The sequence below is a fragment of the Pseudomonas urethralis genome, assembly GCF_021602465.1.
Taxonomy (GTDB): Bacteria; Pseudomonadota; Gammaproteobacteria; order Pseudomonadales; family Pseudomonadaceae; genus Aquipseudomonas; species Aquipseudomonas vlassakiae.
Genome location: NZ_BQIJ01000016.1, coordinates 1 through 112,299, shown reverse-complemented (window position 1 = coordinate 112,299; position 112,299 = coordinate 1). Strand labels below are relative to the sequence as shown.

General features: G+C 62.4%; 112 protein-coding genes (1 of these 112 only partly in view). 59 read left to right on the top strand and 53 right to left on the bottom strand.

Annotation, left to right across the window (positions count from 1 at the left end; genetic code table 11):
- A protein-coding gene (locus tag L6D64_RS22365) for a GFA family protein (protein ID WP_176508380.1) crosses the window boundary here: on the bottom strand, positions 1-383 show its 5' portion. The gene continues 19 nt to the left of window position 1, outside the view; only the first 383 of its 402 coding nucleotides appear in the window; it begins with the start codon at positions 381-383; the stop codon falls past the left edge of the window.
- Between the two features lie 278 nt (positions 384-661).
- Here L6D64_RS22365 and L6D64_RS22360 point away from each other — a divergent pair, with 278 nt between their 5' ends.
- The 9 genes from L6D64_RS22360 (at position 662) to L6D64_RS22320 (ending at position 10,886) form a co-directional block, all read left to right on the top strand.
- Positions 662-1,969 carry a CitMHS family transporter gene (locus L6D64_RS22360; RefSeq protein ID WP_176508381.1) on the top strand — a complete coding sequence of 436 codons (1,308 nt, stop codon included), beginning with the start codon at positions 662-664 and terminating at the stop codon, positions 1,967-1,969.
- 68 nt (positions 1,970-2,037) lie between these two features.
- Positions 2,038-2,808 (top strand): TerC family protein, encoded by a 771-nt coding sequence (locus tag L6D64_RS22355; RefSeq protein WP_099815281.1) that lies wholly within the window; start codon positions 2,038-2,040, stop codon positions 2,806-2,808.
- A 229-nt stretch (positions 2,809-3,037) separates the two neighbouring features.
- A complete protein-coding gene (locus L6D64_RS22350) occupies positions 3,038-4,696 on the top strand; it encodes a Na/Pi cotransporter family protein (RefSeq protein ID WP_176508382.1) in 1,659 nt (552 codons plus the stop codon).
- Positions 4,697-4,726: 30 nt separating this feature from the next.
- Positions 4,727-6,133 carry a M16 family metallopeptidase gene (locus tag L6D64_RS22345; RefSeq protein WP_176508383.1) on the top strand — a complete coding sequence of 469 codons (1,407 nt, stop codon included), beginning with the start codon at positions 4,727-4,729 and terminating at the stop codon, positions 6,131-6,133.
- Between the two features lie 153 nt (positions 6,134-6,286).
- A complete protein-coding gene (locus tag L6D64_RS22340) occupies positions 6,287-7,309 on the top strand; it encodes a DUF5924 family protein (RefSeq protein ID WP_176508384.1) in 1,023 nt (340 codons plus the stop codon).
- Between the two features lie 81 nt (positions 7,310-7,390).
- On the top strand, positions 7,391-8,524 hold the full coding sequence (locus tag L6D64_RS22335) for an ABC transporter permease (RefSeq protein WP_176508385.1): 1,134 nt from the start codon (positions 7,391-7,393) through the stop codon (positions 8,522-8,524).
- Positions 8,521-9,312 carry an ABC transporter ATP-binding protein gene (locus L6D64_RS22330; RefSeq protein WP_176508386.1) on the top strand — a complete coding sequence of 264 codons (792 nt, stop codon included), beginning with the start codon at positions 8,521-8,523 and terminating at the stop codon, positions 9,310-9,312. The genes L6D64_RS22335 and L6D64_RS22330 overlap by 4 nt, the downstream gene beginning before the upstream one ends.
- 3 nt (positions 9,313-9,315) lie before the next feature.
- Entirely contained in the window at positions 9,316-10,254 is a 939-nt protein-coding gene (locus tag L6D64_RS22325) for an MlaD family protein (RefSeq protein ID WP_176508387.1), read from the top strand.
- Complete coding sequence (locus L6D64_RS22320; protein ID WP_176508388.1) at positions 10,251-10,886, top strand: ABC-type transport auxiliary lipoprotein family protein; 636 nt, start codon at positions 10,251-10,253, stop codon at positions 10,884-10,886. The genes L6D64_RS22325 and L6D64_RS22320 overlap by 4 nt, the downstream gene beginning before the upstream one ends.
- On the opposite strand, the gene L6D64_RS22315 is transcribed toward L6D64_RS22320, so the two are convergent.
- From L6D64_RS22315 to L6D64_RS22290, 6 genes are all read right to left on the bottom strand, one after another.
- Positions 10,868-12,097 carry a nucleoside recognition domain-containing protein gene (locus L6D64_RS22315; protein ID WP_176508389.1) on the bottom strand — a complete coding sequence of 410 codons (1,230 nt, stop codon included), beginning with the start codon at positions 12,095-12,097 and terminating at the stop codon, positions 10,868-10,870. The genes L6D64_RS22320 and L6D64_RS22315 overlap by 19 nt on opposite strands.
- A 226-nt stretch (positions 12,098-12,323) precedes the next feature.
- Positions 12,324-13,652: a glutamate/aspartate:proton symporter GltP gene (gene gltP, locus L6D64_RS22310; RefSeq protein ID WP_176508390.1), complete on the bottom strand. Its 1,329-nt coding sequence runs from the start codon at positions 13,650-13,652 to the stop codon at positions 12,324-12,326.
- A 727-nt stretch (positions 13,653-14,379) separates the two neighbouring features.
- Positions 14,380-14,853 (bottom strand): inhibitor of vertebrate lysozyme family protein, encoded by a 474-nt coding sequence (locus L6D64_RS22305; protein ID WP_176508391.1) that lies wholly within the window; start codon positions 14,851-14,853, stop codon positions 14,380-14,382.
- Positions 14,854-14,855: 2 nt separating this feature from the next.
- Positions 14,856-15,017, bottom strand: coding sequence for a DUF1328 domain-containing protein (locus tag L6D64_RS22300; protein ID WP_003252966.1), 162 nt, complete (start codon positions 15,015-15,017; stop codon positions 14,856-14,858).
- A gap of 42 nt (positions 15,018-15,059) precedes the next feature.
- Positions 15,060-15,353: a hypothetical protein gene (locus tag L6D64_RS22295; RefSeq protein ID WP_176508392.1), complete on the bottom strand. Its 294-nt coding sequence runs from the start codon at positions 15,351-15,353 to the stop codon at positions 15,060-15,062.
- Positions 15,354-15,530: 177 nt separating this feature from the next.
- Complete coding sequence (locus L6D64_RS22290; protein ID WP_371870317.1) at positions 15,531-16,334, bottom strand: BON domain-containing protein; 804 nt, start codon at positions 16,332-16,334, stop codon at positions 15,531-15,533.
- Between the two features lie 228 nt (positions 16,335-16,562).
- Between L6D64_RS22290 and algB the strand changes: the two genes are divergently transcribed.
- Together algB and L6D64_RS22280 are read left to right on the top strand one after the other, a co-directional pair.
- The gene (algB, locus tag L6D64_RS22285) at positions 16,563-17,909 is read left to right on the top strand and encodes a sigma-54-dependent response regulator transcription factor AlgB (RefSeq protein WP_176508394.1); all 1,347 of its coding nucleotides are present in this window, start codon (positions 16,563-16,565) and stop codon (positions 17,907-17,909) included.
- Positions 17,910-17,917: 8 nt separating this feature from the next.
- Positions 17,918-19,684, top strand: a complete 1,767-nt coding sequence (locus tag L6D64_RS22280; RefSeq protein ID WP_371870315.1) for a KinB sensor domain-containing domain — start codon at positions 17,918-17,920, stop codon at positions 19,682-19,684.
- Between the two features lie 12 nt (positions 19,685-19,696).
- Here the strand turns inward: L6D64_RS22280 and L6D64_RS22275 are convergent, their stop codons facing one another.
- The 8 genes from L6D64_RS22275 to L6D64_RS22240 all read right to left on the bottom strand — a co-directional run bounded on the left by L6D64_RS22275 (position 19,697) and on the right by L6D64_RS22240 (position 27,370).
- Positions 19,697-21,316: an EAL domain-containing protein gene (locus L6D64_RS22275; RefSeq protein WP_054884358.1), complete on the bottom strand. Its 1,620-nt coding sequence runs from the start codon at positions 21,314-21,316 to the stop codon at positions 19,697-19,699.
- 82 nt (positions 21,317-21,398) lie between these two features.
- Positions 21,399-22,175 (bottom strand): N-acetylmuramoyl-L-alanine amidase, encoded by a 777-nt coding sequence (locus L6D64_RS22270; protein ID WP_176508396.1) that lies wholly within the window; start codon positions 22,173-22,175, stop codon positions 21,399-21,401.
- A gap of 87 nt (positions 22,176-22,262) precedes the next feature.
- Positions 22,263-22,637: a hypothetical protein gene (locus tag L6D64_RS22265; protein WP_236192575.1), complete on the bottom strand. Its 375-nt coding sequence runs from the start codon at positions 22,635-22,637 to the stop codon at positions 22,263-22,265.
- 116 nt (positions 22,638-22,753) lie between these two features.
- Positions 22,754-24,691, bottom strand: coding sequence for a GGDEF domain-containing protein (locus L6D64_RS22260; RefSeq protein ID WP_176508398.1), 1,938 nt, complete (start codon positions 24,689-24,691; stop codon positions 22,754-22,756).
- Between the two features lie 98 nt (positions 24,692-24,789).
- Entirely contained in the window at positions 24,790-25,644 is an 855-nt protein-coding gene (locus L6D64_RS22255) for an endonuclease/exonuclease/phosphatase family protein (RefSeq protein WP_176508399.1), read from the bottom strand.
- Positions 25,645-25,656: 12 nt separating this feature from the next.
- Positions 25,657-26,292 carry a thiol:disulfide interchange protein DsbA gene (dsbA, locus tag L6D64_RS22250; protein WP_176508400.1) on the bottom strand — a complete coding sequence of 212 codons (636 nt, stop codon included), beginning with the start codon at positions 26,290-26,292 and terminating at the stop codon, positions 25,657-25,659.
- A 153-nt stretch (positions 26,293-26,445) separates the two neighbouring features.
- Complete coding sequence (locus L6D64_RS22245) at positions 26,446-27,063, bottom strand: c-type cytochrome (RefSeq protein ID WP_176508401.1); 618 nt, start codon at positions 27,061-27,063, stop codon at positions 26,446-26,448.
- A gap of 31 nt (positions 27,064-27,094) precedes the next feature.
- Positions 27,095-27,370 carry a c-type cytochrome gene (locus L6D64_RS22240; RefSeq protein WP_176508402.1) on the bottom strand — a complete coding sequence of 92 codons (276 nt, stop codon included), beginning with the start codon at positions 27,368-27,370 and terminating at the stop codon, positions 27,095-27,097.
- A gap of 220 nt (positions 27,371-27,590) precedes the next feature.
- On the opposite strand from L6D64_RS22240, the gene yihA reads away from it, so the two are divergent.
- A complete protein-coding gene (gene yihA / locus L6D64_RS22235; protein ID WP_054884364.1) occupies positions 27,591-28,223 on the top strand; it encodes a ribosome biogenesis GTP-binding protein YihA/YsxC in 633 nt (210 codons plus the stop codon).
- Positions 28,224-28,625: 402 nt separating this feature from the next.
- Here the strand turns inward: yihA and polA are convergent, their stop codons facing one another.
- A complete protein-coding gene (gene polA, locus L6D64_RS22230) occupies positions 28,626-31,373 on the bottom strand; it encodes a DNA polymerase I (RefSeq protein ID WP_176508403.1) in 2,748 nt (915 codons plus the stop codon).
- A 74-nt stretch (positions 31,374-31,447) separates the two neighbouring features.
- On the opposite strand from polA, the gene L6D64_RS22225 reads away from it, so the two are divergent.
- The gene (locus tag L6D64_RS22225; RefSeq protein WP_027917186.1) at positions 31,448-31,735 is read left to right on the top strand and encodes a DUF2782 domain-containing protein; all 288 of its coding nucleotides are present in this window, start codon (positions 31,448-31,450) and stop codon (positions 31,733-31,735) included.
- Positions 31,736-31,806: 71 nt separating this feature from the next.
- On the top strand, positions 31,807-32,757 hold the full coding sequence (locus tag L6D64_RS22220) for a homoserine kinase (RefSeq protein WP_176508404.1): 951 nt from the start codon (positions 31,807-31,809) through the stop codon (positions 32,755-32,757).
- Between the two features lie 126 nt (positions 32,758-32,883).
- On the opposite strand, the gene L6D64_RS22215 is transcribed toward L6D64_RS22220, so the two are convergent.
- Positions 32,884-33,840: a zinc ABC transporter substrate-binding protein gene (locus L6D64_RS22215; RefSeq protein ID WP_176508405.1), complete on the bottom strand. Its 957-nt coding sequence runs from the start codon at positions 33,838-33,840 to the stop codon at positions 32,884-32,886.
- An 18-nt stretch (positions 33,841-33,858) separates the two neighbouring features.
- Between L6D64_RS22215 and zur the strand changes: the two genes are divergently transcribed.
- From zur to L6D64_RS22195, 4 genes are all read left to right on the top strand, one after another.
- Positions 33,859-34,344, top strand: a complete 486-nt coding sequence (gene zur / locus L6D64_RS22210) for a zinc uptake transcriptional repressor Zur (protein WP_054884368.1) — start codon at positions 33,859-33,861, stop codon at positions 34,342-34,344.
- Positions 34,341-35,114 carry a zinc ABC transporter ATP-binding protein ZnuC gene (znuC, locus tag L6D64_RS22205; protein ID WP_176508406.1) on the top strand — a complete coding sequence of 258 codons (774 nt, stop codon included), beginning with the start codon at positions 34,341-34,343 and terminating at the stop codon, positions 35,112-35,114. Before zur ends, znuC begins: the two co-directional genes overlap by 4 nt.
- A complete protein-coding gene (gene znuB / locus L6D64_RS22200; RefSeq protein WP_176508407.1) occupies positions 35,107-35,889 on the top strand; it encodes a zinc ABC transporter permease subunit ZnuB in 783 nt (260 codons plus the stop codon). The genes znuC and znuB overlap by 8 nt, the downstream gene beginning before the upstream one ends.
- A gap of 127 nt (positions 35,890-36,016) precedes the next feature.
- Entirely contained in the window at positions 36,017-36,724 is a 708-nt protein-coding gene (locus L6D64_RS22195; RefSeq protein ID WP_176508408.1) for a PA5502 family lipoprotein, read from the top strand.
- 48 nt (positions 36,725-36,772) lie between these two features.
- Here the strand turns inward: L6D64_RS22195 and katE are convergent, their stop codons facing one another.
- Positions 36,773-38,902, bottom strand: a complete 2,130-nt coding sequence (gene katE, locus L6D64_RS22190; protein ID WP_176508409.1) for a catalase HPII — start codon at positions 38,900-38,902, stop codon at positions 36,773-36,775.
- A 224-nt stretch (positions 38,903-39,126) separates the two neighbouring features.
- Between katE and L6D64_RS22185 the strand changes: the two genes are divergently transcribed.
- The 3 genes from L6D64_RS22185 to L6D64_RS22175 all read left to right on the top strand — a co-directional run bounded on the left by L6D64_RS22185 (position 39,127) and on the right by L6D64_RS22175 (position 41,643).
- Positions 39,127-40,134, top strand: coding sequence for a methionine ABC transporter ATP-binding protein (locus L6D64_RS22185; protein ID WP_176508410.1), 1,008 nt, complete (start codon positions 39,127-39,129; stop codon positions 40,132-40,134).
- The gene (locus tag L6D64_RS22180; RefSeq protein ID WP_176508411.1) at positions 40,134-40,805 is read left to right on the top strand and encodes a methionine ABC transporter permease; all 672 of its coding nucleotides are present in this window, start codon (positions 40,134-40,136) and stop codon (positions 40,803-40,805) included. The genes L6D64_RS22185 and L6D64_RS22180 overlap by 1 nt, the downstream gene beginning before the upstream one ends.
- Positions 40,806-40,869: 64 nt before the next feature.
- Complete coding sequence (locus L6D64_RS22175) at positions 40,870-41,643, top strand: MetQ/NlpA family ABC transporter substrate-binding protein (RefSeq protein ID WP_176508412.1); 774 nt, start codon at positions 40,870-40,872, stop codon at positions 41,641-41,643.
- A gap of 150 nt (positions 41,644-41,793) precedes the next feature.
- On the opposite strand, the gene L6D64_RS22170 is transcribed toward L6D64_RS22175, so the two are convergent.
- From L6D64_RS22170 to L6D64_RS22150, 5 genes are read right to left on the bottom strand one after another with little or no spacing between them, the layout of a single operon-like run.
- Positions 41,794-42,426, bottom strand: coding sequence for an SCO family protein (locus L6D64_RS22170; RefSeq protein ID WP_176508413.1), 633 nt, complete (start codon positions 42,424-42,426; stop codon positions 41,794-41,796).
- The gene (cyoE, locus tag L6D64_RS22165; RefSeq protein WP_176508414.1) at positions 42,423-43,316 is read right to left on the bottom strand and encodes a heme o synthase; all 894 of its coding nucleotides are present in this window, start codon (positions 43,314-43,316) and stop codon (positions 42,423-42,425) included. The genes L6D64_RS22170 and cyoE overlap by 4 nt, the downstream gene beginning before the upstream one ends.
- Complete coding sequence (locus L6D64_RS22160; protein ID WP_176508415.1) at positions 43,301-44,380, bottom strand: COX15/CtaA family protein; 1,080 nt, start codon at positions 44,378-44,380, stop codon at positions 43,301-43,303. Before L6D64_RS22160 ends, cyoE begins: the two co-directional genes overlap by 16 nt.
- Before the next feature lie 9 nt (positions 44,381-44,389).
- The gene (locus L6D64_RS22155) at positions 44,390-44,971 is read right to left on the bottom strand and encodes a hypothetical protein (RefSeq protein WP_176508416.1); all 582 of its coding nucleotides are present in this window, start codon (positions 44,969-44,971) and stop codon (positions 44,390-44,392) included.
- Positions 44,940-45,677 carry an SURF1 family protein gene (locus L6D64_RS22150; RefSeq protein ID WP_176508417.1) on the bottom strand — a complete coding sequence of 246 codons (738 nt, stop codon included), beginning with the start codon at positions 45,675-45,677 and terminating at the stop codon, positions 44,940-44,942. Before L6D64_RS22150 ends, L6D64_RS22155 begins: the two co-directional genes overlap by 32 nt.
- A 64-nt stretch (positions 45,678-45,741) precedes the next feature.
- Between L6D64_RS22150 and L6D64_RS22145 the strand changes: the two genes are divergently transcribed.
- Positions 45,742-45,945 (top strand): twin transmembrane helix small protein, encoded by a 204-nt coding sequence (locus tag L6D64_RS22145; RefSeq protein WP_060507818.1) that lies wholly within the window; start codon positions 45,742-45,744, stop codon positions 45,943-45,945.
- On the opposite strand, the gene L6D64_RS22140 is transcribed toward L6D64_RS22145, so the two are convergent.
- From L6D64_RS22140 to coxB, 4 genes are read right to left on the bottom strand one after another with little or no spacing between them, the layout of a single operon-like run.
- The gene (locus L6D64_RS22140; RefSeq protein WP_176508418.1) at positions 45,946-46,833 is read right to left on the bottom strand and encodes a cytochrome c oxidase subunit 3; all 888 of its coding nucleotides are present in this window, start codon (positions 46,831-46,833) and stop codon (positions 45,946-45,948) included. It abuts the gene before it with no gap.
- Between the two features lie 16 nt (positions 46,834-46,849).
- The gene (locus tag L6D64_RS22135) at positions 46,850-47,416 is read right to left on the bottom strand and encodes a cytochrome c oxidase assembly protein (RefSeq protein WP_054884383.1); all 567 of its coding nucleotides are present in this window, start codon (positions 47,414-47,416) and stop codon (positions 46,850-46,852) included.
- Positions 47,417-47,426: 10 nt separating this feature from the next.
- Positions 47,427-49,016: a cytochrome c oxidase subunit I gene (gene ctaD, locus L6D64_RS22130; RefSeq protein WP_176508419.1), complete on the bottom strand. Its 1,590-nt coding sequence runs from the start codon at positions 49,014-49,016 to the stop codon at positions 47,427-47,429.
- Between the two features lie 43 nt (positions 49,017-49,059).
- On the bottom strand, positions 49,060-50,187 hold the full coding sequence (gene coxB, locus L6D64_RS22125) for a cytochrome c oxidase subunit II (RefSeq protein ID WP_176508420.1): 1,128 nt from the start codon (positions 50,185-50,187) through the stop codon (positions 49,060-49,062).
- A 369-nt stretch (positions 50,188-50,556) separates the two neighbouring features.
- Here coxB and L6D64_RS22120 point away from each other — a divergent pair, with 369 nt between their 5' ends.
- Complete coding sequence (locus tag L6D64_RS22120) at positions 50,557-51,201, top strand: hypothetical protein (RefSeq protein ID WP_176508421.1); 645 nt, start codon at positions 50,557-50,559, stop codon at positions 51,199-51,201.
- 106 nt (positions 51,202-51,307) lie between these two features.
- Positions 51,308-52,390: a hypothetical protein gene (locus L6D64_RS22115; RefSeq protein WP_176508422.1), complete on the top strand. Its 1,083-nt coding sequence runs from the start codon at positions 51,308-51,310 to the stop codon at positions 52,388-52,390.
- A gap of 2 nt (positions 52,391-52,392) precedes the next feature.
- Here the strand turns inward: L6D64_RS22115 and L6D64_RS22110 are convergent, their stop codons facing one another.
- The 6 genes from L6D64_RS22110 to prlC all read right to left on the bottom strand — a co-directional run bounded on the left by L6D64_RS22110 (position 52,393) and on the right by prlC (position 60,759).
- Complete coding sequence (locus L6D64_RS22110; RefSeq protein ID WP_176508423.1) at positions 52,393-53,913, bottom strand: SulP family inorganic anion transporter; 1,521 nt, start codon at positions 53,911-53,913, stop codon at positions 52,393-52,395.
- A 191-nt stretch (positions 53,914-54,104) separates the two neighbouring features.
- Positions 54,105-54,824 carry a carbonic anhydrase gene (locus L6D64_RS22105; RefSeq protein WP_176508424.1) on the bottom strand — a complete coding sequence of 240 codons (720 nt, stop codon included), beginning with the start codon at positions 54,822-54,824 and terminating at the stop codon, positions 54,105-54,107.
- Positions 54,825-55,107: 283 nt separating this feature from the next.
- Positions 55,108-56,166, bottom strand: coding sequence for a PA0069 family radical SAM protein (locus L6D64_RS22100; RefSeq protein ID WP_176508425.1), 1,059 nt, complete (start codon positions 56,164-56,166; stop codon positions 55,108-55,110).
- A gap of 79 nt (positions 56,167-56,245) precedes the next feature.
- Complete coding sequence (locus L6D64_RS22095) at positions 56,246-58,267, bottom strand: M3 family metallopeptidase (RefSeq protein WP_176508426.1); 2,022 nt, start codon at positions 58,265-58,267, stop codon at positions 56,246-56,248.
- 126 nt (positions 58,268-58,393) lie between these two features.
- The gene (locus L6D64_RS22090) at positions 58,394-58,675 is read right to left on the bottom strand and encodes a YheV family putative zinc ribbon protein (RefSeq protein WP_176508427.1); all 282 of its coding nucleotides are present in this window, start codon (positions 58,673-58,675) and stop codon (positions 58,394-58,396) included.
- Complete coding sequence (prlC, locus tag L6D64_RS22085; protein WP_176508428.1) at positions 58,672-60,759, bottom strand: oligopeptidase A; 2,088 nt, start codon at positions 60,757-60,759, stop codon at positions 58,672-58,674. Before prlC ends, L6D64_RS22090 begins: the two co-directional genes overlap by 4 nt.
- A gap of 66 nt (positions 60,760-60,825) precedes the next feature.
- Here prlC and L6D64_RS22080 point away from each other — a divergent pair, with 66 nt between their 5' ends.
- Positions 60,826-61,374: a gamma carbonic anhydrase family protein gene (locus L6D64_RS22080; protein ID WP_054884393.1), complete on the top strand. Its 549-nt coding sequence runs from the start codon at positions 60,826-60,828 to the stop codon at positions 61,372-61,374.
- Positions 61,375-61,432: 58 nt separating this feature from the next.
- A complete protein-coding gene (locus L6D64_RS22075) occupies positions 61,433-62,083 on the top strand; it encodes an HAD family hydrolase (RefSeq protein WP_176508429.1) in 651 nt (216 codons plus the stop codon).
- Positions 62,084-62,122: 39 nt separating this feature from the next.
- On the opposite strand, the gene L6D64_RS22070 is transcribed toward L6D64_RS22075, so the two are convergent.
- Positions 62,123-63,205 carry an aminopeptidase gene (locus tag L6D64_RS22070; protein WP_176508430.1) on the bottom strand — a complete coding sequence of 361 codons (1,083 nt, stop codon included), beginning with the start codon at positions 63,203-63,205 and terminating at the stop codon, positions 62,123-62,125.
- A gap of 67 nt (positions 63,206-63,272) precedes the next feature.
- Between L6D64_RS22070 and L6D64_RS22065 the strand changes: the two genes are divergently transcribed.
- Entirely contained in the window at positions 63,273-63,686 is a 414-nt protein-coding gene (locus L6D64_RS22065) for a PA0061/PA0062 family lipoprotein (RefSeq protein WP_176508431.1), read from the top strand.
- Positions 63,687-63,741: 55 nt separating this feature from the next.
- Positions 63,742-64,155, top strand: a complete 414-nt coding sequence (locus L6D64_RS22060; protein ID WP_176508432.1) for a PA0061/PA0062 family lipoprotein — start codon at positions 63,742-63,744, stop codon at positions 64,153-64,155.
- A gap of 30 nt (positions 64,156-64,185) precedes the next feature.
- Here the strand turns inward: L6D64_RS22060 and L6D64_RS22055 are convergent, their stop codons facing one another.
- Both L6D64_RS22055 and L6D64_RS22050 read right to left on the bottom strand, forming a co-directional pair.
- Positions 64,186-64,419 (bottom strand): DUF1161 domain-containing protein, encoded by a 234-nt coding sequence (locus L6D64_RS22055; protein WP_176508433.1) that lies wholly within the window; start codon positions 64,417-64,419, stop codon positions 64,186-64,188.
- Positions 64,420-64,492: 73 nt separating this feature from the next.
- Positions 64,493-64,918, bottom strand: a complete 426-nt coding sequence (locus L6D64_RS22050) for an OsmC family protein (RefSeq protein WP_054884399.1) — start codon at positions 64,916-64,918, stop codon at positions 64,493-64,495.
- 153 nt (positions 64,919-65,071) lie between these two features.
- On the opposite strand from L6D64_RS22050, the gene L6D64_RS22045 reads away from it, so the two are divergent.
- Positions 65,072-66,076, top strand: a complete 1,005-nt coding sequence (locus tag L6D64_RS22045) for an LLM class flavin-dependent oxidoreductase (RefSeq protein ID WP_176508434.1) — start codon at positions 65,072-65,074, stop codon at positions 66,074-66,076.
- Between the two features lie 37 nt (positions 66,077-66,113).
- On the opposite strand, the gene L6D64_RS22040 is transcribed toward L6D64_RS22045, so the two are convergent.
- Complete coding sequence (locus L6D64_RS22040; RefSeq protein WP_176508435.1) at positions 66,114-66,335, bottom strand: DUF1161 domain-containing protein; 222 nt, start codon at positions 66,333-66,335, stop codon at positions 66,114-66,116.
- 104 nt (positions 66,336-66,439) lie between these two features.
- Positions 66,440-66,655, bottom strand: a complete 216-nt coding sequence (locus tag L6D64_RS22035; protein WP_003253076.1) for a dodecin — start codon at positions 66,653-66,655, stop codon at positions 66,440-66,442.
- Positions 66,656-66,804: 149 nt separating this feature from the next.
- Between L6D64_RS22035 and L6D64_RS22030 the strand changes: the two genes are divergently transcribed.
- Positions 66,805-67,128, top strand: coding sequence for an ElaB/YgaM/YqjD family protein (locus tag L6D64_RS22030; protein ID WP_054884402.1), 324 nt, complete (start codon positions 66,805-66,807; stop codon positions 67,126-67,128).
- Here the strand turns inward: L6D64_RS22030 and L6D64_RS22025 are convergent.
- Entirely contained in the window at positions 67,125-68,021 is an 897-nt protein-coding gene (locus tag L6D64_RS22025) for a LysR family transcriptional regulator (RefSeq protein ID WP_176508436.1), read from the bottom strand. The genes L6D64_RS22030 and L6D64_RS22025 overlap by 4 nt on opposite strands.
- Before the next feature lie 110 nt (positions 68,022-68,131).
- On the opposite strand from L6D64_RS22025, the gene trpB reads away from it, so the two are divergent.
- Both trpB and trpA read left to right on the top strand, forming a co-directional pair.
- Positions 68,132-69,349 carry a tryptophan synthase subunit beta gene (gene trpB, locus L6D64_RS22020; protein ID WP_110743523.1) on the top strand — a complete coding sequence of 406 codons (1,218 nt, stop codon included), beginning with the start codon at positions 68,132-68,134 and terminating at the stop codon, positions 69,347-69,349.
- Entirely contained in the window at positions 69,346-70,155 is an 810-nt protein-coding gene (gene trpA, locus L6D64_RS22015) for a tryptophan synthase subunit alpha (protein WP_176508437.1), read from the top strand. The genes trpB and trpA overlap by 4 nt, the downstream gene beginning before the upstream one ends.
- Before the next feature lie 110 nt (positions 70,156-70,265).
- On the opposite strand, the gene L6D64_RS22010 is transcribed toward trpA, so the two are convergent.
- Positions 70,266-70,598: a DOPA 4,5-dioxygenase family protein gene (locus tag L6D64_RS22010; RefSeq protein ID WP_103448362.1), complete on the bottom strand. Its 333-nt coding sequence runs from the start codon at positions 70,596-70,598 to the stop codon at positions 70,266-70,268.
- A 50-nt stretch (positions 70,599-70,648) separates the two neighbouring features.
- On the bottom strand, positions 70,649-71,548 hold the full coding sequence (locus L6D64_RS22005; RefSeq protein WP_176508438.1) for a choline sulfate utilization transcriptional regulator: 900 nt from the start codon (positions 71,546-71,548) through the stop codon (positions 70,649-70,651).
- A gap of 108 nt (positions 71,549-71,656) precedes the next feature.
- Between L6D64_RS22005 and betC the strand changes: the two genes are divergently transcribed.
- Positions 71,657-73,174: a choline-sulfatase gene (gene betC / locus L6D64_RS22000; RefSeq protein ID WP_176508439.1), complete on the top strand. Its 1,518-nt coding sequence runs from the start codon at positions 71,657-71,659 to the stop codon at positions 73,172-73,174.
- 14 nt (positions 73,175-73,188) lie between these two features.
- The gene (choX, locus tag L6D64_RS21995) at positions 73,189-74,124 is read left to right on the top strand and encodes a choline ABC transporter substrate-binding protein (RefSeq protein ID WP_176508440.1); all 936 of its coding nucleotides are present in this window, start codon (positions 73,189-73,191) and stop codon (positions 74,122-74,124) included.
- A gap of 132 nt (positions 74,125-74,256) precedes the next feature.
- Here the strand turns inward: choX and aroE are convergent, their stop codons facing one another.
- The gene (aroE, locus tag L6D64_RS21990; protein ID WP_176508441.1) at positions 74,257-75,081 is read right to left on the bottom strand and encodes a shikimate dehydrogenase; all 825 of its coding nucleotides are present in this window, start codon (positions 75,079-75,081) and stop codon (positions 74,257-74,259) included.
- A gap of 25 nt (positions 75,082-75,106) precedes the next feature.
- Positions 75,107-76,018, bottom strand: a complete 912-nt coding sequence (hemF, locus tag L6D64_RS21985; protein WP_060483844.1) for an oxygen-dependent coproporphyrinogen oxidase — start codon at positions 76,016-76,018, stop codon at positions 75,107-75,109.
- A gap of 135 nt (positions 76,019-76,153) precedes the next feature.
- On the opposite strand from hemF, the gene L6D64_RS21980 reads away from it, so the two are divergent.
- Positions 76,154-77,131, top strand: coding sequence for an NADPH:quinone reductase (locus L6D64_RS21980; protein ID WP_176508442.1), 978 nt, complete (start codon positions 76,154-76,156; stop codon positions 77,129-77,131).
- 316 nt (positions 77,132-77,447) lie between these two features.
- Here L6D64_RS21980 and tsaC read toward each other — a convergent pair whose 3' ends face one another.
- Together tsaC and dprA are read right to left on the bottom strand one after the other, a co-directional pair.
- Positions 77,448-78,005 carry an L-threonylcarbamoyladenylate synthase type 1 TsaC gene (gene tsaC / locus L6D64_RS21975; protein WP_176508443.1) on the bottom strand — a complete coding sequence of 186 codons (558 nt, stop codon included), beginning with the start codon at positions 78,003-78,005 and terminating at the stop codon, positions 77,448-77,450.
- Between the two features lie 43 nt (positions 78,006-78,048).
- On the bottom strand, positions 78,049-79,146 hold the full coding sequence (dprA, locus tag L6D64_RS21970; protein ID WP_176508470.1) for a DNA-processing protein DprA: 1,098 nt from the start codon (positions 79,144-79,146) through the stop codon (positions 78,049-78,051).
- Between the two features lie 207 nt (positions 79,147-79,353).
- Here dprA and def point away from each other — a divergent pair, with 207 nt between their 5' ends.
- Genes def through L6D64_RS21945 form a run of 5 tightly spaced genes read left to right on the top strand, consistent with a single transcriptional unit; the run spans position 79,354 to position 83,884 of the window.
- Positions 79,354-79,860, top strand: coding sequence for a peptide deformylase (def, locus tag L6D64_RS21965; RefSeq protein WP_054884415.1), 507 nt, complete (start codon positions 79,354-79,356; stop codon positions 79,858-79,860).
- Positions 79,861-79,920: 60 nt separating this feature from the next.
- On the top strand, positions 79,921-80,853 hold the full coding sequence (fmt, locus tag L6D64_RS21960; protein ID WP_176508444.1) for a methionyl-tRNA formyltransferase: 933 nt from the start codon (positions 79,921-79,923) through the stop codon (positions 80,851-80,853).
- The gene (rsmB, locus tag L6D64_RS21955) at positions 80,850-82,160 is read left to right on the top strand and encodes a 16S rRNA (cytosine(967)-C(5))-methyltransferase RsmB (RefSeq protein WP_176508445.1); all 1,311 of its coding nucleotides are present in this window, start codon (positions 80,850-80,852) and stop codon (positions 82,158-82,160) included. The genes fmt and rsmB overlap by 4 nt, the downstream gene beginning before the upstream one ends.
- 24 nt (positions 82,161-82,184) lie before the next feature.
- Positions 82,185-83,558, top strand: coding sequence for a Trk system potassium transporter TrkA (gene trkA / locus L6D64_RS21950; RefSeq protein WP_099816075.1), 1,374 nt, complete (start codon positions 82,185-82,187; stop codon positions 83,556-83,558).
- Positions 83,559-83,569: 11 nt separating this feature from the next.
- The gene (locus L6D64_RS21945) at positions 83,570-83,884 is read left to right on the top strand and encodes a tetratricopeptide repeat protein (protein WP_176508446.1); all 315 of its coding nucleotides are present in this window, start codon (positions 83,570-83,572) and stop codon (positions 83,882-83,884) included.
- 114 nt (positions 83,885-83,998) lie between these two features.
- Here the strand turns inward: L6D64_RS21945 and L6D64_RS21940 are convergent, their stop codons facing one another.
- A complete protein-coding gene (locus tag L6D64_RS21940; RefSeq protein ID WP_176508447.1) occupies positions 83,999-84,886 on the bottom strand; it encodes a lysophospholipid acyltransferase in 888 nt (295 codons plus the stop codon).
- A gap of 40 nt (positions 84,887-84,926) precedes the next feature.
- The gene (locus tag L6D64_RS21935) at positions 84,927-85,478 is read right to left on the bottom strand and encodes a DNA-3-methyladenine glycosylase I (RefSeq protein WP_176508448.1); all 552 of its coding nucleotides are present in this window, start codon (positions 85,476-85,478) and stop codon (positions 84,927-84,929) included.
- Positions 85,479-85,561: 83 nt separating this feature from the next.
- On the opposite strand from L6D64_RS21935, the gene glyQ reads away from it, so the two are divergent.
- The 4 genes from glyQ (at position 85,562) to L6D64_RS21915 (ending at position 89,922) form a co-directional block, all read left to right on the top strand.
- Positions 85,562-86,509 (top strand): glycine--tRNA ligase subunit alpha, encoded by a 948-nt coding sequence (gene glyQ / locus L6D64_RS21930; RefSeq protein ID WP_003253126.1) that lies wholly within the window; start codon positions 85,562-85,564, stop codon positions 86,507-86,509.
- Positions 86,506-88,557, top strand: a complete 2,052-nt coding sequence (glyS, locus tag L6D64_RS21925) for a glycine--tRNA ligase subunit beta (protein WP_176508449.1) — start codon at positions 86,506-86,508, stop codon at positions 88,555-88,557. Before glyQ ends, glyS begins: the two co-directional genes overlap by 4 nt.
- 3 nt (positions 88,558-88,560) lie before the next feature.
- Positions 88,561-89,088 carry a D-glycero-beta-D-manno-heptose 1,7-bisphosphate 7-phosphatase gene (gmhB, locus tag L6D64_RS21920; protein WP_176508450.1) on the top strand — a complete coding sequence of 176 codons (528 nt, stop codon included), beginning with the start codon at positions 88,561-88,563 and terminating at the stop codon, positions 89,086-89,088.
- A gap of 63 nt (positions 89,089-89,151) precedes the next feature.
- Entirely contained in the window at positions 89,152-89,922 is a 771-nt protein-coding gene (locus tag L6D64_RS21915) for a lysophospholipid acyltransferase family protein (RefSeq protein WP_054884424.1), read from the top strand.
- A 176-nt stretch (positions 89,923-90,098) separates the two neighbouring features.
- Here the strand turns inward: L6D64_RS21915 and L6D64_RS21910 are convergent, their stop codons facing one another.
- Together L6D64_RS21910 and L6D64_RS21905 are read right to left on the bottom strand one after the other, a co-directional pair.
- Complete coding sequence (locus L6D64_RS21910) at positions 90,099-91,718, bottom strand: MFS transporter (protein WP_176508451.1); 1,620 nt, start codon at positions 91,716-91,718, stop codon at positions 90,099-90,101.
- A 96-nt stretch (positions 91,719-91,814) separates the two neighbouring features.
- On the bottom strand, positions 91,815-93,461 hold the full coding sequence (locus tag L6D64_RS21905; protein WP_176508452.1) for a GMC family oxidoreductase: 1,647 nt from the start codon (positions 93,459-93,461) through the stop codon (positions 91,815-91,817).
- Positions 93,462-93,580: 119 nt separating this feature from the next.
- Here L6D64_RS21905 and L6D64_RS21900 point away from each other — a divergent pair, with 119 nt between their 5' ends.
- Positions 93,581-94,468 carry a LysR family transcriptional regulator gene (locus L6D64_RS21900; RefSeq protein WP_176508453.1) on the top strand — a complete coding sequence of 296 codons (888 nt, stop codon included), beginning with the start codon at positions 93,581-93,583 and terminating at the stop codon, positions 94,466-94,468.
- Here L6D64_RS21900 and L6D64_RS21895 read toward each other — a convergent pair.
- The 3 genes from L6D64_RS21895 to L6D64_RS21885 are packed head-to-tail and all read right to left on the bottom strand — an operon-like array spanning position 94,457 to position 97,453.
- Positions 94,457-95,275 (bottom strand): sulfite exporter TauE/SafE family protein, encoded by an 819-nt coding sequence (locus L6D64_RS21895; protein ID WP_176508454.1) that lies wholly within the window; start codon positions 95,273-95,275, stop codon positions 94,457-94,459. The two genes, L6D64_RS21900 and L6D64_RS21895, sit on opposite strands and share 12 nt — an antisense overlap.
- Complete coding sequence (locus tag L6D64_RS21890; RefSeq protein WP_371870316.1) at positions 95,272-96,528, bottom strand: NAD(P)/FAD-dependent oxidoreductase; 1,257 nt, start codon at positions 96,526-96,528, stop codon at positions 95,272-95,274. The genes L6D64_RS21895 and L6D64_RS21890 overlap by 4 nt, the downstream gene beginning before the upstream one ends.
- Before the next feature lie 40 nt (positions 96,529-96,568).
- Positions 96,569-97,453, bottom strand: a complete 885-nt coding sequence (locus tag L6D64_RS21885; protein ID WP_176508455.1) for an MBL fold metallo-hydrolase — start codon at positions 97,451-97,453, stop codon at positions 96,569-96,571.
- Between the two features lie 223 nt (positions 97,454-97,676).
- Here L6D64_RS21885 and L6D64_RS21880 point away from each other — a divergent pair, with 223 nt between their 5' ends.
- Positions 97,677-98,975, top strand: coding sequence for a sigma-54 interaction domain-containing protein (locus L6D64_RS21880; protein ID WP_176508456.1), 1,299 nt, complete (start codon positions 97,677-97,679; stop codon positions 98,973-98,975).
- 275 nt (positions 98,976-99,250) lie between these two features.
- The gene (locus L6D64_RS21875) at positions 99,251-99,979 is read left to right on the top strand and encodes a helix-turn-helix transcriptional regulator (protein WP_176508457.1); all 729 of its coding nucleotides are present in this window, start codon (positions 99,251-99,253) and stop codon (positions 99,977-99,979) included.
- Here the strand turns inward: L6D64_RS21875 and L6D64_RS21870 are convergent, their stop codons facing one another.
- Entirely contained in the window at positions 99,980-100,648 is a 669-nt protein-coding gene (locus tag L6D64_RS21870; RefSeq protein WP_176508458.1) for an acyl-homoserine-lactone synthase, read from the bottom strand.
- 369 nt (positions 100,649-101,017) lie between these two features.
- Here L6D64_RS21870 and L6D64_RS21865 point away from each other — a divergent pair, with 369 nt between their 5' ends.
- The 12 genes from L6D64_RS21865 to L6D64_RS28595 all read left to right on the top strand — a co-directional run.
- Positions 101,018-102,286, top strand: a complete 1,269-nt coding sequence (locus L6D64_RS21865; protein WP_176508459.1) for a beta-ketoacyl-[acyl-carrier-protein] synthase family protein — start codon at positions 101,018-101,020, stop codon at positions 102,284-102,286.
- Between the two features lie 2 nt (positions 102,287-102,288).
- Positions 102,289-103,095: a MaoC family dehydratase gene (locus L6D64_RS21860; RefSeq protein ID WP_176508460.1), complete on the top strand. Its 807-nt coding sequence runs from the start codon at positions 102,289-102,291 to the stop codon at positions 103,093-103,095.
- On the top strand, positions 103,092-103,358 hold the full coding sequence (locus L6D64_RS21855; protein WP_176508461.1) for an acyl carrier protein: 267 nt from the start codon (positions 103,092-103,094) through the stop codon (positions 103,356-103,358). Before L6D64_RS21860 ends, L6D64_RS21855 begins: the two co-directional genes overlap by 4 nt.
- A gap of 34 nt (positions 103,359-103,392) precedes the next feature.
- A complete protein-coding gene (locus L6D64_RS21850) occupies positions 103,393-104,292 on the top strand; it encodes a diiron oxygenase (RefSeq protein ID WP_176508462.1) in 900 nt (299 codons plus the stop codon).
- Complete coding sequence (locus L6D64_RS21845) at positions 104,289-105,812, top strand: phytoene desaturase family protein (protein ID WP_176508463.1); 1,524 nt, start codon at positions 104,289-104,291, stop codon at positions 105,810-105,812. Before L6D64_RS21850 ends, L6D64_RS21845 begins: the two co-directional genes overlap by 4 nt.
- Positions 105,809-106,648, top strand: a complete 840-nt coding sequence (locus L6D64_RS21840; RefSeq protein WP_176508464.1) for an alpha/beta hydrolase — start codon at positions 105,809-105,811, stop codon at positions 106,646-106,648. The genes L6D64_RS21845 and L6D64_RS21840 overlap by 4 nt, the downstream gene beginning before the upstream one ends.
- Before the next feature lie 32 nt (positions 106,649-106,680).
- Complete coding sequence (locus L6D64_RS21835) at positions 106,681-107,436, top strand: SDR family NAD(P)-dependent oxidoreductase (RefSeq protein WP_176508465.1); 756 nt, start codon at positions 106,681-106,683, stop codon at positions 107,434-107,436.
- A 41-nt stretch (positions 107,437-107,477) separates the two neighbouring features.
- Positions 107,478-108,989, top strand: a complete 1,512-nt coding sequence (locus tag L6D64_RS21830) for a phytoene desaturase family protein (protein WP_176508466.1) — start codon at positions 107,478-107,480, stop codon at positions 108,987-108,989.
- A gap of 33 nt (positions 108,990-109,022) precedes the next feature.
- On the top strand, positions 109,023-109,394 hold the full coding sequence (gene fdxA, locus L6D64_RS21825; RefSeq protein WP_176508467.1) for a ferredoxin FdxA: 372 nt from the start codon (positions 109,023-109,025) through the stop codon (positions 109,392-109,394).
- Positions 109,395-109,413: 19 nt separating this feature from the next.
- Positions 109,414-111,054 (top strand): phytoene desaturase family protein, encoded by a 1,641-nt coding sequence (locus tag L6D64_RS21820; protein WP_176508468.1) that lies wholly within the window; start codon positions 109,414-109,416, stop codon positions 111,052-111,054.
- Between the two features lie 68 nt (positions 111,055-111,122).
- Complete coding sequence (locus tag L6D64_RS21815; protein WP_176508469.1) at positions 111,123-111,563, top strand: hypothetical protein; 441 nt, start codon at positions 111,123-111,125, stop codon at positions 111,561-111,563.
- Between the two features lie 630 nt (positions 111,564-112,193).
- The coding region (locus L6D64_RS28595; RefSeq protein WP_373874251.1) for a hypothetical protein at positions 112,194-112,299 on the top strand (106 nt) is incomplete at its 3' end.

Genomic DNA, 112,299 nt, shown 5'->3' with positions numbered 1-112,299 from the left:
TCCCCGGGCAACGCCTCATCCAGATGCAGCCAGGGCAACCGGCTGCCAATCCAGATATGCCGCCTGGCAGGCGCCCGCTCCGGGTGGTCCAGCGTCGCCACCGTCACATCGATGGTCGTCGGGCTATGCTCGGTCACCAGCGCCACATGCGCCCCGCATTCGCCACAGAAATACCGCTTGCAACTGGCTGGTGCCACATAACACTGGGGGCGCCCCGCCAGCCAGCGGAATCCCGTGCGGGGCAGGGTGAGCCAAGTCACCACGAGCCCGCCGCTGACCCGCCGGCAGATCGAACAATGGCAATGGGCGACATCCTTCAGGTCCCCCTGCAGCCGGTAGCGCAAGGCACCACAATGGCAGCCACCTTCGTTTACATCCAGCATCACTTACCTCCCGTCGCCGTTTTTCCGGCGAAAGCTGGCTGAAAGCTTACCCCCCTAGGATAGCCGCCACTACCGGCACAAGACCGGTCAGCCAGGGCACCCGGAAATCTCCGCGCCCGGCCCATCAACAACAACAATGGTGATTCTGATGTGTTCCTGCACCCGCCTGTTCGCACGCCTTCATTCAATGCCCCTGCGCATGCTCCCCGCTCAGCGCCAAACGCGCTGATTCGCCCGAATAGCCATTCCTTTCGCCGCGCCACGCCTGGAGTATTGCCATGCTGACCTTCCTCGGCTTTGCCATGGTCATCACCTTCATGTACCTGATCATGACCAAGCGCCTGTCGGCCTTGATCGCGCTGATTCTGGTACCCATCCTGTTCGCCCTGTTCGGCGGCTTTTCCGCCAAGATCGGCCCGATGATGCTCGAGGGCATCAGTAAACTTGCGCCCACCGGCGTGATGCTGATGTTCGCCATTCTCTACTTTGCCCTGATGATCGACTCCGGCCTGTTCGACCCGGCCGTGCGCAAGATCCTCAAGCTGGTCAAGGGTGACCCGCTGAAAGTCTCGGTCGGTACTGCAGTGCTGGCCCTGGTGGTGTCGCTCGATGGTGACGGCGCCACCACTTACATGATCTGCTGCGCCGCCATGCTGCCGCTGTACAGCCGCCTGGGCATGAGCCCGCGGATCATGGCCGGCCTGATCATCCTCGCCGGCGGGGTGATGAACATGACCCCGTGGGGCGGGCCGACCGCCCGCGCAGCAAGCGCCCTGCACGTAGACCCGTCGGACATCTTCGTGCCGATGATCCCGGCCATGGCCTTCGGCGTGCTGGCGATCCTTGCCATCGCCTACCTGTACGGCAAACGCGAGCGTGCCCGCCTGGGTGAACTGCACCTGCCGACCGATGACATCGATCACAGCGAAATCAGCGTGTCGCAGTTCCCTGAAGCGCGCCGCCCCAGACTGATCTACTTCAACGGTGCCCTGACCGCCGGCCTGATGGTCGCACTGATCGCAGGCGTGCTGCCGCTGCCGGTGCTGTTCATGATCGCCTTCAGCATTGCCATGATCGTCAACTACCCGTGCCTGCAGCAGCAGAAAGACCGGATCGCCGCCCACGCTGGCAGTGTGCTGGCCGTGACCGGGTTGATCTTCGCCGCCGGTATTTTCACCGGCATCCTGTCCGGTACCGGCATGGTCGAGGCAATGTCCAAGAGCCTGCTGGCAGTCATCCCTGAAGCTTTGGGCCCGTATTTGGCGGTGATCACCGCGATCGTGAGCATGCCGTTCACCTTCTTCATGTCCAATGACGCCTTCTACTACGGTGTGCTGCCAGTGCTGTCGGAAGCGGCCAGCCATTACGGCATCAGCCCGGTGGAAATGGCCCGTGCCTCGATCGTCGGGCAGCCGGTTCACCTGCTTAGCCCGCTGGTGCCTTCGACCTACCTGCTGGTGGCCCTGGCCGGCATCGAGTTCGGCGATCACCAGCGTTTCACGCTGAAGTGGGCAGTGCTGGTATGCCTATGCATAATGCTCGCCGCGCTGCTGATGGGCATTTTCCCGCTGTTCAGTAGTCTTTAATTAACACGCATCACCCATGCGATGCGCCCTGAAGGGGCGCATCGCCTTTATCGTTTGAAGGAATACACATGGAATGGCTGACCAGCCCGGAAATCTGGGTTGCCTTTTTTACCCTCACAGCGCTTGAGATTGTCCTCGGGATCGACAACATCATCATGATCTCGATCCTGGTCAGCCGCATGCCCAAGCACATGCAGCCGCGCACCCGGATCTTCGGCCTGGCCCTGGCCATGGTCACCCGGATCATGCTGCTACTGTCGATCACCTGGGTCATGCGCCTGACTGCCGACCTGTTCGAGGTGTTCGGCCAGGGCATCTCCGGTCGCGACCTGATCCTGTTCTGCGGCGGCCTGTTCCTGCTGTGGAAAAGCTCGCAAGAGATCTACCACGGGCTGGAAGGCGAGGAAGAGAGCGCCGACGAACCCAAGGGCGCTGGCGGCAAGTTCCTGTACACCATCATTCAGATCGCCATCATCGACATCGTGTTTTCGCTGGACTCGGTGATCACCGCCGTCGGCATGGTCTCGCACGTGCCGGTGATGATCGCCGCCATTGTTGTCGCCGTCCTGGTGATGATGGCCTGCGCCGGCGCCATCAGCGACTTCATCGACAAGCACCCGTCGCTGAAGATGCTTGCCCTTTCCTTCCTGATCGTCGTTGGCACCGTGCTGATCGCCGAATCTTTCGACGTGCACGTGCCGAAGGGTTACGTCTACTTCGCCATGGCCTTCTCGCTGGCCGTCGAGGCGATCAACATCCGCATGCGCACCGCCATGGCGCGCAAGCAGGGCAAGGAGCACGACCCGGTGAAACTGCGCAAGGACATTCCGGGTCAATAAGGTCAGGACACGCAGCGTAAAGGGCCCTCCGGGGCCCTTTTTCATGTACAGCCTTTCATGACAGAAATATTTCAAATGCTTGCAGAGCGTGCCAAGCTGGCGCGAGGTCCGCAAAACAACTAAAGCTTGAGTAAGCACTGGATCAAAACACCCACCCCCGGGCCAGGCTTACGGCTTCACACATTTTGGCTCCAGTGCCGGAGCCCGAGAACAAAAGGGGGGCTCGACCATGCTGACCCTGCTCAACCTGCTCTCTGCCGTAGCCTTGCTGGTGTGGGGCACGCATATCGTTCGTACCGGCATCCTCAGGGTGTTCGGCTCCAACCTGCGCCGCGTGCTCGGCCAGAACATGAACCGTCGGCCACTGGCGTTCATAGCCGGCATCGTGGTCACTGCCGTGGTGCAGAGCAGCAATGCCACCGCCATGCTGGTTACCTCCTTCGTCGGTCAGGGCCTGATGGCCATGACCCCAGCGCTGGCGATCATGCTCGGTGCCGACGTGGGTACCGCGCTGATGGCACGGGTACTGACCCTGGACTTGTCGTGGCTATCGCCGCTGCTGGTGTTCCTCGGGGTGATTTTCTTCCTCTCGCGCAAACAGACCCGTGCTGGCCAGTTGGGCCGCGTGGGGATCGGCCTGGGCCTGATCATCCTGGCCCTGCAGCTGATCGTGCAGGCGGCGACGCCGATCACCCATGCACAAGGGGTGAAGGTGCTGTTCGCATCGTTGACCGGCGACATCATGCTCGACGCCCTGGTAGGTGCGCTGTTCGCCATGGTGTCGTATTCCAGCCTGGCTGCCGTGCTGCTTACCGCGACCCTGGCTGGGGCCGAAGTCATCAGCCTCCCGGTGGCCATCGGCCTGGTCGTTGGCGCCAACATCGGCAGCGGCCTGCTGGCGTTCATCAGCACCAGCATGCAGAACGCCGCTGGGCGCCGCGTGGCCCTGGGCAGCCTGTTGTACAAGCTGATCGGCCTGGTGCTGATCATCCCCGTGCTGCATCCACTGGTGGAGTGGATGGACAGCCTGAGCTTCAGCCCACAGGAGCTGGTAATCGGTTTCCACCTGCTCTACAACACCCTGCGCTGCCTGATCATGCTGCCGACGGTCAAACCCATGGGCCGCCTGTGCAACACACTGCTACCCGAACGCGAGGCTGGCAACGGCCAGATACGCCCGCGCCATCTCGATGCTTCGGCGCTGGCCACGCCTAGCCTGGCCTTGGCCAATGCCGCCCGTGAAACCCTGCGTCTGGGTGACATCGTCGACAGCCTGCTGGAGGCCATGCTCGGCGCCTTGCGCGGTACCCATACCGCCATGCCCCAGCAGGTGCGGGCCTTGAGCGAAGATGCCGAAGCGCTGTACAGCGCGATCAAACTGTACCTGGCGCAGATGCCGCGGGAAGACCTCAGCGACCAGGACAACCGGCGCTGGGCCGAAATCATCGAGCTGGCGATCAACCTGAAGCTAGCCTGCGACCTGATCGAACGCATGCTGCGCAAGGTGCAACAGCAGAAAACCAGCCAGCGCCGGGAGTTCTCCCAGGTCGGCCTGGAGGAACTCACCGGGCTGCAGGAGCAATTGCTGGCCAACCTGCGCCTGGGGCTGTCGGTGTTTCTCAGTGCCGACCCGGAAAGCGCACGCCTGCTGCTGCGGGAAAAGCGCCGTTTTCGCGCCCAGGAACGGCGCCTGGCGCATGCCCATGTCAGCCGTTTGCAACGTAAGGTGGTGCAAAGTATCGAGACGAGTTCGCTACACTTGGAGCTCATCGCCGACATGAAGCGGTTGAACTCTTTGTTCTGCAGCAGTGCCTATGTGGTACTGGGTGGCTCGGACACTGGCGGGCTGCTGCTCGACAGCGTCCCGGAAGACGCCCACCTGTCCTGATCTCGCACACCTGGAGACCGTCGCTCGCCCATGCGTTGCCTGATGTTCGTTTGCCTGCTGATCTGCAGCCTGCCCTCATTTGCCCTCGATCGCTCGCGGGTCGAGGGTTACCTGTTGCCCAATGGCCTGCAGGTGATCCTGAAGTCCGGTTACGAGCGCGACCATGTGGCGATCCGCCTGGTGGTAGGGGTTGGCCTGGATGACTTCGACTGCGAGCAGAAAGAGCTGCCGCACCTGCTCGAACACCTGCTGTTCACCGGCATCGATGCAACCGGTGAAGGCGGCCTGGAAGAACGCCTGCAAAGCCTGGGGGGCGAGTGGAACGCCTACACCAGCAGCGCCGACACGACGTTTGTCATCGAGGCGCCGGCACGCAACCAGCGCAAGGTGCTCGACCTGTTGCTGGCGGTCATCCGCGACACCCGTATCGACGCCAAAGCCCTGGCCACGGCCAAGCGCATCATCGAACGCGAGGATGGCGGCCACTATGGCCACCTGCAGCGCTGGCTCGACCGTCAGGACATCGGCCACCCGGCCAGCGATCAATTGGCCACCGAGCTAGGCCTGAAATGCCCCGAGCGCTCCAACGTCGAGGACATGACCCTGGAGCAGGTAAAAAGCCTGCGTGACCGCTGGTACGCCGCCAATAACATGACCTTGATCGTCGTCGGCGGCCTGGATCGGCTGCTGCCGGCCTATCTGGAGCGCACCTTCGGCGAACTGCCTGCCACCGAGCCGGAAGAGCGGCGCAACCTTGAAAGCATCAGCGAACAGGCCGAGCAGCGCCGCGACCTGACCCATGGCCTGTTGGGCGATAGCGTCAAGTTGCATTGGCTGTTCATCGAGCCGGTTCTGGACAATGACCATCAACAGACCCTTGACCTGCTGTCGCGCTACCTCGACTGGGCCTTGTACGACCAGCTGCGCCTGCGCAACGGCCTGTCGTATGGGCCGTCGGTACAACGTGAGAGCTTTGGCGACAGCGGCATGCTGAGCCTGAATGCCGACCTTGAGCGCGAGGATATCGACCACGCCGTGAAGGTCATGCAGCAGCTGTTCGATCACCTGCGCAAGGAAGGCCTCGACACGGATACCTTTGCCCGCATCAAGGATGCCGCCGTGGCCAAGGAAAGCTGGAGCACTCAGGGCAACAGTGCGCTGGCCGATTATTACTGGGGGGCGCTGAACGATTACAACAACGGCCGCTTTGCCGACCCGGCACGCAAGCTGCGCCAGGTGACGCTGGAAGAGGCCAATGCGGCCCTGAAGGAATTGCTCAAGGATCAGGGCTACCTGCGGATCGAAAAGCCGTTCCTGGGGTATGACGAACTCTATGGCCTGGTTGCCTTGCTGGTGGGGCTGATTCTGGCGCTTGGGCTGTTACGCTGGCGGCGGCACAACCCGGAACGACCGAGTGGTGCTACACGGCAGCAGTGAATCGGCGGTATCCTTTTGCCAGTACCGGCCCTTTCGCGGGTAAACCCGCTCCCACAGGTATTTCACTGGGCCTGAACCTTGTGCAGTACCTGTGGGAGCGGGTTTACCCGCGAAAAGGCCGGCACAGCCACTTCCTATTCTCGTTGCAGACCCATGCCCCCACTACCCCACTTCGTCCAGCGCGTCATCGAACTGCTCAAACGCTACCCCGGCGTCATCGCGCTCGGTGGCTTCCTTTCCGGTATCGGCAGCTTCATCCTGGTCGATCGCCAGGCCAGCCTGGCCAGCTGGATCGCCATCCTCATGCTGGTCAGCTGGGTCTGGCTGATGCTGGAAAATACCCTGACCGGTCTGTTCGCTCGCACCTTCAACCGCGAGATCCCGCAGCCGTTGCTGCGCTACGCAACGCAGATGATTCACCAGGAAAGCCTGTTCTTCGTCCTGCCGTTCTTCTTCATCACCACCACCTGGAACAGCGGCCAGCTGGTCTTCACTGGCTTGCTTGGGGCCGCCGGGCTCATTTCGATCATCGACCCGCTCTACTACAAGTGGCTGGCACCCCGGCGCTGGCTGTTCCTTGCACTGCACACCCTGACCCTGTTCGCCGCGCTGCTCACCGCGCTGCCGATCATCCTGCACCTGACCACTGCACAGAGTTTCAAGCTGTCATTGATCGCCGCCATGGCACTGTCGTTCCCAAGCCTGATCAGCAGCTTCCCGGTCAATACCTGGCGCCGCGGCGTGGCACTGGTACTGGCGACCCTGGCGGTGGGCGGCAGTGGCTGGTTGCTGCGTTCGTGGGTGCCGCCGGCAACACTGTGGATGACGGACGTGGCGGTCAGCACCGAAGTACTCAATCGTCAGCCCGGCGAATCGCTGGAAGAGGTGGCCGCCAGCCGCATCCGCAGCAATGGCCTGTACGCCTATACCGCGATCAACGCGCCGCGCGGCCTGGACGAACGCATCTACCATGTGTGGCAGAAGGACGGCCAGGAAGTCGATCGCATTGCCCTGGATATCCACGGCGGGCGCAAGGAAGGCTACCGTGCCTGGACCCACAAGCAGAACTTCCCGCCCAACCCGGTGGGCAAGTGGCAGGTCCGGGTGCTGACCGAAGACGGCCAGATGATCGGCGTGCTGCGCTTCAAGGTGGTGGACGACGCGCCTGCGCCGTGACGCTGGGCGCACGACAGCACATTTTCAACAAACCGCTCCATGCCCGCTGCGCTATGATCAGCCTCTAGCCCAGCCGGATGCATGGAGCCTATGACCACCCCCAGCGCCACCCTGGACACCCGTTGCCAACCGGCCTGCCTGCGGATCGCCGGTGACTGGACCCTGGCCCACTACGCCAGCCTCAAGCGCGACAGCGAGCGCCTGCGCACGCAGTATGGTGCCGACACCATCGCCGACCTCAGCCAGCTGGGCCGCCTGGACACCGCCGGGGCCTCGCTGCTGGCCGAACTGCTTGGCTCCGAGCACCTCTCGCAGTGCACCCATGGCCTGCCCGAAGCCAGTCGTGCCCTGCTCAAGAATGTGTACTGCTCGGTGCAGGACTACTGTATCCCGGTCAAGCAGCCCGAGCGCAACGTGGTGCTGGTGCTGCTGGAGCGTATCGGTTGCGCGGTCGGCACGCTGTGGCAGGACACCCTGCAGCTGCTCGGCTTCCTCGGCCTGATCATCGAAACCCTGCTGCGCCGCCTGCTGCAGCCACACCGCTGGCGCGTCACCCCGGTGGTCGCGCACATCGAGCAGACCGGGCTGGACGCAGCCCCCATCGTGGCCTTGCTGACCTTTCTGGTCGGCGCCGTGGTGGCCTTTCTTGGCGCCACGGTGCTGGCCGACTTCGGTGCAACCGTGTTCACCGTCGACCTGGTGGCCTTCTCGTTCCTTCGCGAATTCGCCGTACTGCTGACCGCCATTCTCATGGCCGGGCGCACCGCCAGTGCCTTCACCGCACAGATCGGCTCGATGAAGGCCAATGAAGAGATCGATGCCATCCGCACCTTGGGCCTTAACCCCATCGAGCTGCTGGTGGTGCCGCGGGTACTGGCGCTGCTGATCTCGCTGCCCTTGCTGACCTTCGTCGCGATGATCTGCGGCATCGTCGGGGGAGCGGTGGTCTGTGCCCTGTCACTGGGGATATCGCCGGCCATGTTCCTGTCGCTGCTGCAATCCGACATCGGTGTGCAGCACTTCCTGGTCGGCCTGGCCAAGGCGCCGATCTTCGCCTTCCTGATCGCCGCCATCGGTTGCCTCGAAGGCTTCAAGGTCAGCGGCAGCGCCGAATCGGTCGGTGCCCACACCACTTCCAGCGTGGTGCAATCGATTTTCGTGGTCATCGTGCTGGATGCGGTGGCAGCGCTGTTCTGCATGGAGATGGGCTGGTGAGTGGCCGGGAAGCGGTGATCGAAGCACGGGGCATCTGCAATCGCTTCGGTAGCCAGGTGGTGCACAAGGACCTCGACCTCGACCTGTACCGCGGCGAAATCCTCGCGGTGGTCGGTGGGTCGGGGAGCGGCAAGTCGGTGCTGCTGCGCAGCATCATCGGCCTGCGCCGCCCTGACGACGGGCAGATCAAGGTATTCGGCGAAGACCTGGCCGGTTTGCGCGAGCAACAGCGTTCACTGGTCGAACGCCGCTTCGGTGTGCTGTTCCAGAAAGGTGCGCTGTTCTCGTCGTTGAGCGTGACCGAAAACGTCGCCCTGCCGCTGATCGAGCACGCTGGCCTGTCGCGCGCCGATGCCGAACACCTGGCCGGGGTCAAGCTGGCCTTGGCTGGCCTGCCCATCTCCGCTGCCGACAAATACCCTGCGTCGCTCTCTGGCGGCATGATCAAGCGCGCCGCCCTGGCGCGCGCGCTGGCGCTGGACCCGGACATCCTGTTCCTCGACGAGCCCACCGCCGGCCTCGACCCGATCGGTGCTGCCGCCTTCGATCAGTTGATCCTGACCCTGCGCGATGCCTTGGGCCTGAGCGTATTCCTCATCACCCATGATCTCGACACCCTCTACACCATTACCGATCGCATCGCCGTGTTGTCACAGAAGAAGGTGCTGGTCGCCGGCCCCCTGGCCGAAGTCGAGCAGACCAACGACCCCTGGATCCACGAGTACTTTCACGGCCCACGCGGGCGCGCAGCGGAACACGCCGCCGCCAGCGCCGGGCAGGAGCGCTGAACAATGGAAACCCGAGCTCATCACGTCCTCATTGGCCTGGTCACGGTGCTGGTGGTAGCGGGCGCCATGCTGTTCGGCCTGTGGCTGACCAAGTCCAGCGTCGACGACGCCTTCAAGGACTACGAAGTGATCTTCAACGAAGCCGTCTCTGGGCTGTCCCGTGGCAGCCCGGTGCAGTACAACGGCATCAAGGTCGGCGATGTCACCAGCCTGCGCCTGGACCCGAAAGACCCACGCCGGGTGCTGGCCCGCGTGCGCCTGAGCGGTGACACCCCGGTCAAGGAAGACACCCAGGCCAAGCTTACCCTGGCCGGGGTCACCGGCAACTCGTTCATCCAGCTCAGCGGCGGTACGCCGCACAGCCCGGAACTCAAGGGCAAGGACGGCAAGCTGCCGGTGATCGTCGCCTCACCGTCGCCGATCTCACGCCTGCTCAATGACAGCAGTGACCTGGTGACCAACATCAACATGCTGCTGCACAACGCCACGCAGATGTTCTCGGACAGCAACATCGAGCACCTGAGCAACACCCTGGCCAACCTCGACCAGACCACCGCTGCCTTCGCCAACCAGAACGGCGGTGTCAGCGAGGCAATCGCCCAGCTGGCCCAGGTCGGCAAGCAGGCCAATGCCACCCTGGCCGAAACCCAGGCGCTGATGCGCAATGCCAACGGCCTGCTCGGCACCCAGGGCAAGCAAGCCATCGGCAGCGCCGAGCAGGCCATGCAGTCGCTGGCCGACAGCGCCGCGACCCTCAACAGCCTGCTGCAAGACAATCGCCAGTCCATCGACGACGGCGCCCAGGGGCTCAACCAGCTGACCCCGGCCATCCGCGAGCTGCGCGAAACCCTCAATTCGCTCAAGGGTATTTCCCGGCGCCTGGAAGCTGACCCGAGCGGCTACCTGCTGGGCCGTGACAACAACAAGGAGTTCCAGCCATGACCCCATCGCTGCGCCTGCTGGCCCTGACGGCCGCCGTGAGCCTGGCCAGCGCCTGCTCGATCCTGCCGCAGAGCGAACCGGTGGATGTCTACCGCCTGCCGGTCAACCAGGCCAGCCACAGCAGCAACCCGGTGGCCTGGTCCCTGCGCCTCAACAAGCCACTAGCCAGCGAAGTGCTGGCCGGGCCACGCATCGCAGTGATCCCCCACGGCGATGTGATCAGCAGCTACAAGGGCGCCCGCTGGAGCGACCCGGTTCCGTTACTGGTGCGCAACCGCTTGCTCGATGGCTTCCAGCGCGACGGCCGGGTGCAGCGGCTGAGCGCTGACGACAGCAACCTTCAGGCCGATTACGAGCTGAGCGGCGAACTGCAGGCGTTCCAGAGCGAGTACCAGCCAGGGGGCAAGGTGGACGTGGTGATCCGCTACGACGCACGCCTGGTGCAAGGCCGCAGCCAGCGTATCCTCAGCAGCAAACGCTTCGAAGTACGCCAGCCGCTGGCGGATACCCAGGTGTCAGCCGTGGTCGCCGGCTTTGGCGCAGCCAGCGATCAGCTGGCCAGGCTGGTGGTGAACTGGACCGTAGCGCAAAGCAGCCAGGCTCAGCATCAGGTTCAGGCAAAGAACCAGTAGCAGACGCAGATGGCTGCGATCACACCGGCCAGCTCGGCCAGCAGGGCACAGCCCACGGCGTGGCGCACACGCTGGATGCCGACTGCGCCGAAATAGACCGCCACCACGTAGAACGTGGTTTCGGTGCTGCCTTGAATCGTCGCGGCCACCAAGGCCGGGAAGCTGTCGACGCCGTGGGTCTGCATGGTCTCGATCAGCATGGCCCGCGCCGCGCTACCGGAAAACGGCTTGACCAGCGCCGTGGGCAGGCCCTCGACGAAGCGGGTATCCAGGCCCGCCCAGTCGACTGCGTGGCGAATGCCATCCAGGGCCAGCTCGAGTGCGCCCGACGCCCGCAGCACGCCCACCGCGACCAGCATGGCCACGAGGTAAGGCAGCAGGCTCTTGGCCACGTCGAAACCTTCCTTGGCGCCCTCGACGAAGGTTTCGTATACCGGCACCCGCTTCAGCGCGCCGATCAGCAGAAACAGAATGATCACGCCGAACAAAGTCAGGTTGCCGAGGATCGACGACAGGCTGGCCAGCGCGGCCGCCGACAGGGTGCCCAGGAACGCCATGAAGCCGCCCAGCAGCAGCGCACCGGGGATCAGGTAGGCGAGCACCACCGGATCCCACAGGCGCAAGCGCTGCATCACCGCCACCGACAGCAGGCCGACCAGGGTCGAGGCACTGGTCGCCAGCAGGATCGGCAGGAACACCAGGGTAGGGTCGGTGGCGCCTTGCTGGGCGCGGTACATGAAGATGGTCACCGGCAGCAGGGTCAGCGACGAGGCGTTGAGTACCAGGAACAGAATCTGCGCGTTGCTCGCCGTCGTACTGCTGGGGTTGAGCTCCTGCAGTGCGCGCATGGCCTTCAGGCCGATCGGCGTGGCGGCGTTGTCCAGGCCCAGGCCGTTGGCAGCGAAGTTCATGGTGATCAGGCCCAGGGCCGGGTGGCCGGGCGGCACTTCCGGCATCAAGCGGGCGAACAGCGGCCCGAGCACCTTGGCCAGCCATTCGACGATACCGGCCTTTTCGGCGATCTTGAGGAAGCCCAGCCACAGGGTCAGGGTGCCGAACAGCAGGACCATAACCTCGACCGACAGTTTGGCCATGGCGAAGATGCTCTCGACCATCGCGGCGAAGATGCCGGTATTGCCAGCGACCAGCCATTGGGCCAGGGCGGAGACAGCCGCCACCAGGAAAAAGCCGAGCCAAAGGCCGTTGAGCATCCGTGTGTTCCCCCTGAAAATTGCCCGCATGATAGCGTATCGTCGCCCCTCACTGGCGACCGAGATACCAGTACAAGCGGCTTTAGCCGCGAACACCGGCGAAGCCGGTGCCATGCACCGCGTTGCCCGCTTCGCAGCCTAAGCCACTTCCCCCAGGGACCGCACCAGACTTACAGGCAGCAAAAAGCCCCGACACGTCGGGGCTTTCTGGTTCAGCAGGTCAGGCTCAGCGCTTGGCGGGTTCGCCAATCACAGCGGCCTGCTGTTTGTCCGCCATCAGCGAAGCGTAGTACTGCTCGCCCTTGGCGGCGTCGTACATGCCTTCCCAGCGCGCAATGACCAGCGCTGCCAAGGCGTTGCCGATCACGTTCAGGGCGGTACGTGCCATGTCCATGATGCGGTCGACGCCGGCGATGAAGGCCAGGCCTTCCAACGGGATACCAACGCTGCCGAGCGTTGCCAGCAGTACCACGAAGGAAACGCCCGGCACGCCGGCGATGCCTTTGGAGGTGACCATCAGCGTCAGCACCAGCAGCAGCTGCTGGCTCCAGGACAGGTCGATGCCGTACAACTGGGCAATGAAGATGGCCGCGATGCTCTGGTAGAGGGTCGAACCGTCGAGGTTGAACGAGTAGCCGGTCGGTACCACGAACGAGCAGATCGACTTCGGCGCGCCGTACTTCTCCATCTTTTCGATCACGCGCGGCAGCACGGTCTCGGAGCTGGAGGTGGAATAGGCGAGGATCAGTTCATCTTTCATGATGCGCATGATCTTGATCACCGAGAAGCCGAACAGGCGCGCTACCAGGCCCAGCACCATGAAGGCGAAGAAGGCGATGGCGAAGTACACCAGCAGTACCAGCTTGGCCAACGGCAGCAGCGAGCTGAACCCAAAGTTGGCGACAGTCACGGCGATCAGGGCGAACACACCGATCGGGGCGTAGTTCATGATCATGTGAGTGACCTTGAACATGGTCTCCGACACAGCCTGGAAGGTGCGCACCAGCGGCTCACGCAGGTCGGCCTGCAGGCTCGACAGGCCGAGGCCGAACATCACCGAGAAGAAGATGATAGGCAGCATTTCGCCACGCATCAGCGCTGCGAAGATGTTCGACGGAATCAGATTGAGCAGGGTCTCGATGAACGCGTGCTCATGCTGCACTTCGGCTGCAGTGGCCTGGTACTTGGAGATGTCGACGGTACCCAGGGTGCTCATGTCGATGCCGGCGCCCGGGTGGAACAGGTTGGCCAATACCAGGCCGACAACGATGGCGATGGTGGTCACCACCTCGAAGTAGAGGATGGTCTTCAGGCCGATGCTGCCCAGTTTCTTCGCATCGCCAACCCCGGCGATACCCACGATCAGCGACGAAATCACGATCGGGACGACGATCATCTTGATCAGGCGAATGAAGATGTCACCGGCGGGCTGGAGGACGTTGCTGATCCACCAGGCCTTTTCTGCGCTGAAGTGGTTCAGCAGCGCGCCGACTGCAACACCCAGGAGCAGACCGATGACGATCTGCCAGGCGAGGCTCAGTTTTGCCTTCTTCATGTCTTTACCCTTTGTTCTAGTGGTCACGGGTACCGACCGGAAAAGCGCGTAACAGAGCCGTTGGCAACGTCACGGGCAGCTTTGGGCTTCCGTCCGGGGACCTCGTGCAAGGACACCGCGAGCGAGCGACAGGGCGCTCGGGCCAGCGAAAAGGCGGCAACTATTGCGATGGGACAGGCTGAAATCTAATGCCGGAAACGCATACCCCATACCGATACGGCATAGACCAGCAAGTCAAAATGCGTCGCACGTAAGTCATTGATTTATAACGTTCGGGAATCCGAACAAGACCGAACCGCCATATTTCGGCAGTTTTGGCGGTATAGGAGGGGAGCTGAAAACGGCCTGTTCGACAATCCGAATGGCCGAAATGCCACTTGCGCGGCACCCGTACTGAGCGAAAAAAAGTTGATGTACGGTCAACACAAAATGTGTCTTGGAGCCAACAACCTGAAAGGAATCCGCACAACGGGGCATGGCGCCTCGGAAGCCAGGCCAGGTTACGATGTTGTCAGACACCCCCGACCTGAAGCTTCCGATTCTGCCTTTTCCTGACCCGGCCCAATACTGGAGGTACTCCCTGTACCCCTAGGCCACTCCGATCCTGCAACAATCAGAACAGCCCGGCCCCCTGGTCATGCGCGGCCCCTCCTCGGGGCGGCGCATCATAGAAGCAGGAAAGATAAAAAGGTTCCGCTTCTATTGCGTGACAGCGCGCGACCGCTGGTCAGTACCAGTTCGGGTCACGCTTGAGTTGCTCTTGCAACAAGGCCTTCATGCCGTCGTCCGGCTTGCCCAGCCAACGGTACTGCGCATGGCGGGTCGGCGACTTGTCACGAGGCAAGCCTTCGGGCACCTCGACAAGCATCCCGTAGGCGTCGTCCTTGTCCCAGCTGAACGCTACGATCAAGCGCTTGTAGGTGCAGTTCTGCGGCGACTCGCACAACGGCCCGACCAGGTACTTGTCACCGTCTTCGGTCACGGCAGACATCTGCTCCTGGCCGCTGCCGCTCAGGTTGATCACCCAATCGGGCAAGCGTTCCTCGCCCTTGATCGTGTCTTGCCAGGTTTCCCGGTATTCAGGGTCCGAGCCGAGCAATTGCTCGACCCGGACCTGGCCATCATTGGCCGCCAGCACGGCTGTACTACCGCCTGTCATCAGGGCGGCGACAGCCAGGGCTGCGCATAGCTTCCTGCTCATCTTCAACCTCGACCACGTCCAAAGAAGAAGGAGGCGACAAACAGGACCAGGAAGACAATGAACAGGATCTTCGCGATACCCGTAGCGGCGCCAGCGATACCACCGAAGCCAAGCACTGCGGCGACAATGGCGATGATGAGGAAAGTGATAGCCCAACTCAGCATGATGCTTCTCCTTTCTTTTTTGAAAACGGTGCGGCCAGCGTCTCAGAACACCCAGCGTTGCTGGGGCACGATGTTGTCGACGGTGGCCGGTGAGGTGTTGGCGGCAGGCCGCTGCCCGACAGGTTCGGCGGCTTTTACCAAGGTGTTGGCGCGACTTGTCTGAATCTGGGACAGCAGCGCGGTTTGCGCTGCCACCTGGTCGGCCAGGCGCGCGGTCTGCCAGCTGTAATAGAAGAGGCCGGCGGCCAAGGTCAGCAGCACTGCCATCCCAAGGAACAGGAACTGGCGCACGGGGAGTGCGGCATTCAGCGAGCGTTTGACGGATGGGCGGTTCATGCCAGCTTCTCCTACTGTAATTTTTCTGTTCAAACCTGAACAAGTAATTGCAGCCTGCATGCCAGTCCGCCCGATCAAATAAAATCCTTTAAAATCAATGACTTAAGTTTAGATATAATCCTCGCTCAGGACGTATCCTGCACGATGCCCCTGCTGACGTCGTGCGAATTGCACGATTCAGCCCTCGACCTTGGTCGCCACCTTGAGCAGATCGGCGTCGACACCCCGCACACCGATGATCTGCCGGGCAATCTCCACGGCAATGGTCTTCTGCTCACTGCTGACCACCTCACCGGTCAGCCGCACCATCCCTTGCTCGCTGGCCACTTTGATATTCAAACCGTCCAGATTGCGGCTGAAACGCAAGCTGGTCTGAATCTTGTCGACCACCCAACTGTCGCTTGGCTGCGGCCCGCTCTGAGCCCCTGCCGGGTTCTCCCTTGCCTTGGCCATGGCCGCGCTATCAAGGCTTACCAGGTTGTTGACCAGGTGCACACCGTCAGTGGTGCGCGCCACCACACCCGCCAGCTCCTTGGCCTCGGCACTGTCGACCTTGCCACGCAAGGTCACCACGCCTTCGCTGCTTTGCACTTCGATAGGCGCTTTTTCCGTGATCCGGCTCCACAGCAAGCGTGCCCGGATCACCGCCGCCAAGGTCACATCTTCAAGCCGCTGGGCGTAGGCACGCAGCTCCAGCGGGCGCTCGACCAGCTCGGCGTTGACTCGCAACTGGTTGTCGACCTGCTCGATGCCCCGTGTGGCCAGGGCCACATGTTCGGCCAACTCGCGCTCGACGCTGTTCTCGACTTCGCCAGACAGGCGGGCCAGCTGGCCATCGACCTCGACCTTGATGCGGAACGGGTTGAGCACCCTGTTGAGGGCCAACGCGGTTTGCAAAGAACCCTCCAGGCGAGCGTCCTGGACAGGATCGGCCGCCGCAGGTGTGCAAACGGACAGCATTGCGGCCGCCAACACGGCCATTCGGATGGTAGGGGACACGGTTGGACCTCCTTTTAGTTGGCAAAAGCAGAAAATCATCGCAACCAATGTGCCAGCGCGCTGCTCTAAGAAAATCATCGGGATACCTGGCATCACGGTATGACTTGGCCATTGGCTAGCATGCAAAGGACAGATTCCTTCACAATTGACCGTGCAACTTGCCCGATTTTTCCCACACTAATTGAAGATCTATCCGAAGGAGCGCAGTAAATGGAATCAGCCCAGGACAACCAAGGCCGCATTCTGCTGGTGGATGACGAGTCCGCGATCCTGCGCACCTTCCGCTACTGCCTGGAAGACGAAGGCTACAGCGTGGCCACGGCCAACAGCGCCGCACAGGCTGATGCGTTGCTGCAGCGCCAGGTGTTCGACCTGTGCTTCCTCGACCTGCGCCTGGGCGAGGACAACGGCCTCGATGTGCTGGCACAGATGCGTATCCAGGCACCTTGGATGAGGGTGGTGATCGTCACCGCGCATTCAGCGATCGACACCGCAGTCGATGCCATCCAGGCCGGTGCCGCCGATTACCTGGTCAAGCCCTGCAGCCCTGATCAGCTGCGCCTGGCTACTGCCAAGCAGCTGGAGGTCCGTCAACTCTCGGCACGCCTGGAGGCCCTCGAAGGCGAAGTCCGCAAACCCAAGGACGGCCTCGACTCGCACAGCCCGGCAATGATGGCCGTGCTGGAAACCGCCCGCCAGGTGGCCACCACCGATGCCAACATCCTCATTCTCGGCGAGTCGGGCACCGGCAAGGGCGAGCTGGCTCGCGCCATCCACGGCTGGAGCAAGCGAGCACGCAAGGCTTGCGTGACCATCAACTGCCCGTCGCTGAATGCCGAACTGATGGAAAGCGAACTGTTCGGCCATACCCGTGGTGCGTTTACCGGTGCCAGCGAGAGCACCCTGGGTCGCGTCAACCAGGCGGATGGCGGCACACTGTTCCTCGATGAAATCGGTGATTTCCCCCTGACCTTGCAGCCCAAGCTGTTGCGTTTCATCCAGGACAAGGAATACGAGCGCGTGGGCGACCCGGTCACCCGCCGCGCCGACGTGCGCATCCTCGCGGCGACCAACCTCAACCTTGACGACATGGTGCGGGAGAACCGCTTCCGCGAAGACCTGCTGTATCGCCTCAATGTCATCACCCTGCACCTGCCGCCGCTGCGCGAACGCAGCGAGGATATCCTGACCCTGGCCGACCGCTTCCTGGCCCGCTTCGTCAAGGAATACTCCCGTCCGGCCCGTGGTTTCAGCGACGAAGCGCGTAGCGCGCTGCTCAACTACCGCTGGCCGGGCAACATCCGCGAACTGCGCAATGTGATCGAACGCGCCAGCATCATCTGCCCTCAGGAGCGCGTTGAAATCATTCACCTAGGGATGGGCGAACAACCGGCAGGCAATGCGCCCCGGGTCGGTGCGGCCATGAGCCTGGATGAGCTGGAACGCGCGCACATCGGTGCCGTGCTGGCCGCCAGCGACACCCTCGACCAGGCCGCCAAGACCCTTGGCATCGACGCCTCCACGCTCTACCGCAAGCGCAAGCAGTACAACCTGTGAAGCTGCCAATGAAGCTGCGCACGCGGCTCTTCCTCAGCATCTCGGCCTTGGTGACCGTGGCGTTGCTGGGCCTGTTGCTTGGGTTGGTGAGCGTGCTGCAGATGGCCACGGTGCAGCAACAGTCGGTGCGCGAAACCACCCATGTGCTGGAAGTGGGCCTGAAACTGCGGCAGAACCTCGGCGAGCAACTGATGCTGCTGCTGGACGAGGACACCACACCGGACAGCCTGCGCCCCCTGCAGGACGACTTCCAGGAGCTGCTCAACCATGGCTTGGCCGAAGGGGGTGAACGCACCGGTTTCAGCAAGGCCAGCAGCAACTACCAGGCCTTCCTCCAGGCTTACCGCGACAGCCCGGCACCGGAGCGCAGCATGGGCGTGGATCAACCCTTGGGCGCAGCATTCAACCAGGTGCGTACCGACCTGATCGATTCGCACAAGCAGGCCCTCGACTACATCACCCGCAGCGAAGAGCACACCCGTGACCGCGCCTTGCTGGTCAGCGGGATACTTGGCCTGATGGGGCTGGTGGTGCTGGTGCTAGGCTTCGTCACCGCGCACAACATCGCCCGACGCTTCGGCCAGCCGATCGAGGCGCTGGCCAAGGCCGCCGACCAGCTCGGCCAAGGGGATTTCGAAATCACCTTGCCGGTCACCCAGGCCGTCGAACTCAACCAGCTGACCCGCCGCTTCGGGCTGATGGCCGACGCCTTGCGCAAGCACCAGGCAACCAATATCGATGAGCTGTTGGCGGGCCAGCAGCGCCTGCAGGCCGTGCTCGACAGCATCGATGATGGTTTGCTGATCATTGACCGCCAGGGGCATCTGGAGCACCTCAACCCCGTCGCTCAGCGGCAGCTGGGCTGGAACAGCAGCCGGGTCGGCAGTGGCCTGGCCGACGCCCTGCAGCGCCCGGAACTGGAGCAACAGCTGCGCCAGGTCCTGCGCGGCGGCAGCCTGGATCGGCCACCGGAGGACCTGAGCATCGAGGTCGATGAAGAATCACGCCTGCTGACCTACAGCCTGACCCCGGTCAGCCATCCGCAAGGGCCGATCCTGGGTGCAGTGATGGTCTTGCACGATGTCACCGAGCAACGCGCCTTCGAACGTGTGCGCAGCGAATTCGTGCTGCGTGCCTCGCATGAACTGCGCACCCCGGTCACGGGCATGCACATGGCATTCGGCCTGTTGCGTGAGCGTTTGAAGTTCCCGCCCGAGGCGCGCGAGAGCGATCTGCTGGAGACCATTGGCGAAGAGATGCAGCGCCTGACCCAGTTGATCAACGACCTGCTCAACTTCTCGCGCTACCAGAGCGGCTTGCAGAAGCTCGAACTTGCCCCGTGCGCCATCGACGACCTGCTCGACAGGGCGCAGGCACGCTTCAGCGGACAGGCCGCCGCCAAGCAGATCGAGCTGATCAAAGCCCTGGAGCCACCGCTGCCACGCATCCAGGCAGACGTGGCGCAACTCGACCGGGTGCTGGACAACCTCCTGCACAATGCCATCCGCCATACCGCCAGTGGTGGGCGCATCCGCCTGCATGCACGGCGGCACGCAGAGCGCATGATCATCAGCGTCGAGGACAATGGCGAGGGCATCGCCTATGGCCAGCAGGGGCGCATCTTCGAACCGTTCGTACAGGTTGGGCGCAAGAAAGGTGGCGCCGGGTTGGGACTGGCGCTGTGCAAGGAGATCGTGCAACTGCACGGCGGGCGCATGGGCGTGTTTTCCCGGCCCGGCCAGGGCACTCAGTTCTATATGGCCTTGCCAGTCTGACCTGGCCCACGCTCAGGGCTCATCATCGATCCGCGCCCGCCGTGGTTGCCGGCCACGGGTCACCAGTTCGGCGAATTGCCGGGCATTGAGCGGATGGGCAAACAACCAGCCCTGCCCGTAATTCACCCCCTCGCTGTTGAGCAGCACGGCCTGCGCCTCGCATTCGATGCCCTCGGCAATCACCCGCAGATGCAGGTCATGGGCCATGCGAATGATGTGCGGCGCCACGCCGCTGCTGGCAGCATCGTGCCCCAGGGCATCGATGAATGCCTTGTCGATCTTGAGGCAGTCCACCGGCAAGGTCTGCAGGTAGGCCAGGCTGCAATAACCCGTGCCAAAGTCGTCGATCAACACTTGATGCCCGACCGCACGCAGGGCCTGGAGGTTATCACGCGCCACCACCACGTCGATCAGCCCGCGCTCGGTGACTTCAAAGGCAATCTGGCTGGCCGCGACGCGATGCAACGCCAGCAGCCGCGCCGCCACCCGGCCTATGCGCGGCACCATCACATCGCAGGCTGCCAGGTTCACCGAGATATAAAGATTGCGATGCGAGCGCAGCAACTGACCCAACTGCTCCAGCACACGTTGCAGCACGAAATCGGTGATCTGCCGGATCTGCCCAGTGTTTTCCGCCAGCGGAATGAACAAATCCGGGCTGGTCAGCGAGCCGTCCGGGCGGCGCCAGCGCACCAGGGCCTCGGCACCGACACAGCGACGGCTGTCGAGCTCGATGATGGGTTGATACAGCACCTGCAACTCGCCCCGGCGTAGGGCATTCTGCAGTTCGGAACTCATCGAACGCCGCTGCAGAATCAACTGCAGCACCAGCCAGCCGATACAGCAGGCCGCCAGCACACTGCCAGGGAACAGCAGCCAGAGCATGCCGTTCATGCGTAACGGCAGGCTGGCCCGCGGCGCGATCAGCACCAGCTGGTAGTCCGGCGACTTGGTCGGCATGCGATAGACCAGCCGATCGCGCAGTTCGAACAAAGACTTCTGGCTGGGGGGTGGCCAGCCACTGGTGGGCGGCCACGCCTGGGGCGGCCCCAGCACCGGGATTGCACGGGTGCCGTTATCCAGCACCACCAGCAGGCTGCCGCCCGGTGGCAGGTCAACCACGTCGGTCAGGTGCCCACGCGAGGTGGAAACCAGGAAATTGCCCCGCGCCAGCATCAAGGCAGCGAGGTTTTCGTTGGGTTCAGTGGTGGTGTTGAGCCAGTAGCTGTAGGTCGGCCCCTGAATATCCGGCGCACGCGTTGGCACGAAGGCCCTTGCCCCGCCCCGGTTTGAGCAAGCGACATTGGCATCCACATAAGCGGCTTCATAAATGAAGCGCGAACCCAGGCCTACTTGCTGCAGCACCGAAACCATCGCCGGGCTGCAGCCGCGCAGCGACTGCGCCTGCAGTTCGTCAACGCCCTCGCGCAGTTGGCCGAACACCTGCTCCAGGCGGTCGAGAAAGCGCTCGCCCTGGGCGTTCATCTGCGCGCTCTCGCTTTCCTTCATCTGCTGCAGCGCAATACCGATACTGGCGGTCAGCAATACGGCGGCGCTGGCCAACGCTGCCAGGGAGGCCAGCATCCAGGGGCGGTAAAAAAATTGGCGCAACACAGAAATCAGGGCAGACATGGGCAGCATCCAGTTGATTAACAAGGTATAGCAACTGGAATGTGAATCGGCCCTGCCGTTTGGCGCCCGAATACGATTCGCCCTAACGCATGCGATTTAGCACCGAAAGCATGGCAGCGGTCTGAGCGTCCGGCATGCCGTCGAAACGCTGCGGGCGGAAATGCATCTGGAAGGCGGCGATAACATGCCGCGTGGTGACGTCCAGCTGCCCGGTCTGCTCGATGGCGTAACCGAAGCGCGCCAGTTCCTGCTGGTACCAGCCGATGGTCGGTGGATTGACGTTGAAATAAGCCTGCTGACGGGCCACGGCATTGGGCTCAGGCCAGACGCCGAGGCCTGCATCCGCCAGGCGCTTCCAGGGGAACAACGGGCCTGGGTCGAGCTTGCGCGATGGGGCAATATCGCTGTGACCGATGATGTGCCGCGGCTCGATGTTGTTGCGCTTGACGATGTCCTTGAGCAAGGCGATCAACGACTGGATCTGCGCCTCGCTATAGGGGTACCAGACGCGGCCATTGGCAGTGTCGTCGAACCCCGGGTTGACGATCTCGATGCCGATGGAGCTGGAATTCAGCCAGGTGCGCCCCTGCCACTGGCTGTCACCGGCATGCCAGGCGCGGCGGTTCTCGTCGACCAGCTGGTAGACCGTGCCTGGGCCGTCGCCGATCAGGTAATGGGCGCTGACCTCGCCATGGGTCAGCAAAGCCAGCGAACGCTCCAGCGAGGCGTTGGTGTAGTGCAGGACGACGAACTGGATACGGTTGTCCTGGTTGGCGGAAGGGTGGCTGCGGTCGATGCGCAGGCCGGTCGAGCAACCGGCAAGAATCAGAAGCAACAGCCCGGTAAAAAGCGTTTTCATGGCAGAGGAGCACGTCGGTAAGGTAATAGGCAACAGCGCTACAGTATAACGTGCTCCTTCTGGCCAGTTGTTTCAACCGACAGATTATCAACGGCTGCACATCACCAGGAACTCGAGCGAGTTGTCGCCGCTCGCCCCTTGCTTGTCGACCAGCTGGGTCATGACATCAACCTTCTCGGCCAACGGCTTGCCAATCACTTTCGCTTGCCCGTACAACTGCCGCTCATAAGTGCTGACATCAATTGGCGAAACACTGCAAAAACCCGGATCCTTGTGAACGATCCGCTGGTTCAGCTTTAGCTTGTACTGGCTGAAGTAATTTTTCTGTGGCTGGTGATCGACTTCGGTAATCCACTGCGGCCACTGCCTGAGCACCTTGCCATCTGCCGATACATGAGCCGTCAACAGGTCATCATTGGCGAAGGCTGCGCCCTGGAACAGCGCACCCAGGGCGAGCATCACGAGCCAAGCATTCATCTTCATCTTTCAACTCCGGTCTGATCGACTTTGCCGACCTTGATATCAGGTAGGCGGGCCATCATTGTCAGGACCTGACAGGGGCTGGATGGGGTATCTATTTACGCCGATAGCACGCGGTTACGGCCCTGGTCCTTTGCGCGGTACAACGCGGCATCGGCGCGCTTGAGCACCTGGTCGCCACGTTCGCCGGAACGGAAGGCACTCAAACCGATGGAGGTGGTGATGACCACGCGTTCGCCCTTGAAATGGAACGGGCAGGCCTCGATCGCCGCGCGTAGCGCTTCGGCAACCTGGGCTGCGGCGGCAGGCGAGGTCTGCGGCAGCAACAGCACGAACTCTTCGCCACCAAACCGGGCAATGAAATCACGTGGGCGCAGGCGTTTGCGCAACTGATCGGCGACGATCTTCAGCACCTTGTCGCCGGCAAGGTGGCCGTAACTGTCATTGATACGCTTGAAGTGGTCCAGATCGAGGATCGCCATGGCCAGGTGACCACCACTTTCCTGCCAGTCGAGCATTTCGCGCTCGACCTGCTCACTCCAGGCCGCCCGATTGGGCAGCCCTGTCAGCGGATCGATCAATGCCTTCTGCCGCTGTTCTTCCAGGTGTTCGCGATAGCCAAGGGCTTCCTGTTCCATGCTGGCGACCCGCTCGGCCAGGCCCTGCAGGCGCCCGGCAAGTTCCTGCTCGCGGCGATCGCGCTCGTGCTGGTGCTCGTCCATGGTGCCAAGCAGTGTTTCCAGGCGGTTTTCCAGGATGTGCTTGAGGCTGTCCACATCCACCGCGCCCTGAACGCTGCTTTGCAGGCCGCCGACCTGTTCGCGCAGCTGGTTGTCCAGCTCGCGCGCAGCGGAACTGTTGTCGGCATGGCCGGCGCTGGCTTCGTGCAGGTGGCTCTGGAAGCTGTCGAGGCGCTCGTTGAGCTGCTGCAGGTAAGCCTCGAATTCGTGCTGGCCGCTGTCGGTGATCGCCAACATGAGCACGGCCAGGTCGTCGAGAACCGGGATCAATTCATACCAGTTCAGCCCGCGTGCTACCCGCTCGCGCATTTCCTGGGCCTGAGCCTTGTGGCGCTCCGGCAGGCTGAGGTCGTCCAGCAGGCCGATCAGCGTTTGTTCGATGTGTGCGGCGACCTGGCTGTAGGGCGGCTCCAGCGCATCGGGAAGGGCGTAGGGGCCGTCTCCTGCGAACACTTCTTCAAGTGTCGCCGGCACCGCGTCCGCCGCCTGCTCCGGCATTTCGGGAGCTTCTGCGGCCTGCGGCTCAGCTTCAGGCTGGACCACCCGCGGTTGTTCAGCGCGGTGTGCCTCTGCAAGCACGTGCGGCTGGGCAACATGCGCAGTTTCCTCAGGCGCCGGCGCAGGCGCGGCAGCCGTCAGAGGTTGCAGTTCGTCTGCATCACGCGGCGGCAAGTCCACCAGCACGGGCCCATCCGGCTGTGGTTGGGCTTCAGGCGGCGCAATTACAGGCGCGGGTTGCGCAGGCGGAGCGGCCTCATGCTGAGGCTCGTGGTCGCGGTTGCCGAACAGGCGTTGCAGGAAGCCCGGCCGGGCCTCGTCATCCGGTTTGCTCAGCGACGAGAGGGCACGCCCTTGCAAGCCACTGAGTTCACCCAGCAATGGCGGTAACTCGCGTGACTGGGCGACCCCGCCATCGAGCTTTTTCGCCAGCTTTTTCAAGGGCCGGGCAACTTCACCCGGCAATGGCAAGCCCTGAAGTTGGGTAACCAGCGCGTTCAGGGCATCGCTGACCTGATTCATGCGGGTTTCCCGGCGCTGCTCGGAGTCCAGCACCGCCTTTTCCAGGCGCGGAATCAACCCGGCAAGGCCGGCGTCCATGTTGTCGCTGCGAATAACCTCACGCATCTCCTTCATGCACTCGTCGACGACCTTGTCGCTGCCTTCGGCCGCCAGGGTGCTGCGCACCAGGCCACGGCGCAGCAGGTCGAGGCGCGCTTCCCAGCGGCGTTCGAGCTTTTCCTGCTTTTCGATGCTTTTGAGGTATTTTTCTTTCCAGCGCTCGGCTTCTTCGGTCATGCCTGGATCCGCGACGGGTAATGCATCTGTGGGCTGTGTAATGACACACTGTCGGCGCGCCCGGCAAACACTTGAGGGCTTGCCGCGCTTTTGCTGATCTAGCTCAAGACCGGCAGCGTATCCACAGTCAGCGCATCAGGCAATCGGATCTCTACCGCAACGGGAAGGTGATCGGAAATCGGCTGCGCCAGCACCTCGACCCGCTCCAGGGTCAGGCTCGAACTGAGCAGGATGTGGTCCAGGCAGCGCTGCGGACGCCAGCTGGGGAAGGTGGCTTCGACCTGGGGTGCAATCAGACCGAGATCGCGCAGGGGCGAGTGCTCGAGCAGGTCGGTGGCGTGGGTATTCATGTCCCCCATGAGCACCTGGTGACGGTAACCGCCAATCAGCTCACGGATGTAGCCCAATTGCAAGGCGCGAGTCTTGGCGCCCAGGGCCAGGTGCATCATGACCACGATCAGCGCATCCTCACCCTCGCCAAACCGCACCAGGATCGCACCACGACCGGCCGGGCCGGGCAGCGGGTGATCTTCGAGGTGTTGCGGCTTGAGGCGGCTGAGCACGCCATTGCTGTGCTGGGCAAAACGCCCGAGGTTGCGGTTGAGCTGCTGGTACCAGTAAGGGAAGGAACCCAGCTGGGCCAGATGCTCCACCTGGTTGACGTAGCCTGAGCGCAGGCTGCCGCCATCGGCTTCCTGCAGGGCCACCAGGTCGAAGTCGCTGAGCAACTGACCGATTTTCTGCAGGTTGCCGGCCCGCCCGGTATGCGGCAGCAGGTGCTGCCAGCTGCGGGTCAGGTAGTGCCGGTAGCGCTCGGTGCTGATACCGACCTGGATGTTGAAGCTGAGCAGCCGCAGGCGACCATCCTCGGGCAGGCCAGGGGCCTGCAGGTGATGCTCGTTGACCTGCGGCTGGTGCAGGCCAATGCCACGCGCGGTCCTGAAGCGGCGCATGGGGTACGCCGCTTACTTAGCGGCGCGCTCCTTGGCGATCAGTTGGTCAGCAACATTCAGCACGCCTTCCGGCCCGCCAGCGGTGCCCAGGTCGAAGCGGTACTTGCCGTTGACCACCATGCTCGGTACGCCGGTGATCTCGTACTTCTTCGCCAGTTCCTTGGCCTGGTTGACCTGGCCCTTGATGGCGAACGAGTTGAAGGTGGCGAGGAACTTGTCCTTGTCTACGCCTTGGGTGGCGAGGAAGTCGGCCATGTCGTTCGGGTCGGTCAGGCGCTTGCGCTGGTTCTGGATGGCGTCGAAGACGGCTGCATGAACCTTGTGCTCGACGCCCATGGCTTCGAGGGTCAGGAACATCTGGCCGTGGGCGTCCCACGGGCCACCGAACATCGCCGGCACACGCTTGAAATTGACGTCCTTGGGTAGCTTATCGACCCACGGGTTGATGGTCGGCTCGAAGTGGTAGCAGTGAGGGCAGCCATACCAGAACAGCTCGACCACTTCGATCTTGCCTGGCTGGGATACCGGAACAGGGTTGCTCAGCTCGATGTATTCCTTGCCGGCAGTGGCAGGCTCTGCGGCCTGGACGGCAGTCATCCCGAAGACGCTGGCAGCGACCAGCGCGGCGCTGAGAATCAGTTTACGCATGCTTTACTCCTGAGCATTTCATGGTCGCCTCGTCGCGACCTGTGCTGTGACCGGTGGCGAAGGGCCCGAGTTCTGTAGTGTAACGGCTGCGGACAGAAAAAAGGGCGGTCCGCGCCGCCCTTTCATCTTTAGCGTTGCTGCATTAACCCAATGTTAATGCAGGCCCTGGATGTAGCTGGCCAGCGCTTCGATCTCGTGGTTGCTCAGCTTGCCGGCGATGGTACGCATGGTCATCGCATCGCCGTCGTTGGTGCGGTTGCCTTCGCGGAAATCGGTAAGCTGCTTGGTCACGTACTGCGCATGCTGGCCACCCAGGTGCGGGAAGCCGGCGAGGGCAATACCCGCGCCGTTGGGCGAGTGGCAGCCGGTGCAGGCAGGCATGCCTTTTTCCAGGTTGCCGCCATTGAACAGCGCACGGCCGCGTTCGACCAGCTTGGGATCGGCTGCACCCACGCTGCCTTTCTGGCTGGCGAACCACGCGGCGATGTCGGCCAGGTCCTGGTCGTTGAAATTGGCCAGCATGCCGGTCATTTCCAGCACGGTGCGCTTGCCCGACTTGATGTCGTGCAGTTGCTTTTCAAGGTAGCGCTGGCCCTGGCCAGCCAGTTTCGGGAAGTTCGGCGCCAGGCTGTTGCCGTCCGGGTTGTGGCAGGCACCACAGACGGCCGTCTTGGCCTGGCCAGCGGCGGCATCGCCTTTGATGGGTTCTGCAGCAGTGGCCGCACCTGCGACACCCAGGGTCAACAGCAGACTCACGACTAGTTTGTTCATCAGCTAATCCAACACGGCTAAGGGTGAAATGTTATGTATCGGGACTGCCGCTCATCCAAAGGATGACCAAACGGTAGTCCTCGGCACTGCAGTCCATGCACAATCCACGCGGCGGCATAGCCTTGAAACCCTGGGTAACATGCACCACCAGTTGCTCCATGCCTTGCGCCAGCCTTGGCTCCCAAGCTGCCAGGTCACCCTTCTTGGGTGCCTGTGGCAACTGCCCGGCATGACAGGCCGCACACGTGCGGTTGTACAACGCCTCGGGATCCTGTGTAGCCTGTGCGCTGAAAAACGGCAGGAACATACCGACAGCTAGCAGCCATTTCGCCGAGCGAAACGACCTGACAGGGTTGGGGGACGCGCTGCGTTCTGATGCGCGAGCTATTGTTCGACACCCCATGCCCATTCCCCTTCGCTGGGAGAATGAGCACACAAAAACTGGGGCATTATATACTTCCGCCATCCAAACGGAAACGACACCGCTTGCCAGCCTAGGCTTTGGCAACACCCACATCGGATATCCCATGCAAGTCAAGAACCCCATCCTCGGCCTCTGCCAGAAAGCCAAATTCGCCCTCAGCGCTGCCAAGGTCGAACAATGCCCGGACGACCAGGGTTACGAGGTGGCTTTCGCCGGCCGTTCCAACGCCGGCAAATCCAGCGCCCTCAATACCCTGACTCATGCCAGCCTGGCGCGAACCTCGAAGACTCCAGGGCGCACCCAGCTGTTGAATTTCTTCAGTCTGGACGATGAACGGCGTTTGGTCGACCTGCCGGGCTACGGATATGCAAAAGTCCCGATTCCGCTCAAGCAGCACTGGCAAAAGCACCTGGAGGCCTATCTGGGCAGCCGTGATTGCCTGAAGGGCATCATCCTGATGATGGATGTGCGTCACCCGATGACCGACTTCGACAAGATGATGCTCGACTGGGCCAGAGCCAGCGGCATGCCGATGCATATCCTGCTGACCAAAGCCGACAAACTCACCCACGGCGCAGGCAAGAACACCTTGCTCAAGGTGCAGTCGGAAATCCGCAAAGGCTGGGGGGACACGGCCACCATCCAGCTGTTCTCGGCGCCCAAGCGCCTGGGCCTGGAGGAGGCTTACCGGGTGCTGGCCGACTGGATGGAACTGGAAGACAAGCCAGCTGTTTGATGGCAGGCATCACACACTGTGGCAGCGGGTTTACCCGCGAATGCGATGTTGCAAGTGCCGCCGCATTCGCGGGTAAACCCGCTCCTACAGGGATCGCTACAGGCCATAGGTCTAATTCCGGGCAAAAAAAACCCCGGACTTCGTATGGGGAGGGGGAAGTTCGGGGTTCAAGTCTGGACCGCTAGGGCGGGGTCCAGGTATCTGCCAACACTTAACACAACATAGGAGCATCGAAAGGCTTCACCAGCCATTCAGTTACTCTGAGTTCCGCTTCACTGGTTTAGTTCCGGAGCGCTCAAAACTATTTGCGATAGTTTCATGAAACTGCCGAACTAATGGCATCGAGCCATGCCAGGATCCGCGTCGCTACGTTGCAGATCCTACACACCTTTCCCGGCTCAATCAGTGAGCTTCATCCCAATTCGAACCAACACCTGCCTCGACCACCAGCGGGACATCCAGCTGCGCGGCATTGCTCATGTGCGTGCGAATTTCATCCTTCACCTGCTCCACCAGGTCTTCACGCACCTCCAGCACCAGTTCGTCGTGCACCTGCAGGATAACCCGTGCGTCCAGGCCGCTCTCGCTCAGCCAGTTGTCGACGTTGACCATCGCACGCTTGATGATGTCGGCGGCAGTGCCCTGCATCGGCGCGTTGATCGCCGTGCGCTCGGCGCCCTTGCGCAGGGCCGGGTTCTTGGCGTTGATGTCTGGGAGGTACAGGCGTCGGCCGAACAGGGTTTCAACGAAACCTTGTTCTGCGGCCTGGGCGCGGGTGCGCTCCATGTAGGCCAGCACGCCCGGGTAGCGGGCGAAGTAGCGGTCGATATAGTCCTGCGACTGCTTGCGGTCGACCCCAATCTGCTTGGCCAGGCCAAACGCGCTCATGCCATAGATCAGCCCGAAGTTGATGGCCTTTGCACTGCGCCGCTGGTCGGTGGTGACGTCTTCCAGCGCCACGCCGAACACTTCCGCCGCCGTTGCGCGGTGCACGTCAAGATCGTTGCGGAAGGCATGCAGCAGGCCTTCGTCCTTGGCCAGGTGAGCCATGATGCGCAGTTCGATCTGCGAATAGTCCGCCGCCAGCAGCTTGTAGCCGGGGCTGGCAACAAAGGCCTGACGAATGCGCCGGCCCTCGGCGGTGCGGATCGGGATGTTCTGCAGGTTCGGGTCGCTGGATGACAAGCGTCCGGTGGCGGCTACGGCCTGCTGATAGGAGGTGTGGATACGCCCGGTGCGCGGGTTGATCTGCCCCGGCAGCTTGTCGGTATAGGTGCTCTTGAGCTTGCTCAGGCTGCGGTACTGCATCAGCACTTCAGGCAGCGGGTAGCCTTGTTCGGCCAGTTCGTCGAGCACCGCTTCGGCGGTGGAGGGCTGGCCCTTGGCGGTCTTGCTCAGTACCGGCATGCCCAGTTTGTCGTAGAGGATCGCGCCCAGCTGCTTGGGCGAGCCAAGGTTGAATTCCTCGCCGGCCAGGGCGTAGGCGCGCTGCTCCAGCTCAGCCATCTTCACGCCCAGCTCGCCGCTCTGAACCTGCAACAGCGCGGCATCGACCAGCGCGCCCTGGCGCTCGATCTTGGCCAGCACCGGCACCAGCGGCATCTCGATGTCCATCAGCACCGGCTGCACACTTGGCGTCTGCGCCAGGCGCGCCTGCAGTGCATGGTGCAGGCGCAGGGTGATATCGGCATCTTCGGCGGCGTAGGGGCCGGCCTTGTCCAGGTTGATCTGGTTGAAGGTCAGTTGCTTGGCGCCTTTGCCGGCGATGTCCTCGAAGGCAATGGTGGTGTGGTCGAGGTACTTCAGTGCCAGGCTGTCCATGTCATGGCGGGTGGCGGTGGAGTTGAGCACGTATGACTCGAGCATGGTGTCGTAGGCCACACCGCGCATGTCGATGGCTGGCGAGCTGTTGGCGAGGATGTTGATGTCGTACTTCGCGTTCTGCCCGACCTTGGCCTTGGCCGGGTCTTCCAGCAGGGGTTTCAACGCCAGCAGCACAGCCTCGCGGTCCAGCTGAGCCGGGGCGCCTTCATAGTCATGGGCCAGCGGTACATAGGCCGCTTCATGAGGCTCGACCGCGAACGACACGCCCACCAGCTGCGCCTGCTGGGCGTCCAGGCTGGTGGTTTCGGTATCGAAGGCGAACAACGGTGCCTGGCGCAGCTTCTCCAGCCAGACGTCGAAGCGGGCTTGATCGAGAACAGTCTCGTACTTGGGCTCGACCGTGGCAGCCGGCGCTTCGATCACGGCCACGGGTTCGCCGGTCTTGACCGCATCGCGCTGGACCTCGGCAATCCAGCTCTTGAACTCCATCTCGGTGTACAGCGCCAGCAGGGCCTCGCGGTCAGGCTCGCCACAGACCAGCGCCTCGACCTCCACCTCCAGCGGCACATCGCACTTGATGGTGGCCAGCTCATAGGACAGGAAGGCCGCATCGCGATGCTCCTCGAGCTTGGCTGGCAAGGTCTTGGCGCCGCGGATGGCCAGCGTCGGGACCTTGTCGAGGTTGGCATACAGGTCGCTGAGGCCACCGCCGATACCGGTCAGCAGGCCGACGGCGGTCTTTTCACCCACGCCTGGCACGCCAGGGATGTTGTCGACCTTGTCGCCCATCAGGGCGAGGAAGTCGATGATGTGTTCCGGGCCAACGCCGAACTTTTCGTGCACGCCGGCTACGTCAAGCACACTGCCGGTCATGGTGTTGACCAGGGTCACGTGGCCGTCCACCAGTTGCGCCATGTCCTTGTCGCCGGTCGAGATGATGACCGGGCGGCCCTGGGTCGCGCTGCTGCGGGCGAGGGTGCCGATCACGTCATCGGCCTCGACGCCTTCGACGCACAGCAAGGGGTAGCCCAGTGCCCGGACGCTGGCGTGCAGCGGCTCGACCTGCACCCGCAGGTCGTCGGGCATGCTCGGGCGGTTGGCCTTGTACTCGGCGAACATGGCATCCCGGAAGGTCCCGCCCTTGGCGTCGAAAACCACGGCAAACAGGCTGTCAGGGTATTGCTTGCGCAGGCTCTTGAGCATGTTGAGCACACCCTTGACCGCGCCGGTCGGCATGCCCTTGGACGTGGTCAGCGGCGGCAGCGCATGGAAGGCGCGGTAGAGGTAGGAGGAACCGTCCACCAGGACGAGGGGCGCTTGGCTCATGAGCAGAATCAACCTTTTCGGCGGGTCCGGAGCTAGAATAGCCGGATCAATGACGACAAAGGGACTAGGTTATCATGCGTACACTCAATCGCCTGTTACTGCTCGGCCTGTTGGCAACCATGCCGGTCGTCACCCTGGCGGCGGAAGACGCCCCCTCGGCCGATCCCGAGGTGACCATTCGCACGGAAGGCGATAAGACCATCCAGGAATACCGGCAGAACGGCTTCCTGTATGCAATCAAGATCACGCCGAAAAACGGCAAGCCGTATTTCCTGGTACGCGCCGATGGCACCGATGCCAATTTCATTCGTTCCGACCAGCCGGACATGCTGATCCCGTCCTGGAAGATCTTCGAGTGGTAATCTGACGCGCGCACCGTTCACATCAACCTGGCACTTCCCGGCGGAAGTGCCCGTATGGGCTTTTTTTCATCATGTCAGTCTTCACCCCCGTGACCCGGCCTGAGCTGGAAACCTTTCTGGCACCGTACGCGCTGGGCCGTCTGCTCGACTTCCAGGGCATTGCCGCCGGTACCGAGAACAGCAACTTCTTCGTCAGCCTCGAACAGGGTGAGTTCGTCCTGACGCTGGTCGAGCGCGGCCCGGTCGAGGACATGCCGTTCTTCATCGAACTGCTGGACGTACTGCACGGTGCCGACATGCCGGTGCCCTACGCCCTGCGTGACCGTGACGGCAATGCCCTGCGCGAACTGTGCGGCAAGCCGGCCTTGCTTCAGCCGCGGCTTTCGGGCAAACACATCAAGGCACCGAATGCCCAGCATTGCGCCCAGGTGGGTGAATTGCTCGCGCACATTCACCTGGCTACCCGCGAACGCATCATCGAGCGCCGCACCGACCGCGGCCTGGACTGGATGCTGGCATCCGGTGCCGAGCTGCTGCCGCGCCTGAGCGCCGAACAGGCGGCACTGTTGCAGCCTGCACTGGATGAGATCACCGCGCACAAGGCGCAAATCCTGGCCTTGCCACGGGCCAACCTGCATGCTGACCTGTTCCGCGACAACGTGATGTTCGAAGGCACCCACCTGACCGGTGTGATCGACTTCTATAACGCCTGTTCCGGGCCGATGCTGTATGACATCGCCATCACCGTGAACGACTGGTGCCTGGATGAACACGGCGCGATCGATGTGCCGCGCGCCCAGGCGCTGCTGGCAGCCTATGCGACGTTGCGGCCGTTCACCGCTGCCGAAGCCGAACTGTGGCCAGAAATGTTGCGGGTAGGCTGCGTGCGCTTCTGGCTGTCGCGCCTGATTGCGGCGGAATCGTTTGCCGGGATGGATGTGATGATCCACGACCCGGGCGAGTTCGAGGTGCGCCTGGCACAGCGCCAGCAAGTGGCTTTGCACCTGCCGTTCGCCCTCTAGACTGCATCTGCTTCTTCGCGGGGAAACCCGCTCCCACAGGTTTGGTGCCAGGCTTGAAACCTGTGCTCTGTCAGTGGGAGCGGGTTCATCGGGGCGCCGAACCGCCGCGAAAGGGCCGGAACAGGCTTACAACTGCTCCAGGCAGCCTGCCAGGTCACTACCCAGCCTCTCGAGCAGGCGCTCGTAGCCCTTGGCATCCACCGGGTCATTGCCACCCAATGCATCCAGCTCCGCCAGGCGCACCGGCAGCCCGGCGGTCAACGTCTCGGCCAGACGCGGCCGCAGCGGTGGCTCACTGAACACACAGGTCTTGCCCACTTGTTGCAGGCGCTTGCGCATCGCGGCTACATGCTGCGCCCCGGGCTGCACCTCGGACGCCACACTGAACACCCCGGTGTGCTGCAGGCCATAAGCCGACTCGAAGTAGTCGAACGCTTCGTGGAACACGAAATAGGGCTTGCTGGCGATCCCGGCTACTCGCGCCTTGATCCGCGCATCCAGGGCATCCAGGCGCTCGGTGAAGGCTTTCAGGTTGCTCTGGTAGCGCGCCGCATTGGCCGGATCGGCCGCCGCCAGGTCAGCCGCCATCTTCGTCGCGATCACCCGGGCGTTGACTGAAGAGAGCCACAGGTGCGCATCCAGGCTGCCTGGGCGGTGATCGTGGTCGTGATCGTCCTGGTCCGCCTCTTCATGGGAATGGCTGTCTTCGCCAAAGTGGCGCAGCTTCATGCCCGCAAGCGACTGCACGGCCACTGCCGGCTTGCTGCGGCTGCCCAGCACCCGCGGCAGGAAGTTCTCCATGTCAGGGCCGATCCAGTACAGCAGGTCGGCGTCGCCGACCTTGCGCACGTCAGACGGGCGCAAGGCGTAGTGGTGCGGCGAAGCGCCCGGCGGCAGCAGCACGTCCGGGGTGCCCAGACCATCCTGCACGGCGGCGGCGATCTGCTGCAGGGGTTTGATGCTGGTCAGCACACGCACGTCGGCCTGCGCCGAACAGGCGATGAAAGCGACAAAAAGCACAAGGAATCGGGACACGATGAATACTCGACTCGTCAGAAACAGGTAACATAATAACGTCTCCATCCAGAACCGTCGCTGCCCATGTCCATCACGCCGCTGGCTCACCGTCCTCACGATCATTCCCATTGCGTGCACAGCGCCTTGTCCGAAGCCGATGCCTTGTGCACCCGCCAGGGCCTGCGCCTGACCGCACTGCGTCGGCGTGTGCTCGAGCTGGTGTGGCAGAGCCACAAGCCGCTGGGCGCCTACGACATCCTCGCCGTACTCAGCGAACAGGATGGCCGCCGCGCCGCACCCCCTACCGTGTACCGCGCGCTGGACTTTTTGCTGGAAAATGGCCTGGTACACCGCATCGCCTCGCTCAACGCCTTCATCGGCTGCAGCCACCCGGAGCACGCTCACCAGGGCCAGTTCCTGATCTGCCGTGCCTGCCACGTGGCCATCGAGCTGGAGCAGGACAGCATCAGCGACGCCATCATCCACAGCGCGAAGGCCGTGGGCTTCAGCGTCGAAACCCAGACGGTGGAAATCGTCGGCTTGTGCGCCAACTGCCGGAGCGCAGCATGAGCGACGCCCTGATCAGCCTCGAGCAGGTCGGTGTCAGCTTTGCCGGCGAGGCCGTGCTCGACAGCATCGACCTCTCGGTGGCGCCCGGCCAGATCGTCACCCTGATCGGCCCTAACGGCGCCGGCAAGACCACCCTGGTGCGCGCCGTCCTCGGCCTGCTTAAGCCGCACCGCGGCAAGGTCTGGCGCAAGCCGAAACTGCGCATTGGCTACATGCCGCAAAAGATTCAGGTAGACGCCACGCTGCCGCTGTCGGTGCTGCGTTTCTTGCGCCTGGTGCCTGGGGTTGACCGTGCGGCTGCCTTGTCGGCCCTGCAGGAAGTGGGGGCCGAGCACGTCATCGACAGCCCGATCCAGACGATTTCCGGCGGTGAGATGCAGCGCGTGCTGCTGGCCCGGGCGCTACTGCGCGAGCCGCAACTGCTGGTGCTCGATGAGCCCGTGCAGGGGGTGGACGTGGTCGGCCAGACCGAGTTGTACAACCTGATCACCCGCCTGCGCGACCGCCACGGCTGCGGCGTATTGATGGTCTCCCATGACCTGCACCTGGTCATGAGCGCCACCGACCAGGTGGTCTGCCTGAACCGCCACGTGTGCTGCTCGGGCCACCCCGAGCAGGTCAGCAACGATCCCGCCTTTGTCGAACTGTTCGGCCAGAACGCCCCGAGCCTGGCTGTCTACCACCACCATCACGACCACAGCCACGATCTGCACGGTTCGGTCGTCACCCCTGGCACCCATGTTCACGGAGAGCACTGCAAGCATGGCTGATTTTCTTCTTTACGCCTTGCTTGCGGGTCTTGCCCTGGCAGTGGTAGCGGGCCCGCTTGGCTCGTTCGTGGTGTGGCGGCGCATGGCCTACTTCGGCGACACCCTGTCCCATGCCGCGCTGCTGGGCGTGGCCATGGGCTTCGTGCTGGATATCAGCCCGGCCCTGGCGGTGACCGTGGGCTGCCTGCTGCTGGCGATCCTGCTGGTGACCCTGCAGCAACGCCAGCCGCTGGCCTCCGACACCCTGCTCGGCATCCTCGCCCCCAGCACCCTGTCGCTGGGCCTGGTGGTGCTGAGTTTCATGCACGACGTCCGCATCGACCTGATGGCCTACCTGTTCGGCGACCTGCTGGCCATCAGCAGCACCGATCTCGCCTGGATCCTTGGCGGTAGCGCGTTGGTCCTGCTGCTGCTGGCCACGCTGTGGCGGCCGTTGCTGGCGATCACTGTCCACGAAGAACTGGCCATGGTCGAAGGCCTGCCAGTGGCCGGCCTGCGCATGGCCCTGATGCTGCTGATCGCCGTGGTCATTGCCGTGGCGATGAAGATTGTCGGCGTACTGCTGATCACCTCGCTGCTGATCATTCCCGCTGCTGCGGCACAGCGTCACGCCCGTTCGCCAGAACAGATGGCGCTGGCCGCAACGTTGATCGGCATTACCTCGGTGTGCGGTGGCCTGGCCATGTCCTGGTTCAAGGACACCCCGGCCGGGCCATCGATCGTGGTCTGCGCGGCGGTGCTATTCTTGCTGAGCCTGGCACTGCCAAAACGCTGAAAAACAGGGTGCACGCCGGTGCGCCCTGCAACCTTTTCGCGGGTAAAGAGTCTGTAAGACTTATTTTCGAGCGTGCGCACCAGGGTGTAGACTTGCTCGCTTTTTGCGCAAATAGAGAGCCGCAGGAATGAAGCCGTTCGCATCCCGTTATCTGCTTGTCGCCGCGTTTTCCCTGTTGTTGGCCGCCTGTTCCAGCACACCGGTGGAGCAGGCCAACGCACCTGCCCAAGCCGATGCCTGGCAGCAGCTGCAACAGAGTATCACCAGCAACGAGCTGGCCACCGCCGAAGACCAGCTGGCTGCCCTGCAGGCGCAGTCACCGGATGACGCTCGCCTGGAGCAGAACCAGCGGCAGCTGGCCGAGGCCTACCTGAAACGCAGCCAGATCGTCCTGCAAAAGGGCGACGTGAATGCGGCTGCCACTGCACTGGCCCGCGCCAGGGCGCTGATGCCGCAGGCACCGGCCGTGACCGGTGGCGATGCCGTAGCCCAGGCCCGCAAGGCCGAACTGGAGAAAGCCGAAGCCGCCTTGAAGGCTGCCGAGGCCAAGCCCCAGGCGCGGGTGATCGATCCGACGGCGCCGAGCACCGTGATCGCGCTGAAGACCACCGACATCAATGCGATGCGCCGCCAGCTCGACGAAATTGCCAAGGACGTGGTCAATTACCAGTGCGAAGTGGTGTTCCAGGTGCCGCGCACCCAAGATGCGCCCTGGCTGAAGAATCTGCTTGAGAAGCGCGTTCACAAGATCGACAGCGCGTTCAAGCTGAAACAGAAGCATGAGATTCAGCGGTCGATGCCAGCGCAGGTGGTACTGGTCCCGCATCAGCGCTAAGCCTCAAGCACCCTGTCGCCGGCAAGGCGACAGGGTACAAGGCAACCGCTAGGCCGGCACCGCCTCGGCAGCTGCTTCCCGCTCCCACACCCGATGCCCCTCAACCGCTTTTACAAAGGCATCCACGGACTTCTGCTCATCCCCCAGCAGCAGCCCCCTGTCTTCCTTGAGCCCCAGGCTGTTCGACAAGTCCTTGGTCAAAACCATCGCCTTCAGATGCTTGTAGCCCTCCAGCAAGAAGTGCTTCGCCAGCCCGCTTGAGGCCAAGGGCTTGTCCACACCCTTGGGTACCACAATCCCATCGAACATGATCGACGGCATCCCCTCCATCGACGCATCCACCGCCAATGCCTTGCCATCCGCCGCCTTCACCGGCGCCGAAGTCGGTCCCAGCAGCAATGGCCGGGCGCTTTCGGCTTCCAGCGCCTTGACCAGCTTGTCGACGCTTGTGCCATCCACGCCATCGGCGACCAGCACCGCGATCTTGCGCCCCTTGATACCGACTACGCCTGGGTGGTTCATCTGGCTCAAGGCGGGTGACTTCGCCAGTTGGCTACCCTTGACCTGTACCGTTCCGGCCTGGGGTGCCGGCAAGCCAAGGTTGGCAGCGACGGCGGCGGCCAGCTTGAGGTCGATGTTGGCCAGGATTTCATTCACTTGGCGCGCGCGAATGTGCTCACGCTCGACCTTGCCCAGCTCAAAGCTGTAGGCCTTGATGATGTGCTGTTGCTCGGTCGGGCTCATGCTCTGGAAGAACAGCCGCGCCTGGGAGAAGTGGTCGCCGAACGACTCGCTACGCTGGCGGATCTTGTGCGCGTCGATGCGCTCCTGATAACTCTCGAAGCCTCCATCCTGAGGCGCTGGAGGGGTTTCTTTCGGCCAGCCGCCGTCGATCGAGTTGGGCTCATAGGAAGCCCGCCCTTTGTGCACCACATGCTGATGCAGCGCATCGCGCTGGTTGTTGTGGTTCGGCGCAATGGGCTGGTTGATCGGGATCTGGTGGAAATTCGGTCCGCCAAGACGGCTGAGCTGGGTATCGGTGTAGGAAAACAGCCGGCCCTGCAGCAACGGGTCATTGGTGAAGTCGATCCCCGGCACGATATGGCCAGGGCAGAAAGCAACCTGCTCCACCTCGGCGAAGAAGTTGTCCGGGTTGCGGTTGAGCACCATCTTGCCCAGCGGCGTGACCGGCACCAGTTCTTCGGGAATGATCTTGGTCGGGTCGAGCAGGTCGAAGTCGAACTTGTGTTCATCGGCCTCCGGCACGATCTGCACGCCCAGTTCCCACTCCGGGTAATCGCCCGTCTCGATGGCTTCCCACAGGTCACGGCGCTGGAAGTCGGTGTCTTTGCCTGCGAGTTTCTGAGCCTCGTCCCACAAGAGGGAGTGCACGCCCTGGCGTGGTTTCCAGTGGAACTTGACGAAGCTCGCCACACCCTCGGCGTTGATCAGGCGGAAGGTATGCACGCCGAAGCCTTCCATCATCCGCAGGCTGCGCGGGATGGCGCGATCAGACATGGCCCAGATGACCATGTGGGCGGATTCGGGCACCAGCGAAACGAAGTCCCAGAAGGTGTCGTGGGCCGAGCCACCGGTGGGGATTTCGTTATGCGGCTCCGGTTTCACCGCGTGTACGAAGTCCGGGAACTTGATGGCGTCCTGGATGAAGAAGACCGGCATGTTGTTACCCACCAGGTCGAAGTTGCCTTCATCCGTATAGAACTTCACGGCGAACCCGCGTACGTCGCGCACGGTGTCGCCGGAGCCGCGTGGGCCTTGCACCGTGGAGAAACGCACGAACACCGGGGTGATTTTCTCAGGGTCCTGCAGGAAACCCGCCTTGGTCAGCTCGGCATGGTTGCCATAGCTCTGGAAATAGCCATGGGCGCCCGTCCCCCGGGCGTGCACGATACGCTCCGGAATGCGCTCGTGGTCGAAATGGGTGATCTTCTCGCGCATGATGAAGTCTTCAAGCAGCGAGGGGCCTCGCGGCCCGGCCTTGAGCGTGTTCTGGTTATCGGCGATGCGCACGCCCTGGTTGGTCCGCAGTGCCTGGCCGGTCGCATCGCTGCGATGCTCTTCCAGGGCCTGCAACTTGCGGTTGGTATTGGCACGATCAGGGGTGTCGGTTCCGGCGAGCTGGCTGTGTTTGGGCGATTCCGGTTTCTTGCTAGGCATCACGGCTCTCCATATCGGTCATCAGGCGCGCCCTGTCGGGCTTGTGCAAGTAGTGACCGGAGGGCTTTGTCGAGCGTTCAATCAGAATTACCGGTTGTCGCGATATGCCCGAAGGATTGGTGCATTACGAAATAAATGCTAAGAACAGCTATGGGAAAAGGCTAAAATGCGCGACCCCAGCTAACCGCTGATCCAAATTCCATGCGCCCCACAAGGTTCGCTACGTGATCGAGTTCCAACAGGTACACAAGACCTACCGCGTCGCCGGTAGGGAAATCCCCGCACTGAATCCGACCAGCCTGACCATCGAAGACGGCCAGGTGTTCGGCCTGATCGGCCATTCCGGCGCCGGCAAGAGCACCATGCTGCGCCTGATCAACCGCCTCGAAGAGCCTTCCGGCGGCACGATCATCGTCGACGGCGAGGACGTCACCGCGTTCAACGCCAGCCAGCTGCGCGGCTTCCGCCAGCAGGTCGGGATGATTTTCCAGCACTTCAACTTGCTGGCGTCCAAGACTGTCGCCGACAACGTCGCGCTGCCACTGACCCTGGCCGGCGAGCTGTCGCGCAGCGAGATCGACAAGCGTGTCACCGAACTGCTGGCCCGTGTGGGCCTTGCGGACCACGCGAAGAAATACCCCGCCCAGCTGTCCGGCGGCCAGAAGCAGCGCGTCGGTATCGCCCGCGCCCTGTCGACCAACCCGAAGATCCTGCTGTGCGACGAAGCCACCAGCGCCCTCGACCCCCAGACCACCGCTTCGGTGCTGCAACTGCTGGCCGAGATCAACCGTGAGCTGAAGCTGACCATCGTGCTGATCACCCACGAAATGGACGTTATCCGCCGGGTCTGCGACCGCGTGGCAGTGATGGATGCCGGCCAGATCGTCGAGCAAGGCCCGGTAGCCGAGGTGTTCCTGCACCCACAGCACCCGACCACCAAGCGCTTCGTCCAGGAAGACGAGCAGGTCGACGAAGGCGAGCAGCGCGATGACTTCGCCCACGTGCCGGGCCGTATCGTGCGCCTGACCTTCCAGGGCGACGCCACCTACGCACCGCTGCTGGGCACCGTGGCCCGCGAAACCGGTGTCGACTACAGCATCCTCGCCGGGCGTATCGACCGCATCAAGGATGTCCCCTATGGCCAGCTCACCCTCGCCCTGATCGGCGGTGACATGGAAGCGGCGTTCGCCCGCTTCAAGGCAGCTGACGTACATATGGAGGTACTGCGTTGATGGACGCCCTCAACTTCTTTGCCAATGTAGACTGGGCCGAGATCTGGCTGGCCAGCGTCGATACCCTGATCATGCTGTTCGGCTCGCTGTTCTTTACCGTGCTGCTCGGCCTGCCACTGGGCGTGCTGCTGTTCCTCTGCGGGCCGAAGCAGATGTTCGAGCAGAAGGGCGTGTATGCGCTGCTGTCGCTGGTGGTCAACATCCTGCGTTCGCTGCCGTTCATCATCCTGCTGATCGTGATGATCCCGTTCACCGTGCTGATCACCGGCACCTCGCTGGGTGTCGCCGGTGCCATCCCGCCGCTGGTGGTAGGCGCCACGCCGTTCTTCGCACGCCTGGTGGAAACCGCCCTGCGTGAAGTGGACCGCGGCATCATCGAGGCCACCCAGTCGATGGGCGCCACCACTCGCCAGATCATCACCAGTGCGCTGCTGCCGGAGGCCCGCCCGGGCATCTTCGCCGCGATTACCGTCACTGCCATCACCCTGGTGTCGTACACCGCCATGGCCGGTGTGGTCGGCGCTGGCGGCCTGGGCGACCTGGCCATCCGCTTCGGCTACCAGCGTTTCCAGACCGACGTGATGGTCGTGACCGTGGTGCTGTTGCTGGTGCTGGTCCAAGTCCTGCAGAGCGTGGGCGACAAACTGGTCGTGCATTTTTCCCGTAAGTAACCCCAATGGGGTCGGCCCGGCCGACCCGTTCGGGGGCCGTCGCGGCCCTCACAAGGAGTGATTCATGAAGAAGCTGCTTGCTGTTGTCGCCGCGGTCGCGGCCTTCTCGGCCAACGCCGCGGAAACCCTTACCGTCGCCGCCACCCCGGTGCCACACGCCGAGATCCTCAACTTCGTCAAACCTCAGCTGGCGAAAGAGGGCGTGGAGCTGAAGGTCAAGGAATTCACCGACTACATCCAGCCAAACGTGCAGGTCGCCGAAAAGCGCCTGGACGCCAACTTCTTCCAGCACCAGCCGTACCTGGATGAGTTCAACAAGGCCAAGGGCACCCAGCTGGTCAGCGTTGCCGGCGTGCACATCGAGCCGCTGGGCGTGTACTCGACCAAGATCAAGAAGCTCGACGAGCTGTCCTCCGGCGCCACCGTGGTCATCCCCAACGATGCCACCAACGGCGGCCGCGCCCTGTTGCTGCTGGACAAGGCTGGGGTGATCAAGCTGAAGGACAACAGCAACATCCTGTCGACCGTGAAGGACGTTGCCGAAAACCCGAAAAGCGTGAAATTCCGTGAGCTGGAAGCGGCCACCATCCCGCGGGTGCTGACTCAGGTCGATATCGCCCTGATCAACACCAACTATGCGCTGGAAGCCAAGCTGAACCCGGAAAAAGACGCCCTGGCCATCGAAGGCAAGGACTCGCCTTACGTGAACATCCTGGTTGCCCGCCCGGACAACAAGGACTCGGACGCGATGAAGAAGCTGGCAGCAGCGCTGCACTCGCCTGAGGTGAAGCAGTTCATCAACGAGAAGTACAAAGGCGCTGTGGTTCCGGCGTTCTAAGCCGTACCACCTCGCTGGATTCTTCGCGGCGGTTCGGCGCCCCGATAAACCCGCTCCCACAGTGATGGCACACGCTTCGTAGCCGGTGCCGTACCTGTGGGGGCGGGTTTATCGGGGCGCCGAACCGCCGCGAAGCTTTTCAGGGCCCGCTCAATCGCGCTTCACAAGCCCGGGCAACTGCGCGACCAGCTTCTGGTTGTTGAACGGCGCACGAATGAACCCGCGCTGACGCCCATCCGGCCCGACGATCGCCAGGTTACCGCTGTGGTCCACGGTATATCCCGGCTTGCTGGTATCCGCCGGAATGAACGGAATGCTCAAGGCATTGGCCAGCTTCTGGGTATCTTCGATCGACCCCGCCACCCCGACGAAATCCTTGTCGAAATAACCCAGGTACTGCTTCAGCTGGTTCGGCGTATCGCGGTTCGGGTCCACGCTCACCAGCACCACCTGCAGCCGGTCCACGGCCTCCTTGGGCAGCTCGCTCTTTACCTGGCGCAACTGGGCCAGGGTGGTCGGGCAGATGTCCGGGCAGTAGGTGTAGCCGAAAAACAACAGCGACCATTTGCCCTTCAGGTCATCCAGCTGCACCGGCTGGCCATCCTGGTTGGTCATGGTCACATCGGCCACCGTGCGGCTTTGCGGCAGGAGAATGATGCCGGCGTCGATCAGCTCGGTCGGGTTGAGCTGGCCCCGCTCACTGAGCACCTTGTTGACGGTCAGGCCCATGATCAGGGCGACCAAGGCAACGAGGATGAAGACGGTTTTCTGGGTTCGGGTCATAGATTCAGCAACAGGTAGTGGTCAACGAGCAACGCGATGAACAGCGCGAACAGGTAGCCGATAGAGTACTTGAAGGTACCGATCGCCGCGTGCGGCCGGCTGCCACGGTACAACACCCAGGCCCAGTGCAGGAAGCGCAGGCCCAACGCCAAGGCACAGGCCAGGTACAGCGGGCCACTCATGTGGATGGCAAACGGCAGCAGGCTCACCGCCAGCAAAATCAGGCTGTACAGCAGGATATGCAGCTTGGTGTATCGCTCGCCGTGGGTAACCGGCAGCATCGGGATATCGGCCTTGGCGTACTCTTCCTTGCGGTGAATGGCCAGTGCCCAGAAGTGCGGTGGCGTCCAGGCGAAGATGATCAGCACCAGCAGCAGCGGCTCGGCGCTGATGTGGCCGCTCACTGCGACCCAGCCCAACAGCGGCGGCGCAGCACCGGCCAGGCCGCCAATGACGATGTTCTGCGGTGTGGCACGCTTGAGAAAGCCGGTATAGAGCACCGCATAGCCTAGCAGCGAAGCCAGGGTCAGCCAGGCGGCGAGGGCATTGGTGAACACCAGCAGCAGGGCCAGGCCGAGCAGGGCCAGGGCCAGGGCGAACAGCAACGCCGGCAACGGCTCGACCCGGCCCTGTGCCACTGGGCGCTTGCGGGTCCGGGCCATCAGCGCGTCGATGCGCCGGTCCACCACGTGGTTGACCACTGCCGCGCTGCCCGCGCACAGGGCGATACCGAGGTTGCCGAACAGCAACACGCTCCAGCTGACCCCGGCGCGGGTCGCCAGGAACATGCCCGCCAGCGAAGTGATCAGCATCAGCAGCACCACCTTGGGCTTGGTCAGCTCCAGGTAATCGCGCCAGCTGGCACACCGTGCGCTCAGAAGCGTCGCCACGTATCGCTCCTCATGGGATGGGTGAGGCTGACCCCGGCCGCGGGCCGCAGGCGCCAACCTTGCTTGACGCCGACGCGGACCTTGTCGACCACGCGGATGCGGTAGTTCACCAGCACCATGCTCAACAGCAGCAGGGCGCCGCCAGCGTTATGCGCGACGGCCACGGCCAGCGGCAGGTGGAACAGCACATTGCTGATGCCCAGGCCGACCTGCAGCGCCAGTACCAGCAATATCCATCGGGCCAGGCCGGTCAGGCCACAACGGTGCAGCTTCCAGCTGAGCACCAGCAGCACGCAGGTCACCAGCAGTGCACCCAGGCGGTGGCTGATGTGAATGGCCGTGCGCGCATCGCTGTCCAGCTGCCCGCCGAGGTAATTGGGGCCGACATGCTGGGTCAGGTGAAAACCGTTGCTGAAATCCGCTGCCGGCCACCACTGGCCATGGCAAGTCGGCAGGTCAATGCAGGCGACCGCCGCGTAGTTGGAGCTGACCCAGCCGCCCAGGGCGATCTGGCCAATCACCACCAGCAGGGCCAACGCAGCTATCCGTCGAAGACTGAGTGGCAATTTCGGCAGGGGCGCAAAGACCCGGGATAGACGCAGCGATAGCAGGAACACCAGGCTCAGGGTGGTAAAGCCGCCCAGCAGGTGCGCGGTAACCACTTGCGGCCACAATTTGAGGGTGACGGTCCACATGCCGAACGCTGCCTGCGCCAGCACCACGCCCAGCAACAACAATGGCAGGCGATAAGGCTGGCCATCGCGGGCATGCCGGCGCAGCGCTTGCAGGGCAAGCAGGGCGATCACCACGGCGAGCGTGCCGGCAAAGTAGCGATGGACCATCTCGGCCCAGCCCTTGGCCTCTTCCACAGGGTGGTCGGGAAAATGCAATTCGGCATGAGCCAGCTGCGCTTCACTGTTCGGCACGCTGATGAAGCCATAGCAGCCAGGCCAGTCGGGGCAGCCGAGGCCGGCGTGGGTCAGACGGGTGTAGGCACCGAGCAGCACGACCAGCAGTGCCAGCAGGGTGGCGAACACAGCGAGGCGGAATCCGGGTCTGGCCATGGCAAGCTCCTAGCCGATATTGGACAGCTTGAGCAGGTGACGCAGGTCGTCGAGCACGTGCTTGCCGTTGACCTTGCCGTCGTAGCGCAGCACCAGGTTGCCGTGCGGGTCGACAATCCACAGTTGCGGGCCGGGTTCACCGACCTTTTGCAGATAGCGCGGGGCATCCAGTGGATAGCGTTGCAACTGTGGATACTCACGCCCCAGCAGCGCCTGATAGTCGCTGGACAACGGCTGGGCGGCGGCCAAGGCATGGCTGGCTCGGCCGGCGTCGCGGCCCAGGCCGACCTGGATCTGCCGCACCAGGTACACCAGGCGTTGGCAATCTTCAGCGCAAGCATCGGGCGCAGTCACCAGCAGTTGCCAACGCGGGTCCTCGCCTGCAATGCCTATATCGGCGCGGCTCTCGCCATTGCCGATCATCGCGCCGTGGTAGCTGCGGCCTTCGGGCACCCAGAACTGGAGTTTGTACATGCAGGTGGCCAGGATCATTGGCCCGAGCACCACCAGCAGGATCAAGATCAGCTGCAAACGCCCGCGGGCTCTGGGCTTGCTACGTTCAGGCAGGTCCAGTGGAGTGGCGGTGGCCATGCTGTTTCTCCTTGTTGTTGTGCCAGCCGAAATAGAGGTAGAGCAGCACCAGAGCAATGGCCAGTGCGAACCACTGCACGGCGTAACCGAGGTGTTTTTCCGGGCCCATGGCGACAATCGGCCAGTCCAGCCGATACGTAGCCGGGCCGGGTTCCAGGCGTAACTCATGGACAAAGCCTTCGCGATCGAGCTGCTGCCACACTTGAGCCGCGTCGATTGCATTGAGCAGGTGCGGCCATTGGCCCCCGACAGGGTCGGGGTGGAGCTGGAAACTGCTGCCTGGCGCCACATACACCGACGCGTTCAGCGCCAGGGCCTGCTCGGGGGTGTCGAAATGCACCGGCACGCGACGGTCCGGCCATGGCAACCAGCCACGGTTGACCAGCAGCCACAGACCACTGGCCTGGTCATGGAAGGGTTGCAACAGCTCGACGCCGGCCTGGCCGTCACGCATGCGGTTGTCCAGCAGCACGCTGTGCGCGGCGTCAAAACGGCCGTAGAGGTGGACCCGGCGGTAGGCCGGGTCAGGCGTCTGCAACAACTGGGTGGTGGCCAACGGGGCATCGACCTCACGCTGGGCATAGACCTCCAGCAGGACGCGCTTCTCTTCAGCCCGGCCAAGCTGCCAGCAGCCAAGCGCGATCAGCCCCGGCAGCAGCGCGAGCACTACCAGAGTCGGTATCCAGCCTGGGCGGAACCGCCTCATCGCAGCCTCGCCGGGCCAATCGCTATACTTATCCACATCACCGCATCCCCCCGGGAGTATCGCCATGCTCAAGGCCGCGATTGTCCTGATGCTGTTGGCCACGGTCGCCAGCCTGTTCAGTGGCCTGGTGTTTCTGGTCAAGGACGATGAAAACTCAACCCGCCTGCTCAAGGCCCTGACCGTGCGGGTGGCCCTCGCCACCCTGACCATCGGCCTGGTGGCCTGGGGCTTCATCAGTGGCCAGCTGGTGTCTCACGCACCGTTCTGATCACAGCACATACACAAAGATGAACAGCCCGACCCACACCACATCGACGAAGTGCCAGTACCAGCTCGCTGCCTCGAAACCGAAGTGTTTGTCGGGGTTGAAGTGCCCGCGCAGGATGCGCACGAACATCACGATCAGGATGATCGTGCCCAAGGTCACATGGGCCCCGTGGAAGCCGGTGAGCATGAAGAACGTCGCGCCATAGATGCCCGAGCCCAGGGTCAGCCCCAGCTTGGTGTAGGCCTCGTGGTACTCGTAGGCCTGCAGCGTGATGAAGCTGATACCCAGCAGGATGGTCAGCGCCATCCAGAATTTCAGCGGCCCACGATGGTCTCGGCGCAGGGCGTGGTGGGCGAGGGTAATGGTCACGCTGGAGCTGACCAGCAGGATGGTATTGATCAGCGGCAGGTGCCAGGGGTCGATCACTTCCTTGGGCGGCGGGAACAGTTTCGGGTCGGGCGTGTGCAACAGCGGCCAGGTAAACTCGAACGTCGGCCACAGCATGTGCGCAACCCCTTTGGCCCCATCTCCCCCCAGCCACGGCCCGGCGAGCACCCGCACATAGAACAGGGCACCGAAGAAGGCCAGGAAGAACATCACTTCCGAGAAGATGAACCAGCTCATGCCCCAGCGGAACGAACGGTCCAGCTGCGGGCTGTACAGCCCGGCCCGGCTCTCGCGGACCACCGAGCCGAACCAGCCGAACAGCATGTAGGCCAGGAACAGCGCACCGACGAAGAAGATCAGCGGCCCGTGCGACGCGGGGTGGCCGGCCTTCATGTCGTTGAACCAGGTGCCAAGCCCGAACACCGTGATGAACATGCCGATGGTGGCGATGATCGGCCATTTGCTCTGCGCCGGAACATAGTAGTGCTCATGACTTGCCATTGCTGTTCTCCTTCCCTCAACGGGCGCCCTGGACGTCCTGTACCGCGGCATGGGCGACCGGCGGGTGACGCGCAGTGATGTCGAACAAGGTGTAGGCCAGTGTCAGGTGTTTCACGCTGGCCGGCAGGTCGCGGTCGACGATGAAGCGCACCGGCATCTCGATGCGTTCGCCAGGCTGCAGCACCTGCTGGGTAAAGCAGAAGCACTCGGTCTTGTGGAAGTACGCCGCGGCCTCGGCCGGGGTGATGCTGGGTATCGCTTGCGCACTCATCGGCCGGTTGGTCGGGTTGTGCGCGATGAAGATCATCTGGTTCACCGCTCCCGGGTTCACCTCGAGCTCGTCAGCGGTGGAGTAGAAGTCCCAGACCATGTCGCTGGCGTTGGTCGACATGAACTGCACCCGCACCGAACGCGTCGGGTCGCTGACCTGGCTGCCCTCGTACTGCCCGCCCGTCTTGCCGTTGATGCCGAAGGCCTTGCACATCACGTCATACATCGGCACCAGGGCAAAGCCGAAGCCGAACATCACCACCGTCAGCAGCAGCAGGCGGGTGACCAGGCGCTTGAGCGACGAGCCCTTCATGGCGGCGCTCCTACTTCACGTCCGGCGGGGTCTGGAAGGTGTGGTATGGCGCTGGCGAGGGGATCGACCATTCCAGGCCCTCGGCGCCATCCCAGGGCTTGGCCGGGGCGGGTGCGCCGCCACGGATGCACTTGATGACGATGAACAGGAACAACAGCTGCGTAGTACCGAACAGGAAGGCGCCGATCGACGACACCATGTTGAAGTCGGCGAACTGCAGGTTGTAGTCGGGGATACGCCGCGGCATGCCGGCCAACCCCACGAAGTGCATGGGGAAGAAGGCCATGTTCATGCCGACGAACGAGAGCCAGAAGTGCAGCTTGCCGAGGGTTTCGTCATACATGTGGCCAGTCCATTTCGGCAGCCAGTAATAGGCCGAGGCAAAGATGCCGAAAATCGCCCCGGGCACCAGCACATAGTGGAAGTGCGCCACCACGAAATAGGTGTCGTGGTACTGGAAGTCCGCCGGGGCGATGGCCAGCATCAACCCCGAGAAGCCGCCGATGGTGAACAGGATGACGAAAGCGATGGCGAACAGCATCGGTGTCTCGAAGCTCAGCGAGCCCTCCCACATGGTGCTGACCCAGTTGAACACCTTCACCCCGGTGGGCACGGCGATGAGCATGGTGGCGTACATGAAGAACAGCTCGCCGACCACCGGGATGCCCACCACGAACATGTGGTGGGCCCAGACGATGAACGAGAGGAAGGCAATCGCGCCGGTGGCATAGACCATCGAGGTGTAGCCGAACAGCGGCTTGCGCGAGAACGCCGGGATGATCGAGCTGACCGCACCGAACGCCGGCAGGATCATGATGTACACCTCGGGGTGGCCGAAGAACCAGAACACATGCTGGAACAGCACCGGGTCACCGCCACCGGCGGCGCTGAAGAAGCTGGTGCCGAAATGGATGTCCATCAGCATCATGGTCACTACCCCGGCCAGCACCGGCATCACCGCGATCAGCAGGAATGCGGTGATCAGCCAGGTCCAGACGAACAGCGGCATTTTCATCAGGGTCATGCCCGGGGCGCGCAGGTTGAGGATGGTGGCGATCACGTTGATCGCGCCCATGATCGAGCTGATGCCCATCAGGTGGATGGCAAAGATGAAGAAGGTGACGCTGGCCGGCGCATAAGTGGTCGACAGCGGGGCGTAGAAGGTCCAGCCGAAGTTCGGCCCGCCGCCCGGGCTGAACAGGGTCGAGACCAGCAACAGGAAGGCCGCTGGCAATAGCCAGAAGCTGAAGTTGTTCATGCGCGGCAGGGCCATGTCTGGCGCGGCGATCATCAGCGGGATCATCCAGTTGGCCAGGCCGACGAACGCCGGCATCACCGCGCCGAAGACCATGATCAGGCCATGCATGGTGGTCATCTGGTTGAAGAACGCCGGCTCGACGATCTGCAACCCGGGCTGGAACAGCTCGGCGCGAATTACCATGGCGAACGAGCCGCCGAGCAGGAACATCATGAAGGCGAACCACAGGTACATCGTGCCGATGTCTTTGTGGTTGGTGGTCAGCACCCAGCGCATCAGGCCCTTGGCCGGGCCGTGGGCTTGGTCATGGCCGTGGGCGTGGTCGTCGATCACTGCACTCATGTCCTGTCTCCTGCAATCCACTGATTGCCGCGCAAAACCCGGTTCACTTGGCTTCTGCCTGCTTGAGCGCCAGCACGTCCTTCGGCGTGACCATGTCGCCCTTGTTGTTGCCCCAGGCGTTACGCTCGTAGGTGACCACGGCGGCGATGTCGACTTCCGAGAGCTGCTTGCCGAACGCGGCCATTGCGGTGCCGGGGCGGCCATGGAACACCACGCCCAGATGGTCTTCCTTCGGCCCGGTGGCCACTTTCGATCCCTTGAGCGCCGGGAACATCGGTGGCAGGCCCTGGCCCTCGGCCTGGTGACAGGCCACGCAGGTGGTGTGGTAGACCTTGTCGCCACGCTCGACCAGTTCTTCGAGGGTCCAGTCCTTGCTGGTCAGCTCCTTGAGCTTGGCCGCCTCGGCCTTGCGCTCTCCGAGCCAGGTGTCGTAGTCAGCCTTGGTCTTGACCTCGACCACCACCGGCATGAAGCCGTGGTCCTTGCCGCACAGCTCGGTGCACTGGCCGCGGTAGATGCCGGGCTTCTCGATACGGGTCCAGGCTTCGTTGACGAAGCCAGGGATGGCGTCGCGCTTGACCGCGAAGGCCGGCACCCACCAGGAGTGGATGACGTCGGCGGCGGTCACCAGGAAGCGCACCTTGACCCCCACCGGCAGTACCAGCGGCTGGTCGACTTCGAGCAGGTAGTGCTCGTCCTTGGGTGCCGTGTTGTGAATCTGATCAGCCGGCGTGGCCAGGTTGCTGAAGAACTCCACGTCCTGGCCCAGGTATTTGTAGTGCCACTTCCACTGGTAGCCGGTGACCTGGATATCGATGTCCGATTCGCTGGCGTCGTAAATGTCGATCAGGGTCTTGGTGGCCGGAATGGCCATGGCTACCAGAATCAGGAAGGGGACGATGGTCCAGAGGATTTCTACCCAGGTGTGCTCGTGGAAATGAGCTGGCTGCTGGCCGGTGGAGCGGCGGTGGATGACCATCGACCAGAACATCGCGCCGAAAACCACGACGCCGATGATCACGCAGATCCAGAAGATCGTCATGTGCAGGTCGAACACGGCGTTGGAGACTTCCGTCGCCCCCGGGTGCATGTTCACGGTCCAGGCGGCGTTGGCCTGACCAAGAACCGACCACAACAGCAGGCCCATCCAGACAGGTGGATGTCGCATCATTGCGGGTTCCCCTTCTCGTTCTTGTAGTCCCGGAGGCATGGCCTGCGGCAAGAGGGAACGGCGGTCAAGACTGCCTGGCTTCGACGACCGAGCCCCTGCAAAAAGCAGTCGGGCCTCATCAACGAATCACGTTCAACCGGAGTATAGACAGCGACCAATGGCACGCAACGACGCGGGTGAAATCAACCTCAAGAATCACCGAAACCCGAGCAAAAGCCCGGGCTTGAGCGGTCATGGCAAAATAGTGGCGACCGCATATGCCGAACTGCGCACACGTTTGCGGAATTTATAACAAATGCGTCTTAGGTATTCTGTATACCGAGCTAACTTAGTGTCTTCCGTTTGAAACGTCTTGTCCCTGGAGTTGTCATGAACATCGCTGCTGTACGCGAGCAGATTAGCCAAGCCCACGATCACGAACGCCGCACCGGCCAACTGAAAGAGCGTCTCGAGCTGCAACTGCCTCACCTGCACCCCTCGATCCAACTGCCTGAGCAGGACGCCCAGGGTACTTTGGCGCGCTTCGTCAGCGCTTATATCGATCAGGTCCCGGAGCTGCTGGAGGCCGCCCACACTGTGGCGCGCGAAGCCGGGATCGAATCGCAGATCAAACCTGTACTGAAAATTGCAGAAGCCTATTTCCTGCAGCCACCGAACGTGATGCAGGGGCACGTAGGCCTCGACTGTCTGCTGGATGAGGCCTATCTGGCACACCGCCTGGTGGAGGAGGTCAACGACCTGTATATCCGCCACTTCCAGCAACCGCTGATCCCCGTCGATACCACGGTGGCCAACCTGATCGCCCACCAGCTGATCGGCGAAACCTTCGCCAACCAGTTGGATGAGGTGGTGCACCATTCGGTGGACGAGATGCTCGACGATGAAAGCTTTGCCGCAGAGTCGGTGGAAGCCTACCGCGAAACCCTCAGCAGCCCGCAGACGGGTGAGGCGTGGAAGCGCTGGCCGTGCCTGTCGCGCCAGCTGAACGTGGAGTTCGGCCGGGCCAGCGCCTGACCTGTCGAGCCGTTGGGGAAACCCCTCCCGCTGCTGTCTCTGCGCCTTCGTTCATTACTGTCATCGGCCGCCTCACGGCGGCCTTTTCCATTCATGGGTGATGACAATGACGATCAGTAGAAACTCGACCTTTACCAGACTGCTGCGGGCCACCTATCGCACGGTATGGGGCAATTGGGGCCTCGATCCCTCCATCAAACCGGGTGCGGTCGGCATCGTCGACGCCAATTCCGGCGACTTCAGGCTCGTGGCCGATTGCCTGCCCGGCGTCGAGCTGAGCAAGAGCGAGCAAAGTCGAAAGTGGGACTTCACTTCCCTCGGCGTGACCCGCAGCAGCATTTACGCTGACGTCGAAGGACTGATCCACGACCCGAACACCGGCGCCGAGGTCAAACCTGATGCCACGCTGCTATGGACCTTTGACAAAGAGGATTCCATCGCCTCGGAATTCGCGATCAGCGGTGTACACACCATCAGCAACCTGGCCATCCTGGACGACCAGTACGAGTGGCTGCACGCCCAGGCGCGCAAGATGAACATGGCCACCGACACCGGTATCTCCGAGGGGTTTGGCGTGGTGACTTCGGTCACCTACGCCAGCAGTGGCCTGAATTTGGCGTCGAAGACAAGCAACGCCCGCTTCAGCGTCTCTGGTAGCGCAAGCGGACTCAACCGCCTGCTGGGTAATGACGGTATCACCGGCAAGGGCAAGGCAAGCTACGTGTTCACCAGCAACTCCACTGAAGTCGAGTCACATACCTTGCCGGCCAAAAGCGGGGAAGTGGCAACCGACCCCCTGCCGGTCGCCTATACCTTTGCCTCGTTCGCAGACAGCCGGGTGCTGATCCCGAGCTGGGTCGGCAAGATCGGCGTGCTGAAGCTGCTGGTGGACAGCAAGATTTCGTCCTTCACCACCTACACCACCAAGGTCACGCTGTCCTATCAAACCCCCACCGGCCCGGTCGAGGATTGCCGGACCGTGATCGGTGGGAGTTCGGCCACCTTCGGTGACATTCCCCTGAGCGCTACTGAAATGGTGCTGACAGCGGAATTCATCAACATCGGCGCCAACACCTGCATGTCGATGAAGTGGAACACGCCCGCCAGCGAGTGGCTGGACGGTACCCGTACCGTGAACCTCACCGGTACCTGGCCCGGCGCACCGAAAATAACCGAGGTGGTGAGCTGACCTCAGGTCCCCGCCACGCTGCGTAGACGCCCCTCCAGCCTGCGCTTGAGCCCGCGCTGCTCAATGCGCAGGTGCGAGCCGCTGCTCTTGCTCCAGTCCTCCAGCAACTCCAGGCATGAATGGTCGATGTAGGTCAGGTTGGCCAGCGGCACATGCAAGGTACTGCCGGCGGGCACGGTATCCAGCACCTGGGTCAGCGCCGGCACCTTGAGAAAGGTAGCGGCGCCACTCAGGCGCAGTTCCATATGGCCGCTGGGCTTGAGCGCGACGAGGCAGATTTTCAGGCGCGCGGCCTTGAACGCCAGCTTCAGCAGGGTCAGGGCAAAGCCCAGCAGAACACCCGTCAACAGGTCGGTGAAGATGATCGCCATGGCCGTCGCCACGTAGGTGAACATCGGCATCCGCCCGTAGCGGCGCAAGCCTCGCAGCGCCTTGAAGTCGACCAGCTTGATACCGGTGTAGACCAGCACACCGGCCAGGCTCGCCACCGGAATCTGCTGCAGCACGCTGCTCAGTACCACCACGAACGCCAGCAACCACAAGCCATGCAGGATGGCGGAGGCACGGGTTTGCGCGCCTGCCTGGACATTGGCCGAGCTACGCACCATGACGCCTGTCATCGGCAGCGCCCCTAGCAGCCCGCAAAGCATGTTGCCAATGCCTTGGGCCGAAAGCTCACGATCAAAGTCCGAACGCTGGCCGCTGTGCATGCGATCGACGGCTGCCGCCGATAACAGGGTTTCGGCACTGGCGATGAAGGCCAGGGCAAACGCCGCCACCAGCAGGGTAGGGTCGGCGAGTTTCATCAGGTCGTCCGGGCGGACCCAGTCGATGGCTTCGGACAGGTCTGCCGGGACTACCACCCGGTTGACCGGCAGTGCCAGCCACATGGCAATGGCGGTCATTGCCGCAACACCCAGCAACGCACCGGGTACGAAGCGCAGCCTCTGCGGCCGCAGGCGCTCCCAGGCCCACATGATGGCAATGGTACCGAGCCCGAGCGCACCGGCCATCCAGCCTGAACCTGCACGCTCCAGCGGCAGGGCCGCACTCAGGGTTGCAGGAAACTCCAACAGGTTCTGCAGGCCCGATGCCTGTGGCGCCGTGTCGAACATGACATGCACCTGCGACAGCACGATCAGCACCCCGATACCGGCGAGCATGCCGTACACCACGGCGGGCGCCGTGACACGGAACCAGCACCCCAGGCGCAAGCGCCCGGCCAGCAGTTGCAGAACCCCCGCCAGCAGCAAGATCGGCCCGAGCATGGCCATGCCGTGCTGGCGCACCAGTTCGAACACCAGCACTGCCAGGCCAGCCGCCGGGCCGCTGACCTGCAAGGGCGAACCCGCCAGGAATCCAACCACGATACCGCCGATAATGCCGGTGATCAGGCCCTTGGCCGGCGGCATGCCTGAGGCAATCGCAATACCCATGCATAAAGGCAGAGCGACCAGGAAGACCACCACCGACGCCAGCAACTCGCGCGGCAGGGCCGCTTTCAACTGTGTCATGTTCACCATCGTTCTCCTTTCTCTGTCGCACGGCCATTCCCCTGGCCGTGGGCACATGTGGACCCTGACGAGCGCGCAGGCGCCAGCCGCCAGCGCGTTCGCCGGCAGGATAGTCAGGGCATTTTCAAGGCAGCCGAAGGCCGCGCCACACCCGCGATGGGTGCAGCCGGCTATTCAAGGATCAGCTGTGGACGGGTCGCTTAGTAGCGGCCTCTCGGAGTAGCGCAGGGCACGGGCTCGCCTGCGGTCAGTGGCATGAAGCTGTCACTGGCGGCATCGTAGGCCTCGATCTTGCTGGTCTCGATGTCGTAGACCCAGCCATGGATGAACAGCTCACCTGCTGCCAGGCGCGAAGCCACCGACGGGTGGGTGCGCAGGTGATGCAGCTGGGCGATGACGTTTTCCTTGGTCAGCACCTGCATGGTTTCGTGCTCGCTGCCGCAGGAGCAATTGTTCTCGACCACGGTGCGAGCCACTTCGGCGTGACGCAACCAGGCGGAAACGGTCGGCATCTTGGTCAGCGATTGCGGGTTCAGCACGGCACGCATGGCACCGCAGTCGGAATGGCCGCACACAATGATGTGGTGCACCTTCAGCGCCAGCACTGCGTACTCGATCGCGCTGGAAACGCCGCCGTTCATCTGGCCATACGGCGGAACCACGTTACCGACGTTACGGGTCACGAACAGGTCGCCCGGCGAGCTCTGGGTAATCAGCTCGGGAACGATACGCGAGTCGGCACAGGTGATGAACATGGCGCGCGGGGTTTGCGCGGTGGCGAGCTTCTTGAACAGCTCCTGCTGCTCGGGGAAGACGTCATGGTGAAAGCGCAGGAAGCCGTCGACGATGTGCTTCAGGGCGGCATCGGCGCTCTCCGCTGGAGCTGGCGGAACGACCTTGGATGGGTCCTTTACGGGCATGATTCATCCTCTTGACGGTGTGTAGGTAAATCCATTTTACCGGTGAAAGATTCTGGCTATGCGCAGATTTAGATGACACGCACGGGCGATAAATCACAGTCTTCGTTGACTGGACTCCTACGCTAGCGAGGAAAACTTAACTGAAACTTAATTCGGAGGCTCTAGAACGGGTGTTCCAGATCGAAAAGGCGGGACCTGAATAATAGCAAAAAAGCATCAACTGCCAAGAGCCATTAGCACAATTATCATCTCGGATTAGTTGAGCTGGGGATGGCCCCGTTCATCAGAACAGCGCCATTTGCCCGCCCGGCGGGCAGAAGGCCGAGCAGTCAAGGGCCTGTGCCTCGCGCCCGGCAAAGTCCAGGCGCTTCATCGCCTTGGCAAAACGTTGTGCGAGCAATTCGGCAAAGACCCCTTCGCCACGCATCCGCGCACCAAAGCGGCTGTCATACAACTCGCCACCTCGGCTCTGGCGTATCAGGCTCAGCACATGGGCTGCCCGTTGCGGGTAATGGTCCTGCAACCACTGTTCGAACAATGGCGCCACTTCCAGCGGCAAGCGCAGCATCATGTAGGCGGCGCTCTGTGCACCCGCCTCCTTGGCGGCCTCCAGCAGCTGCTCCAGTTCGCTGTCGTTGATCATCGGAATCATCGGCGAACACAAGACGCCTACCGGCACGCCGGCTTCGCGCAAGACGCGAATGGCCCGCAACCTCGCCTTGGGTGAGGCCGCGCGCGGCTCGAGCACCCGCTTGAGATCATCGTCCAGGGTGGTGAGGCTGATCATCACCCGTGCCAGGCGCTGACTGGCCATCTCGGCCAGCAGGTCGAGGTCGCGCAAAACCAGCGCGCCCTTGGTGACGATGGTCACCGGATGGCGAAAACGCAACAGCACTTCCAGCACCTCACGTGTCAGCTGTTGCTCACGCTCGATGGGCTGATAGGGGTCGGTGTTGGAGCCGAGGTTGATCGGCGCACAGACGTAGCCCGGTTTGCTCAACTGCTGTGCAAGCACCTCGGCGGCATTGGTCTTGGCTATCAGCTTGGTCTCGAAATCCAGGCCCGGGGAGAGATCCCAGTAGGCATGCGAAGGGCGGGCATAGCAGTAGATGCAGCCATGCTCGCAACCTCGGTAAGGATTGATGGAACGGTCGAAGGGCAGGTCCGGTGAGGTATTGCGGCTGATGACCGACTTTGCTGTTTCAATCCGCACCTCGGTACCCTGTGTCTGCGGAACTTCTTGATACCAGCCGTCATCCTCGGCCACCGAATGGCTCGGCGCGAAGCGGTTGTGCGGATTGTGCGCCGTGCCACGGCCCTTTTGCGGTGCTGGAGGAATCATGGCCTACCCCGATACTGTATTCATATACAGTATCGGGTGTGCAACGATCTTTCCAGCACCTCCGGTCAGCACAGCCTCCTCAGGCCAAACCATGCCAGTGCAGGTAAGGCCCGAGATCGACCGCTCGCCCGAGAAACGCTTCAATGCCTGTCAACAATGGACGCGCCGAGCCATGGGCGAGCAATTCTTCTTGCAGTGCCCGCCCCGTTGCACGGTCCAGCAAGCCGTTTGCCCTGAACCGCGAGAACAGATCGAAAGCATGCACATCGGACCACACGTACGCGTAGTAGCCGGCATCGTAGTGGTTAACCAGGTAATCGAATGCATGCGCCGGGTGCTCGAAATCCTCCAGAGGCCAGTAGCCGCAAAGCTCCCGGGCAGCATCCAGCCTCTGCTGCAGGCTCTTGCCGTCATCCGGCGAGGCATGCAGGTCCAGGTCGAACAACGCCATCAGCAGATTCTGCGCGGCGCCTTCGACCTCTTCTCGTTGCAATGCAGCCAGCAGCGTTCTGGTTTCTTCCAGGCCCAGTTTCTCGCCGGAATCCTTGTGTGACGAGATATCGACCAGATAATCGGCCTCCCACGCCCAACGTTCCAGCAGCTTGCCGTACATTTCCACACCATCGGTGCCCAACAGGCTCACCGCAGAGCCGACGTGGGTCGTGGTGCGCACCAGCAGATGGTGCAATGCGTGCCCGAATTCGTGATGGATCTTGCGCAGTGCGAGGTGGTCGAGCAGTGGCGACTCTTGGCCGAGACCAGCAGGCACATCGGTAAACACCATCACCACCGCCGCCTGATAGACACCTTCGGCATCGACCCGGCGATTGCGCACATAGCGCGTCTCGACCAGATCGGCCTGTTTACCAGGGTACTGAACGGCATCCAGATACAGCAGCCCAAGGCAGGCATGGTCTTGCCAGACTTCAAAAGCCATCACGCTCTCGTGCCAGGTCGCGATCGGGCTGGCGTCGTTACCAGCCTTGAGCGTCAAGCCAAACACCTGCTGCGCCATGCGTGCCAGGCTGGCGACCACATTGGCCAGCGGGAAATACTCGCGAAACGTTGCCATTGGCAGCGACGCCTGCGCGGTGTCGCCAGCCCTGTGTACATACAGCCGATCCCAGGGCCGCACCTGGTCGATCCCGAGACCCTCGGCGCGAGCATCCAGCAGCAGGCGCAACTGGCCCATCGCGGGTTTGATGTTGCCGGCCAAGGTCTGCAGGAAGCTTTGTACCTGATCAAGGCTGCCGGCACTTTTCTCGCGCAGGCTCAGCGATGCGTGATCGGAAAAGCCCAGCAATTTCGCTTTTTCTGCGCGAGCGGTTGCCAGCTCTGCAAGGATTTTCCCGTTATCCTGCGAATCGTCCGCGCTGACTCCACGCGTGTGATATCGGCGATAAACGGCCTCACGCAGTTCCCGATTGCTGGCCACGGCCATTACGTCACGGGTCCAGTGGTCGTCCGCCGGGATCAGCCAGCCTGGCGTACCGGAAGCTTCGGCGTTGGCGCGCAGTTCTTCGCGCATGCGCGGGCTGAGCCCACCCAGCAGCTGCTCATCCGACACATGGACACCGTCCCGGGCGATGTTGGCCCGGTAGCGGGCCTCCAGATCCTGGATCCTGGCTTGCGCATCCGCCAGCACTTGCAACTCGGCCTCATCGAGCAAGGCGCCCTTGAGCGTGAATTGCCTGATGTACCAATGGATGACTGCGCGTTCATGCGCATCCAGGTTCTGGCCCTGGGGGCTCTGAGACAGCTGAACGTAGCAAGCCCGCAACGCCTTGTTCGACAGTTTCTGTTCATAGCGAAGTATCAGCTTGCCATACAGCTCACCCAGCAGCGCGGCCCAGGTGTCACCTTTGAAGGTAAGCGGGGAGGCAGCGAACAGCACAGCCTGCAGTTGCGCATCCAATGCATCCACCGCCAGCACCAGATCGTCCCAGGTCGGCAATGTTTGTTGTGCGGCGATGATCCGCTCGATGCCCTGCTGATGGGCATCGAGCGCCAAATCGAATGCAGCGCGCAGGTTATCCAGCGTCACCGCCGCATAATCGACCGGTGTACCGCTGCCTTGCAGCAATGGATTGGAGTTTTGCATGGCACATCACCTTGTTCTGTTCGAGGAACAAGCGAGTTTGCTATGCAGGAAAAAAGCGGGGGGCTGACTATCTAACACCCCGGGCACATGCCTGCCCGGGCACCAGGCCCGGGCAGCACGACGGCTTCACTCAGCCGGTTTCTTCAGCTTCGGGTTGGGGAAGAACTGCACGGTCTGGACCTTGGCCGGCGCAGCCTTGGGCGCCAGCTGGTTGACCCGCGTGCCGAGCTCCTTGGGCACCGACAGGCCCTGCTCGTTGAGGGTGTCGGTGAAGCCGCAAGCCACGCACTCACGGTGCGGCACGTCGTCTTCGCTCCACATCATCAGCTTGTCGGGCTCGCTGCACGCCGGGCACACAGCCCCGGCGATGAAGCGCTTCTTGGTCTTGTTCACAACTACCTCGCTCATGCTGCCGCGTCCTCGGTGAGGCCACTATGGCGCAGCAATGCATCAATGGAAGGCTCGCGCCCACGGAAGTCCACGAACAGCTCCATGGGTTCGCGCGAACCGCCACGGGCCAGGATCGCTTCACGGAACGCGCGGCCGGTCTCGGCATTGAGCACGCCTTCTTCCTCGAAGCGCGAGAAGGCATCGGCCGACAGCACTTCAGCCCACTTGTAGCTGTAGTAGCCCGCCGCGTAACCGCCCGCGAAGATGTGCGCGAAGCTATTGGGGAAACGGTTGTAGGCCGGTGGGCGCATCACCGAAACTTCGTCGCGTACGCCTTCAAGTACCTGCAGCACGCTGCGGCCGTCACCGTGGCTGGCGTGCAGCTCGAAGTCGAACAGCGAGAACTCCAGCTGGCGCACCATCATCATGCCCGATTGGAAGTTTTTCGCGGCGAGCATCTTGTCCAGCAGGTCCTGAGGCAGGGCCGCGCCGGTTTCGTAGTGGCCGGAGATCAATGCCAGGCCTTCCGGCTCCCAGCACCAGTTCTCCATGAACTGGCTTGGCAGCTCGACCGCGTCCCAGGCCACGCCATTGATGCCGGACACACCGGCATGCTCGATGCGGGTCAGCATGTGGTGCAGGCCGTGACCGAACTCGTGGAACAGCGTGGTGACCTCATCATGGGTCAGCAGCGCAGGCTTGCCAGGCGCGGCCGGGGTGAAGTTGCACACCAGGTTGGCCACCGGGCTCTGCAGCTCGCCGCCTGCTGTACGGCGACGGTCACGGGCGCCGTCCATCCAGGCACCGCCACGCTTGTTGGCGCGGGCATAGAGGTCGAAGAAGAAGCGGCCGACGTGCTGGCCGTTTTCCTTGATCTCGAACAGGCGCACGTCCGGGTGCCAGCTGTCGAAGCCTTTCAGTTCAGCGATTTCAATGCCGTACAGGCGCTGGACGATGCTGAAGAGGCCGCTGAGCACCTTGTCGATCGGGAAGTAGGCACGCAGGGTCTCCTGCGACACGCTGTAACGCTGCTCGCGCAGCTTCTCGCCGAAATAACCGGCGTCCCAGCTGGCCAGTTCAGGGCAGCCCTGCTCGGCGGCGTAGGCCTTGAGCTGCTCCAGGTCCTGGGCGGCAAACGGCTTGGAACGCTTGGCCAGGTCGCGCAGGAAGCTCAGCACCTGGTCGCTGGACTCGGCCATCTTGGTCGCCAGGCTCAGCTCGGCGTAATTCTTGTAGCCCAGCAGCCCGGCCAGTTCCTGGCGCAGGTCGAGGATCTGCTGCATCACCGGGCCGTTGTCGAACTGGCCGGCGTTCGGGCCTTGGTCCGAGGCACGGGTGCAGTAGGCCGCGTACAGCTCTTCACGCAGGGCGCGGTCGCTGGCGTAGGTCATCACCGCATAGTAGCTGGGGAATTCAAGGGTGATCAGCCAGCCGTCGAGGCCCTTGGCCTGGGCGGCAGCGGCCATCTGCGCCTTGGCAGAGTCAGTCAGACCGGCCAGTGCGGCTTCATCGGTGACGTGCTTGGTCCAGGCCTGGGTGGCGTCAAGCAGCTGGTTGGAGAAGCGGCTGCCCAGCTCGCTCAGCTTGCTCTGCACCTCGGCATAACGCTGCTGCTGGTCAGCCGGCAGATCGATACCCGACAGGCGGAAGTCACGCAGAGCGTGGTCGAGGATAGTCTTCTGCGCCACGTCGAAGCCAGCGGCTTCCGGGCTGTTGGCCAGTGCCTGATAGGCATCGAACAGCGCACGGTTCTGGCCCAGTTCGGTAGAGTAGGCGCTCAGCGCTGGCAGGCAGGACTCGTAGGCCTCGCGCAACTCTTGGCTGTTGCACACCGCATTGAGGTGACTGACCGGGCTCCAGGCGGCAGCCAGGCGGTCGTTCAGTTCGTCCATGGCCAGCACCAGGCCGGCCCAGGTCGGTTTGTCGCCCTGCTGTTCGAGGATCTCGGCAATGGCTTTACGGTTGTCGGCCAGGATCGCTTCGATCGCCGGCAACACGTGTTCGGCACGGATTTGCGAGAAGGGCGGCAGATCGTAGGACTGCAGAAGTGGGTTGTTCGCACTCACGGTTTGGATACCTTGGCAGAAGAAACACTGCCCCATCTTAATTACAATCGACGCCGACCGCAGCAGGCAGCCAGCCTATCGGCACAGATGAGAGACGCTATCATGGCCATCCGCAGCTTCCAGCAACACACTCCGAAAGTGGGACCCAGGGCGTTTGTCGACCGTTCGGCGGTGGTCCTGGGCGACGTCGAAATCGGTGAGGACAGCTCTGTCTGGCCGCTGACGGTGATCCGCGGCGACATGCACCGCATCCGCATCGGCGCGCGCACCAGCGTGCAGGACGGCAGCGTGCTGCACATCACCCACGCAGGCCCGTTCAACCCCGACGGCTTCCCGCTGATCATCGGCGACGAGGTGACCATTGGTCACAAGGTCATGCTGCATGGCTGCACCCTGGGCAACCGCATCCTGGTCGGCATGGGCAGCACGATCATGGATGGCGCCATCGTCGAAGACGAAGTGATCATCGGTGCCGGTAGCCTGGTGCCGCCCGGCAAGCGCCTGGTCAGCGGCTACCTGTACATGGGCAGCCCGGTGAAGCAGGTGCGCCCGCTGAACGATCAGGAGCATGCCTTCTTCCCCTACAGTGCCGGCAACTACGTCAAGCTCAAGGACCAGCACCTGGCCGAAGGCTACGACCAACCTGAATGACCCACTTCGCGGTAAACCCGCGAACACGGCCACGCACGATTCAAGTGGAACCCATTACATGCACCAGCAGAATATCCTCTTCGACCTCGACGGCACCTTGACCGACCCGCGCCTGGGCATCACCCGCTCGATCCAGTACGCCTTGGCCAAGCTGGGCATCGACGAGCCTGACCTGACCCGCCTGGAACACTTCATCGGCCCGCCACTGCTACAGGCCTTCATGCAGTTCTACAGCTTCGATGAAGCCAGGGCGTGGGAAGCGGTGAACTTCTACCGGGAGCGTTTCCGCGTCACTGGCTTGTACGAGAACCTGGTGTTCGAAGGCGTGCCTGAGCTGCTCGAAGCCCTGAATGGCCAAGGCCGGACGCTGTATATCGCCACTTCCAAACCCTGGGAATTCGCACGGGAAATTGCCCGGCATTTCGCGTTCGATCACCATTTCAAGGTGATCTACGGCAGCGAACTGGATGGCACGCGGACCAACAAGGTCGAGCTGATCCGCCACCTGCTGGATGAGGAAGGGCTGGATCCGGCACAGACGCTGATGATCGGGGACCGTAAACATGACCTGATCGGTGCGCGCAGCAATGGTGTGCAGGCAGTTGCGGTGGGGTATGGGTTCGGTAGCCGGGAAGAGCTGGTGGCCGAAGCCCCGGCCTTCCACTTCGCGACAGTTGCAGAACTTCATCACGCCTTCTGCAACATCTGAGGGCCAGGGGGCTGCTCTGCAGCCCCGACGTTTCACAGATCACATCAACCGCTGCAATGCGGCCTTCCTGTCAGCAGCCGGCAACCGTCCAAGCTGCTCGACCCGCTCGTAAAATCGCCGCCAATCCCCGCCTGCTTCGCGGAACAGCGCAGCAAACGCCGGCACCCACTGGTCATAAAGCCCGAACGGCAGCAGCTTGGCATTGCTCAAGGGCGCATAGATCCAGGCGTCATAACGCTTGTCCCCGTTCCACTGGCTGTCCCTCAGCTGCTTGTACTCACTGCGCAAGCGCTCGAACTCAGCCTGCTTGGCCGCCCGTTTGTGCGCATCGTCCAAGGGCCCTGCATAAATCGCCTGCAACCGCTCGCGGCTGGCCAGCACCAACCGGGTGAACTGTTCGCTCTGCTGCGACTGATGCTCGCCGACCACCGCAAGCCCACGGGCCGCGCGCCATTGCCGCGTGCCCTCCTGCTCGACGAAGGTGGCAAACGACTCGTTGAATTCGGTGTCGTCCTGCACGTAAAAACGCTGATGAGCCAACTCATGGAAGATCAGCGTGGCCAGCCGCTCATCCCCCCAGCCGACCATCGAAGACAGAATCGGGTCATCGAACCAGCCCAGCGTCGAATAGGCTTCGACACCGCTCACGTAGACGTCCAGGCCTTGCTGACGCATCAACGCCGCCGCACCACGGGCCGCACCCTGGCGGTAGTAGCCGCGGTAAGCGACGCAGCCGGCAATGGGGAAACAGTGCGTCACCGGCTGCAGCGACAGCTCAGGTGTGGCGAACACATTCCACACCACGTAGGGGCGGTGCAGATCAGCGTAGAGCCGATAGCTTCGGTTATCAGGCAGTTTCAGCTGATCGCTGGCAAAAACCCGCGCTGCTTCGGCATGGGCGAGGCGGGTGCGCAATTGCGGGCTGCTGGCCGGGTCGGCGATCACTTTGTCCACAGGCTGGCGCGCCCGCAGCAGCTGCAATTGGCCTTCGGCCAGTTGGCCGTAATAGCCCACGGTGCTGCAACCGTTCAGCAGAAAGGCGCACAGCAGGGGAACCAAACGCCTGAAAACGCAGTCGAGTGGCCCAGGGCCTGAGCGCTTGAGAAGAACAAAGAGATCCATCTGGGGCTATCCAACCTGCTCATGGCCAATGCGCTCCAAGACTATCTCGCCGAGGGGGAGTTTCGCCATGCGTGCACTGTTGGTCGCCGGCTCACTGCTGCTGGTTTCTGCCTGTTCAACCCTGCCGGACCCAGACCCGAATCTGGCCTGGGTCGATCTGACCCCCTATGACGAAGCCTCGCTGGACGCCAAGCAGGTGGACGAGCGCGACTGGGCTGACACGCGCTATTTCGAGGTGCCGCCCGGCAGCCATGAGCTGACCGTGCGCTATCAGTTCCCGGTCGCGCCGAGCAATATCGGCCCGGTCGACGCGCCATTGTGGCGTGATTGCCAGGTCAAGCTGACCTTCAAGGACTTCAGCGCCGGGCAGCGCTACCAGCTGCAAGCCGGCAGCATCGGCTTCCGCCCCTGGATCAAGCTGTACGACCACCAGCAGAAACTGCTCGGGCAGGGCCTGCCAGCGGGTTGCCAACGCACCTGAAACGCACAAACGGCGCTATGCTTGTAACTCGTGTATCGCGAGTGGGAGTTTTGCCATGCGCCAGCCCATGATGCTGATCGCTCTCAGTGCCCTGGGGGCCTGCGCCAGCCCCTTGCCGCCCGTCGACCCCGCCAAGGCCTGGGTCGATCTCTACACCGTGACCCCTGGCCGCCTACTCATGGCCGACCGCCTTGACGGCCAGCGCCTGGACGACGGCCGCTACTTCCAGCTGACCCCAGGCAAGCATGAACTGGTGGTGCGGTTCGACTATGAGATCTATGCCGGCGGCATGCTGACCAGCCCCAAGGAGCGGACCTGCTACCTGACGGTGCGCTTCGACGATTTCAAGGCCGGTGAGCGTTATCGCCTGGAGGCGCGGGCACCGGTGATGGACCCGCAGGTGCTGCTCTACGACGCAAGCCGCAAGGTGGTGGTGAACGAGCCGAGCGACGTGTTCTGCATCCCGTAAGCATTGGGGCCGCATCGCGGCCCCAATCATTTATCGATCATTCTTCTGGTAAATGATCTTCTTCGTCCCGGCATCACAGCTGCCGACGATCATGTTCTGATCCTTGACCTCACTGTTGGGCACGATTTCCAGCGTGTAGGACGTCACACCCTGGGCCTGGATCTTGGCTTCGATCTCCGCCTTGAGTTCTTCGCACGGTTTTACCGCCGCCAATGCAGAAGTGGCCACAAGCGAAGCCAGCATGGCGATTGCTAGGCGAATCATGGAACGGCTCCTGGTAGGGCAGCAGCGCTGCCGACGCTGTTTAGACTACAGCAAACCGCCGCCGTTGCGCCGCCTAGCCCACCAATGCAGCGTCCAGGCTGATCTTCGCGTTGAGCACTTTCGACACCGGGCAACCCGCCTTGGCCTTGTTGGCGATTTCGAGGAACTGCGCCTCATCGGCACCCGGCACCTTGGCCTTGAGGATCAGGTGCACGGCGGTGATGGCAAAGCCGTCGGGTTGTTTGTCCAGCGTGACTTCGGCGGTGGTGTCGATGCGTTCGGCGGTGAACCCTGCCTCGCCGAGCATCATCGACAGCGCCATCGAGAAGCAACCGGCATGGGCTGCGCCGATCAGCTCTTCCGGGTTGGTCCCCGGCGCCCCCTCGAAACGGGTGTTGAAACCATAAGGGTTCTGCTTGAGTGCGCCGCTTTCGGTGGAAAGCAGGCCTTTGCCATCCTTCAGGCCGCCTTGCCAGATCGCCGATGCTGTCTTTTTCATGATGCCTCCGGGTCCAGGGTGATTTACCTAGGTTTTCGAGGCCAGCGTCCTACATCAAGTTCAGAGCAATCGCACCGTGAGCATTGAATCCGGCGAATGTGCCCATACAGAGTCTGAAAGGCCTCCGGGCCAACCACTCTTGCGGAGGCTCCCATGACGCAGCTGCGTGACCTGAAGATATCCACCCTCGACCTGGTGCCGGTGCGCGCCGACCAAGGCCCGGCGCAATCGCTGCACAACTCGCTGGACCTGGCCCGGCATGTCGAGCGGTTCGGCTACAACCGCTTCTGGGTGGCCGAACACCACAACATGGACGGCATCGCCAGCTCAGCCACCTCGGTACTGATCGGCTACCTTGCGGGCGGCACGTCGACCATTCGCGTCGGCTCCGGCGGCATCATGCTGCCCAACCATGCGCCGCTGGTGATCGCCGAGCAGTTCGGCACCTTGGCCAGCCTGTATCCGGGGCGAATCGACCTGGGCCTGGGCCGGGCGCCAGGTTCCGACCAGATGACCGCCTACGCCCTGCGCCGTGACCGCGCCGGCAGCGCCGATGACTTCCCGGATGATGTCGAGGAGCTCTCGCGTTACCTTGGCCCGCGCACCGATGATCAGAAGGTGATCGCTGTGCCCGGCCATGACACCGACGTGCCCCTGTGGCTGCTCGGTTCGAGCCTGTTCAGCGCCCAACTGGCCGGCATGCGCGGCATGCCGTACGCCTTTGCCTCGCATTTCGCGCCGCGCTACATGCACGAGGCGATCCGCATCTATCTCGACCACTTCAAGCCGTCGACCACGCTGGACAAGCCCTATGTGATGCTGGGGATTCCGATGGTGGTGGCGGAAACCGACGAAAAGGCCGAATACCTGGCGACCTCGGTGTATCAGCGCATCCTGGCGCTGATCCGTGGCCAGAGCCTGATGCAGAAACCGCCTGTACCGAGCATGGACGGGCTATGGCTGCCCCATGAGCGCGATGCCGTGGCGAGTTTCCTGGGCCTGGCGATGATTGGCAGCCCGCAGAAGGTAAGGGCCAAGGTCGAAGTGCTGCTGGAGCAGACCGGGGCGGATGAGCTGATCTTTACCTGTGATTTGTATGAACACGCGGACCGGATTCGGTCCTATGAGCTGATGGCGCAGGCCCTCAAGTCCGAGTGAGCTTCTTCGCGGGCGTGCCCGCGAAGAATCCAACGCATCAGCTACGGCGGTAGACGATTTCCTTGCGACCCGCTTCACAGCTGCCAACCACCTTGCCAGCCGGCTCGCCCTTGTTGACGGTCTCCAGCTTGTAACCCTTCACACCCTTGGCATCGAGCTTCGAGGCGATCTCGGCCTTGAGTTCTTCACAGGGTTTGCCAGCGGCCATTGCCCCACCTGCCAGTACCATCAAACCCACCGCCAGCATCAGTTTCTTCATCGATCGCATTCCTTGTACAGATGAGAAAGACCAGAAGGGCGCCGCCAAGGCGCCCTCCGGTGTTATAACGCCATCACGCCGGGCTGTTCCAGCCCAGGAATGTTTCAGCTGTTGGCGATGCGGAAGCCAACCTTCAGCGTGACCTGGAAGTGCGCCGCCTTGTTGTCGCGGATGTGGCCACGGGTATCGACCACTTCGAACCATTCCAGGTGCTTGATGCTCTTGCCGGCTTCGGCCAATGCATTGTTGATCGCTTCTTCGATGCTGGTGGGCGACGACCCCACCAGCTCGATCTTCTTGTAAGTGTGATGATCGGTCATGAACGCTCTCCTGAGTGACAGTGATAATGAGCCTAGCAGCGCAAGCCCGGTTTACCTGCGAGCCGCTGCCGTTCGGTAAAGTTCGATCGCACTTTCCGGCAGCCCAGGAGTCGCAATCCTTACAGTCCATACTGCAAAGGAGAGTCAACATGCCCCGCAACTCGCTGCGTAAAACGTCCCTGGAAAGCATGGAAGCGGAGATCGAAAGCCTCCTGAAAAGCCTGGAGAACCTGAAGCACGATGCGTCCGAGGAAACCCAGAAGTCAGTGAAGGCGATGCGCAGCAATGCCGAAAGCGCGCTGCGTCATTCGCGCAGCCTGATCAGCGATGCCTATGAGGAAGTGAAGGAGCGCACCCGCCAGACCGGAATCGCCACCCGCGACTACGCCCAGGAGCACCCGTACACTACCGCAGGCGTTGCCATCGGTGCACTTGGCCTGTTGGCAGCGTACCTGCTGTGCAAGCGCAACTAAGCGCTCTGCCTGGCCAGCTCGGCACGTAGCCACTGCGCCAGTTGCTCGGCGCGCCCATCCGCGGCGCGCCGAGGCACCCACAACGCCAACGCGGCCGGCGTCGGCGAAAAGCCCCACGGTGCGCTCAAACGCCCCGCTCGCAGATCGTCGGCAACCAGGGGTTGTGGGGCGATCGCCACCCCCAGGCCGGCAACTGCCGCTTCCAGCAAGTAATACAGGTGTTCGAACGCCTGACCATACTTCAAAGCCCCAGCCTCTATGCCCTGCTCTGCAGCCCAGGTGGGCCAGGCCTGCGGGCGCGAGGTGGTGTGCAGCAGGGCTTCGTCCAGCAAGGCTTTGGCGGGTGCCGCTTGCAAGCGGTCGAAGCCGGCGAAGTGCGGGCTCAGCACCGGGCCGATACGCTCCTGTGCCAGCACGTGGACCTGCATGTCCGCTGGCCATGGCGGTTCGGCATATACCAGCAACGCGTCCAGCCCAGGGCGGCGCGGATCGAGGTCACCTTCACCCGCCGACAGATGCAGGCGCAGCTCGGGCAGGTCAGCCTTCAACCGCCCCAGGCGGGGGATGAACCAGCGCGCCAGCAGGCTGCCGGAACAGCCCAGCACGAACGGTGCCTCGCTCACATCCCGGCTCAACTCGGCGCATACGCTGCGCAAGCGGTCGAATGCCTCGCCGCTGGCATCGCGCAGGCGCATGCCGGCATCTGTGAGTTTGATGCCACGCCCTTCCTTGACGAACAGGGCCACGCCGAGGTGCTCTTCAAGCACCTTGATCTGCCGGCTGACAGCGCCATGGGTAACGTGCAGCGCCTCGGCCGCCTGGCTGACGCTGTTGAGCCTGGCAGTGGCCTCAAAGGCGCGCAGGGCGTTGAGGGGAGGGAGGTCGTGGGCCATGTTACCTGTGAGTTTTTCTGACAAGTTTGCGCAATCTTATCGGTTTTCAGCCGGGCTTGCCGTGGTTACAGTAAAGCCCATCACTCATTGATCACGCCCTGGAGCGCCCCATGACCCAGTCCCAATACCGCCCCGGCCCGGATGCCAACGGCCTGTTCGGCTCGTTCGGTGGCCGCTACGTGGCTGAAACGCTGATGCCGCTGGTGCTCGACCTGGCCCGTGAATACGAAGCGGCCAAGGCCGACCCGAAGTTCCTCGAAGAACTGGCCTACTTCCAACGCGACTACATCGGCCGACCGAACCCGCTGTATTTCGCCGAACGCCTGACCGAGCACTGTGGTGGCGCGAAGATCTTCTTCAAGCGTGAAGAACTCAACCACACCGGCGCGCACAAGGTGAACAACTGCATTGGCCAGGTGTTGCTGGCCAAGCGCATGGGCAAGAAGCGCCTGATCGCCGAAACCGGCGCTGGCATGCACGGCGTGGCCACCGCCACCGTGGCGGCGCGCTTCGGCCTGCCTTGCGTGATCTACATGGGCGCCACCGACATCGAGCGCCAGCAGGCCAACGTGTTCCGCATGAAGCTGCTGGGCGCCGAGATCGTCCCGGTCACCGCTGGCACCGGCACCCTGAAAGACGCCATGAACGAGGCCCTGCGCGACTGGGTCACCAACGTCGACGACACCTTCTACCTGATCGGCACCGTGGCCGGCCCGCATCCGTACCCGGCGATGGTCCGCGACTTCCAGTCGATCATCGGCAAGGAAACCCGCGCCCAGCTGCAAGAGAAGGAGGGCCGCCTGCCAGACAGCCTGATCGCCTGCGTCGGCGGTGGCTCCAACGCCATGGGCCTGTTCCATGAATTCCTCGAAGAACCGAGCGTGCAGATCATCGGCGTCGAAGCCGGCGGCCACGGCGTGCACACCGACAAGCACGCTGCCAGCCTGAACGGCGGCGTACCGGGTGTGCTGCACGGCAACCGCACCTACCTGCTGCAGGACGAGGACGGCCAGATCACCGACGCCCACTCGATTTCCGCCGGCCTCGACTACCCAGGCATCGGCCCTGAGCACGCCTACCTGCACGAAGTGAAGCGCGTCGAGTACGTCAGCATCACTGACGACGAAGCACTGGATGCGTTCCATGCCACCTGCCGCCTGGAAGGCATCATTCCGGCCCTGGAAAGCTCCCACGCCTTGGCCGAAGCGATCAAGCGCGCACCGAAACTGCCCAAGGATCACCTGATGGTGATCTGCCTGTCCGGCCGCGGCGACAAAGACATGCAAACCGTGATGAACCACATGGCAGCCCAGGAGAAACAGGCATGAGCCGTCTTGAACAACGCTTCGCCGAGCTGAAGACCGAAGGCCGCTCCGCGCTGGTCACCTTCGTCACGGCTGGCGACCCAGGCTATGAGGCTTCGCTGCAGATCCTCAAGGGCCTGCCGGCAGCGGGTGCCGATGTGATCGAACTGGGCATGCCGTTCACCGACCCGATGGCCGATGGCGTGGCCATCCAGCTTGCTACCCTGCGGGCCCTGGAAGCCGGCCAGACCCTGGCCAAGACCCTGCAGATGGTTCGCGAATTCCGTGTGGATAACCACACTACGCCGATCGTGCTGATGGGTTACTACAACCCGATCCACCGCTTCGGTGTGGCCAAGTTCGTCGCCGAAGCCAAGGAAGCCGGGGTAGATGGCCTGATCATCGTCGACCTGCCACCTGAGCACGACGCCGAACTGGCCACCCCGGCCCAGGCCGCAGGCATCGACTTCATCCGCCTGACCACCCCGACCACCGACGATGCACGCCTGCCACGCGTGCTGGAGCGCAGCTCCGGGTTTGTCTACTACGTGTCGGTGGCGGGTGTGACCGGTGCCGGTTCCGCGACTACCGAACACGTGACCGAGGCGATTGCCCGCCTGCGTCGGCATACCGACCTGCCGATCAGCGTTGGTTTCGGTATTCGTACACCGGAGCAGGCCGCTGCGATCGCACGCCTGGCCGATGGTGTGGTGGTAGGTTCGGCGCTGGTCGACAAGATTGCCCAGGCCAAAGCGCCAGCTCAGGCAGTGAACGATGTATTGAGCCTGTGCTCGGCACTGGCTGAAGGCGTGCGCGGCGCCCGTCGCTAAACCGCTTCGCGGGTAAACCCTCTCCCACAGGTCCCCCACAGTTTTCAGCATCTGTGCGGTCCCTGTGGGAGCGGGTTCACCCGCGAAGAGGCCAGCACAGGCTTCACGGGCTAACCCCCAAAAATCGACAAATTCAACGGCCGCACGGCCCCCATCCAGATCGCATGATCCCGATGATCTGCCAGCTCATCTCCGGTCAGCGGATGCAGAAACACCACCAAGCCCTTCCGGTACAGCGCCAGCCAAGGCAGCACCACCCCCACGAACTCCGGCTCGAAAGCCAGCTGGCAGCTCCAGTCCGGGTGCGGGCCGACCGGTTTCTGGTGCATGCGCCCCATGGTCACGGGAAACAGCCGCGCTGCCTCCTCGCAGAGTTCACGGGCCTGCTCGATGGTCGAGGCGTCGTAATAAACGTGGGCGTGGTAGCCCTTGATCCGCTGCACGATAACTCCTGAATCCTGACAGTCCGCAAGACTATACGCCGAACGCGCCGCTATTGGCCTCGCTCCTGCTCCAGCCAATCAACAAACCGCTCGATCAACGCCCCACGCCGTTTACGCGGCGGCAGCACCGCGTAATACCCCCGCGTCGAGCGCAAACTTCCCGCCAACGGCCGGCATAGCAACCCTTGCTCCACCAGTCCATCCACCAGGTGCCGCCAGCCAATCGCCACGCCTTGCCCGGCAATCGCCGCCTGGATCAGCAAGGTGTAGTTATCGAACCGCAACTGCCCCGGCGGGGCTGGGCTGGCCACGCCAAAGCCACGAAACACCCCCGCCCAGTCAAACCAGCGGCTGGCCTGCTCACCGCGCAAATGGAGCAGCGGCAATCGTTGCAAAGCCACGGCCGACAAGGGTTTGCCATGGATCAGCCGCGGGCTGCAGACCGGGAAAACTTCTTCATCGAACAACCAGCGGCTCTCGCCTTGATGGAAACGCCCATCACCAAACAGCACCGCCACATCGATATCCGGGCGCAGCATTCCCTGGCTGCGCTCACCGGTCACCAGGCTCACGTCGACCTGTGGATAAGCCTCATGAAAGCGCTGTAGCCGCGGCATCAGCCAGAACGCCGCGAAGGCGAAGTCGGTGGCCACCTGCAGCACTTCACGCTGGCCGCGCCCACTGGCCAGGGCAATGCCGTCATCCATCGCCTGCAGACCTTGATGCACCTGCTCGAACAGCAGCTGGCCCGCCTCGGTCAGCTCGATGCCACGGTAGATCCGATCGAACAGGCGTGTGCCCAGCTGCGCTTCCAGGCGCTTTACCTGCTGGCTCACCGCAGGTTGCGTAGTGCCCAGTTCCAGCGCCGCTGCGGTAAAGCCACGCAAGCGGGCCGCAGCCTCGAACACGCGCAAGGTATCCAGCGACAACTCGGCAAGGTGCTCAAACATAAGTTCAGCTAATCCCAGACATTGCCCGCCATGGGCTTTACCCATGTTATCAACAGTCGCATCTTGGTAGGCAAGCGGTTCGCATAACCCTGAACGATGGAAGCTACCATGACGCGCCCGAATATCCTGTTCATCATGGCCGACCAGATGGCCGCGCCCTTGCTGCCGATCTACGGCCCCTCGCCGATCCAGATGCCCCACCTCAAGCGCCTCGCCGAGCAGGCAGTGGTGTTCGACGCTGCCTACTGCAACAGCCCACTCTGTGCACCGTCACGCTTCACCCTGGTCAGCGGCCAGCTGCCGAGTCGCATTGGAGCCTACGACAACGCGGCCGATTTCCCTGCCGACGTGCCGACTTATGCACACTACCTGCGCCGCCTGGGCTATCGAACCGCATTGTCGGGCAAGATGCACTTCTGTGGTCCGGACCAGCTGCACGGCTACGAGGAGCGCCTGACCAGCGACATCTACCCCGCCGACTATGGCTGGGCGGTGAACTGGGATGAGCCAGACGTGCGCCCGAGCTGGTACCACAACATGTCCTCGGTGCTGCAAGCCGGGCCCTGCGTGCGTACCAACCAGCTGGATTTCGACGAGGAAGTCGTCTTCAAGGCGCGCCAGTACCTCTACGACCATGTGCGCGAGAACGATGGCCGGCCGTTCTGCCTCACCGTGTCGATGACCCACCCGCACGACCCGTACACCATCCCCAAGCGCTACTGGGATCGCTACGAGGCTGTGGATATCCCGATGCCCCGCGCCGAATTCAGCCAGACCGAACTCGACCCGCATTCGCAACGCCTGCTCAAGGTCTACGACCTGTGGAACAAGCCGCTGCCTGTGGACAAGATCCGCGACGCCCGCCGCGCCTACTTCGGCGCCTGCAGCTACATCGATGACAACATCGGCCAGCTGTTGCAGACCTTGGAGGAGTGCAACCTGAGCGACAACACCCTGATCGTGTTCTCCGGCGACCATGGTGACATGCTCGGCGAGCGCGGGCTCTGGTACAAGATGCACTGGTTCGAGATGTCGGCGCGTGTCCCGCTACTGGTTCACGCCCCCAAACGCTTTGCACCGCGCCGGGTCGCTGCCTCGGTATCGACCTGCGACCTGCTGCCAACCCTGGTGGAACTGGCCGGTGGCGCTGTGGATAACCGCCTTGAACTGGATGGCCGTTCGTTGCTCGGTCACCTGCAAGGGCAGGGCGGCCACGACGAGGTGATCGGCGAATACATGGCCGAAGGCACGGTCGGCCCGCTGATGATGATCCGCCGTGGGCCGCACAAATTCGTGTACAGCGAAGATGACCCCTGCCTACTCTATGACCTGAGCCGCGACCCGCACGAGCGGGAGAACCTCACCGGCAGCCCGGACCACCAGGCGCTGCTGCAGGCATTTGTCGATGAAGCACGCCAGCGCTGGGATATCCCCGGCCTGCGCCAGCAAGTGCTGGCCAGCCAACGCCGCCGTCGCCTGGTGGCCGAGGCGCTGGCCATCGGCAAGCTGAACAGCTGGGACCACCAACCCTGGGTGGACGCCAGTCAACAGTACATGCGCAACCATATCGATCTCGACGACCTCGAGCGCAAGGCACGTTATCCACAGCCCGCACCCCTGGATTGAGAAGAGAGTCCGACATGCACAAGTTCTCCACCGTCGTATTCGCCCTGGCTCTGCCGTTGGGCCTGGCCACCACCATGGCCCACGCCGCCGACAGCGACGCACAATGCAGCACCGTGAGGATGGCCGACCCCGGCTGGAGCGACATCGCCTCGACCAACGCCATCGCCCGGCTGTTGCTGGAAAGCCTGGGCTACCAGGTGAAGATCGACAGCCTGGCGGTGCCGATCATCTACGGCGGCCTCAAGGATGGCCGGGTCGATGCGTTCCTTGGTAATTGGATGCCGGCGCAGCAGGGCTTCCATGACAAGTTCATCGCCAATGGCGACGTGCAGCAGCTGTCGCGCAACCTTGAAGGCACCGAGTTCACCCTGGCAGTACCGGATTACGTATGGAATGCCGGAGTGAAGGATTTTGCCGACCTGCAGAAGCACGCAGACCAGTTCGACAAGAAGCTCTACGGCATCGGCTCCGGTGCGCCGGCGAACCTGTCGCTCAAGGAAATCATCGACAAGAACGAATTCAACCTCGGCCAATGGAAGCTGGTTGAGTCCAGCGAGCAGGCGATGCTGGCGCAGGTGGACCGCGCGGTGAAAAAGCAGCAGTTCATCACCTTCCTCGGCTGGACGCCGCATCCGATGAACGTGAAGCTGAAGATGCATTACCTGACGGGCGGGGAAAAGTGGTTCGGCAGCAAGGGCGAGGTGTACACGCTGACCCGCAAAGGTTATCCACAAGCTTGCCCGAATGCGGCGAAGTTGCTGAGTAACCTCAATTTCACCCTGGACATGGAAAACACCATCATGGCCGAGGTTGTGGATAAGAAGATCAGCTTCGATGAAGCGGCCAAGGCGTGGGTGAGGCAGCATCCCGAGCGGCTGGAAGGATGGTTGGCGGGGGTGACGACCAAGGCCGATGGCAATGCCCTTGAGGCCGTCAAAGCCAAGCTCTGATTCCCTTCCCAGCACATCCCCCTGTAGGAGCGGGTTTACCCGCGAAGAATCCAGCGCGGAGCATGCCACCGGCTTCGCCGGTGTTCGCGGTTGAACCGGCTGCCACAGAGGGTTGTGCAACCTCGGGAAGGATTAGCCGCGAGTGAGTTGACGACGGAGTTCTGCAAGCACCGGTGCCGTATCCGGCCGCACCCCACGCCAGATGAAGAAGGCCTCAGCCGCCTGCTCAGCCAACATGCCCAAACCATCCAGCACCTTGGCCGCCCCCAGTTTCTCAGCCCACTGACAGAACGGTGTCGGCGCCTTGCCATACATCATGTCGTAGCACACCGTGCGCCCCGCCTCGACCAGGCTGTCGGCAATCGGCGGCAGCTCACCGGCCAGGCTTGCCGAGGTGGCGTTGATGATCACGTCTACCGGCTCCTGCAACCAGGCAAACCCACTGGCCACCACCGGCCCCAGTTCATCGAACTCACGCGCCAGCTGCTCGGCCTTCTCCACGGTACGGTTGGCAATCACCAACGACTGCGGCTGGTGCGCCAGGATCGGCTCCAGCACCCCGCGCACGGCACCGCCCGCCCCAAGGATGAGAATGCGCTTGCCGGCCAGTTCGACCCCGGCGTTCACCGTCAGGTCGCGCACCAGGCCGGCGCCGTCGGTGTTGTCGCCCAGCAGCGTGCCGTCGGCCAGCTTGCTCAGCGTATTCACCGCACCTGCACGTTGGGCTCGCGGAGTCAGGCTGTCGCACAGGCGGTAGGCCTCTTCCTTGAACGGCACGGTGACATTGCCGCCGCTGCCTTGCTTGAAGAAGCCGCGCGCGCAATCACTGAACTCGTCCAGCGGGGCCAGCAAGGTGGCGTATTCAAGATCCTGGCCGGTCTGTTCGGCAAACAGGCGGTGGATCAACGGCGATTTGCTGTGGCCGATGGGGTTACCGAAAACGACGTACTGGTCCATGACGATTCCTTGTTTGTCCACAGGCTTACTGGCCGAGCCAGTCGCGATCCTGCAGGAAGTATTCGGTCAGGCGTGCTTCCTCGCTGCCGGGCGCAGCTTTCCAGTCGTAGCCCCAGCGCACTTGTGGCGGCAGCGACATGAGGATCGACTCGGTGCGGCCACCGGACTGCAGGCCGAACAGGGTGCCACGGTCATAGACCAGGTTGAATTCCACGTAGCGGCCGCGGCGGTATTCCTGGAACTCGCGCTGCTGCGGGGTGAAGGGGGTGTTCTTGCGGCGCTGGACAATCGGCAGGTAGGCCTCGACATACGCATCGCCGATGGCGCGCAGGAAGGCGAAGCAGGTGTCGAAGTCCCACTCGTTCAGGTCGTCGAAGAACAGCCCGCCGATGCCACGGGGCTCGCCGCGGTGCTTGAGGTGGAAGTAGCGGTCGCACCAGGCCTTGTAGCGCGGGTAGACGTCAGCGCCGAACGGCGCACAGGCCTGTTCGGCCACGCGGTGCCAGTGGATGCAGTCTTCCTCCACGCCATAGTAGGGGGTCAGGTCGAAGCCACCACCGAACCACCAGACTGCCTCTTCACCTTCCTTCTCAGCGATGAAGAAGCGCACATTGGCGTGGGACGTCGGCACATGCGGGTTGTGCGGGTGGATCACCAGCGACACGCCCAAGGCCTCGAAGCCTCGGCCCGCCAGCTCCGGCCGGTGGGCACTGGCCGACGGCGGCAAGCCGGCGCCGAACACGTGGGAAAAGTTTACCCCGCCTTTTTCGATCAGCTTGCCGTCGCCGATCACCCGCGTGCGGCCACCGCCACCGGCTTCGCGCACCCAGGCATCCTCGACGAAGCGAGCACCACCGTCTTCGGCTTCGAGGGCAGAGCAGATGCGGTCTTGCAGGTCGAGCAGGTAGGCTTTCACGGCCTCGGTGCGGCTAGTCATCGGGTCACCAGGAACGGGCATGGAAGAATTCGCCGCGTAGCATACCACCGCCGGCGCGTGCGCCGCAGTTGACGGCGATCAAGCAAAGGCGTCCGATAGAAGGCCTTTTCCCGATCCCGACAACAGGAGTGCGAGATGGCCAAGCGTATCCAGTTCAGCCAGCATGGCGGCCCGGAAGTGCTGCAGCTTGTGGAGTTCGACCCTGCCCCACCGGGGCCGCAGCAGGTGCGTGTGCGTAACCATGCGATCGGCCTGAACTTCATCGACACTTACTTCCGCAGCGGGCTGTATGCACCGCCATCCCTGCCGTCTGGCCTGGGTACCGAAGCGGCGGGCGTTATCGAAGCGGTGGGCGAGGGCGTGACCCGCCTGAAGGTCGGCGACCGCGTGGCCTATGGCACTGGCCCGCTGGGCGCGTACAGCGAGGTGCATACGCTGCCAGAGGCCAACCTGGTCAAGCTGCCCGACAACATCAGTTTCGAGCAGGCCGCAGCGGTGATGCTCAAGGGGCTGACCGTGCAGTACCTGCTGAAGCAGACCTATGAGGTAAAACCGGGTGACGTGATCCTGTTCCACGCCGCCGCGGGTGGCGTGGGTTCATTGGCGTGCCAGTGGGCCAAGGCCTTGGGTGCCAAGCTCATCGGCACCGTAAGCTCCGCCGAAAAGGCTGAGCGGGCCAAGGCGCTAGGGGCTTGGGCGACCATCGACTACAGCCGCGAGGACGTGGCCAAGCGGGTGCTGGAGCTGACCGATGGCCAGAAGTGCCCGGTGGTGTATGACGGCGTTGGCGCCGACACCTGGCTGACCTCGCTGGACTGCCTGCGCCCACGTGGCTTGATGGTGAGTTTCGGTAATGCTTCGGGCGCGGTGAGTGGGGTGAACCTTGGGATCCTGGCGCAGAAGGGCTCGCTGTACGTGACCCGGCCGACGTTGGCGTCCTATGCCAACAATGCCGAGAACACCCAGGCCATGGCGGATGACCTGTTTGCGATGATTGGCAGTGGCAAGCTGGTCGTGGATATCCAGCAGCGGTATCCGTTGAGCGAGGCGGCGAAGGCGCAGGCGGAATTGTCGGCGCGCAGGACTGTGGGGTCTACCGTTCTGCTGCCTTGATTAGTGCTTGCCATGAGGTTTTCAGCGCCTGTGAAATCGAGCGCCGCCCGCGCGGCGCATCGCGGATAAATCCGCTCCTACAGTTTGTTGCAACGTGGCCATGCCTGTGAGGCCATGGTTGTCAGCCAGTTTGTACGACTCAGGTCATGCGCCAAGGCACGCAACCATGGCGTTACAGGTTCGGCACGTTGCAACAACTGTAGGAGCGGATTTATCCGCGATGCGCCGCGCGGGCGGCGCTCGATCTGATAGGCGATAAATCACCATCGGCGAAAGCCTGGCAGCCCCAAATAATCACCAAAGACTGCCAGCGGGATCAACCCGGCCGAACAACCTCGCCGGTGGCCAGATTCCGAATCACGCTCGGATTCTTCCGCCCGCCCAGCGCCCCGCCGAGCACCAGGTCCAGCTGGCCATGGAAGTACTGCTCCACCCGCAACCGGCTCTTTGCCGCCGGGCGCCCGCCTGGGTTGCACGAGGTGGAAATCAAAGGCCCGACCAGCGCGCACAGTTCACGCACCAGCGGATGATCGCTGACCCGCAATGCCACAGTGTCATGCTGCCCGGTCACCCACTCCGGCAGCAGGTCCTGGTGCGGCACCAGCCAGGTGTTCGGGCCGGGCCAGGTACTGCCCATGCGATCGATCCAGTCCTGGGGAAAATCTTCGAACAGGAAGTCGAACTGGCGGATGTTGTCGGCGATCAGGATCAAGCCCTTATCCACAGGCCGCGATTTCAGCGCCAGCAGGCGATACACCGCGTCCTCGTTCCATGGGTCGCAGCCCAGGCCCCAGACCGCTTCCGTCGGGTAGGCGATGACTGCGCCTGCCCGGATCTCACGTGCGGCTTGTTGCACACGAAAACTGCTCACCATTTACGTCTCTCCGCCTATTAACCTTAGCTTGCGCGCAGTTTACTTAGCCAGCGCGGGCAAACCAACGCCCGGCAACATTGCTGACCCGGCCTTCAAGCTCCAGTTCCGTCAGTTGCGCCAGCACCTCGGCCAGCGGCAGGTCGCCGAAATGGGCCAGATTCTCGCTAGTCTGTGGGGCGGCATGCAGCAGGGCAAGCAGCGGATGCTCTGGTTTATCCACAACCGCTGGCGGCACATTCTGCCAACCGCGCAGGCTTTCCAGAATCTGCTCCACGCTTTCCACCAGCAGCGCGCCATCACGGATCAGCTGGTGGCAACCCTTGGCCGCCGGGTGGTGGATGGAACCAGGAATCGCGTAAACCTCGCGGCCTTGCTCCGCCGCCAGGCGGGCGGTGATAAGCGAGCCACTGGCAAGGCTGGCCTCGACCACCAGCACGCCAAGCGACAGGCCGCTGATAATGCGGTTGCGCCGCGGGAAGTTGCCAGGCAATGGCCCGGTATCCAGCGGATACTCGGACACCAGTGCACCGCCCCTGTCGATCATCATCCGGGCCAGATCGCGATGGCGCTGTGGATAAAGTTTTTGCAAGCCTGTGCCGAGCACCGCGATCGTACCCCCTCCGACCTCCAGTGCCGCCCGATGAGCGGCACCATCAATGCCGAGGGCGAGCCCACTGGTGATGGTGAAGCCGGCCTGCGTCAGGCAGCGGGAAAATGCCCTGGCGGTGTCGAGCGCGGGAGGTGTGGCACGCCTGCTGCCCACGATGGCCAGTTGAGGTCGGTCGAGCAGGGCTGGATTGCCCGCCACGAAAAGCAGCGGTGGAGCATCGTCGATTTCTGCCAGCAGCGCCGGGTACTCAGGGCCGTCCCACATCAGTAAATACTGGCCCGGAACCTCTAGCCAGGCCATTGCAGCCAGTGCGCCCTCACGCACTTCGGCACTGCGCCGAGCATCGATGGTGGCTTGAGGAATGCCTAACGCGCGCCAGGCGGGGCCGGGTGCGCTGAGCGCAGAACTGGCGCTGCCAAATGCATCGATCAAGGTGCGAAAACGTCGCATCCCCGTCTCGGGCAGACGATGCAAGCGCAACCGTGCCTCCAGTTCGGCAGGTGGGTAATTCGACGAATGGTAAATCGGCATGGGATCATCCTTGATCGAAAAGCGGGCCATCTACGTGGCACAACCTGTGGATAAGTTTGTGAGTAACACTTTGAAAAGCTGTCCATGATTTGGCGGCTATCAGGCCTATAGAGACCCTAGCCGAGCTTTCACAGGTGCTGAAATCCCCGTTTCCCTTTATTATGTGTGCTCAGTTTTCAACCGACCGCACAGTGACTGCCTGACCTTATGGCCATCTTGAACATTCTCGAATTCCCGGACCCGCGCCTGCGCACCATTGCCAAACCGGTAACGGTGTTCGACGACGCCCTGCGTCAGCTGATCGACGACATGTTTGAAACCATGTACGAGGCCCCTGGTATCGGCCTGGCCGCCACCCAGGTCAACGTGCACCAGCAGGTCGTGGTCATGGACCTCAGCGAAGACCGCAGCGAGCCGCGCGTGTTCATCAACCCGACTGTCGAAGAACTGACCCACGACATGGGCCAGTACCAGGAAGGCTGCCTGTCGGTTCCTGGCTTCTACGAGAACGTCGACCGCCCCCTGCGCGTGCGGGTCAAGGCCCAGGACCGCGACGGCAAGCCGTTCGAGCTGGAATGCGAAGGCCTGCTGGCGGTGTGCGTGCAGCACGAGTTCGACCACCTCAACGGCAAGCTGTTCGTCGACTACCTGTCGCAGCTCAAGCGCGACCGGATCAAGAAGAAGCTGGAAAAGCAGCACCGCCAGCAAGCCTGACCCCCACCTCCCAGAAGGCTTGCTCCGGCAAGCCTTTTTCTTTTTGCAAGCGAGAACTCCATGCGCATCGTCTTTGCAGGCACTCCAGAGTTTGCCGCCGAACACCTCAAGGCCCTGCTCGACAGCCCGTACGAGATCGTGGCCGTCTACACCCAGCCCGACCGCCCTGCCGGCCGGGGCCAGAAGCTCATGCCGAGCCCGGTCAAGCAGTTGGCCGTGGCCCATGACATTCCGGTATTCCAGCCGCCAACGCTGCGCAACGCCGAAGCCCAGGCCGAACTGGCCGCGCTGAAGCCAGACCTGATGGTGGTGGTCGCCTATGGCCTGATCCTGCCGCAAGTGGTCCTCGACATCCCGCGCCTGGGCTGTATCAACAGCCACGCCTCGCTGCTGCCACGCTGGCGCGGAGCGGCGCCTATCCAGCGCGCCGTAGAAGCCGGCGACGCCGAGAGCGGCGTGACGGTGATGCGCATGGAAGCTGGCCTGGACACTGGCCCGATGCTGCTCAAGGTGGTCACCCCGATCAGCGCCGACGACACCGGCGGCAGCCTGCACGACCGCCTCGCCGAAATGGGGCCTCCCGCTGTGGTCCAGGCCATTGCCGGCCTGGCCGACGGTTCGCTGCACGGTGAAGTCCAGGACGACGCCCTGGCCACCTATGCGCACAAGCTGAACAAGGACGAAGCGCGCATCGACTGGAGCCGCCCGGCCGTCGAGCTGGAGCGCCTGATCCGCGCCTTCAATCCGTGGCCGGTGTGCCACAGCACCCTGGATGGCGAAAGCGTCAAGGTGCTGGCCGCCAACTTGTCCACAGGCCAGGGCGCCCCCGGCGAGATCCTCTCCGCCAGCAAGGACGGGCTGGTGGTCGCTTGCGGTGACCAGGCTCTGAGCCTGACCCGCTTGCAGCTGCCCGGTGGCAAGGCGCTGAGCTTCAGCGACCTGTTCAACAGCCGCCGCGAGAAGTTCGCCGCCGGCAAGGTGCTGGGCCAATGAATCCACGCCTCGCCGCCGCCCGCGCCCTTGCCGCTGTACTCAGCGGCAAGGCCTCGCTGAACAGCTCGCTGCCAGCGCAGCTGGACAAGGTCGATGAACGCGACCGGGGCCTGACCCAGGACCTGGCGTTCGGTACCGCCCGCTGGCAGCCTCGCCTCGATCTGTTGGCGGCACAACTGCTGCAGAAGCCGTTCAAGGCCGCCGATGCCGATGTGCAGGCGCTGCTGCTGGTCGGCCTGTATCAACTGTTCTATACCCGCATCCCGGCCCACGCCGCTATCGGCGAGACCGTCGGCTGTGCCGACAAGCTGAAGAAGCCTTGGGCCAAAGGCCTGCTCAATGCCGTGCTGCGCCGCGCCCAGCGCGAAGGCGAACAATTGCTCGCCGGCATGGAGCGCGATCCGGTGGTGCGCACCGCGCACCCGCGCTGGTTGCAGAAATCGCTGAAGGCCTTCTGGCCGGAGCAGTGGGAGGCCATCTGCGCCGCCAACAATGCCCACCCACCCATGATTCTGCGCGTCAACCGTCGCCACCACAGCCGTGACGCCTACCTGGAGCTGCTGGCCGAAGCCGGCGTCGCCGCCAGCGCTTGCCAGTACAGCCGTGACGGCATCGTCCTCGCCGAGGCCTGCGATGTGCGGGGGCTGCCAGGCTTCACCGAAGGCTGGGTCAGCGTACAGGACGAAGCGGCGCAGCTGTCCGCCGACCTGCTCGAACTGGCTCCCGGCCAGCGCGTGCTCGACGCCTGCTGCGCTCCAGGCGGCAAAACCTGCCACCTGCTCGAAGCAGAACCGGGCCTGGCTCACATGACGGCCATCGACCTCGAAGCCAAGCGCCTGACCCGCGTGCGCGAGAACCTCGACCGCCTGCAGCTGGACGCCGAGCTGATCGCCTGCGACGCCCGCGACACCGCCAGCTGGTGGGACGGCAAACCGTTCCAGCGCATCCTGCTCGACGCACCGTGCTCGGCCACTGGTGTGATCCGCCGCCACCCGGACATCAAGCTGACCCGCCAGGCCGAGGACATTCCGGCCCTGGCCACACTGCAAGGCGAGCTGCTCGATGCCCTGTGGCCAACCCTGGAAGTGGGCGGCATGCTGCTGTATGCCACCTGCTCGAGCCTGCCGACCGAAAACACCGAAGTGATCGATGCCTTCCTCGCCCGCACTCCGGGCGCCCGTGAGCTGGACCTGGCAACCGAAGCCGGCCTGCGCCAGCCCCACGGCCGCCAGCTGCTGGCCCGGGAAGGCGGCCACGACGGTTTCTACTATGCCAAGCTGATCAAGATCGCCGCCTCGCGCGGGTAAAGCACACAGGGTAGGGAGTAGCGGATGAAGATCATCATCCTCGGCGCAGGGCAGGTGGGCGGCACGCTGGCTGAACACCTGGCCAGCGAAGCCAACGACATCACCGTGGTCGACACCGATGGCGACCGCTTGCGTGACCTCGGCGACCGTCTGGACATCCGTACCGTGCAGGGCCGCGGTTCGCTGCCGACGGTGCTGCGCCAGGCCGGTGCCGACGACGCTGACATGCTGGTGGCAGTGACCAACAGCGACGAAACCAACATGGTCGCCTGCCAAGTGGCCTACACGCTGTTCCACACCCCGACCAAGATCGCCCGGGTGCGCGAGTCGGCCTACCTGACCCGCGAGGAACTCTTCGACAACGACCATATACCGGTCGATGTGCTGATCAGCCCCGAGCAGGTGGTGACCAACTACATCAAGCGCCTGATCGAGCACCCAGGCTCGCTGCAGGTGATCGACTTCGCCGAAGGCAAGGCCCAGCTGGTGGCGGTGAAGGCCTACTACGGCGGCCCGCTGGTGGGCCAGCAGCTGCGCCAGATCCGTGCACACATGCCCAACGTCGACACCCGCGTGGCGGCAATCTTCCGCCGTGACCGCCCGATCACCCCACGTGGCGACACCGTGATCGAAGCCGATGACGAAGTGTTCTTCATTGCCGCGAAAAAGGACATCCGCGCCGTGATGGGCGAGCTGCGCCGTATCGACGAGACCAACAAACGGATTGTCATCGCCGGCGGCGGGCAGATCGGCGAGCGTCTGGCCGAAGCCATCGAGAGCCGCTACCAGGTGAAGATCATCGAGATGAGCGCGGCCCGCTGCCGGCACCTCTCCGACACTCTGGAAAGCACCGTGGTGCTGCAGGGCAGTGCCTCGGACAAAGACCTGATGCTCGAAGAGAACATCGCCGACGCCGACATCTTCCTGGCCCTGACCAACGACGACGAGGCCAACATCATGTCGTCGCTGCTGGCCAAGCGCCTTGGCGCGGGCAAGGTCATGACCATCATCAACAACCCTGCCTATGTCGACCTGGTGCAAGGCGGCGAAATCGACATTGCCATCAGCCCGCAGCTGGCCACCATCGGCACCTTGCTGGCGCACGTGCGCCGTGGCGATATCGTCAGTGTGCACTCGCTGCGGCGCGGCGCGGCCGAAGCCATCGAGGCGGTGGCGCACGGTGATTCGAAATCGAGCAAGGTGGTCGGCAAGGCTGTGGAAAACATCGCCTTGCCCCCGGGTACTACCATCGGCGCCATCATCCGCGACGAGGAAGTGCTGATCGCCCATGACGACACGGTGATCGAGTCAGGTGACCATGTGATCCTGTTCGTTGTGGATAAAAAGCACATTCGGGATGTGGAGAAGCTGTTCCACGTCGGCTTGAGTTTCTTCTAGGAGAACACGGCATGCGTGAATCGCTGGAGAAGATGCTGGCCAAGGGTGTGGATAACCCGCTGCTGAGGTTTGGCCTGGGCAAAGCCTGGCTGGACGAGGGCAATGGCGCGGAGGCGGCGGTGCACTTGGCGCGCTGCGTGGAGCAGGATCCGAAGTATTCGGCGGCCTGGAAGCTGCTGGGCAAGGCTTATCAGCTTGTCGGTGACCTGCCGTCGGCGCGCAAGGCCTGGGAGGACGGGATCGTTGCGGCCCAGGCCCACGGGGACAAGCAAGCCGAGAAAGAGATGACCGTGTTCCTGAAGAAGCTCAACAAAGCATCAGGTTAACGCGGTCCCTGTGGGACACCTCAATCCTGTGGGAGCGGGTTCACCCGCGAATGCGATGTTGGGTTCACCGACGCATTCGCGGGTGAACCCGCTCCCACAGGGCCCCCAACAATCTCAATACCAGCGCGGTTCGCCAGCCGGGCGCTTCTTGAAGCGCTTCATGCTCCACATGTACTGGCTCGGGTACTCACGCACATACCGCTCGACCACCTTGCTCATGGCCGCCGCCGACACGTTCACGTCGGTGCTGTACATCGCTTCCGGCGCCGCTTCCAGGAACACCTTGAAGCCCGAACCGTCCGGCAGCCGCAGCGCATGCAGGAACACCCCTACCGCCTTGCCACCGGCCAGCATGTTCGGCACGAACTTGCTGGTCAGCGCCTGGGTCCCCAGGAACGGCACGAAAACCCCAGCCGACTCTGCCGGCTCCGGGTCGGCAGGGATACCCACTTGCCCACCGCGACGCACCTCCTTGATCACGCTGAGGATGCCTTCCTTGGTAGAAGGCGCCACACGGTTGCCCATCTGGACACGCTGCTCGCGTAGCAGATCATCCACCGCCTTGAGCTTCGGTGGCCGGTAGAAGATGATCGGTTTGCACTGGTTGCAGTAGAAGTGGTTGAGCACTTCCCAGTTGCCGAGGTGGCTGGTGATGCCGACCACGCCCTTGCCCGAGGCCAGGGCCTGCTCCAGCACTTCCAGCCCGTGCACTTCTTTGACCAGCTCAAGCGAACGCTGCGGCGGCCAGATCCAGGCGCAGGCACTTTCGACGAAGGATTTACCGATATCCTTCAGCGCACGGCCGACCAACTGCTCGCGCTCGACCGGATCCATCTCCGGGAAGCACTTGGCCAGGTTGATGCGCACGACATTGCGCGAGCCGTTGGGGATTTTCCACATCAGCCAGCCGATACCGGCGCCAACGCGCTGCACAGCGCCCCAGGGCAGCTTGGCAAACAGACGCAGCACCCCGACCATCAGGGCGCCCTTGAACTTTTCCACAGGCAATTCCTTATTTCAGCAAGGCGCGCATTGTAACCCTTCAGCGCGACAAGGCGGCGTAGCGATCGCAATCGGTGGTGTGGTCCATGACCATGCCAGTGGCCTGCATGAAGGCGTAGCAGATGGTCGGGCCGACGAAGGTGAAACCCGCTTTCTGCAGGGCCTTGCTCATGGCCTTGGCTTCGTCGGTGACCGCTGGCACGTCGCCACGGCCCTGGAAGTGGTTGATCTTCGGCTCGCCGCCGACGAACGACCACAACCACTCGGCAGGGTTATCCACAGCCAGCCAGGCCTGCGCGTTACGCCGCGCAGCCTTGAGCTTGAGACGGTTGCGGATGATACCGGCGTCCAGCATCAGTGCCTCGATGCGTTCATCGCTCATGGCCGCCAGCTTCACCGGATCGAAGCCGTGCATCACCTCGCGATAACGCTCGCGTTTGCGCAAAACGGTGATCCACGAAAGCCCCGCCTGGAACCCTTCGAGCAAAAGCATCTCGAACAGCAACGCCGGGTCACGCTGTGGCGTTCCCCACTCCTGGTCGTGGTAGGCCTGGTACAACGGATCGTCGGTACACCAAAAGCAGCGTGGCATAAGGCTCCAATGAGTAGAGGGCGAGGCGAATCAGGTTATACTCCCGCTCTTTACATCCGCATCCCCAGATACAGGTGAATTTCGTGAGCCAGCCTACGCCAGCCGTGCGTACCTTCCAAGACCTGATCCTCGCCCTGCAAAACTACTGGGCGGCTCAAGGTTGTGTGGTGCTTCAGCCCTACGATATGGAAGTAGGCGCCGGCACATTCCACACCGCAACATTCCTGCGCGCCGTGGGTCCAGAAACCTGGAACGCCGCCTATGTGCAGCCTAGCCGTCGCCCTGCCGACGGGCGGTATGGCGAAAACCCCAACCGCCTGCAGCACTACTACCAGTTCCAGGTGGTCCTCAAGCCGAACCCGGCCAACTTCCAGGAGCTGTACCTCGGCTCGCTGAAGGCCATTGGCCTGGACCCGCTGGTCCACGACATTCGCTTCGTCGAAGATAACTGGGAGTCGCCGACCCTGGGCGCCTGGGGCCTGGGCTGGGAAATCTGGCTGAACGGCATGGAAGTCACCCAGTTCACCTACTTCCAGCAGGTAGGTGGCATCGAGTGCTACCCGGTCACCGGTGAAATCACCTACGGCCTCGAGCGCCTGGCCATGTACATCCAGGGCGTCGACTCGGTCTACGACCTGGTGTGGGCCGACGGCCCGTTCGGCAAGGTCACCTACGGCGACGTGTTCCACCAGAACGAGGTGGAGCAGTCGACCTACAACTTCGAACATGCCAACGTCGACAAGCTGTTCGAGCTGTTCGATTTCTATGAAAGCGAAGCCAACCGCCTGATCAAGCTGGAGCTGCCGCTGCCGACCTATGAAATGGTCCTGAAGGCCTCGCACACCTTCAACCTGCTGGACGCCCGCCGCGCCATCTCGGTAACCGAGCGCCAGCGTTACATCCTGCGCGTACGTACCCTGGCCCGGGACGTGGCGCAAAGCTATCTGCAAGCTCGCGCACGCCTGGGCTTCCCGATGGCCACCCCTGAACTGCGTGACGAAGTGTTGGCTAAGCTGGAGGCTGCACAATGAGTGCTCAAGATTTCCTGGTAGAACTGGGCACCGAAGAGCTGCCACCAAAAGCCTTGGCCAGCCTCGGCGACGCTTTCCTGGCCGGCATCGAAAAAGGTCTGCAGGCCGCTGGCCTGAACTACACCGGCAAGCAGGTGTACGCCGCACCACGCCGTCTGGCCGTACTGATCCGCCAGCTCGACGTGCAGCAGCCTGACCGCAGCATCAACATCGACGGCCCCCCCCTGCAGGCGGCCTTCAAAGACGGCGAGCCGACCCAGGCAGCCCTGGGCTTTGCCAAGAAGTGCGGTGTAGAGCTGGCCGAAATCGACCAGAGCGGCGCCAAGCTGCGCTTCTCGCAGCACATTCCGGGCAAGGCCACCGCCAGCCTGTTGCCGACCATCGTCGAGGATTCGCTGAACGACCTGCCGATCCCCAAGCGCATGCGCTGGGCCGCCAGCCGTGAAGAGTTCGTGCGCCCGACCCAGTGGCTGGTGATGTTGCTCGGCGACCAGGTGGTCGACTGCACCATCCTGTCGCAGAAGGCCGGCCGTGAATCCCGTGGTCACCGCTTCCACCACCCACAGAACGTGGTCATCACCACGCCGGCCAACTACGTCGAAGACCTGCGCAAAGCTTATGTGCTGGCCGACTTCGCCGAGCGCCGCGAGCTGATCAGCAAGCGCACCGCCGAGCTGGCCATGCAACAGGAAGGCAGCGCCATCGTGCCGCCAGCGCTGCTGGACGAAGTGACTGCCCTGGTCGAGTGGCCGGTGCCGCTGGTGTGCTCGTTCGAGGAGCGTTTCCTCGAAGTGCCGCAAGAAGCCCTGATCACCACCATGCAGGACAACCAGAAGTACTTCTGCCTGCTGGACAGCGAAGGCAAGCTGCTGCCGCGCTTCATCACCGTGGCCAACGTCGAGAGCCGTGACCCCAAGCAGATCGTGCAGGGTAACGAGAAGGTCGTGCGCCCGCGCCTGACCGACGCCGAGTTCTTCTTCAAGCAAGACAAGAAGCAGCCGCTGGAAACCTTCAACGAGCGCCTCAAGAACGTGGTGTTCCAGGCGCAGCTGGGCACGGTCTACGACAAGGCCGAACGCGTTTCCCGGCTGGCAGCCTTCATCGCCCCGCTGATCGGCGGCAACGCCCAGCGCGCTGGCCGTGCCGGCTTGCTGTCGAAGTGCGACCTGGCCACCGAGATGGTCGGCGAATTCCCTGAAATGCAGGGGGTTGCCGGCTACTACTACGCGCTCAACGACGGTGAGCCGGAAGACGTTGCCCTGGCCCTGAACGAACAGTACATGCCGCGCGGTGCTGGCGCCGAGCTGCCGCAGACCCTCACCGGTGCTGCGGTGGCCATCGCCGACAAGCTCGACACCCTGGTCGGCATCTTCGGCATCGGCATGCTCCCCACCGGCAGCAAGGACCCGTACGCCCTGCGTCGTGCGGCCCTGGGCGTGCTGCGCATCCTGATCGAGAAGCAGCTGGACCTGGACCTGACCGCTGCGGTCGAGTTCGCGGTCAAGCAGTTCGGTGCCAAGGTCAAGGCCGCTGGCATGGCCGAGCAGGTACTGGAGTTCATTTTCGATCGCCTGCGTGCACGCTATGAAGACGAAGGCATCGACGTTGCCACCTACCTGTCGGTACGTGCCCTGAAGCCGGCATCGGCCTTGGACTTCGACCAGCGCGTGCAGGCTGTGCAGGCCTTCCGCAAACTGCCGGAAGCCGAAGCCCTGGCCGCGGTGAACAAGCGCGTGTCGAACCTGCTGAGCAAGGCCGAAGGCGCCATCGCCGACCAGGTCGAGCCGAAGTACTTCGACAACGCCAACGAGTTCTCCCTGTACTCGGCCATCCAGCAGGCCGACCAGGCCGTGCAACCAATGGCAGCTGCCCGCCAGTACAGCGAATCGCTGGCCCGTCTGGCGGCCCTGCGCGACCCGGTCGACGCCTTCTTCGAGGCGGTGATGGTGAATGCCGAAGACGCCAAGGTGCGTGCCAACCGTTATGCCCTGCTCAGCCGCCTGCGCGGCCTGTTCCTGGGCGTGGCCGACATTTCGCTGCTGGGGTAAGCCTTGAAACTGCTGATTCTCGATCGTGACGGGGTAATCAACTACGACTCCGACGCCTACATCAAGACGCTGGAAGAGTGGATCCCGATCCCTGGCTCGGTCGAGGCCATCGCGCAGTTGAGCAAGGCGGGCTGGACGGTGGCTGTGGCCACCAACCAGTCCGGCATCGCCCGTGGCTACTACCCGCTGGCTACCCTCGAGGCCATGCATGCGCGCTTGCGCGAGCTGGTGGCCGAGCAGGGTGGCGAAGTCGGCCATATCGTGTATTGCCCGCATGGGCCTGACGAAGGCTGCGATTGCCGCAAGCCCAAGCCAGACATGCTGCGGGCGATCGCCGAGCATTACCAGACGGGCCTTGAAAGCGTCTGGTTCGTCGGCGACAGCAAAGGTGACCTGGAGGCCGCCCTGGCCGTCGGTGCACAACCCGTGCTGGTGAAAACCGGCAAGGGTGAGCGGACCCTGGAAAAAGGCGTCCCGGAAACTACACTGATTTTCGACGATCTGGCAGCCATCGCCAGAGAACTAATTTAAACAGTGCGCCCCCAGGGGCGCATTTTTCCTAGGCGGGCACGCCCCGCAACGGTACTTGCCACTATGTCGATCCTGCAGGCGATCAGAATCGTTCTTTTTTACCTGCTGCTGGGCACCAGTTCGCTGCTGTGGTGTTCGCTGAGCTTTTTCGTCGCGCCATTCCTGTCGTTCCCCAAGCGCTACACGTTCATCAACGTGTACTGGTGCCGTTGCGCACTGTTCCTGGTGCGCACCATCCTCGGTATCGACTACAAAGTCACGGGTGCCGAGAACGTACCGGATGAGCCCTGCGTGATCCTGTCCAACCACCAGAGCACCTGGGAAACCTTCTTCCTTTCCCAGTACTTTTCGCCGCTGAGCCAGGTGCTCAAGCGCGAGCTGCTGTATGTGCCATTCTTTGGTTGGGCCATGGCCATGCTGCGGCCCATCGCGATCAACCGGGACAACCCCAAGGAAGCACTGCGTCAGGTGGCCAGCAAGGGTGACGAGTTGCTCAAGCAGAAAACCTGGGTGCTGATCTTCCCGGAAGGTACCCGTGTACCGTTCGGTACCGTGGGCAAATTCTCCCGAGGCGGTACCGCGCTGGCGGTGAATGCTGGCTTGCCAGTGCTGCCGATTGCCCATAACGCTGGCAAATTCTGGCCGAAGACTGGCTGGGGCAAGCGCTCAGGCACCATCGAGGTAGTGATCGGCAAGCCGATGTACGCCGAGGGCTCCGGGCCGCGGGCCATTGCCGAGCTCAACGACCGTGCCGCCGCGTGGAACGAAGCCACTCAGCGGGCCATGGGATCGCTGCCGCCAGTGGATGAGAAACCGCAAGAGCAGATGGCTTGACGATCTGTGGATAACTTGTGAGCAATTTTTTGACCGCGTGCCTGAATTCAACGCTAAGTGTATGAATTAGCTATTTATTTCTGCGCATGACATTTTTCTGAAAAACGTGCATAAGTTTTTCGGGGCATAAAAAAACCGGCTTTTACAGCCGGTTTTTTTATGGCTCGGTGATAGCGTCAGACTTTGTCGATATCCACGTCCCTGGTTTCTTTCAAGCAGAACATTCCCACCACCAAGCTGATGCCGGTCACCAGCACCGGATACCACAATCCATAGAAGATATCCCCGGTATACACCACCAACGCGAACGACACGGTGGGCAGGAAGCCACCGAACCAGCCGTTGCCGATGTGGTAGGGCAGCGACATCGAGGTATAGCGGATACGGGTCGGGAACAGCTCGACCATCACCGCCGCCAGCGGACCGTAGGTCATGGTCGCGATCAGGATCATTGCCACGATCAGCACCACCACCATCACTTGGTTGACTTGCCCCGGCTCGGCCTTGGCCGGGTAGCCCGCCTGCTCGATCGCCGTGCGCATGGCCGCTTCGTCGAAGCCGTTGATGGTCTTGTCGCCAATGTTCACCACCACATCACTGCCGGCCACGTTCACCGAGCTGTATGGCAGGCCCTGCTTGACCAGGAAGGTTTTGACCTTGTCGCAGGGGCTGTCGAAACGTGCCTTGCCAACCGGGTCGAACTGGAAGGTGCAGCCTTGCGGGTCAGCGGTCACCACGATGGGGGCCTGGCGGCTGGCGGCGTCGATCTGTGGGTTGGCGTAGTGGCTCAGGGCTTTGAACAACGGGAAGTACAGCACGGTGGCCAGCAGCAGGCCGAGCATCAATATCGGTTTGCGCCCGATGCGGTCGGAAAGCCAACCGAAGAATACGAAGAACGGTGCGCCGATCACCACGCTGATGATCAGCAGGGTATTGGCCTGAGCAGGGTCCATCTTGAGCATCTGGGTCATGAAGAACAGCACATAGAACTGCGCCGTGTAGAAGGTCACAGCTTGCCCGGCGTTGATGCTGAACAGCGCGGTGAGCACGACTTTCAGGTTGGGCCAGGAAGTGAACGACTCACGGATCGGTGACTTGCTGACCTTGCCCTGGGCCTTCATTTTCACGAAGGCCGGCGACTCGTGCATGCTCATGCGGATCCAGGTGGATATCCCCAACAGGATGATCGACAGCAGGAACGGCAGGCGCCAGCCCCAGGTTTCGAACTGGTCACCACTGATGTAACGGCTGCCCAGTACCACCAGCAATGACAGCAGCAAGCCCAGGGTCGCGGTCGACTGGATGAAACCGGTATGGAAGCCACGCTTGCCGGGTGGCGCGTGCTCGGCCACGTAAGTGGCGGCACCACCGTATTCACCGCCCAGCGCCAGCCCCTGGAGCATCCGCAGGATCACCAGGATGATCGGCGCCGCGATGCCAATGCTGGCGTAGGTGGGCAACAGGCCAACAGCGAACGTCGACAGGCCCATCAGCACGATGGTCACCAGGAAGGTGTACTTGCGCCCGATCATGTCACCCAGGCGGCCGAACACCAGCGCACCAAACGGCCGCACCAGGAAGCCAGCAGCAAACGCCATGAGGGCGAAGATGAAGGCCGTGGTGTCGTTGACTCCAGCAAAGAACTGCTTGCTGATAACGGCGGCCAACGCCCCATAGAGAAAAAAGTCATACCACTCGAAAACTGTCCCGAGGGATGACGCGAAAATGATCTTGCGTTCTTCACGACGGCTGGAGGTGCTCGCCGTCGCACCCTGCTCTTGGATGTAATCCGACATCGTTGCTGTCCTCGGCCCGCAGGCCACAGTGATTATTCTTGTTGTTCCACTGTCGGCAGCTTGTGACCGCGAGCTGCCGGTGTTGCATGCTCCCGGTCAGGGGGTCGGTATGGCGTCTTCGTTCAGGTAAGTCTGGGTTGCCGCTCCTTTGAGGATCAGTTGCGCCGCCTTCTCGGCGATCATCAGGGTGGGGGAACAGGTATTGCCGGAAGTGATTTGCGGCATGATCGAAGCGTCGGCCACGCGCAAGCCAGGTATGCCGTGCACGCGCAGCTGGTTATCCACAACGTCCAGGTCGCTGTTGCCCATGCGGCAGGTGCCGACGGGGTGGAAGATGGTGGTGCCGATCTTGCCGGCCGCCTCGAACAGTTCTTCCTCGGTTTGCAGCGTCGGGCCTGGCAGATACTCCTGGGGATCGAAAACGGCGAGGGCAGGGGCCTGGACGATACGCCGAGTCAGGCGAATGGCATCGACGGCAACGCGCAGGTCCTGGGGGGCGCTCAAGTAGTTGGGGTTGATCCGCGGCGCGCTGTGCATGTCTGCACTGCGGATATCGATGCGCCCCCGGCTGGCCGGGCGCAGGTTGCACACCGAAGCGGTGAACGCCGGGAACTGATGCAGAGGCTCGCCGAAGCGCTCCAGTGATAGCGGCTGCACGTGATACTGCAGGTTCGGTGTGGCCTGCTCCGGGCTCGAACGTACGAAGGCACCCAGTTGGCTGGGCGCCATGGCCAGCGGGCCACTGCGGTCATAGAGATAGCGCAGGCCCATGCCCAGCTTGCCCCACAGGCTATTGGCCATCTGGTTGAGGGTTCGCGTATTGCGGATCTGGTAGATCAGCCGCAGCTGCAGATGATCCTGCAGGTTGCCGCCAACGCCGGGCATGTCGTGGCGTACGCCGATGCCCAGGCTTTCTAGCAGCTTGCGCGGGCCAATGCCGGACCGCTGGAGAATACCGGGCGAGCCCACGGCGCCAGCACAGAGGATGATCTCGCGACGCGCAGCAAACTCATGCCAGGTGCCCTGCCACTGCGCCTTGACCGCACGGGCGCGGGTGTTGTTCAACAGCACCTGGTCAACCTGCACGCCGGTCAGCACGGTGAGGTTGGGGCGGTTTTTGATCGGCCGCAGAAAAGCCTTGGCAGCGTTCCAGCGCACGCCGCTGCGCTGATTGACCTGAAAGTACCCACAGCCCTGGTTGTCGCCGGTGTTGAAGTCATCGACCTTGCCAATGCCACTCTGCTCGGCTGCATCACGGAAGGCATCGAGGATCGGCCAGTTATAGCGCTGGCGCTCGACTCGCCATTCCCCGTTACCGCCATGGTGCTCGCTGGCGCCGGCAAAGTGGTTTTCACTGGCCTTGAACAACGGCAGCACATCCTTCCAGGCCCAACCCTCGTTGCCTTGCTCGGCCCAATGGTCGTAATCGGCGGCCTGGCCACGCATGTAGATCATGCCGTTGATCGATGAACAGCCACCGAGCACCTTGCCCCGTGGATAGCCCAGTGCGCGGCCGAGCAGGCCGGGCTGTGCTTCGGTCTTGAAGCACCAGTCGGTGCGTGGGTTGCCGATGCAGTAAAGGTAACCGACGGGGACATGAATCCAGGGATAGTTGTCGCGACCGCCGGCTTCAAGCAGCAGGACGCGGCTGGAAGGGTCGGCGGACAAACGATTGGCCAGCAGGCAGCCGGCGGGGCCAGCGCCTACGACCACGTAGTCGAAGACAGAATCGGCTGATGGCATCTGCAACCTCGCGCCTGATTATTATTCTTGTCCCGATCCATCTTAGTGCGTAATTTCGCCAGGGAAACACGAGATTTCACGCAGCCGCTGTGCGTTTTAGCACAGCCATAAGGATCAGCATGTTCGACTGGAACGATCTGCGGTTTTTCCTCGAGTTGCAGCGCAGTGGCCGCCTGCTCAGTGCGGCCAAGCGCCTCAATACCACCCACAGCACGGTCGCCCGGCATATCGAGAGCATCGAAAAGAGCCTGGGCACGCCACTGTTCGTGCAGCACGCCCAAGGCTATGAACTGACCCCGTCAGGCCAGGCTCTGCTCAAGCACGCCGAAGCCATGGAGAACGTCGCCCTGCTGGCGCAGGAAGAAATCACCCAGGCCATCACTCCGCTGGGCAAGATTCGCCTGGGTGTCACCGAAGGCATCGGCATCATGTTCTTTACCCCGCGCATGAGCGAGCTGTTCGCCCGCTACCCGGGGCTGGAGGTGGAACTGGTGGCGGTACCGCGCTTCGTCAGCATCCTCAACCGCGAAGCCGAGATCAGCATCCATCTGGAGCGTCCCAACGCCGACCTGCTGATCACCCGCAAGCTCACCGACTACCGCCTGGCGCTGTACGCCAGCCAGAGCTACCTGGACCGGGCACCGCCTCTGCGTAACCGCGAAGACCTGGCGCGGCATAGCTGGATCGGCTATGTCGATGACTTGCTGTTCAGCCAGGAACTGCTGTTTCTCAATAGCTTTTGCCGTGCACCGAACGTGGCCTTCCGCAGCACCAGCGTGATCGCCCAGCAAACCGCCGCGCGTGCAGGACTCGGCATCGCTGTGCTGCCCAACTACATGGCTCGTCATGATCCGGCACTGGTTCGGGTGCTGCCCAGCGAGACCATCCAGCGCAGCTACTGGATCTGTACCCGCCGCGAGTTGCACAAGTCGGTACGCCTGCGGGTGGTCTGGGACTACCTCCTGGCACTGTGCGCGGCGGAACAGGACGAGCTGCTAGCCGAATAGCGCCTTGCCGGCCAGCAGCAGAGCCGCCAGCCAGCCGGCCACGGCAAACAGCTGCTGCAGGCGTGGGCCGGCGATCCGGGTGGCAAGCGGCCTGGCCAGCAACAGGCCGAGCACCGCCCCCATGGCAAAGGGTGCGCCGATCCGCCAATGCATCGCACCGGCCAAGCTGGCGCTGACCACACTTCCCGTGGAAACCAGCGCGATGACGGCCAGAGACGTCGAGACAATGCTCTTCATGCGCAGGTTGGTGTAGCGGTTCAAGGCCGGGATGATCACAAAGCCCCCGCCCACTCCCAGCAGGCCAGAAAGCAAGCCGGAGAGGGCCCCGGTGAACGCCAGGGCGCGTGCGCAAGGTAACGTCCAGCGCAATCGCCCTTGCAACGGGTTCAGCACGCAGGGTTCGATGTAGCGATGGGCTTCGCTGCCCTCACCCCGCAGCGCTTTGGCCGCCTTGTGCCAGATGCGCAGGCAGGCGTAGATCAGCACGGCAGCGAACACCAGCGCCAAGGGTGTATTGGGCAAGCGGTGGGCCAGCATCAGGCCGAACGGTGCCGCCGCAATACCGATCAGGGCGATGAACAGGGCGGCGCGATAACGCACCAACCCCTCGCGCAAGCCCAGTACCGCACCCACCGCCGCAGCGAGCCCCACGGCGAGCAGGCCGATGGGCGCCGCTTCGACCATCGACAGCCCAAGCCCGAACACCAGCAGCGGTACGGCCAGGATGCCACCCCCGGCGCCGGTCAGCGCCAGCACCGCACCGATGATCGCACCCAGGCCTGCGCCCAAGAGTTGATGTTCGATCACTGTGCGCCCTCGGCGTCCAGCGGTTGTGGGCGCGCCAGCCATTCTCGGCCTTTGAGCATGCCCTGCCAATACAGCGGCGGCAGCACTCGTGCCTTGAGCAGCCAGGCCAGGCGTGTCGGCTGGCGCCCATCGAGCAGCCAGCGGGGAAAGCTCGGCGCGACCTTGCCGCCATAGGTGAATTCGGCCAGGACGATCTTGCCGCGCTCGACGGTCAGCGGGCAGGAACCATAGCCGTCGTACTGCGCCAGGGTAGTGAGACGGCCCAGCGCTACCAGCACGTTGTTGGCTACCACTGGCGCCTGCTTGCGCGCCGCCGCGGCAGTCTTGGCATTGCTGGTGTTGGCCACATCGCCCAGGGCGTGGATGTTGGCGAACTGGCGATGGCGCAAGGTATGCGGATCGACATCGACCCATCCGGCTGCATCGGCCAAGGGGCTCTGGCGGATAAAGTCCGGGGCAACCTGTGGCGGTACCACATGCAACAGGTCGAAGGATTCGGCACGGGTTTCGGTGCTACCGTCGGCCAGTGTACGCACGAAGGTGGCACGCTGACTGGGCCCATCCACGGCCACCAGCCGATGGCTGTAATTCAGGTCCACGCCGTACTTGTCGATGTAGGCCATCAACGCTGGCACATAATCGGGAACGCCGAACAGCACTGCACCGGCATTGAAGAAACTGGCTTTCACATCGCCCAGCCGTCCACTGCGCAGCCAATGGTCGCAGGACAGGTAGAGGGCCTTTTGCGGCGCGCCAGCGCACTTGATCGGCATCGGCGGCTGGGTGAACAGCGCACGGCCTTGCTTGAGCTTTTGCACCAGCTCCCAGGTGTAAGGTGCCAGGTCGTAGCGGTAGTTGGAGGTGACACCGTTGCGCCCCAGGGTTTCGCCAAGCCCGTCGATCGCGTCCCAGTCGAGCGTGAGGCCCGGGCAGACCACCAGCTGTTCATAACTGATGGCGCGGCCACCCTCCAGGGTGACCAGCTGGGCAGATGGGTCGAAACCCTGGACACGCGCCTTGATCCAACGGACGCCGCGCGGGATGGCCGAGGCCATGGTACGGGCGGTGCTCGGCGCTTTGAACACGCCGGCGCCGACCAAGGTCCAGCCGGGCTGGTAGTAGTGCACTTCGGCAGGGTCGATCAGGGCGATGTCCAGCGACGGATCACGGGCAATCAGGCTGGAGGCAGTGGCGATACCGGCGGCACCGGCACCGACGATGACCACCTTGTGGTGGTCGGCATTGGCAGGCATGGCAGTCAATCCTGGAATTTCTGGTGATAGGGCAGGGCAGTCAAAGCTTGTTCAGCGGGATCTTCAGGTAGCTCACGCCGTTTTCCTCAGGCTCCGGAAGCTGGCCGCTGCGCATGTTGACCTGCACCGAAGGCAGGATCAGCACGGGCATGTCGAGGGTCTTGTCGCGGGCTTCGCGCATGGCCACGAAGCTGTCCTCATCGATGCCTTGGTGGATGTGGATATTGCTGGCGCGCTGCTCGGCCACCGTGGTGACGTAGCGCATCTCGCGCCCGCCTGGCAGATAGTCGTGGCACATGAACAGCAGCGTCTGGTCGGGGAAGGCCAGCAACCGACGGATCGAGCGGTACAGCGTGCGCGCATCGGCGCCGGGGAAGTCGCAACGGGCGGTGCCGTAGTCAGGCATGAACAGGGTATCGCCGACGAACACCGCCGTCTCACCCGCGTCCACGACCATGTAGCTGAGGCATGCCGGTGTATGCCCGGGGGTATGCAACGCACGGGCATGCAGGTTGCCGATGCGGAAGCCCTCTTCATCTTCGAAGAGCACATCGAACTGGCTGCCATCACGGGCGAAGCCAGGCTCGGCGTTGAACAGCGTGCCAAAGACTTTCTGCACCTCGGTGATGTGCGCACCGATGGCGGTATGGCCGCCAAGCTTGCCCTTGAGGTAAGCCGCCGCCGAAAGGTGGTCGGCATGCACGTGGGTTTCCAGCACCCATTGCACGGTGGCCTTGAGCTCTGTCACACGGTCGATCAGGCGATCCGCCGAAGCGGTGCAGGTGCGCCCGGACTTGGGGTCGTAGTCCAGCACGCTGTCGATCAGTGCGCACTGAAGGGTTTCACGATCCATGACCAGGTAGCTGATGGTCGAGGTCGCCTCGTCGTAGAAGGCTTCCACGTGAAGGTTGTTGCCGATGATCATCACGTTCTCCAAATGGTCTGCCTCAGCTTGTATGGGCGCAGGCAGTGGGAGGAGGTTTATCAAGATGCATGCCAGGCGCTTTTGCACATCCGGCCCCATGAACACGGCCCGTTGATCACCGCTGTGCGTGCCGGTGGCAGTACCATTGGCAGTCGACTGTCAGCCAATGGCAGTGTTTGGCAGTCCTTGTTACCCTGCGCCAGGTTATCCAATCGGTGCCGTCATGCCTGAATCTCATCCACTCATCCTAGCCCTGGTTTCCTACCTTGAGCACGATGCCGTGCCTGCCATCGTGCTGGACACCGACTACAACATCCTTGCGGCCAACGCGGCTTATCGGCGGCAGTTCGGTCGAAACGAGCAGGCCCCGCTGGGTGAGAAATGCCACCGGGTGTCGCATCACTACGCTGTGCCGTGTGACCAGGCCGGTGAGCACTGCCCGATGCGCAAGGCGTGGGACAGCAAAGTGCCGGAGCGAGTGCTGCATATTCATCACACGCCGCGTGGCCCTGAGCATGTGGATGTAGAGTTGCGGCCGATCCTCGATGAGCAGGGCAGGGTGGTGGCTTTCGTCGAGCGGCTGACCAGCATCACCCTGGCTTCCGCACAACCTCAGGAACAAGGGCTGGTCGGGCGAGCGCCCGCTTTCAAGGCCGCGCTGGCCAGCCTTCAGCGTGCGGCACCCGCGCAGATTCCAGTGCTGCTGCAGGGCGAGTCGGGTACCGGGAAGGAGCTGTTTGCACGCGCCATTCACATGGGTAGCCCACGGGCTAATGGTCCGCTGGTAGTCGTCGACTGTACCGGCCTGACCGAGTCGCTGTTCGAAAGCGAGCTGTTCGGCTACGAGAAGGGGGCATTCACCGGCGCCAATCAGCGCAAGATCGGCTTGGCCGAGGCCGCCCATGGCGGCACATTGTTCCTCGACGAAATCGGCGAAGTGCCGTTGGCGATGCAGGTCAAACTGCTGCGCCTGATCGAGTCCGGCAGCTTTCGCCCGGTCGGCAGCCTGCGTACCGTCCATGCCGATTTCCGTCTGGTGTCGGCAACCCATAAACCGCTCAAACAGATGGTGGCGGCCGGCAGCTTCCGTGAGGACCTTTATTACCGCATCAGCGGTTTCCCGATCCGCTTGCCGGCATTGCGCGAGCGGGTGGAGGATCTGCCGCTGCTGGTCGAAAGCCTTCTGCAGCGCATGGGCGGCAAACCGCCGGCCAGCTTGACCGAAGAGGCCCTCCAGCAGCTGAGCCTGCACACGTTTCCAGGCAACATCCGCGAGCTGCGCAACATTCTTGAAAGGGCGCGACTGTTTGCCGATGACGGCCTGATACGTCCGGAGCATCTGCCGGATGAGGTCGGGCCGCAACGTCCAGCGGCCCGGGGCAAGGGCCGCAGAAGCCATGATCTGGCTGATCTGGCACAGGCGCTGGAATACTTTCAGGGGCCGCGCAGCGAGCTGGCCCGTCATCTTGGCCTGAGTGAACGCACCCTGTATCGCCGCCTGAAAGCACTGGGTTTCAACTGACGGGCGAGGGTGACGCGAAGACGGGTTTGAAGCTGGTTATATCGGCGCGCGCGTAAATATTGTTGACCAAACAAACAGATATTATCACCCGCCAGGACAATACCAGTTGGTCATCCTCGGCTTGACTTTCAAAAGGGCATCTTTGAATATCCGAGCCGTACCCGGCTAATGCCAAGCCCCATAAAAACTTCAAGACCTCGGGCCAGAACAATAATTAAGCGCGGCCTGACAGCCGTGCCAGTTTTCCGGCGCCGTTAAATCGTTGAGACCCCGACATGGAACGTCGAACAAGCCTGCCCCCCATCGCCAGCGGGCGACTCGCCCAACCGAACAATTACCTGCATGAGGCATTGCAAACGCATCTGGATAATATGGGCAATATGAAATACGCCTATTATGCGTCGGTGGGTAATCGTCTGCTAGAGCCGATAATAATTTCCAACTATCCGCCTCGCTGGGTCAAGAATTATAAAGATTCAAACAGCCACCTGATCGACCCGATCATCAACCACGGTTTGAAGAAGATCGCGCCTTTTTCCTGGCAAGAGGCCCTCGCCTGCAGCACACCCGAAGGCCTGGATTTCTTCAAGCGTGCGACCCGCTACCAGATTTGCTCCGGTGTCACCTTTACCCTGCGCGACAGCTGCGGAATGTTCTGTGCCTTGAGCCTGTGCGATCCAGGCCCGCAGGCGGAACTGGATCGACGCCTGGCCAGGAACCAGAGCCACCTGCAGATGCTGCTGATTGGTTTCCATGGCTGGCTGATGTCGTCGCGCCCCACCGACCAGTTGTTCCCGGCGGCAGGCGCACAGGGCCTGCTCTCAGTGCGCGAACTGGGCATATTGCAGCGGGTTGAACGCGGCACGAGCTACCGTGAAATTGCAGATCACTGCGGAATTTCAGAGCGCACGGTGAAATTCCACATGTCGAACATCGTCGGCAAATTGCAGGTAGCTAATGCCAAGCAGGCCGTATACGAAGCCAAGCGCCAGGGCATTATCTGATCAGGCGATATCGCGGCTGGGCACGTCGACCGTTCGCAGACTCAACGGCCAGTGCCCGGCTTGCAGCGATGCCAGCGGCACCTTGCGCTCGATGCTGTCGAGCAACCGCCGGCGATTGCACGGGCTGATCGGCATGTCCAGCAGGTGGACGATCTCGCCCGGCGACGCCTCGCCACTGTCGAGGATGTGGTAATGCCAGCCGGTGTGCCGAACGATGCGCGCCATGGCATGGCTGACAACCGTGATGATCGACTCGAGGCCAGTGCGCTCAGCATGGTCATGCATGCTGTAGAGCAGCATTTCAGTCAGAGGCAAGTGTGCCAGGCCGAGCTTGCGTGAACGGGTCTTGTCGACGAAGAAGCGGCTGGACTCGGCCATCAATGCCTGTTTGGGCGGCACGCAGGTGAAAAAGTCCCGGAACGGCCCTTCAACCATGTACGGTTCAAGCGTGTTGATCAGGCGAACGCCAGCCAATGGAATGCCGTCACACAGGCCTACCAGGTAAGTGGTGTTCTGACTGTCGTATTCATCCAGTTCGATACCATCGCGCACCGCCACCCGCCAATTGAGACGGTCGGCAAATACATGTTTGCGCAAGCCATACAATTCCGCCACCCACGGGTGAGGGTCGGCACGGTATTCAACTTTGTGAAATTCAACCGTTTTCATGCTGCGCTGTTCTTCCTTGTTCTACAGAAAGGCAATGATAAAAACATTGTCGCGCTGCTCTCCCTGTTGGCATCGGCTTCCAACATAGCGCGCTATTAGCCTACCCCTCTATTGCGCCGAACAACCTGTACCTAAGTTCAAGTGGCTATCAAATTTCAACCACCGGTCAGCACCTGTACCTAGAGACAGTTGTCGTCATCGAAGAGTTAGGCAGACTTAATGGCTCGCCGTGCAGGGCATCAATACGCCTGTCCTGAAGACCGATAAGTGTCAGGCGCACCGTTGCGAGTGGAACTTGCTGCCTGCATTTCAACGCCGCCCTTGCTAGTTGCAGGGTCGTTCACGCCAGCACCTCAAACAGGGAAGTCAATGGAAAAGTCTGCCACTTCAGCTCCTCGCCGCGTCGTCGTTACCGGGTACGGTGCGATCTGCTCGCTTGGCCGCACCGCTGACGCCATCTGGGACGCGATGATGGATTATCAGATCGGCTACCGTCTGCATCGTTTTGATGACCCCACCATCCATGCGCGCTTCTTCGGTTTTATCGAGGACTTCGGGCGCGAGGCGATGCGCCCGTTCTCCAAGAAAATCTCCAAGATGTTGCCGCTGTTCGCCAAGTACAGCCTGGTCGCTGCAGATCAGGCATTGCACATGGCCTTTGGCGATACGCCACTGGATGAAGTGGTGTCGCCCTTCGATCGTGGTGTGGTGCTGGGTACCGGATGGGGCGGCCTCGACACAGCCAACATGAACAACAACGAATACTGCCAGCAAGGGATCTCGACTTCGTTCGCCACCGTCATGTCCATGTGCAATGCCGCTACCGCGGGTATCACCATGAACTGGAACATGCGCGGTATTCAGAACAGTCCGGTAGCGGCCTGTGCGACCGGCACCATCGCCATCGGCGAGGCGTATGAAGCGATTCGGGCAGGTCGAGCGCGAATGATGATCGCCGGGGGCAGCGAGTCGTTAAAGGAGCAGTTCAACGTCTGGTCCATCGACGTGATCCAGGCCCTGAGCAAGGAACAGGAGAACCCGCGCCTGGCCTGCTGCCCATTCAGCAAGGGACGAAGCGGCTTCATACTTTCCGAAGGCGCTGCAGTGCTGTGTCTTGAGGACTATGAACTGGCCAAGGCACGTGGCGCGAAGATCCTCGGCGAGATCACCGGCTACGCCAACTACTCGGACGCGTTCGACATGACAGCGCCGGCCGAGGACATGCAGGCCAGGGTGCGCGTGATCCGGGACGTGTGCAACCAGGCCAACGTCGAGGCCTCGCACATCGACTACATCAACCTGCATGGCACCTCCACGCCGCTGAACGATGTCAACGAGGCGCGTTCGATCAAGATGGCGCTGGGGGAGGCCGCCTATGCCATCCCTATGTCGAGCACGAAGTCGTATACCGGCCACCTGATCGGTGCGGCAGGTTCGATGGAAGCGATCTTCTGCCTCAAGGCCATGGCCCGAGGCACCATCCCGGCCACCATTCACCTGGATGAAGCCGATCCTGAGTGCGATCTGAACTTCGTACCCAATCAACACCTGCATGCCCAGCAGCTGGATAACGTGCTGAACCTGAGCTTCGGCTTCGGTGGCGCCAATGCCGGCATCATGCTGCGCAAGGTGCACTGATCATGCAATGGCAGTTTGGAGCTGAACAGATCGAGGCATGGGCGGACCTGTCCGGCGACCGCAACCCTATCCACTTCGACCCCCAGGCAGCGCGCCGCATGGATGCGCCGGATGTAGTGGTACACGGCATGCTGGCGCTGCTGCCAGTCAAGCATCGCATGGGGTGCTCGGTTGGCCTGGAAAACGAAGACTGGTTGCAGTTCAAGGCGCTGCTCAAGACGCCGGTACTGCGCAACGCCAGCGTCACGCTTGCCACACGGCCGCGCGGCACCGGCAGCGCGTTCAAATTGCATTCCACCAGCAGCGACAGCGAGCACGTGGTAGGCCATGTGGCCCAGGTTGAAGCCCCGGCATGGGAATCGAGATCCGCCGGTTTCGCCTTGGACCAGGCGCACGTAAAGGCCTGGCTCAGGCAGTTTCGCGAAGGCCTGGGCGACGGGCTGGACGGGTGGGTCGCGCTGGATGCCCTGATCTTTTCACACTTCATCCGCAACCACCTGGGCGTGATATTCGAGCACCTTTCCGGGCAATTTGCCCAGCGCCAGGCACCTGAGCGCATCGAGGACATCGCCCATCACCTGGTGGTACAGACCAGCCACCAGATCACATGCTGCACAGCGCTGTGCTCATGGGACAGCTTGCAGTCCGATATCCGCTGCGAAATCGACAACATCCTTCTGATTGAAACCCCAGGCAAGGCCGTCGGCACCGTCGACCTCGGCGTAGTCGTCGGCGCCAGCCATGTGATGACCATCACCCTTGGCCTGATGATCAAGACCGTCCCCACCCCCGCAGGAGCGAAGCAATGACCACCGTTGACCACGTATTCACCATCCTCCGTGACCTCATCCTCGACCTGAAGGATGTCGACGAAAACCAGGTGACCCTCGATACCACGATCGAGTCGATGGAGTTCGACAGCCTGGATTTCGTCGAGATGCAGGTCGTCGTGCAGAAGAAGATCGGCGTGGCCCTCAACCCCGACTCGTTCGCTACGCGCAAGGTCGCCACCTTGCGCCAGCTCTGCGAATACGTCGTCGAGCTCAAGGAATTGGCCGCCGTAGATGCCTGAGCCACAGGGCCCACTTCAAGCAAAGGAAAAGGAAATGTCCACGCCGAACAGCTGTGTGCTCGCTATTTCCGAAGCGAGAGAGTCGAAGATCCGCAAATTGAGCGAAGTGTCGCATCACAAGACGATGGACCACGCGACCGTATTGCCTTGGGACCAGGAAGTCGATCGATGCCTTTATCCCAAGGACCCCGATCATCTCTGGATCGCTGGAACCCCCTATTGCGAAGGCCTGACCGACGCACAGAAGCTGGAGCTGGCCTGGCTGGAAACAGGCCGTGACATCTCCATGTTCATCTGGCTGGAACAGACCATCCCACCGTTGTACATGGGCTACGTCACCCAGTTCCACGACCGCATCTCTCAGGACCTGCAGGAATACCTGATGATCTTTTCCAAGGAAGAGATCGTTCACACCCTGACGTTCAAGCGCTTCATGGCGAAGGCTGGCCTGCAGCTCTGGAACCCGCCGGTCGGGCTCTTTGAGCTGCTGACCCAGACCCTTCCAAAGCTGGAGCCGGCGGTTGGCGTACTGTTCACGCTGCTGATCGAATGGGTTGCGGAAATGGGTGCCATGCATACCTCTCAGGGGCGGGCGATCGAGCCGATGACCCGAGCCCTGTTCCGTGAGCATCACTATGACGAAGCGCGCCATATCGCCTTTGGCCGCTGGATCAGCGAGTCGTACTTCGAAACCGCCAGTGCTGAATCGATCGCTCAGGTGAAAGCCATGAGTCGCAAGATCATTCCTGCGCTGATCGACATGTTCACCTACAACCCGGAAATCGCCTCGCACACCTCGTTCGAGTTCCCGATCGCGGTGAATGACAAAGCGAAGATCGAAGAGGTCTGGCGTTCGGCGCACAATGCCCGACTGAACAACGCCCGATTCGCCGAAATCTACGCGTGGATCGACAAGCTGGGCCTGCGGCAATGACCGCGACCACCTGGGACGCCATCTTCGTCGGGGCCGGGATCACCAGCCTGGCTTGCGCGGCCATGCTGGTCAAGCGTGATCCCTGGGCGCGGGTCCTGATGATCGACAAGCATATCGTCGTGGGCGGCTATGCCTCGACGTTCAGTCGCCCCAGGCAATCGGCGGTATTCGATTGCAGCCTGCACAAACTCAGCGGCATGGCGCAAGGGGGCAACCTCATCAGGATTCTGCGTGACCTGGGACTGGACAAGGAACTCGACCTTGTCTACCCCGACGACTACTTCTGCGCCTATCAGGAGGGCACGGCGTTGCCACTGGCCAACGATGCCGAACTGGTCGAGCAGCAGTTGATCGAGCGCTTCCCTCACCAGGCCGCCCCCCTGCGCACGTTCTTCGCGCAGGTGGGCACCTATGGGCGCAATGGCTACTACCAGTTCCAGATGCTTGATGGCAGCTTCGAGCCAGACATGGCTGAGCTGCGCTGGGCCCACCGCAACCTCAAGCACAAGACCGTGCATGAGGCCCTGCATGAGATGTTCGATGACCCGTACCTGATCGAAATCCTCGCAGCACCTGGCATCTATGTAGGCGGGTATCCGGAGGATCTTGGCTACCTGTACTACCTGCATGTGGTCTACGCCACGCTCAACCGCGGCAACGCTTATGTCAAAGGCGCCTCGCAGCGCCTGTCCGACCTGCTGGCGAGTCGCGTGGAACAAGCCGGAGGGCAGATTCTGCTGAGCACGCTGGTCGAGGAAGTCACCACCGACAAGCTCGGCAGGGTCACAGGTGTACGCACCCGAGCCGGTGAGTACCTGGCGCCTCAGGTGTTCATCAATACCTCGCCTCATTACGCCCTGGAGCATTTGTTCAAGAGCGACGTCGACTTGAGCGAATCCCGCGAGAAACTGGCCGCACTGAAGCCAGCACGTTCCACTACCACCATCTATCTGATCACCGACGTTGCCCCTGAGCAACTTGGCCTGTGCCACAGCGAGTCGATGCTGTTTGCCGCAAACCCGGCCGCCGCGAGCAGCTTGCGCATCGAGGCCGAGCGTAGCGGCTACCCACCTGCGCTTTGCGAGCAGGCATTCTGGGCCATGTCTCCGATCGAGGTGACCAACTATCACCTGTTGGCACCTGAGGCCGGGAAGGTCGTGTGTATCAACGTGCTCGATTCGATCGAGCATTGGCCGGCGCGGCGAACAGCGCAATACCGGGAAAAAAAGCAGCGGGCGAGCGAGTTGCTGATCGACCGCCTGCAGGCCCAGTTTCCCGGATTGCGCGGCCACATCCTGCATACCGAGGTGGCCACGCCTCATACCTATGTGCGCTTCACCAACAACACGGCCGGGTCCGGCTACGGCGCCATGGTGGGTACCGACCTCAAAGGCCACGTGTTCCACCATGGTTTCCCAGTCCAGGGCGTGCAGTTCCTCAGCGCCTGGGTAGCGGGGCCCAGTTACGAGGCTGCATTCGGCTATGCAGAGATGAAAGCCAGACAGTGGAGGCGGGCATGAGCAGACACGAACAATCGACAGGCTGGTTGGGGATCACCGTGTCCAAACTGTTCATCCGTGTGATGTTCAGGCAGGTACAGGGGTGGAAACGAGACGTGCCGGGCAGGGCTACCGCTTTCGTCGAGACGACCCGCGACAGCAGCAGGCTGGAAGGGGCAGTGTTGCCGGCCAACACTGCACAAGCCAAGGGCGTGGTACTGCTGTGCCACCCGTTCCTGAAATATGGCATGCACTACTTTTTCGAGAACAAGCTCGACCAGCCGTTCCTCGATCAGGGCTATAACGTCATTGCCTTCAACTTCAAAGGCTTCGGTCGCAGCACCATCGGCGGGCATGCGTTTGCCGATGATGTCCTGGCGATTGCGAGAAAGATCACACGGGAATACCCCGGCCTCCCGATCCATCTGGTCGGCTGCTCGTTCGGTGGTTACCACCTGTCACATGCGCTGGCGCGTGACGCCTCACCTTTCACCTCGGCAGTCCTGGACAGTGTCCCCGTCTCGGTCCGCAGCTACTTCACGCGCGGGCCATTACGCCTGGCCATGCGCTGGATCAGCGGCAGTCGCCTGGCGGTGCCCACCGGTACCTGTGCGATCGACCACTCGCTGAAAAGCGTTCGCCACCTGCCCATTGCCTACCTCTACGGGCTGGACGACCGGTACATACCCGAAACCAGTGTGCAGCGACTAAGCGCGGATTGTACCTCCGTGCACATGGTCGCTTTCGAAGGGTGCCGCCATCTGGAAAACCACAAGAAGCACCGAGATCGCTACTTCCAGGAAATTCTCGCTTTCTTCTCCCGCGCAGAATCACAGCAACGCCTCGAAACGGCCTGACTGTGTGCTGCCTGATACAAGGACTATGAATCATGGATGGACAACAAGTGCAAAGCGGCAAATGGATTCTCATCACGGGCGGTACTCGCGGTATAGGCCGCGCGCTGGTGCAGCACTTGTCTCGCGAGGGCTACGAGGTCGCGTTCACCTATCAATCCTCTGCCGATGCCGCCCGCCAGCTCGAACAGGAAGTAGCCGACAGTGGCGGTCGTGCCCATGGGCATGCCTGTGATGGCCGCGACTACCCGTCTGTGGCAGCGTTGTGCGAACGACTGGTCAGTGACCTGGGCGGCCCTTACGGCTTGATCAACAACATGGGAATGACCGGTGATCAATTGCTGTTCAATCTCGATATCGCTCGTTATCGCGACGTCGTTGCCACCAACCTCGACTCGGCAGTGTATTTCAGTAAATCGCTCGCGCCGGCCATGGCGGGTGAACGGCAGGGCAAGATCCTGCACATGTCCTCGGTCAGCGGCGTCAAAGGGAACAAAGGCCAGCTGGGCTATTGCGCAACCAAGGCGGCGATGATCGGCATCACCAGGACCATGGCACTGGAACTGGCGCGCTTCAAAGTAACCGTCAATGCGATAGCGCCCGGTTACATCGCCACGGACATGATCGAGCAGATCCCCGACTCGGTACGCAAATCGATCACCGACAACATTCCGCTCAAGCGCTTCGGCGACGTGCATGAAGTCGCTGCCTTGGCGAGCTTCCTTCTTTCGCCACAGGCCAGCTACATCACCGGCCAGACCTTCCTGATCGATGGCGGCCTGACAGCCTGATCGCATCGCCGATCGCGCCTGTCGTGAGGCCCGGAGCACTCATGAGTCATTCATACGATACCGTTTTTGTAGGTTCAGGCCTGGGTGCGCTCGCCAGCGCCAGCCTGCTGGCCCAGCGAGGCCAGAAAGTCCTGGTGGTGGAAAAGCACAATGTTCCAGGCGGCTATGCCAGCAACTTCCGACGCAAGGACTTCAACTTCGATGTCTCGCTGCATTCGTTCGATGGCGTTGTTCGCGGTGCACATTCTTTCAAGGTGATCGAAGCGTGCGGCGTCGCCGACAAGGTCGAGTTCCTGCACCACCCGACGCTCTACCGCTACCGCTCGCCCGATGTCGACATCACCGTGGGGCACCGCGACCTTGAAGGCTACAAGCAGTCGCTCTACCGCTGTTTTCCCCAAGAGGTCGAGAACATCGACCGGCTGTTCGCTGAGTCCAAGCGTAATTACCAGGACATGTGCGGATTCCTCTATTCATCCAGCCCGTTCTGGATGAGGCTCGTCGCCACGCCGATGGTCTATCCGCGGATCCTGCGCTATGGCCATGAAACGGTGGACAGGTACTTTTCCAGGTTCACCCGTAATGAGCGCCTCAAGGAAGTACTCTCGGCGCAATGGAGCTATTACGGGCTGCCAGCCAAAGACCTGGCGTTCGGCTATTTCTCGTACCCTTTCATCGATTATCTGGAAAACGGCGGTTACTCGATCAAGGGTGGCTCCCAAGCGCTTTCATCGGCACTGGTCGAGGTCATCGAACAGCACGGTGGGCGCGTAGAACTGGAATCGGCAGTCCAGCGCATCGTGGTCGAGCGGGGCAGGGTGGCAGGCGTCGTGACGCGCAAGTCAGGGCAGGTCAAGGCACGCAACGTCGTCGCCAATGTCTCGCCACAGGCGGTGGTGGGCCTGGCAGGCCGGGAGCATTTTCCGGGCAAGTACCTCGCCCGGCTGAACGCGCTGAAGCTGTCGGTATCAGGTTTCCAGGTGTACCTGGGGCTGGATTGCCCGTTGAGCGATCTGGGGGTCGGCCCCGAGGAATACATCCACTTTTTCTCACCCGAAAAAACTCAACGCGCTCAATTCGAACATATCAAGGCCGGCGAGCTGCATCGGGACAATACCAGCTGGTCGATCAACTATTTCTCCAATGTCGACCCCTCCATGGTTCCGCCCGGCAAATCCAGCCTGGGCCTGTTCACCCTCACAGGCCCCGACGTCTGGCATTCACTGGACAAGCTGGGCTACCGGCGCAAGAAAGCCGAGCTGACCGAGCTGTTGATCGCCAATGCCGAGCGCGTCATCCCGGACCTGCGTCGGCACATCGAGGTCTGCGAGGCGGGTTCACCGCGCACCATGACCAAGTTCACGCAAAACCCGCAGGGTGCGATCTACGGGTTTGAGCAAACCCCACAGCAGTCCGGGCTGTTCAACCGGTTCCCTCAGAAGTACCCGGTCAAAGGGCTTTATCAGGTAGGTGCGTGGACATTCCCTGGCGCAGGTTTCATCGGAACGATGCTGTCTGCCCGCCTGTTGGTTGACCGCTATTTCCAGCGGTAGAGCCCCCTCAAACGAAACGTCGAGAGACTCCCCATGACTTACGTAGTGACAGACAACTGCATCCAGTGCCGCCATACAAACTGTGTCGATATATGCCCTGCGGACGCCTTCCACCTAGGCCCGAATTTCATCGTCATTAATCCGCAGGAATGCGTCGATTGTGGTCTGTGCCTGCCGGAATGCCCGGAAGAAGCGATCCAGCCGGAGAACCAGCTGGATGACAGCAACCGGCACTTCCTCGCGCTCAACGCCGAGTTGGCGGAGCACTGGCCGGTCATTCTCCAGCGCATCCCTCCGCTGCGCGATCACACCAAATGGAGCCATCAGCCGAACAAACTCGCACACCTGGTGCGTGAAGCCGAAGCGGTCGATCCGGCCGGCGACCATCACCTGCAGCACGCCTGAGGCTAACCTGGACACTACCATGCAGAGCTATGACAGATTCAAAACGCTGGAATCCGACACCTTCGACGTGATCGTTGTGGGCGCCGGTATCGGTGGCCTGACCGCTGCAGCCACGCTTGCCAACCGAGGCAAGCAAGTGCTGGTCCTGGACATGCACTATGAAATGGGAGGCTGTGCCACTGTCTTCCACCGCAAGGGCAAGGACTATGAGTTTGACGTAGGCCTGCACTACATCGGGGACTGCGGCAAGGAAGGGTTGATCCCACGAATCTTGCGCGGCGCCGGTATCGACGATGGTGAGATCAACTTCATCGAGCAGGACCCGGATGGTTTCGAGACATTGTGTTTCCCCGACTTCCAGTTCGCCGTGCCACGTGGATATGAACGCTTCCGCCAGCGCCTTATCGATGCGTTTCCCAAAGAGAAATCCGGCATCAACCGCTATTTCAAGATGCTGCAGCAAGTCTGGGACTTCATGGGTATCCACTCCAGGCCACTTACCGCACTCTGGGTGTTGCCACGCTCCTGGATGCTGATGCGCCATTCAAAATCCACCGTCGCGCAATTTCTCGACACCTGTACTCGCGATGAACGGCTGCGCGCCATCCTGACCGGGCAGCTCGGCGTTTATCATCAACCGCCCAGCAGGGCGACCATGGCTGGCCATGCGGCAGTGGTCAACCACTTCCTACAGGGTTCTTACTACCCTTCAGGGGGCGGCCAACTGTTCTCCGATAAACTCGGCGCGGTGGTGGAGCGCAACGGAGGCAAGATCCTGCTGCGCTCCAAGGTCGAACGCATCCTGATCGAAAATGGTCGGGCAGTGGGCGTCGAATTCAGCAACAAGCATCTGGGTAAGCGCACCGTCAAGGCAGGTGCAGTGATCTGCAACGCAGACATCAAGCACACCCTGCTGGACCTGATCGGGAAAGACCACCTCAAGACGAAGACCATTACCCGTGCCGAGCATTTCGAAATGTCGCCGGCGATGGGCGTGGTCTACCTGGGGATCGATATGGACCTGAAGGCACTGGGCCTGAAGAACACCAATTATCGTATCTATCCCGGTTGCGACTATGAGCGCGCCTACCGGGAAGTTTTCGCCGGTCAGTTCCCCGAAGAGCCTCACCTGTTCATCGGCAACGCCACGATGAAGGACCCGGACAACCCTGCAATTGCCCCGCCCGGGATCTACAACTTGCAGTTGATGTCGGCGGTCCCTTCAAACCCCGAAAGCTGGGGGGTCACCCAAGCCGAACTGGCGGATGGCAGTTACCGCAACAACCCTGCTTACCTGGCCAGGAAGCAATGGTATGCGCAACAACTGATTGCACTGGCCGAACGTGTGATACCTGGGATGGCGAAACACGTTGTCTACCAGGAAGTCTCCACGCCGTTTTCCGTGACCCGGTTCATCGGCTCATCGGGCGGTACATCCTATGGCCTGGCGTTCACCCCCGAATATTTCCTGCATAACCGCCCAGGTACGAAAACCGACATCCGCAACCTCTACCTGTGTGGCGCATCCACCCGCACAGGGCACGGGATTTTCGGCGCGATGACAGGCGGCGTCGAAGCTGCAGCAGCGGTCGGGGGCCGCAAGTTGCGCTATCAGATCATGGATGTGGGTACGCGTGCAGAGGCCCAGGCAAGCGCTTGATGCCAGGCGCATACGGTGGTCTATGCTGCAACGGCCAATGCCAGCGCATTTCATCAAGGAGAGATGATGTGTCAAATGACTACAACACTGCTTTGCTGCTAGCTGCCGGGCTCAGCCTCCTGGCTTCGATACTGCACCTGGGCGTGATCCTGGTCGGGCCGCCCTGGTATCGACTGTTCGGGGCAGGCGAACGTTTCGTGCGTGCAGCCCAGGCAGGGCGGTGGTACCCACCACTGGTTACGGCAGGTATCGCCGTGGTGCTGGCCAGCTGGGCCGTTTATGCCCTGTCAGGGGCGGGGTTGATCGAGCGGCTGCCTCTGCTGCGGCCAATACTCTGCGTGATCACCTTGGTCTACCTGCTGCGCGGCCTACTGGGGCCCTTTGCATTGGCCGGTACAGGCCGCAGCGGCCGGTTCATCCTGACCAGCTCGGCAGTTTGCCTGGTCTATGGCCTTGTTCATCTGACCGGACTCATTCAGGTGTGGCAGCAGCTCGCGCTGGCTAGCTGACATACGGTGGCCAGGCACAAAAAAGCCCGCTTCCGCGGGCTTTCTTGTACCTGGCTGGGCAGCGTATCTGTAGGTTCACAAAATAGGTGATAGGCCAGACCCCGTGAAATTGGAATCTTCGCCATTTTTTTTGTGAAATGAAGGGGTGCTTTTCACAGAAAAGCCGAGAAATCCCTACTCACCAATCACAAAAGTTGATTGGCCTGGAAAGGGCCGTTTACGACCGACGCGTGACTTTTCGGTAAGGGATGAGGAGTAGTCGCAGCGATCCTTTAGCTCCTAGTCTGGCGACCTTGGGTTCAGAATCCGACTGGCAATGCCCGCCGTCACTACTTCAGAGGAACCAGCTTCCTCTGCTGCCAAAATTGCGGGGGGCTCATGCTGGTACCCAGGCCCGACAAATGCGCAGTTGCAGCCCTCAATTGCAAGGCTATCCAAAGCGGCACGCGTGTCAATCAAGATCTGATGCATGACGATGGCCGGCCTCACGGAGGTGAAACCGGAGATTCAGATTGACTAAACCGACCCCGTAGACACCAACCTCCACGAAGGCCGCTATCGACCCAGGCTGTGTGAAAACACCTGCGATTGTCTAACCTTCTGATCGTCGAGATCGTGGCGGGGACGATCATGAAGCGGTTCATTGAAGGTGAGGTCCGGACGCAAGTCACGCTGCTGCCGGAGTGCCTGGATGATTACATCACCGAAGAAAACCCAGTTCGGGTGGTCGACGTTT

Coding starts and splice junctions, on each gene's coding strand:
- L6D64_RS22280 (WP_371870315.1), top strand. CDS start 17,918: ATGAAGCTGCGCACGCGGCTCTTCCTCAGCATCTCGGCCTTGGTGACC.
- gltP (WP_176508390.1), bottom strand. CDS start 13,652: ATGAAGAAGGCAAAACTGAGCCTCGCCTGGCAGATCGTCATCGGTCTG.
- fmt (WP_176508444.1), top strand. CDS start 79,921: ATGCGCATCGTCTTTGCAGGCACTCCAGAGTTTGCCGCCGAACACCTC.
- ctaD (WP_176508419.1), bottom strand. CDS start 49,016: ATGAGTGCAGTGATCGACGACCACGCCCACGGCCATGACCAAGCCCAC.
- L6D64_RS22150 (WP_176508417.1), bottom strand. CDS start 45,677: ATGAGGCGGTTCCGCCCAGGCTGGATACCGACTCTGGTAGTGCTCGCG.
- L6D64_RS22305 (WP_176508391.1), bottom strand. CDS start 14,853: ATGAGCAGGAAGCTATGCGCAGCCCTGGCTGTCGCCGCCCTGATGACA.
- hemF (WP_060483844.1), bottom strand. CDS start 76,018: ATGACTAGCCGCACCGAGGCCGTGAAAGCCTACCTGCTCGACCTGCAA.
- L6D64_RS22295 (WP_176508392.1), bottom strand. CDS start 15,353: ATGAACCGCCCATCCGTCAAACGCTCGCTGAATGCCGCACTCCCCGTG.
- L6D64_RS21900 (WP_176508453.1), top strand. CDS start 93,581: ATGTTCGACTGGAACGATCTGCGGTTTTTCCTCGAGTTGCAGCGCAGT.
- polA (WP_176508403.1), bottom strand. CDS start 31,373: ATGAGCCAAGCGCCCCTCGTCCTGGTGGACGGTTCCTCCTACCTCTAC.
- L6D64_RS22255 (WP_176508399.1), bottom strand. CDS start 25,644: ATGCGCCGCTTCAGGACCGCGCGTGGCATTGGCCTGCACCAGCCGCAG.
- L6D64_RS21890 (WP_371870316.1), bottom strand. CDS start 96,528: ATGCCTGCCAATGCCGACCACCACAAGGTGGTCATCGTCGGTGCCGGT.
- L6D64_RS21875 (WP_176508457.1), top strand. CDS start 99,251: ATGGAACGTCGAACAAGCCTGCCCCCCATCGCCAGCGGGCGACTCGCC.
- L6D64_RS22005 (WP_176508438.1), bottom strand. CDS start 71,548: ATGTTTGAGCACCTTGCCGAGTTGTCGCTGGATACCTTGCGCGTGTTC.
- prlC (WP_176508428.1), bottom strand. CDS start 60,759: ATGGGGCAGTGTTTCTTCTGCCAAGGTATCCAAACCGTGAGTGCGAAC.
- L6D64_RS22040 (WP_176508435.1), bottom strand. CDS start 66,335: ATGAAGAAACTGATGCTGGCGGTGGGTTTGATGGTACTGGCAGGTGGG.
- L6D64_RS22110 (WP_176508423.1), bottom strand. CDS start 53,913: ATGGTGAACATGACACAGTTGAAAGCGGCCCTGCCGCGCGAGTTGCTG.
- L6D64_RS21840 (WP_176508464.1), top strand. CDS start 105,809: ATGAGCAGACACGAACAATCGACAGGCTGGTTGGGGATCACCGTGTCC.
- L6D64_RS21945 (WP_176508446.1), top strand. CDS start 83,570: ATGCGTGAATCGCTGGAGAAGATGCTGGCCAAGGGTGTGGATAACCCG.
- betC (WP_176508439.1), top strand. CDS start 71,657: ATGACGCGCCCGAATATCCTGTTCATCATGGCCGACCAGATGGCCGCG.
- L6D64_RS22155 (WP_176508416.1), bottom strand. CDS start 44,971: ATGGCCACCGCCACTCCACTGGACCTGCCTGAACGTAGCAAGCCCAGA.
- L6D64_RS22060 (WP_176508432.1), top strand. CDS start 63,742: ATGCGCCAGCCCATGATGCTGATCGCTCTCAGTGCCCTGGGGGCCTGC.
- L6D64_RS22320 (WP_176508388.1), top strand. CDS start 10,251: ATGACCCCATCGCTGCGCCTGCTGGCCCTGACGGCCGCCGTGAGCCTG.
- L6D64_RS22245 (WP_176508401.1), bottom strand. CDS start 27,063: ATGAACAAACTAGTCGTGAGTCTGCTGTTGACCCTGGGTGTCGCAGGT.
- trpB (WP_110743523.1), top strand. CDS start 68,132: ATGACCCAGTCCCAATACCGCCCCGGCCCGGATGCCAACGGCCTGTTC.
- L6D64_RS22170 (WP_176508413.1), bottom strand. CDS start 42,426: ATGACCCGAACCCAGAAAACCGTCTTCATCCTCGTTGCCTTGGTCGCC.
- coxB (WP_176508420.1), bottom strand. CDS start 50,187: ATGATGCGACATCCACCTGTCTGGATGGGCCTGCTGTTGTGGTCGGTT.
- L6D64_RS22115 (WP_176508422.1), top strand. CDS start 51,308: ATGACGATCAGTAGAAACTCGACCTTTACCAGACTGCTGCGGGCCACC.
- choX (WP_176508440.1), top strand. CDS start 73,189: ATGCACAAGTTCTCCACCGTCGTATTCGCCCTGGCTCTGCCGTTGGGC.
- glyS (WP_176508449.1), top strand. CDS start 86,506: ATGAGTGCTCAAGATTTCCTGGTAGAACTGGGCACCGAAGAGCTGCCA.
- L6D64_RS21855 (WP_176508461.1), top strand. CDS start 103,092: ATGACCACCGTTGACCACGTATTCACCATCCTCCGTGACCTCATCCTC.
- L6D64_RS22350 (WP_176508382.1), top strand. CDS start 3,038: ATGCTGACCCTGCTCAACCTGCTCTCTGCCGTAGCCTTGCTGGTGTGG.
- L6D64_RS22270 (WP_176508396.1), bottom strand. CDS start 22,175: ATGAAAACGCTTTTTACCGGGCTGTTGCTTCTGATTCTTGCCGGTTGC.
- L6D64_RS22220 (WP_176508404.1), top strand. CDS start 31,807: ATGTCAGTCTTCACCCCCGTGACCCGGCCTGAGCTGGAAACCTTTCTG.
- L6D64_RS22145 (WP_060507818.1), top strand. CDS start 45,742: ATGCTCAAGGCCGCGATTGTCCTGATGCTGTTGGCCACGGTCGCCAGC.
- fdxA (WP_176508467.1), top strand. CDS start 109,023: ATGACTTACGTAGTGACAGACAACTGCATCCAGTGCCGCCATACAAAC.
- L6D64_RS21980 (WP_176508442.1), top strand. CDS start 76,154: ATGGCCAAGCGTATCCAGTTCAGCCAGCATGGCGGCCCGGAAGTGCTG.
- L6D64_RS21835 (WP_176508465.1), top strand. CDS start 106,681: ATGGATGGACAACAAGTGCAAAGCGGCAAATGGATTCTCATCACGGGC.
- L6D64_RS21910 (WP_176508451.1), bottom strand. CDS start 91,718: ATGTCGGATTACATCCAAGAGCAGGGTGCGACGGCGAGCACCTCCAGC.
- L6D64_RS22340 (WP_176508384.1), top strand. CDS start 6,287: ATGCCCCCACTACCCCACTTCGTCCAGCGCGTCATCGAACTGCTCAAA.
- L6D64_RS22180 (WP_176508411.1), top strand. CDS start 40,134: ATGGACGCCCTCAACTTCTTTGCCAATGTAGACTGGGCCGAGATCTGG.
- L6D64_RS22065 (WP_176508431.1), top strand. CDS start 63,273: ATGCGTGCACTGTTGGTCGCCGGCTCACTGCTGCTGGTTTCTGCCTGT.
- L6D64_RS21820 (WP_176508468.1), top strand. CDS start 109,414: ATGCAGAGCTATGACAGATTCAAAACGCTGGAATCCGACACCTTCGAC.
- L6D64_RS22100 (WP_176508425.1), bottom strand. CDS start 56,166: ATGATTCCTCCAGCACCGCAAAAGGGCCGTGGCACGGCGCACAATCCG.
- L6D64_RS22360 (WP_176508381.1), top strand. CDS start 662: ATGCTGACCTTCCTCGGCTTTGCCATGGTCATCACCTTCATGTACCTG.
- L6D64_RS21935 (WP_176508448.1), bottom strand. CDS start 85,478: ATGCCACGCTGCTTTTGGTGTACCGACGATCCGTTGTACCAGGCCTAC.
- znuB (WP_176508407.1), top strand. CDS start 35,107: ATGGCTGATTTTCTTCTTTACGCCTTGCTTGCGGGTCTTGCCCTGGCA.
- L6D64_RS21905 (WP_176508452.1), bottom strand. CDS start 93,461: ATGCCATCAGCCGATTCTGTCTTCGACTACGTGGTCGTAGGCGCTGGC.
- L6D64_RS22300 (WP_003252966.1), bottom strand. CDS start 15,017: ATGCTGAGTTGGGCTATCACTTTCCTCATCATCGCCATTGTCGCCGCA.
- L6D64_RS22175 (WP_176508412.1), top strand. CDS start 40,870: ATGAAGAAGCTGCTTGCTGTTGTCGCCGCGGTCGCGGCCTTCTCGGCC.
- L6D64_RS22290 (WP_371870317.1), bottom strand. CDS start 16,334: ATGGCCGTGTTGGCGGCCGCAATGCTGTCCGTTTGCACACCTGCGGCG.
- L6D64_RS22090 (WP_176508427.1), bottom strand. CDS start 58,675: ATGAGCGAGGTAGTTGTGAACAAGACCAAGAAGCGCTTCATCGCCGGG.
- L6D64_RS22105 (WP_176508424.1), bottom strand. CDS start 54,824: ATGCCCGTAAAGGACCCATCCAAGGTCGTTCCGCCAGCTCCAGCGGAG.
- L6D64_RS22315 (WP_176508389.1), bottom strand. CDS start 12,097: ATGCTCAACGGCCTTTGGCTCGGCTTTTTCCTGGTGGCGGCTGTCTCC.
- L6D64_RS22215 (WP_176508405.1), bottom strand. CDS start 33,840: ATGGAGACGTTATTATGTTACCTGTTTCTGACGAGTCGAGTATTCATC.
- L6D64_RS22055 (WP_176508433.1), bottom strand. CDS start 64,419: ATGATTCGCCTAGCAATCGCCATGCTGGCTTCGCTTGTGGCCACTTCT.
- L6D64_RS22225 (WP_027917186.1), top strand. CDS start 31,448: ATGCGTACACTCAATCGCCTGTTACTGCTCGGCCTGTTGGCAACCATG.
- L6D64_RS21845 (WP_176508463.1), top strand. CDS start 104,289: ATGACCGCGACCACCTGGGACGCCATCTTCGTCGGGGCCGGGATCACC.
- tsaC (WP_176508443.1), bottom strand. CDS start 78,005: ATGGTGAGCAGTTTTCGTGTGCAACAAGCCGCACGTGAGATCCGGGCA.
- zur (WP_054884368.1), top strand. CDS start 33,859: ATGTCCATCACGCCGCTGGCTCACCGTCCTCACGATCATTCCCATTGC.
- L6D64_RS22080 (WP_054884393.1), top strand. CDS start 60,826: ATGGCCATCCGCAGCTTCCAGCAACACACTCCGAAAGTGGGACCCAGG.
- L6D64_RS22045 (WP_176508434.1), top strand. CDS start 65,072: ATGACGCAGCTGCGTGACCTGAAGATATCCACCCTCGACCTGGTGCCG.
- aroE (WP_176508441.1), bottom strand. CDS start 75,081: ATGGACCAGTACGTCGTTTTCGGTAACCCCATCGGCCACAGCAAATCG.
- L6D64_RS22325 (WP_176508387.1), top strand. CDS start 9,316: ATGGAAACCCGAGCTCATCACGTCCTCATTGGCCTGGTCACGGTGCTG.
- rsmB (WP_176508445.1), top strand. CDS start 80,850: ATGAATCCACGCCTCGCCGCCGCCCGCGCCCTTGCCGCTGTACTCAGC.
- L6D64_RS22025 (WP_176508436.1), bottom strand. CDS start 68,021: ATGGCCCACGACCTCCCTCCCCTCAACGCCCTGCGCGCCTTTGAGGCC.
- L6D64_RS22035 (WP_003253076.1), bottom strand. CDS start 66,655: ATGACCGATCATCACACTTACAAGAAGATCGAGCTGGTGGGGTCGTCG.
- L6D64_RS21830 (WP_176508466.1), top strand. CDS start 107,478: ATGAGTCATTCATACGATACCGTTTTTGTAGGTTCAGGCCTGGGTGCG.
- dprA (WP_176508470.1), bottom strand. CDS start 79,146: ATGCCGATTTACCATTCGTCGAATTACCCACCTGCCGAACTGGAGGCA.
- L6D64_RS21850 (WP_176508462.1), top strand. CDS start 103,393: ATGTCCACGCCGAACAGCTGTGTGCTCGCTATTTCCGAAGCGAGAGAG.
- L6D64_RS22240 (WP_176508402.1), bottom strand. CDS start 27,370: ATGTTCCTGCCGTTTTTCAGCGCACAGGCTACACAGGATCCCGAGGCG.
- L6D64_RS21915 (WP_054884424.1), top strand. CDS start 89,152: ATGTCGATCCTGCAGGCGATCAGAATCGTTCTTTTTTACCTGCTGCTG.
- L6D64_RS22195 (WP_176508408.1), top strand. CDS start 36,017: ATGAAGCCGTTCGCATCCCGTTATCTGCTTGTCGCCGCGTTTTCCCTG.
- katE (WP_176508409.1), bottom strand. CDS start 38,902: ATGCCTAGCAAGAAACCGGAATCGCCCAAACACAGCCAGCTCGCCGGA.
- L6D64_RS21885 (WP_176508455.1), bottom strand. CDS start 97,453: ATGATCATCGGCAACAACCTTCACGTGGAAGCCTTCTACGACGAGGCG.
- L6D64_RS22160 (WP_176508415.1), bottom strand. CDS start 44,380: ATGGCCAGACCCGGATTCCGCCTCGCTGTGTTCGCCACCCTGCTGGCA.
- L6D64_RS22355 (WP_099815281.1), top strand. CDS start 2,038: ATGGAATGGCTGACCAGCCCGGAAATCTGGGTTGCCTTTTTTACCCTC.
- L6D64_RS22075 (WP_176508429.1), top strand. CDS start 61,433: ATGCACCAGCAGAATATCCTCTTCGACCTCGACGGCACCTTGACCGAC.
- def (WP_054884415.1), top strand. CDS start 79,354: ATGGCCATCTTGAACATTCTCGAATTCCCGGACCCGCGCCTGCGCACC.
- L6D64_RS22050 (WP_054884399.1), bottom strand. CDS start 64,918: ATGAAAAAGACAGCATCGGCGATCTGGCAAGGCGGCCTGAAGGATGGC.
- L6D64_RS22345 (WP_176508383.1), top strand. CDS start 4,727: ATGCGTTGCCTGATGTTCGTTTGCCTGCTGATCTGCAGCCTGCCCTCA.
- L6D64_RS22260 (WP_176508398.1), bottom strand. CDS start 24,691: ATGACCGAAGAAGCCGAGCGCTGGAAAGAAAAATACCTCAAAAGCATC.
- L6D64_RS22140 (WP_176508418.1), bottom strand. CDS start 46,833: ATGGCAAGTCATGAGCACTACTATGTTCCGGCGCAGAGCAAATGGCCG.
- L6D64_RS22135 (WP_054884383.1), bottom strand. CDS start 47,416: ATGAAGGGCTCGTCGCTCAAGCGCCTGGTCACCCGCCTGCTGCTGCTG.
- L6D64_RS21880 (WP_176508456.1), top strand. CDS start 97,677: ATGCCTGAATCTCATCCACTCATCCTAGCCCTGGTTTCCTACCTTGAG.
- L6D64_RS22070 (WP_176508430.1), bottom strand. CDS start 63,205: ATGGATCTCTTTGTTCTTCTCAAGCGCTCAGGCCCTGGGCCACTCGAC.
- trkA (WP_099816075.1), top strand. CDS start 82,185: ATGAAGATCATCATCCTCGGCGCAGGGCAGGTGGGCGGCACGCTGGCT.
- L6D64_RS21865 (WP_176508459.1), top strand. CDS start 101,018: ATGGAAAAGTCTGCCACTTCAGCTCCTCGCCGCGTCGTCGTTACCGGG.
- algB (WP_176508394.1), top strand. CDS start 16,563: ATGGAATCAGCCCAGGACAACCAAGGCCGCATTCTGCTGGTGGATGAC.
- L6D64_RS22335 (WP_176508385.1), top strand. CDS start 7,391: ATGGAGCCTATGACCACCCCCAGCGCCACCCTGGACACCCGTTGCCAA.
- L6D64_RS21860 (WP_176508460.1), top strand. CDS start 102,289: ATGCAATGGCAGTTTGGAGCTGAACAGATCGAGGCATGGGCGGACCTG.
- yihA (WP_054884364.1), top strand. CDS start 27,591: ATGCAAGTCAAGAACCCCATCCTCGGCCTCTGCCAGAAAGCCAAATTC.
- L6D64_RS22030 (WP_054884402.1), top strand. CDS start 66,805: ATGCCCCGCAACTCGCTGCGTAAAACGTCCCTGGAAAGCATGGAAGCG.
- L6D64_RS21870 (WP_176508458.1), bottom strand. CDS start 100,648: ATGAAAACGGTTGAATTTCACAAAGTTGAATACCGTGCCGACCCTCAC.
- dsbA (WP_176508400.1), bottom strand. CDS start 26,292: ATGCGTAAACTGATTCTCAGCGCCGCGCTGGTCGCTGCCAGCGTCTTC.
- L6D64_RS22120 (WP_176508421.1), top strand. CDS start 50,557: ATGAACATCGCTGCTGTACGCGAGCAGATTAGCCAAGCCCACGATCAC.
- L6D64_RS22095 (WP_176508426.1), bottom strand. CDS start 58,267: ATGCAAAACTCCAATCCATTGCTGCAAGGCAGCGGTACACCGGTCGAT.
- znuC (WP_176508406.1), top strand. CDS start 34,341: ATGAGCGACGCCCTGATCAGCCTCGAGCAGGTCGGTGTCAGCTTTGCC.
- L6D64_RS22275 (WP_054884358.1), bottom strand. CDS start 21,316: ATGTCTGCCCTGATTTCTGTGTTGCGCCAATTTTTTTACCGCCCCTGG.
- trpA (WP_176508437.1), top strand. CDS start 69,346: ATGAGCCGTCTTGAACAACGCTTCGCCGAGCTGAAGACCGAAGGCCGC.